This is a genomic window from Reichenbachiella sp., from assembly GCF_965223055.1.
In the GTDB taxonomy this organism is placed as follows: Bacteria; Bacteroidota; Bacteroidia; order Cytophagales; family Cyclobacteriaceae; genus Reichenbachiella.
The window spans coordinates 403700-519042 of the sequence record NZ_CBDCVM010000010.1 but is presented as its reverse complement, the minus strand read 5'-3'; the positions used below and the strand labels follow the sequence as shown (position 1 = coordinate 519042).

Below are 115343 nucleotides of genomic sequence, written 5' to 3'. Positions count from 1 at the left end.
ATTCTGAGAGGCAACTATCATCCTCTAGCATCAAATCTCCCATGATGAAGTAAAAGAGTGTGCCAGCCATTATTGCCATCAAAATCACCGTGAATAGGGTCTTGGGGAATACATAACCTTTGAAATGTGCCGCCCCTACTAGAAACAAGCCCTGTAGCACGAAGTAGTACTTCATGACCATAATGGCAAAATCACTGAGCGGATCAAAATCTTCGAAACGCATATTGGCATCGATCATGGACCCAATAGGATTAGCTACAAATACGGTATACAAATAGTATGTGAAGCTGAAAAACACGATCCATCCCACCGAAGTCAATAACCACATGGATAAAAACTTCTCAAAGGTAGATGCTGGCAAAGTGAGATAGCTACTACTTCTCAATGAATGACTTAAATCATTGAATGCCAACGAACTAAGAACAAAACCTCCAATAATCAGTGTAAATGCATATCCGCCCGTATGCTCAAAGAAAACCATACTGTCTTCTACGATGATAGACATCAATAGCCCGATGAAAAAGAGCATCCCGAATGTTATTTCGAAGGCAATGAAAATGCCTCTAAAACTTCGGAATAACTCAAGCTTAAGCAAATTCAAAAACCTATGGATATTAAAATAATAGCTCATCTTACTACCGTTTGATTTTTGAATATTTCCTGAATCTTGGCTTTGTTGTTGACTACCGAATTGAATAGTGTCTCCAGATTCATGTTTGAGTCAACGCCGCTTATGTTCTCTTCTACCACCGTATATCCACTAAAAGTAGACTCCGAGTAAACCACTCGATCGTGAGTGGGCAGTTCTTTCACTTTGCTGATAGTCAATCGCCGAGAGATTTCTTCATAGTCCTCAAAGAAGACGATTTGACCCTCGTCCAGAATGATGATCGGGTCGATCAAATTCTCCATGTCTCGTGCTTGATGGGTAGAAATGATAAAGCTTCGCTCCTCATGGATAGCACTGGCCACCACTTTCCTAAATTGACTTTTGGACGGAATATCCAACCCATTAGTAGGCTCATCGAGAATAAGCAAATGACAATCTGTGGCCAATCCGAATGACAGTAAAAACTTCTTCTTCTGTCCATACGATAGTGAAGTCAGCTTTTCGTCCGTCGGTAAACTGAATTCATTCAAATACTCCCGAAGCAGCTCATGGTTGAATCTAGGATAGAACGGGCTGTACAAGTCCACAAACCTTTTCATACCCATGGCAGGCACTTCAAACTCCTCCGTCACCAAATAGATTTCGCTAAGAAACTCCGGACGACGATCCCAAGGACTTAGGCCGCCTACATGTAAGCTCCCTTCCTTGGGAAACAACAAGCCAGCAATCAGCTTGAGAAGGCTTGACTTCCCTGCCCCGTTCTTGCCGAGCAATCCATAAATATTTCCTAAAGGCAAGGAAACACTCAGCCCCTCAAACAGCCGCGGTTTGGAGGAATATCCAAAAGAAACATTTTCAATTTGCACCATACTTTTCAGAAGTAAATTAGTGTACTATCATACTAATACACCTCAAATGTAAATAAGGTTTCGTTTCGAGAAAAATAATTTTACTTATTATCTATTACCAATGGAAAACTATTTTGATATCTGTGGTTAATTCAATCATACTTAATTGAAATTGAATGTGTACCAAAGCAGATGTTATTAGCAATTAATGAAATCAATGATTATTAGAGAATGAAGAAAAATAAAAAAAGTTAAGATAACAGATGATAGTCAAACTTTTTAATCATTCACCACTATCGCCAAGTCCTTTCTCAACCATACATCACTCGACTTTTTAACAAAGTATAAACGACTTTTAAGCAAAGTTTTACAGTTTCTTTCGCTTGATCTTTGTTTCACATAAATTGAAACAAGACAGAAATGAAAAACAATAATCAATTTGAAAAACAAGGTTGGACTCCTGAAAGAATAAGCAACCTAAATGGTAAGACTTACCTTATTACTGGTACAACAAGCGGTACTGGATTTGAAGCAGCTAGAATATTACTCGCTAAGGGTGCGAAAGTAGTGATGTTGAATCGTAATCCTAAAAAATCAGAGGATACCATTTCTTACTATAAAAATGAGTTGGGCACTAACATCGACGTGTCGTATATCACTGTTGATCTGGGAAAACTAGTTTCCGTAAGGCAAGCTGCTAAAGAAGTACTTGCTACAGTATCTCGGATAGATGTTTTGATACTAAATGCCGCCATAGCGCAGGTACCCCATCAGGTGATCACTGCAGATGGTTTCGAAAGTCAGCTTGCCACAAACCACTACGGCAATTTTCTATTGCAAGCGCTACTCTTTCCATTGATTGAAAAATCTAAAGGACGAATCGTAACGGTTGGTAGCTTAGGCTATAATATGGGAATTAAAGCCATCAAGTTTGATGATATGAATTGGGACAAAGACTACACTGGTAATAATGCTTACAGCCAAAGTAAACTAGCACAGATTATGTCTATTTACGAATTGCAGGATCGACTGGAAAAGGCGGGTAAGACGGATGTCAAAGCTTATGCTTGTCATCCTGGTTCCTCCAGAACATCACTTATAAAAACAAGTGGTAGCTTTATGATGAGATTGATTTTTGGTATGATGAAATTGTCACCATTGACACAATCAGCTGAAAAAGGAGCCTACCCTCAACTTATGTGCGCTACTGAAGAAGCTTTAAACCAGAAAGGATTTTATGGTCCAACGGGCAGAAGCAATTGGACTGGGCCAGTTGGGGTACATCATATAGAACCACATGCGAAAGATAAAGTTGCAGCCAAGAAGTTGTGGGAAGTATCCGAAAAGGCTGTGGGGCAAAAATTTGAAGTGTAAAGAAAATGAACATTAAAGAAACACATAAAGGAAGGGTGTTTTTATCAGGAACAGTAGAGAAAAACTACACCTGGGAACATATTTCACCACAGCACATTATTGTGTTTATTTATTCGGGTGCAATGACGCTATCCTATGGCCAACACGTTTTGAATTTTCACTCCGGAGATACCCTCTTGGTTCCCAAAAATCAACTGATTCGGGTCATCAAAAAACCAGAAGGTAACAAACCATTTGAAGCGGTATCTATGCTACTTCCCGAAGAAGAGCTTCGCAAATTCTATGCAGGTCGTTCGGTACTTGAAAACTGGGATGAAAATGTGGCTAAACAGCGACCGATCCATTCGCACCATTTGCTCACGAGTTATTTTGGGTCCTTGTTTTCCTATTTTGATAAGCAAGATGAAATTCCATCTTCGCTTGTCGCCATAAAAATTCACGAGGCGCTCACTATCATAGATGAAGTAGATAAAAGAGTAAGTTCGATCCTCGGTACTTTTAGTGAGATTGGAAAAATAGACCTTAAAAAATACATGGAAGAGCATTTCATGTATAACCTGCCTCTGGAACGGTTTGCCTTTTTGACTGGTCGAAGTCTAACAACTTTCAAGTCTGATTTTAAAAAAATATACAAAACAACACCAGGAAAGTGGCTTACTAAGAAGCGGTTGGATTTGGCTTATTATAAACTCACCACCGAAAAACAGAAGGCCACTGAAGTGTACCTGGCATCTGGGTTTGAGAATCTTTCACATTTTTCATTCGCCTTCAAAAAAGCGTATGGAGCCAGTCCTAGAAGTATGAATCAATAACTAACTAATATTAAAAATAAATCAATGGAACTTTTAAAAATTGCTCAAGAATGGGCCAAAGCAGAGGTATTTTCCACTCGTTTCTTCATCATTTTTGCTTTTCTGTTTATAGCTGCAAGCACAGGTTTTTGGCAACTTGGCAAAACAGAATTGGCCAAAGCATACATCATCCCCATGCTGGTAGCAGGTAGTTTACTTATGACCATAGGGCTAGGATTATTTTTCACCAACAAGTCTAGAATTGGCCAATTTGAAAAAGCATACTATCAAGATGCTTCTACTTTTGCAGACTCAGAAATGGCTCGTGTAGAAGGTACTTTAAAAGAATACACAGTAGTTTTTAAGGTTGTTCCTATTATTATAGTAATTGCTGCCTTATTGATTGTTTTCATCAATACCCCCACTTGGCGAGCGATTGGAATCACCACGATTGCTATGATGATTGTAATATTATTAATAGATGGTACCGCTCATGCGAGAATCAATGCTTACTATAAGCAATTGATAACTCTGATAAACTGAAAAGATATGGCTGAGAGATACCATCATCAATAAGCCAGCTTAGTTATTTGCATGGACTGATGCAATCCGATACATTTATGAGAATTTAAAAAAAGCACTCCTTTCACTAGTAAGCTGACTGGCCGCAATCTCACAATAAAACTCATGACTATCACAAATCTCCAATCCATTCTTAATAGGCTAGCTACCAAGCCAAGAACAATTGCACTGTTCATACTGGCTCATCTGGTACTCCTACTGATGATGCTATTTACTTTTCCTCACATCAATGCCCAGCTAGGTACCGAAGCCTTCGACTTGAAAGCAACCGGTTATTCGATTGAAGAAGCAACATTGATGCTTCAAAGCCTTAATCAAGAAATCGTTGATCTTTATCTATTTCCTCAATTGTTTCTACTGGATGTCCTCTACCCTTTCCTGCTCGCCCTTTTATTGAGTGTTTTGATTATTCGATTATCCGGATTGATCAACTTAAGGCCTCGTCTTCTACTATCTCATCTCTACCTTCTGCCCTTCCTGGCCATGCTGCTAGACTACGGTGAGAATATGCTGATCGCAAAGATGATCACCACGCCAAACCATGTCTCTGAGACCATTATCAACACCGCCAGCCTCTTTACTCAAATGAAAAGTGGAGTAACTACCGTATGCTGGTTAGTGGTGATTGTTCTGTTTTTTGTTTGGTTGGTGAAAAGGAAAAGAAGCTAATGGAATTCTTATGTTCGACGTTATTAAACCTCTAAGGTTATAAAATATTATTGTTATATGATCTACATGCTTCAACAGCAACTCTCCCATCAAACGGATGCCGCAACAGGTGCGGCAAGTTATAATTGGCAGTGCTTCATGCCAGCCCTTCTCGCCATCGTTCGTGTCTTCACGAACCCTTCAAGTTTCGTGGGGACACGAGCCAATACACACATTTGTCATTTCGAACGAACCGACCAAAAGGAAGGTGAAGAGAGAAGTCTTAATGAACACAATTGCACTCCTTCGCGCACCAGTTGCGCGATCTGCCAGTTCAACAGCAGCTGTCTCATACAAGAGATGCTGTAACAGGTGCCGCAAGTTATAATTGGCAGTGCTTCATGCTAGCCCTTCTCGCCATCGTTCGTGTCTTCACGAACCCTTTCAAGTCTCATAAGGACACGAACCAATGCACATATTTGTCATTTCGAACGAACCGACCAAAAGGGAGCTGAAGAGAGAAATCTTAATGAACACAATTGCACTCCTTCGCGCACCAGTTGCGCGATCTGCCAGTTCATCAGCAGCTGTCTCATACAAGAGATGCTGTAACAGATGCGGCAAGTTATAATTGGCAGTCCTTCATGTCTGCCCTTCTCGCCATCGTTCGTGTCTTCACGAACCCTTCAAGTCTCGTGGGGACACGAGCCAATGCACACATTTGTCATGTCGTACGAACCGACCAAAAGGGAGGTGAAGAGAGAAATCTTAATGAAAACAATTGCACTCCTTCGCGCACCAGTTGCGCGATCTGCCAGTTCAACAGCAGCTGTCTCATACAAGAGATGCTGTAACAGGTGCGGCTAGTTATGATTGGTAGTTCTTCATGTCAGCACTTCTTGCCATCGTTCGTGTCTTCACGAACCCTTCAAGTCTCGTGGGGACACGAGCCAATGCACACATTTGTCATTTTAAAGGGAAGATTGACGAACTAGAAAAAACAGGAAACTTCAAATAAGTACAATTGATTTATAAAGAAATCTTTATCAAGAATATATTTTGTCGGTCTACCCAATTGAATAAAACAACCTATAAGGTTTCCAAAAACCTTATAGGTTCTAATCTCACTCTAGCTTCAAGCCTTCTGCTGGGCTGGATTTTGATACTTTTCTCACCTGGCTGCCAATGACTACGCCCAGAATCGCAAGTAATATTAAAACTGAAAAGCAAAGCTCCATCCACCCAATCGGCATGGGGTATTCATATAGTAGATCCAGAAGAGCAGTCATCAGTATATAGGCCAGCGGCACCCCAACCAGTAGCGCAAGAAATACGAGAATAAAATACTGTTTGCTTACTTGAAAGGCTATACTTTTCAGCCCTGCACCTAGTGCCTTTCTCAAGCTAAATTCTTTTACTCTTCCAGATACATTGAGCGTGATCAATCCATAAAAACCTAGACTGGCCAGCAATATAGCAATACCGGCCACAGCGCGCATAAAGTTGCCTTGTTGAGCCTCTGATTCATAATAACCCATACCCCAAACATCTTCTTGATGTCCGCCTAGAAATGGTGTTTCCGGAAATAGCGAAGCCCACTGCTCTCGGAGTTGATCATAAACTTCATATTCCGATCCCGGTTTTACTTTTAGTGATAAAAATTGATACTCCTCTTTGTCGGCAAGCGTGAAAAATGTAGGTCTGATTTTATCATAAAAACTATAAATATGAAAATCCGAAACCACTCCAACGATGTGAAATTGTACGCTGTCTATCTTAAAAGATTCCGCCAACGGATCAGTCAGCATCAGCTTCTTTACAAAATCTTCATTGACGATGACCGAGTTTTGATCACTTTGGAAATTATCTTTCAAAAATCTACCTTCAATCAAGTTCAGACCCAAAGTTTCGAAATAATCTGGTGCCACAGCGATCTCCCTGGCTTCATACTTACGTTCATGCCTATTGATCACAGGGTAATTTACCTGATGTCCCAAGTGATGGGTTGAACCACTCAGCGAAATTACTGCAGACTGTTGGCTCCAAAATCCATAGAGTTCGTCAAAAGCTGAGGATTCTGGAAACTGAACGTAGAGCACTTGATCCTTGTCGTACCCCCAGGTTCTCGCATATTGGAATGAAGTGTTCTTAGTAAAAATGACCGCTGCTGAAAGCAAGACACAGACCAATATCAACTGGATACATAAGAAGACTTTCGTTAATACACTTTTTTTCCCTAGTCGAAAACTGCCTTTGAAAATAGTTGCAGCTTGAAATTTGGAAATGTACAAAGCAGGATACCAACCTGAAAGTAAGCCGGTAATCAAAGTGATAACTAATAGAAATACCCAAAGTTTGACCGCTCCAAAATCGACACTCAAAGGCATTTCTGAAAGATCAGCAAACCAAGGCAAGAATAACAACACAGCCAGGCAGGTGCCTTCCAACAAAGCCAAAAATGTCACCAATACATTTTCAACCAGAAACTGCATCATCGTTGAAGATTTGTTTGCCCCTATAGTCTTTCTAACCGCAATCTCTTTTAATCTTCTGGCGGCCGACACAATAGCAATATTGATATAATTAAAGCAACTCAGAGCAAGCATAAACAAGCCAAGAATAGGAAGTGTGATGCGGCCTGCCGCAAAATAATTGTAAGTAATAGATTCAGATATGTACTGCGAATGATCAAATAAGGTAGTAAGCTGCTCAAATTGAAAGTCAATAATTTCCCAACCATCGTGGGTGCTATTCACCAAATCGCGATACTTGCCCATGCCCGCTTGCAATATTTCAATGTCTGAGGCCTGCTCTACCTGAATGAAGGTCGCATCCAGCAGCTTATACCAATCGTCGAAGGCCACTTCCGGATGTGAAAAATTGAAATTTTCGAAATTGATCAGAAAATCGAATTCAATCTGATGCGCATCTGGAAATTTCTTCGCTACTCCTGTTACCGTAAATGTCTTCTTCTTGTCTGTATCAAATTTGAGAATCAAATCATAACCTATAGGATCCACGTCTCCAAAGTATTTTTCAGACATTTCTTCGCTGATGATGATATTATTTAGCCCCTCTAGCGAACCAGGATCACCCCACTTCAGAGGAAAGGTGAACATGGTCAAAAAGGACGGATCGGTATAGCGAACCTCTTCATGAAACACTTTATTCTCACGTTTAACAATAACTGCTCGATCTTCAATTTTACAAGTCGCCTTCACTTGAGAGTAATCAGTTTTCAGTGCATCCGCCAGCAATACGGGGCTTTTCCCATACTGCAGCGTCTGACCTTCCTTGTCTACAAAGTAGGTGACCATAAAAACTTCATTCTTGTTTTCGTGAAATTGCTCCATACTGAACTGATAGTCCATGAATGAATACACCACGATGCTAACCCCAATAGCTAGAGAAAGTCCGAATACATTGATGAAAGAACTGAGTGGGTTCCTCATCATACTTCTCATGGAAGTTTTAAAATAATTTTTTAACATGATTAATTGGTTAAATTTTGAGTGAGTTTGACTATTTTTTTTCCAGGCATATGACCTGCAGCAGCGGAATACATCTAAAGTGTATTGAATTCTGGCATACCTTAGATTTCTTTCTTCAAGTCGGTCGTAAAAAAATTCTTCCAGATCACCGTGTAATTCTTCGAAACGATCCTTCCGACAATACCATTTAAAGAAAAAATATGGCCATTTCGGTATGTTCACATCACGTGACATGCTAAGCTATTTGCCATTTGAATGCAACCTCAGGAATACGGCTTCGCAGTCTATTGCGCAATTCCAACGATGCGTCAAGGGCTTTTTTTCCAATAGGCGTAATCGAAAAGATACGCTTTCGTTTTCCGCCTCTTTTAGATTCAGCTTCGCCAAGTGCTGACTTCAGCATCCCTTTTTCTTCCAGCCGATACAAGGACTTGTGAACCGCGCTCACATTGACCGAGCGTCTGGACTGTTCTGCAATTTCTTTGGTAATGGCTACAGCATACGCCTCTTCATACAGCACCCCTACTGTGAGCAGTACCAATTCTTCAAATTCACCAAGATGTAATCTTTCCATTGCTATTAAATTTACATTTGTCAGCAATATACGAAAGACTATTGATTAAGTTTACTTTTGTCTATAAAATAATCACCAAAAAAGATCAAACTATGCTTGCTTTTTCTAAAATCTAATAGATTAGATTTCTATTCTTGTCTCAATGAATCTATGGGGTTCTGATTTGAAGAGCGCAAGGTTTGTAACCCTACGATCACACCAACAACTAGTATGACTACCAGCATGGAATCTATGAATACCCAAATGTTTAATTCCTGTCTGTCAGCAAAATTTTGCAACCAGTAGTTGCTTGCCCAATAAGAAATTGGCCAAGAAATGAGAATAGCCAAACCAATCAGTTTCGAAACTTCAGCAGAGAGCAAATGGAACACAGCTCGAATCCCAGCTCCCAGAACTTTTCGTATGCCTACTTCTTTACGACGTCTTGTAGCCGAATAAGTAATTAAACCTATCAATCCCAGACTGGCAATGAAAATGGAAAGTGAGGCAAAAACGAAAAGTATTTTACCTGTAGCTACTTCCGATTCATAGAGCCGTTGGTACTCTTCGTCAAAAAAGAAATATTGAAACGGCTCACCTCCGGAATGTTGATCCCATGATTCCTCAATGGCAGTCAATGTTTCTAGTATATTAGTTGTATTATTAAACTTTATACTGATATAGCCTTCCTGATTGCCTGGATCATACTCCAGTGAAACAGGCTCTACAGGCTTATGAAGTGATTCAATGTTGTAATCCTTGATGACGCCAATGATATGCAAGGGTCCATTGGAAAAAGCTGAAGTAAGTGGTTGCCCTATCGGGTCATCAAATCCAAAAGCTCTGGCAGCTGATTCATTAATCACAACAGCACTGGAGTCCGAAGCCATATCACTTGCAAAGAATCTTCCAGCAAGCAACTCTAACCCTATCAAATCTTTATATTCATGTGTGACTTGATTGTTTAAAAAAAGGAAAGTTTCAGCTTCGTTCTGCTTGCGATATGATCGGATTTTATATTCTTTCCCGGGGATAGTTTTTGAATTAGCTACTCCATTTATTTGGGGATGACCAAGCAAATCATTCTTAAAGGCTTCCATATGACCTCCAAGCCAATCCGGACGTTTTATCACTAGCATTTGCTCTTTATCGAATCCCAAATTTTTGGCCAACATATAACTGATCTGGTTATATACAACCAAGGTCCAAACAATGATTACAATGGAAGCTGTGAATTGAAGAGTAACCAATAGATTTCTCAGCCAACCGGATTTTGCCCCTGACCATTTATCGCCTTTCAACACCTGAACTGGTCGGAAATTGGACAACACTAAAGATGGATATACACCTGCAACAATTCCAACAAATGAAGCCAGCACCACTATAAACATCCAGTGCATGGAATTATTGAATAATCCGATACTAAGATCCTTTCCTATCAGTGAAGTGAATGAAGGCATTAATGCGACAATAAAGCCAACGGCAAGCAAACTAGCTACATACGAAATGATCAGTGATTCGACCATAAACTGAATGACCAGCATTTGTTTAGTTGATCCTATTACCTTTCTCACTCCCACTTCTTTAGCTCTACATAATGAATGTGCTGTGGCTAAATTGACAAAATTAAAAATAGCTATAAAGAGTGTAACTATACCGATAATTCCATAAATGTAAACGTAGGTAGAATTACCTGTCGGTTCTAACTCATTGGACGCTGTAGAACGCAGGTGAATATCCTGAATTGGTGTGAGTTGAAATCCAACAGTATTTCCTGCTTTCTCCCAATCCTCGATTTCAATACCTGTATAGTATTCAATTTCAGGCGCTATAAAATCGTAAAAAATTTCTTTTGATTTTATCGCAAGCTCTGATGGGTTGGAATGCTTATCCAATTGAATATAATTGTGAACGTCTGTCCCAATCCAATGTGTAGTGGTCCCTTCTGGCCTGGAAATCATGGAACCCATAATATCAAATTGAATATGTGAATTTGGTAAAATATTCTCTACGACTCCAGTCACAATATATGAAACAGAATCTTCTTCGACAGAAAGAAATTGCCCTAAAGCCTCTTCATCTCCAAAATATTTCCTAGCATATCGCTCCGATAGAACCACCGATCTAGGAGCCGCCAGTGCAGTTCGTGGATTTCCTTTCAACAATTTAAAATCAAAAACACTTAAGAAAGAAGAGTCTGCAAACAACATCCGATCTTCAATGAACTTCTTATTGTCTTTTCTAATAAGAACAGAACCAGCATCTAGCACACCCGTGGCTTTTTGTACCTCAGGGTAATAACTCAACATGGTTTTGGCTAAAGGAGCCCCTGTGGTAGCATCATGATTAGGTTTCCCTCTAATCACCGCTTTGCTGCTAATTCGATAAATTCTTTCATGATCGGCATGAAACTGATCGTAGCTTATTTCATTCCAAACATATATCGCAATAAATGAAAAACTTGCGATTCCTAAGGCAAGACCCAGCACATTCGTAAAAAAATAGCTTTTGTACTTTAAGAGATTTCTTGTTGCGGTTAAGTAATAATTCTTAAACATGATTAAATGGTTAAATTTTGAGTGAGTTTGACCAAAACCGATCACTGAAGGTCTGAGCATTTTCATCACTTCGATTCGGTATATGCGGCGCGCTTTAGACACGCCATGAGTTTGTATATTTTTCTTCAAAGGCTTCTTCGAGGTCACCTTGCAGTTCCTCAAATAGCTCTGCTCTACAGAACCATTCAAAGAATTTGGCGAACCTGGAAGGAAGATTATTGGATATCATGACAAGCTGAACTTCGGGGACCTGACTCCACATTTCTTCGCGTAGAGCTCTGGCTTGCTGGAGAGATTCTTTACCACTGTTGGTGAGGCTGTAGTACCGCTTACGCCTACCACCACGCTCGGCTGTAGCACCACCCGTGCGAGAATCAATAAATCCCTTTTCTTCAAGACGAGTGAGCGCCGTATGTAGTGCGCCTCTACTCAGTGTGCGCTTGAGTCGCGTACTGAGTTCTTGCTGAATCTTCAGTCCATAAGCCTCTTCATCTAATATCAGAATAGACAACAGTACGATTTCTTGAAACTCCCCTAGATTGGATCCCTTCATAGTTTTATTTGTTTCTTAATTGAAGACCAAACGTAGGGAATTTTTATTTGTTTCACAAATGGAGACTAAATATATCTGTCAACAAATTAATTTTCTTAAACCGTGAGTATTGGTATATTAGAGTAACCAATACCTTAGCATGAACAATAAAAACAAACCAAAAACAATATCTGATTCGGATATATTTCCAATATCAAAGGATGAAATGATTCAACTCATTCTGGACAATATACCTTCACGCATATTTTGGAAAAACAGAGACTCCGTATACCTCGGTTCCAATCGACTATTTGCAGAAGACGCTGGTGTAGGGTCTGCACCTGAAATATTGGGTAAGACAGATCATGATTTAGCCTGGAAGAAAACTGAAGCAGATTTTTTTATCGAAACAGATCAAAAAGTAATGGATCGAGGAGAATCAGAACTGGGTATCATCGAACCTCAGAAACACGCTGATGGTAAAGAATCTTGGCTCGAAACCAATAAGGTTCCACTCAAAAATGAGGAAGGCGAAGTCATTGGTATACTTGGTACTTACTCTGATATTACTGAACGAAAGCAGATATTCGAAGATCTAAAACAAAAAAACAGAGACTTGGAGCTCAAAAACAAAGAACTCGAACAATTCGCATTTGTCGCTTCACATGACTTACAAAGTCCATTACATACAATTATCAACTACATTGATTTATTCCAATCGGAGAATAAAAAAGAGCTAAGCCAAGAGGGACAACTCTATTTCAATTTCATAAAAGATGCTTCTGTCAGAATGAAGCAACTAATCACCGGCTTGCTTGAATACTCAAGAATTGGACATGACATAAAGTTAGAAACTGTAGACAGTCGAATAATTTGCGAGAATGTAATTCAAGATCTTCAGAGTTTAATTCAAGAGAAAAATGCAACTATTCAAATTGACGAATTACCAAGTGTAATGGCCAGTCCTACGGAACTCCGAATGCTTTTTCAAAATCTGATTGAAAATGCTTTAAAATTTAGCAAATCTGATATTCCATGTGAAATCGACATCTCTCATTCAGACAAAAACCGATACATGCAGTTCACCATTTCGGATAATGGCATCGGTATTGACCCTCAATTTGAGGATAAGATTTTCATTATATATCAACAATTGCATAGTAATTCTACTTATGGAGGTAATGGCATTGGGTTGGCCCATTGTAAAAAAATTTTAGATACCTTTGGAGGGAAAATCTGGCTAGACAAAAACTATAAAAGTGGCGCTAAGTTTCACTTTACCATTCCTAAATGAACCAAATTGAACACGTATTATTGGTCGACGACGATGTGCCTACCAACTTCATTCATGAAGTTATTCTTAAAAAAAGTAATCGTTTCAAACAGATTCATTCTGTGTTAAGTGCAACAGAAGCTTTAAACTATCTTCAGGCAAAACGACCCAATCTCATTTTTCTTGACATCAATATGCCTGCCCTATCGGGTTGGGATTTCATTGATCAATTCCGGTCGTTACCTATTGAGCAAAAAGAGGATATCGTCATCGTTATGGTAAGTACCTCTATGGACCCTAAGGACAAACAAAGAGCTGAGGTGTGTTCTGAAATTCGGGAGTTTGTAAGCAAGCCAATGTCTGTGGAAAAAATTGAGGACATCGTAGTGTCTCATTTTTAGACATCTTCTCTGGAAAAGTACTGTATTTCTATTTTTTTGCGTCACTAAGGAATTAAGGCCAAGTCTGGTTTGTGACTTTATCTGTTAGTCTGGATTATAACTAACAAAAAGTCTATGAAACTTAAGCGTCCAAAAACAGAACCAAAGGTATCTGCAGGCTCCATGGCAGATATAGCATTTCTTTTACTTATTTTCTTTCTTGTAAGTACGAGTCTCCTTCAAGATAAAGGTCTCATGCTGCAGCTTCCACCAGATGTTGAACCCACAGAAACACCTGTCAACGAACGAAATCTTTTCAAGGTACTCATCAATTCAAAAAATGAGTATTTGATCGAGGGGCAAGTTAGAACTGACCTATCCGGACTTGTGGAGGAAATCAAAACTTTTGTACAAAACCCATCCTCAAACCCTACCCTTTCCGAAAACTCTGAAAAAGCAGTTATCTCAATCAAAGCACAGCGTGGAGCTCAATTTGCCTCTTTCATATCCATTCTTGATCTCATCAAAGAATCCTATTACCAAATGTATGGTGAACGTGTAGGGCTAACCTCTGATGAGTTCAGAAAGCTGAAAAAATCGAACCCCTCTGAGTTGGCATTGTATCAAAAAGCTAGAATAGGGCTACCAATGAACATTTCAATTGCAAATCCGGATCAAATAAAATAATTATGAAAATCAGAAAAAAAACCTCTACCACAGCTGAAATATCAACGGCTTCTATGCCAGATATCGTCTTCTTACTGTTGTTCTTTTTTATGGTCACAGCCACGATTAAGGTGAACGAAGAGCAACTCAACGTGCAGACACCAAACGCACATTCGATAACCACTGTAGACAAGAAATTCCTCATTAAAGAATTATTTATTGGCTTTCCTAAGGATGTGAGACTAGGTACATCACCAAGAATTTCTGGTAACAACAAATGGGTTTCTCTAGATCAAATTGGTCAATGGATCCAAGAGCAAAAGTCTGATTTGGGAGAGATATACAAAGATCAACTGATCGTCATGTTGAAGGTTGATGAAAAAGTGGACATGGGACTAATTAGCGATATTCAAATGGAACTAAGAAAAAGTAATGCACGGAAAATTCTTTACCGAACTTTAGATAAACCGCTAAACTTCTAGTATTCTAATTTGTCGGTACGCTCTGCCCATTTTTTAAATGCCATTTGCGCCTCTTCCTTCAACAACTGTCTGGTAAAGAGTTTTCGTTCTGCTATAGGTCTGGCTAGCTCTTCATATATGAATTGATCATCGAAATTAATAGCGGCAGCATCAGATTTAGTATTGGCAAAATATAACTGGTCTGGCCTGGCCCAATAAATGGCACCCAAGCACATTGGACAAGGCTCACAGCTAGTGTATATTTCACATCCATCGAGCTGAAAAGTGTCGAGTACTTTGCAAGCCTTACGAATAGCAACAACCTCTGCATGGGCGGTTGGGTCATTGCAGCTTGTCACAAGGTTTTTCCCTCTGGCTATAATTTCACCATCCTTTACTACCACTGCACCAAACGGCCCTCCTGTATTAGATTCTACATTTTCTATAGAAAGCCGGATAGCCTCGCGCATAAACTTTTCTTTTCTTCGTTCCATATGTTTCAACCTGAATGTCATGAAGTTAACTCCTCTTAGTTAATTTTGCATTGAATACTTTATGATTTAAATTGAAGTAAACAACAGCACCTGGTATTTTATATACATAACTAAACTTAGACTGTGTTAATAAGAAAGTTTATTGATCAATATTTTATTGTTGGAACTTCCTCAAGGTCAGATACGACCCGGGAAAGAATTATTCTAGCCAACGTTATTTTTCTGGCAGTTCCTGTGGTAATTTTCATTTCTTACCTATTGGACATTAAGGAGTTTTTAGTTCCGATCGAACAGTTAAACTTTGACCAGTTTACAAGGTTGATGTTTGGAGTTGCTTCCCTAATATGCTACTTCCTCAATCGACAAGGATATTTTGATATCAGCCGCTGGATATATTTGTTATCATGGATTGCATTTTGGCTAGTACTTGATCCAGTTATTCAAGGTACCTCATCTGATTATTATTTTCATTTTGATCTCAGCATCATAGGTTTATCGCTTGTCACACAAATTTTAGTTTCTTATAAACGAGAGCCGGCAATTTTTACTTGCGCTATGCTGTTTAGTTTGATTTGCATATTTTATCAACAATCATATTTACTCTACTTTGACAGCAATGAGCAAACTGCGGAACTACTTTTTGATAATGTTTACACTTACCAAACCTCGATATACTATTGGACTATATTCAATTTAATCATTGGATATCTGCTTTATATCTACGAAAAATCTAATATCAATTTGGCAGAAAACAATCAGAAACTTGACCGATTGACCACAAACTTAGAAGAGGTAGTAGCAGAAAGAACCGAAGATCTGAAAAGCAAACAAATTGAATTGATAGCCATTGCCAATGAACTGAAGGAAAGTCAGGAAAAATACAGAAAACTGTTTACCAATAGTTTTGAAGGAATTGCACAACTTGAACTAAACCCACCATTAGATATTAATTTGTCAAAAAAAGAGCAGGTTGACCACCTAATTGAGCACCTTAAAATAGTAGAATGTAATCACGTTTTTGCCAATCTTTATCTCGAGAATGACCCACAAAACCTAAAACAAAAAAGCTTGTCTTTTATTATGGATCATGGAGATTCGATGAGGAATTTGATGGAGATTTATGTAGAACAAAATTACAGTCTGGATGGAATAACTTTGGAAGAATCTATCCATGATACCGACCGTTGGTTCATCAGTCACATCACTTCACAAATAGAAGACAACAAAGTGCAATGGCTTTGGCTAAATAAATTAGACATAACAGAAAAAAGCAAACAGGACAAGGAGCGTAAGATATTGCTCAATAATCTTGAAGAATATGCTTTTCAAACCTCCCATGAATTAAGAGGACCTTTATCCAGACTCCTGGGATTGACAAGTTTATTACTTAACAATAATGCATTCGACCAAGATGAGCTTCCGGAGATGCTCAAGCATATCAATGATACGTCCCTAGAAATTGACGATGTGATCAAAATGATGAATCAAGTGTTATCCAATAGCCAGTACGAAAGCAAACTAACCAAAAGAAGATCTTCTTCGAAATAAGAAGATTGGTTATTGTCCGTAAGTGTTTCATAATAATTTATAACTTCGAATACCCAATTTGATTAAAATGAAGCACCTAACATCACCCATCCTATTTCTACTAATTTTATCCCAGCCACTTGTTGCTCAATTCAAGCTAGGAAAGCTAAAAATAGACGACCTTGTAAAAAAGGAACATCTCGAAACGGCAAGTACACTTTTAGATACGGACAAAGAAGTAGATAAACTAAAAGCCGAACAACTTAAAAAAGACACTTCATTTTACAATTATATCTTTTCTCAAGGCAACAGGGCTTCTTTTTTTGCCAATCGCGATAGCAAGGAGAGTTTGCTTTACACTTTAGGAGCTGATTACAGTGAAGATGAAGAACCTATAGAACCAGAAGTCCATGAAAAGATTTTTGCACTGAACCGTACTGCCGAATTCTCCATTTACATCCATCCTGAAATTGCAACCTACAAATTCTTAGAGGCCATAGGCTTATTTACAAATACTGAAAGTTTCGACCAAATCTCACTGGACGCAGCTTTTGATATTCGTCAGATGCTTAATATCGATACGGTATCACTTGAAGAAAAGTACGCCATAGGAAAAACTATAGCCAACCTAGCTATTACCATGCATGCAGAAGGTAAATACAATCTTTCAGAAGGTCTTATGAAGGAAACTATTAGCTTTTTCCAAGAAGAGATTGGAACGGAATCGATTGGACTGGCCTCACTATACAACAACTATGCTGTGATCTTGCAGTCGCAAGGAAAGTATACTGCATCTGAGGAGTACTTTCAAAAGTCCGCTGATCTATTAGAAAAGCATAACAAAGAGAACTCTTTATCTCACGCCATAATGACCAGCAACCTGGCGCTATACTATAATGAAATTGGCCAGAGCGAAGAAGCTGAAAATTCTATCGCTCAAGCGATGACTATGGCCGGTGATGAACTAAGAAAAAAAGGACGTGACAATGTTAGCTTCAAAATTAATCAAGGCCTTATATATTATAGTTCTGGGAAGTATGAAGAGGCAGAAAGTATTTTCAATGAGGTACTCGAATTGAAAAGAAAGCGAATGGCAAGAAATCAAACCGACTATGCCAATGTTGAAAACTATTTGGCGAGCGTTCTTATGGAATCCGGCAAATTAAATCAGGTAGAGTCACTGCTTGAAGATGCACTCAGAATATTTGCTCAAAAGTACAACCAGCAACACCCTGCCTATATCAAGACTAACCATAATCTGGGCAAGTTTCATTTACACCAAGGGAATTTCCAAGAAGCGCAAAACATCTTAGCTGAAGTCAATAGTTCCTACGAACAATATTTCGGCACAAAACACCCTGACTATCTCCTATCACTTGAAGACCTGGCAGTAGTGGACTGGAAACAAGGCAATTACGCCATGGCCAATGAACGTTTCAAAAAGGTAATCTCATCCAATTTGGATATTGTAGAAGAAAACTTCGCCGCAATGAGTGAGTATGAAAAAGGTCAATATTGGGCGCAAATCCGACCATCTATTTTGAAATTTTACAACTATGCCTGCGAGCGAGGAATAGAAGATCCTGCATTACTTAAGGAGATGTATAATATCCAATTAAAAACTAAAGGCATATTGTTTAGTTCCTCTACCAAAATGAGAGATGAGATACTGAGTAGTGATGATGAAAACCTCAAAAGCCTATTCTTGAGCTGGCAACGAGCCAAGGAAGACCTGCTTCTTTACTATACCTATTCGAAAACCCAACTAGGCGAAATGAAAATTGATTTGGCAGTCGCAGAACAAAAAGCCAATCAATTGGAAAAGGAATTGAGCAAAGCTTCTTCGGATTTTTCCACAGCCAATAAGCTACCGAGCGCTACGTTAGCAGACATCAAAGCAAAATTAGATCCAACATCTGTGGCTATTGAGGTGATTGGCTTTCCTGCATTTGAGAATAGTTTTACTAATGAGAAAAAATATGCTTTCCTCATCGCTGACCCAAATGCGCTCCACCCTACTTTGAGTCTTATCGAAAATGGTAATGAACTGGATGGAAAATATGCGAAAGGATATAGAAATATGATTCGTTTAAAAATTGACAACCCCATACTCTATGAAAAGTACTGGCAAGCCGTTGACAAAAGGTTAGAAGGTGTTAAAGAAGTGCACTTATCTCTTGATGGAGTGTATTTCCAAGTCAATATCAGCGCACTCAGAAAGCCTGATCAATCTTTCGTATCTGATGGAATGAATTTTCACCTGTATTCCAGTACGCGTGATATACTGAATCCAACTCTTGAGTTGGATAGAAAGAAGGCCGATTTCTTTGGCTTCCCTGACTATGGAAATCAAGGGCTGTTGGCGGCTTTACCAGGCACCAAAGTTGAGATTGAAACGATAAGTCAAATAACAAAATCTAAAGGGTATCAAATAGACACCTATTTGCAAGGCAATGCCTCAGAGGCCAATTTCAAAAAAATCAACTCTCCATCATTACTGCATGTAGCTACTCATGGTTTTTTTCTTCCTGAGGAAAACACTTCTAACGAAAAAGTCTTGGGTATAGAAGTCAGCCAAGCCAAAGCCAACCCATTGCTTAGGTCCGGACTAATGCTGGCCAACGCAGAGCGTGCTATGCGATCGTCAGGTTATGAACATGAGAATGAAGCCAACAAAACCGACAACGGGATTCTAACAGCTTATGAAGTTCTTACCCTGGATTTAAAAGACACAGACCTTGTGGTGCTCAGTGCTTGTGAAACTGGTCTTGGTGAGATCAAATCTGGCGAAGGAGTATATGGATTACAGCGTGCCTTTCAGGTGGCTGGAGCAGAATCAGTCATTATGAGTCTATGGAAGGTCAGCGACGAAGCTACCAAAAACCTTATGACCTATTTCTATAGTGAATGGATGAGTGGAAAAAATAAAAATGAGGCTTTTATTGCTGCTCAAAAAAGACTCAGACAAGATTTTCCAGAACCCTATTACTGGGGTGCCTTTGTCCTGTTGAACTAGAAAAATTTATTTGCGACGTTTTTTGTTTTGATTCTTATCCCCTCTTGTTTTAGGCTTTTTATGCTTTGAGGCCAGCTTTCGTTTATACGAACCACCAAGATTTATTTTTTTATTTTTCTCCTTTTTCTCAGCATCCACTACTATGGACTTTCTTGGTTTGGTATTTCTATTGTAATTGCTTTCTGCGACTTTCGGCCGTTCTTCCGGTATCAATTCATTAGTAATTTCTACTTCTTCAGGAAAGCCAACTGATGGAATCGAGTAATCCATTAATGACTCTATGGCCTCTTTTTGTTCTTGTTCTTTTTCCGTATAGAATAAGATGGATTTTCCTGATTCCTCTGCCCTACCTGTTCGCCCAATTCGATGCATATAATTCTCCGGATAGTTTGGAACATCAAAATTGATGACGTGAGAGACCTTGTTCAAATCCAAGCCTCGCGCAATGACATCGGTAGCAATCAAAATACGTTTACTTCCTTCATCAAATTCTTCCACAGATCGCAAACGATAGTTTTGGGATTTATTGGAATGAATAATACACACTTGTGCACCAAATGAATCTTCAACCGCTTCGAATAAGCGATCGGCCAATTTTTTGTTGGAAATAAAAACTACCACTTTATGAAACTCATTTTTATCCTCCAGGATGTGGTTCAACAATCTTGTTTTTGTGTGAAAGTTTTTCACCGCATAACAGAACTGTCTTATATTATCTAAAGGTGTTCCGCTGACAGCCACAGCTATCTTCTCTGGTGAAGTGAAAAAATCGTCAATCAGTGCGTCCACTTCTTCAGTCATAGTAGCTGAAAACATGATATTCTGTCTTCTCGAGGGAAGCAATTCGAAAAGATTGGTCAACTGAATTCTAAATCCCAAATCAAGCATAACATCTACTTCATCTATCACCAACTTAGCAATATCACGAGGCTGAAGTGCACGGTTTATGATGAGATCATATAAACGACCAGGTGTAGCAACAATTATATCTTGCCCCTGAGCTAATGCTTCTTTTTGCACTCTAATGTTAGACTCACCGAAGACTCCTAAGACTCTGACATTTATATATTTCGCCAGTGTTTCTATTTGTTCCACCACCTGAGTGACAAGTTCTCGAGTAGGCACCAGTATCAATATTCTTGGGTGCTGTTGCTTTGAAAACTTCAATTCCTGAAGCAACGGCAACATGTAGGCAAAAGTCTTACCTGTTCCTGTTTGTGAAATTCCTACGACATCCTTACCTGACAAGATCACCGGAAATGCCTGTATCTGAATTGGCGTGGGTTGCTCAAACCCTAAGTCAGCAATAGAATTTTTAAGTGGATTCTTGAGTTGTAAAGTACCGAAACTATTCATGCAATAAAATTTGCACAAAGCTAGATATAATATAAAGGACTGAAAAGAGCCCATTCACTGAGATCATCATTCTTTCCTTTTGATTAACTTTGGAATCAAGAATTATTCATTTTGTTTATCAAATCAATTAATACATGGGATTTCTCAAAACTTCATTCAATGCGCTAATTATTTGCATTCTTTTCTTTTCGTGTAGTGAAGAAGATGGATCTGTATTGGATCAACTCACAGGCCTTACTCCTTCCAATGACGTAAAACTAGGTCAGTCAGTTGTTGCCCAAATTGCCGCAGACCCCACCAACTATCCTGTGCTCTCCGAATCAGAATATCCAGAAGCTTACAGCTACATAAGAAGCATGACAGCTTCCATTGTGGCTAGCGACAATGTGAAATACAAAGATTTGTTCATGTATGATGAAGTGAAAATCATTGACCAAGATGTACTTAATGCATTTGCTACACCTGGAGGATATATATACGTCTACACAGGACTTATAAAATATCTGGAAAAGGCGGATGATTTAGCTGGTGTCATGGGACATGAAATTGCCCATGCTTCTGAAAGACATTCCAGTGATCAAATGAAACAGCAACTCGGATTGCAATTGCTTTCTCAAATTATTTTCGGTGAAGCCAGTGATACCCAATTAGCTCAGATGGCATCAGGTTTCTTTTCTTTAAAATTCAGTAGAGAAGACGAAGCAGATTCAGATGAACAATCAGTGATCTATTTACAGGACACCGATTATGCGTGCAATGGTGCTGCAACCTTTTTTGAAAAATTAACCGAATCTGGTCAAAGCAGTGGGCCGGAATGGCTAAGCACTCACCCTTCTCCAGATTCACGAGTAGAAGATATCAATGCTAAAGCCAATGATTTGGGTTGTAGCAAAGATGCTGTAGTAGAGTCTGGCATGAGCTATGATGACTTCAAAGCCAGTTTGCCCTAGCGAATAGCAATGATCCAATCATAAAAACGTGAATAATCTATGCTGTAGTTATTGTAAACATTGAAGTGTCTGGGTTAGTAGTTTGACTAGAAGAGATCTTGACTTTATTATCAACAAATAATTTAATCAAGCGAAGAAAGGGCAAAAAAAAAGCGAGTTCGAAAGAACTCGCTAATTTTTTTGTATGATATGTCTCGTCCTGAAATAGCGTTACACAAAAAACGACGTCATGAACGAACTCACAGAGAACAAGTATGTTAAAAGAACACAGAAGGACTACAGCTACGCTTTTAAATTGTCAGTTGTGTCAGAAGTTGAAAGCGGAGAGTTAGGTATAAAAGCCGCCGCTCGCAAGTATGGTATTCAGTCACACTCTACAGTTACCAATTGGCTTCGGAAATACGGTAACTTTGATTGGGTCAATAAATCAACACTTCGGATGCCAAAATCTAAAGACCAAAAACTATACGAACTCGAACAGAAAGTACGGCTGTTGGAAAAACAGAAAAAAGAGCTTGAACAGCAGGTTGAAAACGCAGATAAGAAAGCTATTTTCTTTGATATGATGATCGACATAGCCGAAGAAGAATTCAAACTCCCTATCAGAAAAAAGTCTTTACCCCAACAGTTGATCGATTCAAGGTTGAACAAAAAGAAGGGGTAACCCAGATCTGTAGACTGTTGGGGATGAATAGGCAAATCTATTACCGCTCTATCAGAAGGAGTAAACAAAAGCAAGAAATAGCCACCAAGGTAGTAATCATGGTTGAAAAGGTGCGTATGAAAATGCCTCGTATCGGTACCAGAAAGTTGTATCATTTACTTTATGACCAACTTCAGCCGCTGGGAGTTGGAAGAGACAGGCTATTTGCTATTATGAAAGCAAATCACCTCCAAATAGCACCTAAGAGACAATATCATATTACTACTGACTCACATCATCGATTTAGAAAACATAAAAACCTTATTGATGGGCTTTCCATACAAAGGCCTGAGCAAGTATGGGTATCGGATATCACCTACATTGGAACACGGAAAAACCCGATGTATTTATCGCTGGTCACGGATGCTTATTCAAAGCGGATCATGGGCTATGATGTATCGAAAAGCCTAGATGCTTCAGGTGCAATATCAGCCCTTAATATGGCTATTGCCAATCGTATATATCCTGAGCGAATGTTGATCCATCACTCAGACAGAGGGTTGCAGTATTGTTGCGATGCTTATCAGCAGTTGCTTGATGAGGCAGCAATTACTTGTAGTATGACAGAAACCTATGATCCGTATCAAAATGCTATAGCCGAAAGGGTGAATGGGATATTGAAACATGAATTTATCTTAGGGATCACCACATCAGATGTAACACTAATGGACAAACTCATTGAGCAGAGTATTTATATTTACAATCATGATCGGCCTCATTGGAGCTGTTGGATGAATACACCAGCCCTTATGCACCAGCAAGATAAGGTCAAGATCAGAAACTATAGAAACAAAAATAGCATCGAGTTGAAACCCGATGCTATCTAATATTTTATCCTAAAATCTGTAACGCTTATTTAGGACTAGTCAATATCAAAAGAAAGGATTAACCCAAAACTTTTACGTTTACTGCGTTGATTCCTTTTTTACCTCTTTCGGTGTCAAATTCAACTTCGTCATTTTCTCTGATTTCATCCACTAGACCTGAAGTGTGTACAAAAATGTCGTCTCCTCCATCTGATGGCTTAATGAAACCAAATCCTTTGGCGTCATTGAAAAATTTTACTGTTCCTTGCATTGTTTATTAAATTATTAAAAAAAAATCTTTGTTTAAGTTATGGTTTAGGCACTCAGTCCTTATTGTCTTCTTTCTTTTCAACTTTGGGTTCTGGTGGTTCAGAAAGTATATTTCCAAACTCATCTACGTATGCCATCATATCTGACAAATCACCACCTTTGTTGTTATTTTCTTGTCTTTCCTTTCGTCGCTCCTCTTTTTCCTTCTTCTTAAGCATTTTCTTCTTGGCCTTCTGATTCTTGATGAAGCTATTCTGGGATTTTGACATATCGTATATTTACTTTTAAAATAATGAGCACTTTACCCATTTAAGGAAAAAATAAAATCAAAACGGATAAGCCTAAAAATGTGTAGAAAAGACAAATGCGGGAAGGATCTTACAGATTCCAGTTACAAAGGTAGCTCTTTAATTTATAATAAAGGGTATCATTCCATTTTATTGAAAATATCTCTAATGACAATTCTCTTGTCAACAAGTTTTCCAATGACAGAAAAGCTCCTAGGTTCAACCGGCACTTAATTGAGTCCATGATTCAAAAGATACTAAGGTGGCTAGATCGAAATTAAGCAATGCTCGTTGTTCAGCCATTCTACTATCAAAATATCCAGAGTCAATACCTGTATACTTTGATTTTGAAAATTTAGTCTGTTTACAATATTCACCCAGTTTGGAATAATCATCATCTATGAGATGAAAAACATATTCCATAACTTCTTCTTCAGGAGCATCTACACTTAGTTCCTCTCTCAATGCTAAGTTTTTCTCATCTGCAAAAGCACTCACTTCTTGATCCGTGAGCTGATTGGTTGGAAGAGCCAAAGGCCCATAGTGAACAGTATTCAGCGCAATAGGCATGCTTGGCAAATCTTCATAGTGAGCCAAAAAAGATCTCATTCTACGCGTATGTGTCAGAATTCGATGCCTGTTTTCTTTACTCATATTATCAAACATTCTAAGAACGACCATGGACATATAGAGATCGTTCATCGCCTTGGGAATATTTAGCGGCGAACGAACTGCCAGATTATTTTCCTTAGCCACTCTGAAAAATAATTCATGATAATCCTGAAAGAAAAACAATGTATTGTGATGATTGCTCAAATGTGTAATGGGAATATTGAACTTGTCAAATTGTTCGACTTGTTTACTCAATTCGTAATGCAGGTCGTTTAATTCCCGATGGGTATGCCGAGTCCGACGCATTTGTGTATACTTTTTAAAGTATTTCCCTTTTCGTAAACTTAAGGTCCCTCTCCGAGTCAATAGGCCAATCTTCCTGCCCGATACCGGTTTGCCGGACGAAATAGTCAGGTGGCATCCAACTTCAAATTTGCTGCCATCACATTCATCCATCAAATGTTTTATTTTAGACTCAAATTGGTGGTGATTAGAAAAAGAATCCACAGAATTGATTTTCCCAGCATGTATTGCCTTTATAATTCCTGTATCTATAGCAGGAATAGCTCCATAGTCATCAGCAGTGAATATTACTTTGTTCATGGCTTTGAATTAATCAATCAAAAAACTAGTGATTCACTAATAATTTAATCTATTCTTCTTGCAATACCTTTAAATTTCTAACGGTAATTTTAAATGTACTTCCCTTTCCCTGCTTAGATTTCACAACTATAGATCCTTGCAATTTGGCCAATGTTTCTTCCACAATATAGAGTCCCAAGCCAGAACCCTCGCTCCGCGTTGTTGCCCTATAAAACATTTTAAAAACCTTAGACATGTGCTTATTTTCGATTCCAGGACCATTATCCTTCACAGTTATCAAAGCTAAGTTTTTTTTAACTTCAACATTTATTGAAACATAAGGCCTTTCAACTCGGTCCGGTTGATGATGTTTAAATGCATTTGTAATGATATTGCTCAATACAATTTTCAGTCTTTTTGGATCACTGAAAAATTGGCTTTTCATGTCATAGTTTACGTCGCATTGAATCGCACCAAAATTTTGTGTATGACTAATATCTTCTAATATATTAGAAATCGTCTTTTCAAAATCTACTGCTTCTACTTCGATACCCAACCTAGCATTTCTGGAATAATCCACAATGTCATGAATAAAATCATCTAGCCGATTGACACTTTTTTCAATGTGATCATAATATTCAAGTTGTTTCTCTGGCTCGCCCATTCTGGCCAAATTGATCAAACCTAATATTGAAGACAAAGGAGATCTGATTTCATGTGAAGCGCTATATACAAAGCGATCCAATTCTGCATTGACTTTTTTCAACTCGATATTTTGTCTGTTGATGAATGAAATTCTCCACTTGTAGATAATTAAGAATATTCCAATGATCAGAAATAAAAGCAATAGGTAAAACCACAGGGTTTGATAAAAAAATGGCTCTACCGTAAAGGAGAAACTCGTTGGATTTTCATTCCATATATGGGATTCATTTGCGCCTTTAACTTTAAAGGTATATTTTCCTGGCGGTAGATTAGTGTATTCCACTCGCCCGGAATATTCTGGATTACTCCACTCCTTTTCGAAACCCTCAAGAATGTAACTAAACTGATTTCGCTCAGGCGCTGTATAACTGATGGCTGCAAATTCAAATATATATCGTAATGCACCAGCTTCAACCAGAGAGAATTCTGCTTCAAGGGGCAATTTGACTTCATCAATAATTACATTTCTAATCAGTACGTCCGGTGGTAATTCGCTCACTTGCAATTTGTCTGGAGTAATCTGACAGACTCCACCTAAGGTGGGAACCATAATTTTTCCTTGAGATGTTAAAAGTGATCTTGTAGCACCAGTGCACTCTTTATTGTTCATTCCACTATTTTCGTCTAGAACAGTATATGGAATTTGCTCAATTTCATTGTTGATATAACTGTTCCAATCCGCCTTATCCATTTGCAACACACCTAAGTTGGTAGTGACCCAGAAATTGTCTTTACCATCGTCGACAAGGTCAAAATAGGTCTTACTCCTTCGGTCAGAACTTAAGTTAATTTGTTCCAATCGGTTGCTATCAAAATGTAATAAACCAACATTTGCTGTAACTATGGCTTCAGTATCATTGATCAAATCAATATTGAATAACAAGACACCAGCATCATCCTCCTTAAGATGAAAAGTAGAAACTTCACCAGATTGGCTCAAAACGGATAATCCACCACTGTGAGTGCCAATAAGCAATTTTCCATCAGAAGACTCTGTAAGGCTGAGAATGAAATTTGATTCAAGTTTATTCTCATTATTTAGAATTTCAATGATCTCACCATTCTTAAATTTGACTAATCCTCCCGACCTTGACCCAAACCACAAAACACCATTTTTATCTTTGATAACTAGGCGAAAATTATTGGCTGGCATGCCGTTATCTGTCGAGTAAACTGTCTCATCTGACCCCACTTTGTGTATGATCCCAACATAAGTTGCCAGCCAAAATGAACCGTCATCGTCGTGATAAATATCTCTAACACCATTACCTCCTAAGTCTGTGGAGATTTCTACTTTTTCGTAAACATCACCTTTATAGACGTCAAGTTGGTTTTGATCTGTGCCAATATAAAATTTACCATCCCAAGATTCGTGAATGATGTTGATTCGATTACTTGACAGGTGAGGTTTGGTCAAATTAGTGAGCTTGCTCTCTTTCAAACGAACTAAGCCCATTCTACTGGAAGTAAGCCAGAGACTGTTTTCTCTATCCATCATAATAGAACTGAGACGAACCAAGTCGATGCCTTGCTTACCAAATACCCAATCTACTTTATTCAGATTTTTTGACCAGCGAGCTAGTCCATTTTCAGCACCAGCCCAAACTGAATTCCATTGATCAACGAACAAATAATTTATGTAAACATTGGTCAAACCTTCTATTGAAATCAATACACCTGAAGCATCTACATACTGCAACCCTTTGGTGGTTGCTATCATCAATAACCCATCGTCGGTATGTGCTATGCTTTCTACATAATTGTCATGGAGCCCATCTGACACTGAAATATGTCGTTCCAGTTCATCATTTTTAAGACAGAATAAACCTTGGCCCTCAGTTGCTACCCAAATTCGTCCTTGACTGTCCTCTTTGATGCTACTCACTGTACTCTTATTCAAGGCAGGGACATCAATCCATTCTGCATTTCCTTCACTTAGTTTGAATATGCCTTGGTTATTGCTACCGATATAAATGGGCCCTGATTGAGTTACCAGAATAGAAGGTACTGATTTAGGTAGGTGCCCTTTCTCACTTACTACCTTCGAAAACACCCCGTTTTTGTATTTTATTATTCCACTTCCCTGAGAACCCAAGTATATAATTCCGTTCGAATCCTCAGTGACAGTGTAAAATCCATCTGTTTCCAATAAGTCCAAATTATTGATGTCGTAGATTTCTACACGTTCGCCATCAAATATCATTACGCCATTAAACGAGGTAATCCATAAAAGTCCTTTGGAGTCCTGAAATACGTGCGTAAGATTATTAGAAGAAAGGCCATCTTCTGCTGTCCATTGTGCTAGACTAATATTCTGAATGGGATCTTTAGGGTCAAATTCACTTACCTGTCCACATACAGTTTTTGCAATACAAATGCCTAATAATACAAAAACTAAGAGTTTTCTCATGCATGTTTTTTATGACCAACTAAAAATTTCAGGTTCCTTCAACAAAAGATAAATCAAAAACAATTGAATTGAAAGAGCCATCATTTTTAGTTGGTCAAAACATGAATCTTTTACTAAAATTCTACAATTACGAATTCTGTACGCCGATTGGCCTTTCTTCCTTCTGCTGTGCTATTGTCTTCAAGGGGCACTGATTCCCCGTAGCCTTTAGCCTGGAGGCGGGATTCTTCAACACCGGCAAGTTTTAAGTAATCGACAACAGCATTCGCTCTAGCTTGAGACAATCTTAAGTTTGAATCCTCAGAGCCTAAGTTGTCTGTATGACCTCCTACTTCAATTACCATGGTTCCATTTTGCTGAAGTAATTCAGCAGCTTTGTTCAATTCTACATAACTAATAGGTTTTAGCTCTGCCCGACCTGATTCAAAAAATATGTTGTTTAGGACCACCTTGGTTCCTTTTTCTATAGGCTCTAGACCAATATCCTTGGTGATTTCCTGGTAGGTGGTATCCTTAGGTAAATCAAAACTCTGTGAATAAAAGAAATAGCCATCCTTACTTGCAGACACACTATAATTTCTACCCGCGGGCAAAACCACTAAATATTCGCCACTTTCAGAATTACTTTTGTTGATAGCAATTAACTCACCTGTATCGATATCTTCAATCATAACTAAAGCACCCAGAGGTTCATTCGTATTAGCATTAGCCACAATACCTTCGATTACAGCAGTTGGTTTTGGCTTCAAGTAATCTGGTAGTTCTGTTTCATAAATGTTGTAACTATCACTATCTCTTGAAGAAGAAAAGTAAGCTTTACCAGAACCAGAAATACTGAAATTTTTATCCTCACCAGAGGAATTAATCGGAGCTCCGAGATTTATTGGTTTGGCCCATTTACCATTTTCAAATACACTATAAAATATATCAACTCCACCATAACCAGGGTGGCCACTAGTAGCATAATACAATGTTTTACCATCTGATGCTAAAAACGGACTATTATCACTTAATGGAGTATTAATAGTACTGCCCAGATTCTGAGGGATTCCCCAATCACCTAGATGATTGATTTCTGTCATATACAAATCTGCCCCTCCATAACCTCCATCTCTTGATGAGGTAAAGATGATTCTTGTACCATCTGAACTAATCGTAGGTTGTGAGTCCCAATCTTTGCTATTTACTACATTACCCATATTCACTGGTTCAGACCATCTGGTTCCATCTAAAGTCGTAATATATAAATCACAGTTCCCGACACTTTCCTTACCACCACATCTCACATACACCATGGTTTGCCCATCACCGGTAAATGCTGACCCAAAATCATCATTGATAGAATTTATAGGCTCAGGAAGCATTTCTGGTCTGCTCCAAGATTCATTTACCATATTAGACACATAGATATCTTCTCCATAATGATTGGCTCTTGAACTATCTTGCATATTATCAAAACCACCTGGACGAACACTAGTAAAATACAATCGTGTGCCCATTGGATTTACTTGTGGTGCATAATCATTTGATGAACTATTGAGTTGTGAAACCAAAATTGGGTCGGAAGAAGTATTTGGTTGTTCCCTAACCGCCCTGCTGGTTTGTGCATAGATCAATCTGTTTTTTGCTTCGTGTCTTTTTAGTTGGTTTTTTGGAGTGTCAGGATACATGTCCAAAAACTTTTCATAATACCTGACTGCACGAGACAACCTATTCAATTCAATAAACACTTCCCCTCCTTCGAAATACTGAACAGGGTTGTAATCTGGGTTTACAGCTCTCAATTTTTCAAAAGCAATAGACGCTTGTTCTGCTTGATTATTTCTTTTAAACGACATAGCCAAATAAAACCAGGCTTTGTCAGATCTGCTATTGTATTTCAAAGCTTCATTGAATTTCTCAATAGCTTCATCATAGCGGGAATGCTTAAAATACCTCCCTCCGTCTTTGAAAGCATCTGCAAAATTTTGTGCTTGTACATTCGCAGTGAATGCAATTGTTAGAAAAACAATACTTAATATTCTCATTGTGATAATTGGTTGATGTATGTGCAAAATAAGGAATCTTTATCAAATCAGTATATTACAAATTTGAGAATACCAAACTATCAACAATAGCAAATGGACCATATTAGCTTTATGCCTGATCAGGTTCAATCTTTTAAAGTTAATCTCGTAGTTTTGTTTATCTTCATCCAGAACAATCTGTATTCCATATGAAAAAATCTACGTTCCTCCTTCTTTTTGTTGTTATCAACTCCTATTATTTGTCAGCACAAAAGTCTACCGAAGACATCATATTTATTGTAGATGAACTGCGCACTACATGGGATATTGAGGCGCTGAAGATGGAGAAATACGATGGAATGAGAGAGTATTGTCATTCTAAAACCTATCGCAATAAAGTACTTGATATCCTCAATCAAATCCATCATTACGATACTACATTGTACTATACAGTCACTGACAAGTACGATATTAGTTCTGATCCAGAAGCCAAAGAAACGCTTGAAGACATCATGACTTTAGAAACTGTATATACAAACCCAAACTTTGTAGCCTTTTTAAAAAAGGAGTGCGAAAAAGTAATTCACATTGAGAAGAATATGGCCAAAAAAGACAGTGGTGGATTTGACAAAGACATACTGGCTTTGGAAGAAGAACTTATTGAATACATAGATGCTGTCACTGAAAGAGTGGACTTAGTGGATGAACATATTCATCATCTGAAAGAATTGGATCCAAAGTCGCTAAAACCAGCGAAGAAGAATGAAGAAGATGCTTCCGGTTTCTAATCCATTTCATTAAGATGTACAGTAAATTTAGCGCCTTGTTTTGGTCGACTATCCACTAATAGCTCGCCATGGTGATAACTCAAAATGGTGCTGATGATATACATACCAAGGCCACTTCCATTGACGTGAGAATGTAGTCTTACAAAAGGCTTCATTATTTCTTCCTTGTATTTTACAGCATCAAAGCCCAATCCAGTATCTTTCACTATTAGAGACACTCTTCCTTTATTTACTTCCGTCTTTAATTCGATGACGAGTGGCTTCTCGGGGTTTTTATATTTCACAGCATTTGTGAGCAAATTCTGCATGATACTTTTCAGATGCAATGGAGGGTAATTAAATTGTTTACAAGCTGAGAAATCCTTTTTGAAAGTTGCATTTGAATCTTTTATATCTTGTAGCATTCCTTGTGCTACCTCTGCCAATATTTTGTCAAATGACACCAACTGTGAATCTTCGTTGAGAGATGCTCTAAGATGATTCACGTCATTCAATGCGTTTACAGTCATTGATAATTGCTCCGCACTACGTTTTACGTTTTTCAATACCGTATCATAGCTATTATCACCCATTTTAGTGTTTTCCAGCATTTCTATCAATGACTTCATGTTATTCACTGGAGCCTTTAAATCGTGCGCGGTGCTATATGAAAAATGCGTAAATCGCTCAATTTCCTCTTGTGCTTCTTGCAAACGATCCGCCATGTTATTGAAAGCATCTACCAAATCCTCAGTGATACTTTCAGGTTTTAATTGGATTCTTGTGTCCAAATTTCCTGCACCCAGTCTTTCAGCACCTTTTCTAATTTGCTCTAATGGCACCCAAATCTTATAGCTAAATGTGTATACGGCCACCAAAGAAAGTGTTGTGAAAAAGATGGTGAGCACAACGATCCACTGCATGGACATTTCTTCCGCCTGCTCCACAGACTCCACTTGTGATTCAGTAAACATTTCTAAACGCATCAATACACCTTCTATCTGTCCATTGAATTCATTTTCTTCGGATTCCACTTTTTCAGCCTTCAACATGGCAGTTTCCAAATCTCTTTGTTCCAACAGCTCCAATACCTCTATGGCATGTTTTTCATAACTGGTGTGCTCAGATTCCAATTTTTTCAAAGCCACTTCCAACGTCTTTAATTTAGACAACAGACTACTACTGGTTGTATTTTTCAAAGCTCGTTGCACTTGCTCATCTGCATCGAGCAAATCCTGATCCACCAGAGCGGCCAAATAACGAAAGGTACTATCTGCACGAACAAAATGTTCTTCAGCAAATTGATTTTTATCAAACTCTTCGGCATACCTAATAGCTCTTTCAAAATTGATCGATTGTTCGAGTTGATTTGTCTCGATCTGAGTTAAAATTTCAACCAATGGTAAATCTATTCGAGCTACATCGTCAATATCCTGATGCGTTGCTAGCATTCTGAGTAAAGCAAATGCACTTAGAATAAGCAGCATCAAAATGATGAAACTACTTCTCTTCAATATGGTATCTCTAACTTTGTTTTTCATCTTTCGCTTTACTGTTCTTTATGAATATTTTCATTAATCGAGGTCTAACTTTGCATTCATCACACGTATAACCTCATCCAAATCCATGGTGGCAATTTGCAAATTAGCCATGAGTTCTTCATAACTCTCTCTATCATCCCAAGACATTTTCACCAAATCTAGAATGCCTAATATGGATGAGATCGGTCTTCTTATGTTATGTGAGGCATAGAATGCATAATCTTCCAGTTTGGCAATTACAGCCTCTTTTTCTTCGCGTTGTTTTTTATCACTCGTAATGTCATTTGCAACTGCAATTCTAGCTTTGCTCTCACGATATGTAGTGGAATGTCCCGATATTTCGACGGTAAACACAGAACCATCACTCCTTCTGTGCTGCCATTCAGATTTCTCCCATTTGGCACTCAGTTTCTGTTCATAATTGAGGTCTGAAGACTTAGATGTTTGTCCTGCGTCCACTCTCAAATCCTTCAGCGTCAATTGCCTAATTTCGTCAAGATCATATCCATACAAAGAAATAGCTCCATTGTTGGCATCCAATATAGTAAACGATTCAGGATCGAAAATCAGCATGGGAACGGGACTATCGTTGAAAACAGAATGGTAACTAGCTTCCGTTAGCTGACGAAGCCCTTTTTCTTTAATTCGTAGTTGTGAACTATAGGATTGTGAGATATAGGATGCTGCTGTGGTTAAGTAAATTTTGTCATGAGTGGTCCATCGATGTAGCTCGGTTGTTTTTTCCACAAATATGACCCCAAGAATCACTTCCTTATACCAAACTTGAATTCCAAGCATTGATTTGATTCCATTTGGACGAATGTAACTGGATTTTATTTCATCTGTTGTCCTACTCTCAACAGCATCATCTATTTTGATAATCAGTTTTGAGCGAATGGCTTCATATAAATTGGGACTATTATTCCTATCAAAAGCGTCTCCTTTTACAATCTCATCTTCACTTTTTTTATAAAGGAAAAGATTTTTTAACACGCCACTTTCTTGATTCAAAGCCCAGAATCCCGCACGCTCTACATCCAATTCAAAACTTAAAGCAGCTAACACTTCGTGGACTAAATCCTTAAATCTACCATTATGCAAATAGTCTGACCGAGATAATTGTAATAAAGTCTTGTGTTTTGCTTTTGTCCTAACCATTAATTTTTCATTCACAAAAATGCATACTCCTAGCCTTCGCTAATGGATTATAGGATATCAGGGAGGGTCTAAAATAGATCAACTATAATAGATCCGCAAGTTAATGATATTCTATTTTTTGCGATTCTGTTGAGTGAATTAATTTAAATAAAAAGGTCAATTTTATTTATTCATCTCTGAGAGATCGTGCTGGATTAGAACGAGCTACTCGCAATGCTTGATTACCCACTATCAGTAAAGAAAAAATCAAAGCGATTAATCCAATGACTGGGAAGATCCACCATTGTACATCTACACGAATAGGATATCGTTCCAAATACTGATCTAACAAATACCAAGTCACGGGAGCTGATAAAACAAACCCTACCAAGACTAGCTTAGAAAAATCCTTAGACATAAGGGCTATAAGGCCTGTTATGCTAGCCCCTAATACTTTTCTAATTCCTATTTCCTTGGTTCTCTGCTCTGCCGTAAAGGATGCTAAACCAAACAATCCTAATCCTGTAATAAATATGGCCAAAATTGAAAAAATGGTAGCCAGATTTTGGATCATATTGATGGTGTCGAACTTTCGTTGAAACTCCACATCAGCAAATTGATAATCAAAAGGATAGGCTGGATTGTATCGATCGAACAACGCCTCTACAGTTTTTAAATTTTCATTTAGCCTATCGCCATTTTTTAGCCTAATAGTAATAGCATTAATCCAATCAGGATTCACAATCATAAACATAGGTTTCACTTCTTTATAAGGAGAACCCATGATCACATTGTCCACTACTCCGATCAAGTGCCTTTTTTCGCCCCACAAGTCAAGTGTAGTTCCAATAGGATCTTCTAATCCCATCAGATCCAATGCTGCTTTGTTAATCACTATTGCTGAAGTATCTGTAGAAAACTCTTTTGAAAAATCGCGTCCATGCAGCACTTTAATGCCCATAGTTTTGGCATAGTCATATTCTGTAGAAATGGTAGTGAATATTACTTTTAAGTTTTCTGGTTTACCTGGCCAACTTAAGAAGTTGTTTGAGTTGATAGAAGTAATCCGGCTATTGGAGCGTGTCACAGATTCTACTGCACCTGATTGCAGCAATTGGTTTTTGAGAATTTCGTAATTTTCGGCCAACTCGTCACTATAATCTACAGATATGAGATTGGATTGATCATAGCCTAGATCTCTATCCTTTACCAATTCAATCTGACGGAAAATAACAACGGTACTGACAAGGAGCAAAATAGAAAATCCAAACTGCATTACCACGAGGACTTTTCGTGGAGAGGTTGCTCCTTTTCCAATTTTTATAGTGCCTTTTAGCGTTTCTACAGGACGAAAAGACGAAAGATAAAAAGCGGGATAACTTCCTGATAAAATTCCAGTCAGAAAAACTATGCCCAGACCAATCTGCCAGAACGCTACTGACGAATAATCAATATAAAGCGCTTTATCAACCAAATTGTTGTATGCAGGAAGTACAAGTTCCGCAATCAAAATGGCCAGCAAAAATGAGATGAGTGAAATAATTAAAGACTCTCCTATAAACTGCAAAATCAAATACTTTCGAGTCGACCCCAGGCTTTTTCTAATGCCAACTTCGCGTGCTCGTCTTTCAGATCGGGCAGTAGCCAGATTCATGAAGTTGATGCAAGCAATAATCAAAATAAATATAGCAATCACTGAAAACAGCTTCACGTGATCATTTCTACCTTCTTTAATTTCGCCATTAATGAAATTGGAGTGCAAACGCCATTTTTCTAACGGATGCAAAAACAATCTTCTCGGCATATCATCTTCCCCATTATCAGCTAGCATCGTAGCTATTGCATCATCTACTGCTTTCTGGGAGTTTTCATCATTCAACTCCACAAATACTTGAAAGGAATAGTTACCCCAATTCGTTTTGTTTCGAACCACCCATTCACTGAGCATCTCCCTTTGTTTCCATGGCACAAGGAATTCAAACTCAAACGATGAATTATCAGGCACATCTTTTAAAACTCCAGTTACTTTTAGATTGACTTGATCTTCAAAACGAATCACTTTACCCATCGGGTCTTCATTCTTGAAAAGCGTTTGTGCTAAAGACTCACTGATCACAATGGAATGAGGGTCATCCAAAACAACGGCAGGATCTCCAGTCAACAATGGGTATTCGAACATTTCAAGAAACTCTTCGCTGGCATAGTATCCTCGCTTAAGCAATCGAGTATCTTCTACAGTAAGTAACCGTTCTCCTCCCCACCCTGTCACAACAGAATTCAATACACTGCTGTGAGCAGTTTTCATCGCTTCATAAGTCGGCAAAGGAATTGATTGCCAAGTATTAATTTTATTGTCAAAATTGGCATGCACCCAAACCTGATGTAGGTTTTTGTACTTTGGAATAAACTTATCAAACGACAATTCATCAGATACCCAGAGCCAAATGAGTATGCTACAAACAATACCTACGGATAGCCCAAGGATATTAATAGCTGAATAAAGTTTATTCTTGAATAAGTTTCTAAGCGTGATTTTGAAAAAATTCTTAAGCATGATTCAGTTGAGTTTGAGTTTTCTTAAGGATTGATTCAAACTTCAAATAGTTGCAGCAGAGGTTAACTTTATTTTGTCCTATTTATAACAAGTCATTTGATTTGGGGAGCTACTTTACTCTATCTGACTTATAAGACAGTGGAGTTTGCCCTGTAAATTTTTTAAAGGCCTTATTGAAGGATACTTTGTTATTGAAACCGGCACGATAGGCCAATTGAATGACATGTTCTCCTTGACATTCTGGTTTCAGAAACAAAGCTTGAACATACTTAATTCGATATGCATTGATGAAGTCAAAGAAATTTTGATTAAAGTATTTGTTGATGACCAGAGACACATTGTGTCTGGTTGTATTGGCTTTTAGCGCCAATTGATTAAGGTTAAGATCATTGTTCAAAAAAAGCTCATCCTCTACCATCAACGATAGCAACTTCTCTTTCAATTCCAACTCCCCTCTTTCAGTCAATCCCGAATTTTGATATTTATGCCTTAAAAGAATATTCGAAACAGGCTTTCCAGCAAGCACCTGAGGATAGATATAGCCAAGAAAACTGACACAAAAGATAAAGAAAGACATGGCAAATGAAATCATATAATCCCATGTCACATCAAAAAAACTAAAGTTGACTAGCGCATAATACAGCACAATGGTTAGATAGTATCCAGAATAACTAATCAACAAATAATTAAACCAAGGCTTTAGATAAGAATCCTTCAGATTTGCTTGATAATAAAGGCGAAAAGCAAAAAACAGATAAGTGCCCATATATACGACTTTCAAATAGGCATTGAAGCCTATGATCAAGAATGGCCGGACAGTTGGATTCACCATATTGTTTCGATCCCCTCCTTGAAAATTATTAATGTATATGGGCATCAAACATAACATGATACCAATTGGAAATAGGAAATGAAGCCAATCGCTTTTCTTCAGTGGCTGGCCCGTGGTAATAATTCTTACATATAGAAAAAACAATACACCTGATATTAGCAACAGTGGATGGTACCAACCATTGAGATATGGGAATTGGCGATTGTAATGTGTCCAATACAACACATAACTAAAGAGAATGACTGCAAATGTAAGTAGCAGAAAACCCAAGATTTTGTTCGCTTGAGATTGGGCTCCTTTCAAATTGAATAAGGCTATAAAAACAAACAACGCCTGCAATGAAACAAAAAGAAACAATGAAGTCCAGGTATCGAATGAAGGTGCTGACGGTGCTTCTACATTTTGAGCAACAGCAGTACTGTGAAGCATCATAAACCCAATCCACAGGACTACCAATAAATTCTTCTGTGTTGTTTTCATTTTACATTCTGAATGGCAAAGCAACTAAGACCATATTTTCCAATTTAGCGGTAAATCCGATAAAGATTAACCGAAAGTCCTATAATTCTATTCGTTCATATAGTTTTGTCTTCTTAAGCAAATAGTCACTTATGATCGCAGTCATTTCTCCAGCCAAAACACTGGATTTTGAAAACAACATAGAGCAAGAATCATTCACTACCCCGCGATTTTCTACCCAGACCAATCGCCTCATCAGAGAACTAAGATTGAAAAAAGCTGAGGATATCCAGCAACTGATGGGTGTCAGTGAAAATATTGCTAAACTCAATGTCAAGCGATATAAGGACTATCGAAGGGAGCATACATTAGATAACTCAAAGCAGAGTATTCATGCCTTCAAAGGTGATGTATATGTTGGATTAGATGTTGATCAACTTGATGCTTCAGATATAGCATTTGCTCAAACTCATTTGCGAATACTATCCGAGCTGTATGGACTGCTACGCCCAAAAGACATCATCCAACCTTATCGCTTAGAAATGGGCACAAGTCTTCAAGTCGGAGATCACTCTTCTTTATACAAATATTGGAATGATCAAATTGTGAAATTGGTACATAAGGACTTAAAAGAACAAGGAGATCAGGTGATTGTTAATCTGGCATCCAATGAATACTTCAAAGTCATCAAAAGGAAATCACTCAAGGCCAACGTGATTGATGTTGAATTTCTTGACTTGAAGAATGACAAATACAAAGTGATCTCATTTTTTGCCAAAAAAGCGAGAGGCATGATGGCCAGATACATCATAAAAAACAGAATCAACAGTCCAGAACTACTCAAGGGATTTGACGATGAAGGCTATTACTATGATCCAAAGTCCTCTACTGAAAACAATATAATATTTAAAAGGGATCAAGCACCTGCTTAAGCTCTGGAAAAATTTGTTGGAAATTCTCACCTCTCAATTGATCAATGGTCTCTAATTGTTTTTTGAGTTTCGGTAATTTTCCGGACCAGTCTTCTTGATACATAAATTGGATCAGTGCTTGAAATTCTTCCAACAAATCCTTTTTAGTTCCTCGAGCGGATAGCCATTCTATATGCTCTTGAATAGACTGGGATACTGTTTTTTTATGAGATGAAGGCAACACCTTTATGTTGAAATAATCTGGCCTTGAAAGCAGATTCAGATACACTGAATCTATATCAATGAGCTGTTCATTTACAAAAAATTGATGCAATGCAGGAATTGAAGCTACATTTAGTACACTCACTGTAGGGGCAATCTCAATTTTGACGAAGGGTGTTTGAGTTTTTATTGCCCTAATATTATCAACAAATTTTTCCCAAGACAATCCCTTTCTTAAATACTCACCTTCTGCCCCCATCTGGTCTATACTTGCGGACACAGTCACTCGATCAAAATGCTTCCACAAATCCAATACACTTCTATCTTTTAACATGAGAACACTCAAATTACTATTGTATCTCAAGTGAACAGTGGTTTGCTTTTGGTCTATCAATCCCTCCAACCAATCATAGTGCTCTTTCATCATAAGAGGCTCACCACCAGCAAAGTAGATCTCTTCTACTTCTACGCCTTGATTTAAAAGTTCTTTCACAAACTTTGAACTATCTCTACTTGCTTCAACAATTGCTTTATTTCCAAAATTTTGTTTGAGCAATTTTGCTTCTTCAAACCAACTTGAACTCGCACCATGCCAACAGGTTCTGCATCGAAGATTGCACAAATTATTGAATCGAATATCAAAATAAATCGGTTGAGCATCAGCTGAAGATCCATCTGAAGATGTTTTGTCCACCCAATTCATTTTATGATTAAATTTCTCTAATGTTTCGGTTCTCATGCTACTTTTACCTGCTGCTTCTTTACTGAAACATGAGTGGCATCTTTTATCCTTTTTTCCGTCCTTCAAAAACTTTCTAAACGCCTGAATAGGTTCTCCTTGCCAGATCTCATCTAAAGATTGAGTGTTTATGTTACCATAAACTATATTGGCATTACAGCATGCTTTTGCTAGGCCATCCGTATCTACATATAGATGAAGCCAGGGCATCAGGCATAAGTTTTGGTTTGAATTTTGCAAGAACTCGAAATTGATGTTTTAAATTAGTGATTACGACCATTGTCAATTCAAAATTACTCTTTAAAGCAATCATGGAAATATTATTGTTGAAACTAAATATCGAATCATGAATTTTAAGTTTGGCAAGTTCATTTTATTCCTAGCGCTTTTCATAAGCCACACATTGTATGCTCAATCCAATGGAGTGGAAAAACCATCCTCTAATGTTGAAACGCTTAAATACAAGTTAAAACTTGGTTGGTTTAGCATTGGAAGTGGTGAGGTCACTATTGATAATGATTCCTATTGGCGCGGGTTTCCCTGCTACAAAGTAGGTGTTTATGCGGAAACACTTGGATTGGGCAACTGGCTTGGCAGCTTAGATGATAATTATACGTCTATGATTGACAAGAAAACACAAAAGCCCATTTACAATGAAAAAAATGTGGTAAGTGGTGATGCTACTTGGGAGCAATGGACCAACTACAATTATGATTCCATGACCGTGGATGTGAAGGTTTTGGATTATAAAAGAGAAGACCCTAATCGCGCCTGGCAAGTAAAACTTGAAGAGAATACTCAAGATGTGCTTGGTACATTTCTCTATTTCAAACATTTCGATTGGATCAATCTTAATATCGGGGACTCCGTGATGCTTACCACCCATTATGAAAGAAAATTGTATCAAGTAGGTGTGCGCTATATGGGACAGCATATCATAGAGTTTAATGAACGATATGTAGGCACCTATAAGTTGCACCTTCTTTTGCCAGAAAATGACAAATTGAAAAAGAATCGTCCGGTTGAAATATTTATTAGTTCAGATAAAAACCAGTACCCTATACTTATTCAGACTAAGCTCCCATTCTTAGGAAAAGGAAGAGTAGAATTGGTCGAACTCAATAATGGCGAGCCAATATTTTAAGACAATTTAAAGGCCTCAAGAAACTGAGGCTTTTTCTTTGGAGAAACTTCTAATTCTACTTGATTTTCCATAGTGACATACCCTCCTTTACCTTTAGTATATCTAATCACATAATCAGTATTGATAAGGCTCGAACGGTGTATTCTTACGAATTTATTGGCAGGCAGCATGTTTTCAAAATGCTTCAATGTCTTTGAAATCAATAGTGGTTTGGCTACATCTTTCAAATGAAACTTTGTGAAATTGTCATCTGCCTCGCAATAGATGATTTGATCTATCGGTACAATCTCAAACCCTTCAAATGTAGGCAGCATGATCTTTTTGGGTCGTTCGTTTTCATGCTTGATGTTGTCTAGTAGTACCTGCACATGAAACGAATCCTTGCTCTGCTTTCGTTCCTCATGAATTTTTTCTACAGCCTGAACAAGCTCATCAATATCCAACGGTTTGAGCAAATAATACGCCGCGCTCATGTTCAACGCCTGAATGGCATAGTTGTCATAAGCAGTCACAAATACAGTTTCAAAATTAACCTTATCCAATTGCTCAAGTAAATCGAACCCAGTACCAAATGGCATTTCTATATCTAGAAAAACCAAATCTGGTTGATGTTTTTCGATAGCCGCTAACCCTTCCTGAATGTTTTTACATTCAGTTTTCAAATCAACCTGAGGACAATACTTCGCCAGATAATTAGACAATATCTGTCTACTGTCCTGTTCGTCATCTACCAATATGGCCTTGAGCTTATCCATGATTCGAAGGTGTTAATATTTCAACTTTCGTTCCGGACCGATCTTCGTTCAGGTCAGAAATTGAAATGACATAATTAGTATGATATACTTGATTAATAATTGACACCCGCTCCAACGTGTTTTTCAAACCTACAGAATTCTTCTTCTTCTGGTTATCAGTCTTTAGTTGCTTAGAGGCAAATCGGCCAATCCCATCGTCTTCTATAGTTATTTTCACACCTTCTCCATTCTGATAGATATTGACATTAAGCTGACCTTTTTCTTCCTTATACCTCAATCCATGCCATATGGCATTTTCAATATAGGGCTGAATCAGCATAGGTGGAATTTCTATTTCATCCAAGTCCAGTGACTCATCAATTTCAAAAGCATACTCAAACTGATCTCTAAATCGATAGTGCTCAAGTTTCAAATACAAAGCTATCATTTCCCGTTCCTCTCTCATGGTAATAAACTCCTTCTGAGAATTGTCTAACACCATACGCATCAGCTTTGAAAAATCAGCCAGAAATTTATTCGCGGCTCTTTCGTCATTCAACGCAACAAATTGATTTACAGAATTTAAGGCATTGAAAATAAAATGAGGGTTCATCTGGGAACGTAGAGACTTCAGGGCCAACAACTGCCCTACTCGCTTGGTCTGCTGCGCCTTCCTATGAATAGAATAGGCGCCAATTACTACCAATATCAACAAAGCCAATAGACCATAAATCATCAACCGCTGGCTCTTCAATTGCTGAACCTGCAATTCAGAGGTAGTTTCTTCCAGCAGATAGCTGGACTCATCTAAAGCCAGGTCTTTCGTTAGCGCTTGAATGTCTTGCTGCTTTCTAAGCAAAGACTCTCTGACACTAGTCTTATTGTTCTGTTCATCCATAAAGCGCTGCAGTGCCTCACTATGCGCTTTGTAAGCGCCTAAAGCCAAAGTCCTCATCCCAGATTGATTATAAGCTTCTGCCAAAGCCAAATAAGCATTAGCTCTTTCTTCAGCACTTCCGGTAGAATCAGCAAGGACCACAGCTTGTTTAAGCTGCTCGATGGCTTCTGAGGTTTTTCCTTGCTCAATCAAGACTTTACCAATGGCTTGCCGCTGTTTAGTAGCTTCTACTGGTTGATTAGAAGCTGCTTTCTTCAAAGCAATTTTTTCGCGCAACGCTATTTCTTCTTCCTTTTTATCTTGTTCCTGATAGATATTAAGAAGCTCGTCCGCTTCGATGTCTTCCATCACTACTTTTGATAACTCATAGTCGAGGTCATTCGATGCAGCTGCCCCTTCTGCGGAAGGTTCTGGCGCCAGAGATTCTTCCGCTGCCGCAAAATTATCTTCTTTCGCATAAGCTCGAGCTTTTACAGCACGACCCTTGGATTGTAGTTCTCTGGATTGACTATAGGTAGCCGATGGTTCTAATTGGTTCACACGCTCAATGGCCTGAGGTGTTTGGCCTAGCTCAATCTCATTCTCAGCTACATTCAGTTCCACCTCCAACCGCTTACTTTCCTCGATCTTAGTCTGACCCAAACGCTCGTAATATTGCTTTGACAATTCGAAGTTCTCCAATTCAAAGTTCACTCTACCCAAAGCGTCCAAAGTAGTTCTATAATCCTCAGTGTCTGTATAGGCGCTTGTTAGGATCTTTATAGCATCCTGATAATTCTGTTTGGCCAATTCGAGTTCTCTTTGACTCTCATTGATTTTCCCAAGCACTATATAGCACTTGGCTTCATTGAAGAAACTTTTTTGTGTTATGCTTGTCGCCAAAGCTTGTTCAACCAAATCTAATGCACCGGCTGGATCAGTAGCCATCAAAGATTCTGCTTCTTTCAGCAAACTTGGTACACTCTGATCAACTGAAATATTTCGCTCTGACAAACTCCTATACTTCGATGCCTTCTTCCTCTTCTCCTGGGCGTTGGCACCCATGACAATTAGCAGAAAAAACATCAAGGTTAATATCGTTTTGTAACTATTCAAGCTTTTTGTTTCTTGATTGGAAACCAGACTTCTTCTTCTGAATCTGGATGATTGTTCATATACTTCTCTCCCAGTAACTCATACTGCGGACGAGAGCCATCGGCCTCATAACCTGAGGTAGGCATCCATTCTCTTAATATGTATTGTAAGGTTTGATGAAACTGACTACTCAAGCCCTTATGAACAAAAACTGCATACAAGCCTCCTTCCAAGTCTAGCACATCCATACCTTTTGGTATGTCATTCTTACTTTCCACTTCCATGGCCGCCCATTTCACAAAACGTGTATTCTCATCAGCCAGTCTCCAGTCAAAATCAGTTTCAAACTTTTGTAGGGAATATTTATCCTGAGATAACGTACCTACTATTTCGTTTCTTCTAGGCATAAATGTCCCCCACAATTTCCCAGTTAGGCTATTAGTCATATAGGTCATTTCCATAGACATACCTACAAGTGTTTTGGCAGATGACTCAACAATTCGTGGTGCTTGCATAGTTCACTTTCTAATTTCAACTCCAACAAATTTGCACACAAAACGAAGGAATAAAAAATGAGTTTATACAATGAAATATCATTAATTCCACTCCAGCTAAATGAAAGCTTTCCTTTACTCAGTGAAAGCTACCCTTCCCTCATTGCCGCTATTTTGTTTGACCCAATCCCCAGACTTTTGAATCATCATTTAAACAAAAAAGTCATGAAGAATTCAACCTCAGTATCAGTTAAAACTATCGCTTTCTTTCTTATTACAGTTTTTACAATTAGCTGTTTTTCGCCAACCACTCAAGCCAAACCCGAAACAGATAAGCAAAAAATCATGCTGGCATTATTACTCGATACCAGCAATAGCATGGATGGTCTCATCGACCAGGCCAAATCCCAACTTTGGACGATAGTAAATGAATTGGCTGCTGCTAAATGTGGCAATGGAAGCAGACCTGAAATTCAAATAGCTCTTTTTGAATATGGGAATGATGGTCTTCCTCAAGCAGAAGGCTATATGAGAATGGTCACTGATCTAACCACGGATCTAGATGAAATATCGGAGCGACTATTTGGACTATCAACCAATGGTGGAGACGAGTACTGTGGTTATGCGATTAATAAGTCCATCAAAAAATTGAATTGGTCAGACTCAAAAGCTGATTTGAAAATGATCTTTATCGCTGGCAACGAGCCTTTTAGCCAGGGAAATGTCACTTATGAATCCGCCTGTCATTTGGCCAAAGAAAAAGACATTGTGGTTAACACCATCTTTTGCGGTGATTACAACGAAGGTATTCGCACATCTTGGAGACACGGGGCAACACTTACTGGTGGGTCTTACATGAGTATTGAGCAAAATCAAAAGACAGTATACGTGCAAACGCCATATGATGACAAAATAGATCAATTGAATAATGAGCTAAACAAGACCTATATCTATTATGGTTCCAAAGGTAAAAGCAAAAAGGAAATGCAAATGAGACAGGATCAAAATGCAGAATAATACAGCCAGGCCAATAAGGTGAAACGTGCCATTTCTAAAAGCTCACATGCTTATAAAAATTCAAGCTGGGATTTGGTGGATGCTTATGAAGACAATGAGGAAGTTCTAGAATCCGTAGAGGAAGAATATCTTCCAGAACCCATGCAAGAAATGGATGCCGACGAAAGAAAAGCTTATGTAAAAAAAGTAACGAACGAAAGAGAGTCAATTAAAAAGGAAATTCAAAAACTCAGTGCAAAACGCAAGCAATTTATTGCAGACAATAAACCGGTCGCTGCATCAGAAAACACACTAGATCATGCCATGGTAAATGCAGTAAAAGATTTGGGTAAGTCCAAGCAACTGATTTTTGAGTAAGAGGGATAAGCTACTATGATTTCAATTGTCATAGTAGCTTTAATTTCTCATATGTAGTTGATGGGTAAGGTTTTTGGCTAATTGGAATGTATAAAGTGTATGCCTCAATCCATGCTTAACGTTTCCTATATCAACAACAAATTCTTTTTCATCGTTTCAATTTTTCTGATTAGCATTCATAGTACTTATGGTCAGGATCCATTGGAAAACTATCTGACGTTAAATGGATACTCGGTAGAAAAAAGCACTGTCAAAAGAGATATTAACTTTTTTCTAGACACACGGTTCAATGCTGACCATGTCTTTTGGCATCATGGAGATGTGACTTTGCCCAATGGACAATCATTTGATTCCCTCCAACTAAAATTCAACACCATAAAAAATGCTTTGTATGTCAATACAGGAGCAAAGCATTACAGGTTTAGTACTACAGCACTCACATCTTTTAGAATTACTATTAAAGGTCACTTACGACATTTTGAAAATGGATATGGAATACAAAAAACTTATCAGGTAGTTGCCAAATCAAGGTTGACGGTCAAAGAACTCACCAAATACCTGATGGAATACAAGGCACTGCCGGCATTGGAGATTATTCAACTTTCGATGATGAGCAAAACCAATGAGCAAAGTTTGAGTATTGATATTGCTACGTTTGGAGAAGATGTATTAATTGAATTTAAACAACACCTTAGCGCTAATACCGACATATATGAAGTAGAAGTCATTTCAGAGATGGCAGATCAAAATGAGCGGACATTATTCGAAGTTTTATATAAGTCACCAGAAGTTTACCTGCTCAAACTGAATACAAAAAAGAACTTAAGTAGTGGAGCTGTTTCTTTGGTGAATCAAAGGAATCAAGTACTTGTAGATGATGAACTATATTTTTTATCGAACAGTAGCAAAAAACTGATTCCAATTACCCTAAATAAAAACTCTGTTCAAAGTGCACTACTCAAACTTGGAATTCCAGTTACAAAAGAACATTTAACAGTTAGGAATGAAGGAAAACTAATGGATAGCCTAATTGAGATACAATCAAATAAAGCAGAATAGATTGACTACAGAGCGTAAAACTGAATCATTCTTACCTAATGAAACATACTTGGCTGCTATTCAAACAAACACATCAATTTAATCTAGCTTTGCCATATGATAGAAATCGGTAAATACAATTCATTAAGCATTGCCAGATTAGTTCCTCCCGGCGCCATTCTCATCGATGAAGAAGAAAATGAAGTTCTACTTCCCAACAAGTATGTTCCAGAAAACGCTCAGGAAGAAGATGAACTCAATGTATTTGTTTATACCGATTCAGAAGATCGAATTGTAGCCACTACCCTCACTCCTAAAGTCATGCGAAATGAATTTGCCTGTCTCGAGGTGAAGGATGTCAATAATATTGGCGCATTCATGGATATGGGACTGGAAAAAGATTTGCTTATTCCCTTTAGCGAACAGCAAAAGAACATGCGACCCGGTCAATGGCACATGGTGTATGTTTACCTCGATCAAATTACAAAAAGACTCGCCGGCAGTGCTAAGATTTATTACTACATTGAATCGGAGAATATCGAACTAGAAAACAACGAAGAAGTAGACCTAATCATCGGTGAAACTACGCCATTGGGTACGGCGGTCATTGTCAACAACAAGTACCAAGGACTCATCTACGAAAATGAAGTCTTTCAGGAATTGTTGAAGGGAGATAAAATGCAGGGTTTTGTCAAAGGAATCAGAGAAGACGGAAAAATCGATGTCAGTCTGAGAAAAACTGGAATGGAGCAACTGGAAGATGGTGCTGCCAAAATCATAGAAAGACTGAAGCTCAACAACGGCAAGCTCAATATTCACGACAAGAGTGCACCTGAGGAGATTCAAATGATGCTTCAAATGAGTAAGAAGAACTTCAAGCGATCATTAGGTATTCTATATAAGAAAAAACTGGTAAAACTCAATCCTGACAGCATAGAACTTCTTTAGAAAAAGAACCCTCTCAATCTCCTGAGAAGGCCTTCTTGAACTTGAAATGTACTTTTCGAAAGTAACAAATGTCAATTACACCTCAAACGTCATGGGGTTGAGTAGTTCAGTTATTGATCAGCAGTGTGTGCTGTAATATGCTTTTTGAAAGACCTGGAGGAGCTCAGTTCTAAACCACTCTGTAGCGTAAATTTGAATTCATTATTTCCTTGATAGCTCTGCTTCTTAATCCAGTGCTTGTTGAGAATGTACGCTCTGTGAATACGCATAAAATGACTGGGATCAAGCTCAGACTCAAGAATATTCATCCCAATCCGAAAAAGAAAATCTTTTTTCTCAGTAACCAATTTCACATAATTGCCCTGCGCTTCCATATAGCTTATGTCCTCAACCCTAACTTCATTTTCAAAACCTTTATCCTTGATCAGAAATGATCTACGAAACTTACCTTTTGGGTCTTCAAAAGTTTTGAATAGAGATTTCATTTGACTTGCCAATTCACTCGATTGATCAGAAGCAATTCGCTCTCTAACCAATTCCAATGTATCGCTAAGGCGATCTTCATCAAATGGTTTTAACAGGTAGTCCATCGCGTGCACATCGAATGCCTTCAGAGCATATTGGTCATAGGCAGTAGTAAATACAATGTACGGTACTTTATCCAGTTTGTTAATGACTCCAAATCCATCCAGATCAGGCATTTGAATATCCAAAAACACCAAATCCGGAGTTTTTACCTGGATTGTTTCCACTCCCAGCTTTCCATTTTTTGCTTCAGCTACTACTTCAAAATCCGTATGTACGGCCAGCAATTTTTTCAATCGCTCGCGAGCCAGAAACTCATCATCTACAATCACACATCTAATCATGCCATAAGGGGAATTCTAATTTCAGATTTAAATTGCTGGTCATCCACTTTCCTAAATTCACAGAAATAATTTTCCTGATAATCCTGTTCCAATCTTTTCTTTACGTTTTGAAGTCCTATACCAAAACCCACCTGATCCTTAGCGTTTAAACCATCATTATCAAAATTATTTATCACCAACTTCAACCAAGGTTCGGGTGATCCATTTTGATAGGTCATTGCTGAAACTGATATATTACTCAATCCCGTACTCTTGGATACTCCATGTTTGATGCAATTTTCGACTAATGGTTGGAGGATCAAACTAGGTACTTTGCATTGAATCAAATTTTCATCTATTTCAAAGTCAACTTCCATTCTATCTTGAAACCTAATTTGCTCGAGTTCGAGGTAGTTCCTAATAAAGTCGATTTCCTGTTTCAATGTGACAAATTCCACTTCATCATTGACCAACATACTTCGAAGCAAGTCTCCCACTTTCGTAATCATTCGTTGTGCCTTTTTCACATCTATGTCGATCATGGAAGATATAGAATGAAGCGTATTAAAAATGAAATGTGGATGTAACTGCATTTTTAGTGCATCCAGTTGTGCTTTTGCCAAATCTCGTTCTTTATTGACCAATTTCTTTTGATAATCAATCGCCATAAATATTCCGATAATTACCACTCCTTCGATCAAGCTGGTAAAAAAGCCAGTTATCAATTCAGAACGATTATTATCTCCGAAGAAATCGCGCATATAACCAACTTGGAGATAATAAGTGAAATTATAAAGCCATATCGATAAGCCATTTTGAACAGATGTGAAAAATACAACTGTTAAAAAAGTCAGGAAAATTCGAAGCTGAAAAATACTCTTGGAGGCTAAAACTCTCCTGCCTATGGTAAACAGCAAGGGACTGAGTATGGCCCAAATGACATTGCTGATTATAAGTTTGGTGCTGATAGACACCCAACTAAACTCAAAATCATAAGCATTGGTTAAGTGAAATGTGAATTGTTGCAAGAGTTGAAATACTGTTAATAAGACAACAAGTATCACCAGTGTGGTCTGGGAAATAGGCAATTTCCCAAAATAAACATTTATACTGTTTTTGATTCGCACTTCAAACAATCGATGATTGAAACACTAAAGATACGATAAGACATTAATCGAAATACTGCCGGTGTGACAATTTGCAGAAAAAGTGATGGCAAGTTCCAAGAAACTTGCCATTATAAGTATTTATTAAGCTTCTTTAGGGAGCTCTTCTATTTCTTCAGAAACTTGAGAAGCGGTTTCTTCTTGTGATTCTTTTAGTGAGATGGCCAAATTGTATTGTTTATCCATGGCGAACTCATAAGTAGCACCTTGAGATAATTCCACCGCAGTCATTGACTGATCCAAAACAGCAAATAGACTTTTGGCGACCATGGATGTCTTCACTTCTTTACTTGGGCGCCCATTGGATAATTCCATTGTGAATGAATGACCACCTTTCTCTTTAGGATTAATATCATGAAACTCGTGTTTTTGAAATTTATACTGTTGTGGTTTTTCGGCAGCATCCTTCATCAATTTAAGTACCATCGGACGATACTTGTTCCAGAGATAAGAATATTTCAAATTGTCCAATACATGATTTTCCATGCCAAATTTTATTTTAATTAGTTAATAAGTTAAAGATTCTCAAGACCGTTTGAGAATGTGCTGCTAAAGTCAGGTGATGGTATACAAGATTTTCATTGAAGAAGTGATTGGGCACACCCTTATCGGGTTGTCAATAACGTTGTAATTCAGAAAACACTATTTCTAGCTCAGTACGAGTTTTACTCAATTTAGCAGCTAACCGATCTAGCATATTTTCTCTCTCCCCAGGTTCAAACAAAAAATCTTCATCTCTCAACGTAGGAAACCAAGTTTTGAGTATAATTTTCTGTTCTCGCCAACTCCTTACAATATTCATGTGTGCAAGTTATACAATTCTCACTCCGGAAGCCAATAAGTGACCAATTGGCTTTGCAGAATGATAGAATTCAAACAAAAATTTAGTTATGCTTGTTTATCCATACGGTATGGTCTTTAAATTTCGTGTTAACTTTAGCTATTATTGCAACAAGTACAACAGCTCAAAAATAAACTATGTATAAAAACGTCTGTTCTTTTCTTGATTATTTCTCTATAGTATCTACTGCATGTAGCAAGAGAACATGCAGACCCATCTGCACTACCAGAAGATAAGCATACCAGTGAATTGACATACATGGACATCTACAACCTGGCTTTGGCAGCAGAAAACGGAGGTGGAATGGATTTTCATGGCGATGCATTTGGTAATGAGGCTTCACTGATGACCTAAGTATTTATGCCAACGGGAGTTGTGGTAAAAAAGAGTGTGGTATTTCACTTGATCATGGAAAACAAAAATGCAGAAAAAACAATTTCAGCAGTCATCAAAGGCAAAATTCAAACTGCCTGGAAATGACATATCAATGAAATGATACGAATGTATCAACTACAGCCTGGACAGGCATTATCAATCGGTTGTTCTCATATTTGTCATCAAGACAATTCTTACATGATACAAAGAGAAATAGTATCTGCAGGATATGCTGGAACTAGACAATTCATTATTAGAGACAAATACCCAAGATTCCATCGCCACTTCCACACCGAGCTGAACATGTGACATGTGTATAGCTATCGGCTCATCATTTAAACTAAAAAGAGTATGAAACACTCCTTTATTGCAATAGTGATAGCCTTTTTCGGTTTTACCCTCAATCGGCTAACGCACAATTTGACTCTTTAATGGCCCTATTTCCGATACCATCCCTGCTACATGAAGCAAAAGTGGATTGGATGATTAGGAATTGGATATGACTATTACACCATTGATCCTGATATTAACAGAAAAATTAGGTTTGCTGGCTATTAGAATTATCTATAGAGCTCTGATTATAAATTTGGCCTTGCTCGATGCTCATCACATTTTGGGAATTGCGTATTGGACCAAAGGCTTATTAGAAAAAGGGCTCAATGAAAACCTAGCAGCCCAGGAAACTTTATGAAGAAGCTAGGAGAAGATAGATGGCTGAGAATAATTATAGATGAATTCGGCTAATATCTATGGCAATCTCAACCAGCATGACAAAGCTATAAAAATGCTTAAATCTGTGATCGACATTGGCCAAAGCTAGAACAAGATAGCCAATTGCTTGGCCTGGACTTATAACAATATGGGTACTGAGTACCGAAAATTAGGTGATTTTGACTCTGCATTAATTTATCTAAAGAAAGATCTTCCTTTTGTTGAAGCACATAAAGGATACTGTTGGATTAGCACTAGTAAATAACAATATAGCCGTAGCATACAATAGTAAAGGTGAGTTCACTACCACAGCCATCGAACATATCTGACAAGTTGCCAGGAGATTATCTCAAGCTCAAAGAAAGTAAAAAAAGACTCGCAGAAGTGTATACACCAATTTTGCTTCCAACTATGCAGAGTTAGGGTATACTCGAAAAAGACAAAGTTTATTTAGACTCGGCGTTAGCACTTGCCGCTGAAAGCATCAATGCCAAACGTATTGAACAAGAAATTTATCTGGGGCTCTCAGACTATTATTCGCGCATCCATGATTACAAAACCTCCTTAGATTATTACGAAAAACACATTCAGATAAAGGACTCTACCAGTAGTGCAGATGTACAAAAGGAAACAGAGATTCTACAGCTACAATATGATGATGAAAAAAAAGCCAAACAACTTGTTCTACTTGAAAAACAGCAAGTCGAGGACCAATTTCAATTTTGGCTACTAGTTGTAGTTTCTGGAGCTATTCTTCTTTTATCTACTTTAATGATCTATACGCTTCGACTTCGAGTGAGAAATGCAAAAATGATAGAGAAAGAACTTCAATCACAGGTAGAGCAAAAAAACAAGGAACTTACATCATATGCGCTCAACTTCATTCAAAAAAATGAACTACTCAACGAACTCACAGAAAAAATAGCTGAACTAAAGAAACAATCAGATACAAGTTCAATCAAGGAGCTCAATCAAATGAATGGCATAATCAACAGTAGTTTCAGAATGGATCATGATTGGGACAATTTCAAAATCATGTTTGAAGAATTGCATGGCAACTTTTTTGTAAGGTTAAAAGATCGATTTCCAGAATTAGGTAATGCTGAGCTCAAACTATGTGCGTTGTTAAGGTTAAATATGAACCTGAAGGAGTCCTCAAGAATATTAGGCATATCGTCAGATAGTGTTAAAACAGCACGCTATAGATTGAGAAAGAAATTTGGATTGGCCACAGAAGACAACCTGGTAGACTTTTTGATAAAATTCGATTCCGAAGAGCATCATTTGGCAATAGCATAACTCAGTACAAACACCAATTATTTGTTTTGAGACAAACCCCTTATCATTGCAGCTTCAAATTTTTCAAGTGATTTCATTAGATGGATCTATATTTCAATGAAATTATTCGCTATGCATTAGGCATTAGATCTATATGAACTTATCCGGGCTCGATATTCGGCCTTTTAGACTGTTTTTTATCTGATCAAAGAAAGCATCCTCACCTGGCCAGCAGGCATACTTTATGTACTTGGTTTCATTTGTTGTTTTTTGGGAAATACAGCTTTATGGTGACCTCCTGCTCCATATTAGTATTTCTAATTCTCAATATATATGGTTGGTATTTTTGGGTATTTGGCAAAGAAAAAAGAAGAAAAAGAACTGCCTATCACAACTCATACAGTTTGAATCAAAACATCTAGTACTTCTTGCTTCTATCCTTTTGTGGGGATCGGTATTGTTTCGGCTACTTCCTTAGCTAACATACACCTAATCTGGAGCACATATAACACCTGCGGCCATACCCTATTGGGATGCGACCACTTCTGTCTTAAGTGTCACGGGAATTTGGCTGATGACTAAAGAAGAAAATTGAAAACTGGTATTATTGGTTTGCAGTAGATGTTCTGGCTTGTGGTATCTATTTTTACAAAGGCATTTATTTTTATTCATTTTTATACGGCGTATACATTGTCATGGCAGTGTCAGGCTATCTCGCATGGAAAAAATCACCAAACCTACTTTCAAAGTAGTCATTACAGGTCCGGAGAGCACAGGAAAATCAACACTTTCCAGGCAGTTAAGTGAGTATTTTGAACAGCCCTGGTTACCCGAATATGCAAGAAGTTACCTCTCAGAATTAGATCGCCCATACCAGGACAGTGACCTGGTAGAAATAGCCAAAGGGCAAATCAAAAATGAGAATGAGCTATTGTGCAATGGTCATTCAACCCTATTCTTAGATACAAGTTTGGAAGTAATAAAAATATGGTCGGAATGGAAATACCAAACTTGCGACTCCTATATTTTGGATAATTTCAATTCTAGAACAGCGGATCTCTATTTATTACTCTCTCCTGATATGGCCTGGGAACATGATCCATTGAGAGAAAACCCTCATGATAGAAACGTGATTTTTGATATTTACAAAAATGAGATAGATGGTTTAAAAAAACCATATGAAATTATTTCAGGTTTAGGTCTACTTCGCACTCGGCGTGCAATTAAAGCTATCCATAAATACCAGAATAAATAGTTTTTTCTTGAGTAGTTCTACTTGCTTTTTACAAAACTTATCTAATACCTTTGCGCCCATAAGGGGGTGCCTCTAATAATTACAGGCTGAGATTATACCCATTGAACCTGATGCCGATAATGCGGTCGAAGGGAAATAGTGGTACGCTAAAGACAGGAGTGCCCTTAGCTCTTGTCAAGTATTAACTAATAAGTTTACAATAATGAAAATTCAATTTTTAGTTGCCATATTATTATGCAACGCTGCGGTCTATGCACAAAATGAAACCATGCTGGACTCAATCAAAACAGTAGATCTAAAAGAGATAGTAGTCTCTTCTACACGTGCGACTAGCAAAACACCAATGACCTTCAATGAAATCAAAAAAGAAGAAATTGAAGAAAACAACACGGGCAAAGATTTGCCTTATCTTTTGGAGAATACACCTTCGGCTGTTACAACTTCTGATGCTGGTGCTGGTGTAGGATATACTGGAATCAGAATTCGTGGAAGCGATGCTGCCAGAGTAAATGTTACTTTGAATGGTATTCCCTACAACGACCCAGAATCTCAAGGAGTTTTCTGGGTAAATTTACCAGACTTTGCTTCTTCCATTTCTTCCATTCAAGTTCAACGCGGTTTAGGAACTTCAACCAATGGAGCCGGTGCATTTGGCGCATCTGTAAATATTGAAACCAAAGGCTTGAGCAAAGATCCATACGCTACAATAGACAATGCCTATGGTTCTTTTAATACATGGAAGCGTACAGCCATGTTTGGTACAGGGTTGATTGCCAACAAGTTTGCTATTGATGGTCGATTGTCTCGGATCTCATCGGACGGTTATGTAGATAGAGCTACTTCAGATTTGAAATCTTACTTTTTATCTGGAGGGTATTACGGCAAAAAAGCACTAATCAAATTCAACATATTCTCTGGTCACGAAACCACTTATCAGGCTTGGTATGGTGTCCCTGAATCCAGAATGAATGATGACGTAGATGGAATGAATGCATACGCTGATAGAAATGGGTTGAGCGATGCTGATCGTGCCAATCTGCTCAACTCTGGCAGAACCTACAATCAATATACTTATGACAATGAAGTAGATGATTATGAGCAAACACATTATCAATTAATATCTGCGTTTGATTTATCGGAATCAATTACACTTAATGTTGCTCTCTTTCTAATTCATGGGGAAGGTTATTTTGAGCAGTACAAAACAGATCGAGATTTTGCTGACTATGGACTAAATGACATAACGATTGGTTCTGAAACCATCACTAGCACGGATTTAATCCAACGCCGATGGTTGAATAACAATTTTTACGGCACTACTTTCTCTCTTGATTATCAACCAAGCAACAGTTTTAGATTTACACTCGGTGGAGCATGGAATGAATATGATGGAGATCACTTTGGAAGAGTCATTTGGGCACAATTTGCCAGTAATGGAGCTATCCGTCACCCCTATTATTCAAATAACAGTTTAAAAAGAGATTTCAACATATTTGGAAAGGCAATTTATGACCTCTCTGATCAATTATCACTATTTGGTGATTTACAATACCGTACGGTTGATTACACTATGAAAGGGAATGACAATGACGGTCTGACAATTGACCAGTCACACAATTACAACTTCTTCAATCCAAAATTCGGATTGAAATATCAGATAAATGATCGATCAAATGTGTATGCATCTGTAGCGATAGGAAGCAAAGAACCCGTAAGGTCCGACTTTACTGATAACGTGAGCGGAACTATTCCAAAAGCTGAAAACCTGACTGATTTTGAAGCAGGTTATAGTCGAACTTCAAGTAAATATTCATTCCAGGCTAATTTCTATTGGATGGATTATAAAGACCAGCTTGTACTCACTGGTGAATTGAATGATGTCGGTTCATCTCTTAGAGCCAATGTAGATAAAAGTTATAGAGCTGGGATAGAACTTCAGGCAGGCTATCAACTGACTGAAGATCTAAAAGTAAATGCCAATGCTACTATTAGCAAGAATAAAATAGAGAGCTTCGATGAAACTATATACAACTATGGTGTCGGTTGGGATGAATACAATGCTGATGTCATTTCGTATGGAGAAACAGACATCGCCTTCTCGCCAAATGTAGTAGCTGGTGGTAATCTCGATTACTCTCCTCTCTCTGGTTTGAATCTGAGATGGATACATAAATATGTTGGAGAACAATTTCTCGACAATACTTCTACCGACTCTCGTAAACTAGATGCCTACTATATAAGCGATGCTGTAGCTACCTATACGTTCACTGGTGAAAGCTTTAAAGCCATAAGCTTGAAACTGGCAGTATATAACCTCTTCAACAAAATGTATTCAGCCAATGGCTACTCCTGGGGCTATCGAGGCGGTGGAGACGAGATTAGAGAAAATTTCTACTACCCACAAGCTGGAACCAACTTCATGCTTGGTCTAAACATTAAGCTTTAAGCGAGATAATCAGTCAGCAGTTTTCTTTCAGTAGGAAATTGCTGGCTGTTTTTATTTAAAGTAAATCGGAATGTATCTTTGCTTTTTTAGCACACTGCAAGTGTCATTCAATGACTTGAAAAGAATAATTTATATCAGCAAAGATGATCAGTAGATTACATTACCTATCAGAAGAAACCGATGAAAACGGCCATTTACAAAACATTAAAGAAGCCTGCGATTCAGGAGTTGATTGGGTTGAACTGGGAATAGATGATCTAGAAGCGGAAGAGTTTGAAGAGTTAGCTTTTGAAGCCAAATCCGTTTGCAAAAAGTATAATGCCTCTCTGATTATCAATGGCAATGTTGAAATTGCCAAAGCAGTACGTGCGAATGGCGTCATGCTCAGTCAAGATGATATGGATCCTGTAGAAGCAAGGTCAATATTAGGTGATAAGCCATATATTGGCGCAGCAGCTAATACTTGGGAAGAAGTCGAATTGTTGTATGAATCGAAAGTAGTTGATTTTATCACGCTCGGACCTTTTCAGGCTACAGATAAAAACCTGAACCCTGCTTTAGGCATCACGGGTTATTCCAATGTCTTGAATAATATGATTATACAGGACATTGATATCCCCATATTCGCAACTGGCGGAATTGAGTTGGAAAGTATCTTTGATTTGCAGCTTACAGGGTGTTATGGTGTGGCCATAGACTCTTTAATCAACAATTCTTTTGACAAAAAAGAGACAATTGAAGAAATCAAATTACTCTTGCCTGATGCCTCTTTTGATGAACCAGACTCTACATCAGATAGCGAAGAAGATTTTGAGTATTAAAAAAGGCTGATTCATTTGAATCAGCCTTTTTGTTACTTCTTCTTGGTCTTCTTCAACTCAGAGACTTCGCTTTCGGATAGTGCTCTCATATATTTTTCATGAACTTGGCCTTCTCTCCCGCTGTGCCACTGACGCACCCAATACTTCTTCTTAGAGATGTGTCCATGAACCACAGCCTCAACCTGTGTTCCATCTTTCATAGTCACCATCACATGCTGATGTACGTGATACGCCTTAGGTTTATTCGTTTCTTTTTGATATTTGGGTTTTTTGCTTTTTTGAGCAATGCCTTGATGGGTTACAAATAGGCCTAACGCCAATATCAATAGTAATAACTTGATCGTCTTCATAGCTAATTGATTTTGTCGATTCAAATCTAATGATACCGCTTGAGAAAATAAAGTTTAGATTGTTGCTGATTCCAGAATTCATGCAGATTGAAATTTTTAAATTATTGATCACCAATTTGCGAGGAAATTATTCTCTGATTACTATCTTGCGCCCATGGAAAATTTTGTAGTATCGGCACGAAAATACAGACCACTCGGCTTTGCTGAAGTGGTAGGTCAAGGCCATATTACAACTACATTAAAAAATGCCATAGACAACAATCACCTGGCGCAAGCCTTGTTGTTTTGTGGACCTCGAGGTGTGGGAAAAACAACCTGTGCCAGGATTTTGGCCAGAATGGTCAATAAGTTTGAAGATCAGGGAAATGCTGAATCTGCTAATGCCCTGAACATCTATGAACTTGATGCTGCCTCCAACAACTCTGTAGAAGACATTAGAAACCTGATCGATCAGGTCCGATACCCACCTCAGCAAGGGACACACAAGGTGTACATTATAGATGAGGTTCACATGCTCTCTAATCAGGCGTTCAATGCTTTTTTGAAGACTTTAGAGGAACCTCCTGCTTATGCCATTTTCATTTTGGCTACCACAGAGAAGCATAAGGTAATTCCTACCATACTCTCCAGGTGTCAGATTTTTGATTTCAACAGAATCGAAATTGATGATATCACTTATCAGTTGAAAAAGATTGCAGAGAAGGAAGGTATCGAATGCGAAGAAGAAGCTTTACACTTGATTGCTCAAAAAGCGGATGGTGCTCTTAGAGATGCGCTTTCTATTTTTGACTTGATCGTAACCTTCTCGTCTGGAGACAAAGTCACTTATAAGGATACCATCAAGAACTTACATATTCTTGATTACGACTATTTCTTTAAGTTGACAGACATGCTTGATCAGGGCAATGTATCTGAAGCATTGCTGACATATGATGAAATATTAAAGAATGGTTTTGATGGACACAACTTCCTAATCGGCCTTTCTGAACATTTCAGAAACTTGATGGTGTGCAAAGACCCTGAAACCGTGAAACTGCTGAATGTTTCTAAAAACATTCAAGAAAAATATCTAGAGCAAGCCAAGGCTATTTCACTTTCCTTCCTGATGTCGGGATTGAATATCCTGAATTTGGCCGATTTGAATTTCAAATCCAGCAAGAATCAAAGACTCCACGTAGAGTTGGCTTTAATGAAACTAGGCTATTTGGATCAGGCCTTCAAAGTGTCAGCCGGTGCATCTGCTGACATAAAAAAAAAAGTGACAGCGTAGCGAGTTCTCCTACTCCTTCGGATACCGCTGAAAATACTTCTGCAACGACGCCACCTTCAAAACCAAAACCAGCACCACTTAATGCTGTAGCTGCACCAGTTCAGAAGACGCCAAGCCTTAAAACTATATTTAATAAAAAGGAAGATCAGGAAGACAAGAAGCAAGAGATAAAAGAAGCGGTCAGCGAAGAATTGCTTACACCTATTACTCAAGAAGCTGTACGCAATAAACTGGATCAATATATCTCTGAAAAAAAGGTGTCAAACACCGTCAAAATCATCCTTTCCAAGCCCATCAAGGTGATAGATAGTCAAATCCAGCTGACCATCACCAACTCGGTGGAGATCGCCATGATCGAAAATGTTGAGGTGGAATTATTGGGTTACCTAAGAAATGAATTGAAAAACTCTTCTGTGGCTTTTAATTATCAGGTATCAGAGGACACAGAAGAACGCAGACCCTATACAGCCGAAGAAAAATTCAAAGCCATGGCTAAGAAGAACCCCGCACTACTCAAGTTAGCTGATGAATTTGGGCTGGATACAGATCATTAATTGAGGTGAAAGGTTCATAGAGACTCGAACCATTGAAGTTAAGCACATACAAAAATGTTCACGCCCCGGCTCGTGTCCTCACGAGCCATCCTATGAACGAAATGGATAAATTGCTAGCATACAAAAAGGTTCATGGAGGCACGAACCATAGCGCAAAGGTGGTTTTTTATGCATAGGCTCGTGAAGACTGAAACATAGCACTTAAACACAAACCACAACATACTCACGCCCAGGTTCGTGTCCTCACGAGCCATCCAATGAACGAAATTGATTAGTTTTCTACAATGCAAAAGGTTCGTGGAGACACAAACCATAGCGTACAGGAAGATTTTTATGCACAGGTTCGCAGAAACCTGAAACATAGCGATTAGACACCAACCTAAACACTCTCGCCCAAGCTCGTGTCCTCACGAGCGACCCAATTCACGGAATTGATTAACTTTCTGCAATGCAAACCACCAACCCTACCAATTCAAATCTTGAAGTAGGTAAAATCTACTTTTGGACAGCCACTATAAACAAATGGCAAACACTACTTGAAGAAAGCGTTTACAAACAAATTATTACTGACTCCTTACTTTATCTTTCCCAAAAAGGCCTTGTTGATGTATTTGGATTTGTGATCATGCCAAACCATATACATCTAATTTGGCGGATGAATCATTTGAATGGTAAAGAACTTCCCAGTGTATCTCTGTTGAAATTCACAGCACATGAGTTTAAGAAATTATTACCTAAAGAAAAACTTTATACTTACCAAATTGATGCACCAAACAAGGAAAGAAAATTCGCGAGCGATGGAACTATGGACGCCAGCCATTGCTTATCAGAAATTAGACTACATCCATCGTAATCCGGTTTCTGGTAAATGGAAATTGGTAAATGATTGGGTTGATTATAAATATTCATCAGGGTCGTTCTACGAAAACCAAAGCTCTGATTTTGGGTTCTTGAAGCACTTAGGAAATGAGTTTTAAGGAAGGCTCGTGGAGACACGAGCCAAGGCAGGCGGATTTTCATGGCCAGACTCATGTGAGCGCAAATCAACCTTAAGTCCATTTTGGGCCCAGACTCGTGTCTTCACAAGTCAATGCCAAGTTGGATTTTAAGCATTAAATGTATCGAAGGTAAAAGTCGTTCCTTCATTAGGCTTGGAATCTAACGCTATGGTTCCACCCAGGCTTTCTACAAGTTTCTTCACGGTGGCCAGGCCTATTCCCGTACCCAACTCCCCTTTTCTGTCTTTCGTTCCAGCTATAGAGAATAGATCAAACGCCTTCCTCATAAATTCCTTGGGCATGCCGTCTCCATTATCACTTACTTCAAAGTGATTCATCGTTTTGTTCGCATTGATTTTAATAGTAATTAGACGATCTTGTTTTGAATTATACTTCAGGCCATTAATCACCAAATTCAACAGGATCTGCATAATCGCCGCTTTATTTAGTCGAATATGCTTTTTATTACACTCAAACTTGAGCAAAGCATTGGGTTCATTAAAACCCATTTCTTCCAGCTCACCCATAAGATCTGCTACCAATACTTTTTCTGTTTTACGACCAACCAATTCGTCACTTTTGTAAAACTCCAACATGCCATCGATATACCGTCTGAGTTGGTTTGAAGAAGATCTCAAGTGAGTCAAATACAGCTGCGCCTCTTCCGACAACTTGCCCTGACTCTCATCTTCTATCATATCCGTCAGTGCACTAATGTTGGCTAGTGGAGATTTTAGATCGTGAGAAACCGTTGCTGCAAATTTCTTGAGCTCTTCGTTCCGACCCATGAGCTGTTCTTGCAAACTAGTCAGTTGAAAGTTTTTGTATCGTTGGTCAAACAAATTAACTACTTGCTTGGACATGGCCTTGAGTGCCATGATTTGCTCATCCGACAGCTTGCGCGGTTTATGATCATAGACACAGATCGTTCCCAGCTTAAAGCCAGATGGATCTACCAGAGGCACACCTGCATAAAAAATAGCTTGAAAATCTGTCACCAATGGATTACCATGAAAGCGCTCGTCTTCTCTGGCATCTTCGATAACCGTAATATCCTGATCTGAATTGATGGCATGTCCACAAAAAGAAATCTCTCTGGGAGATTCACTGATATCCACCCCATGATGCGATTTAAGGAAGTTGCGATCATGATCCAACAAGGTAATCAGAGAGATAGGCACATCACAGATGTAAGCCATCATCGCTGTGATATTATCATAGCTCTCTTCAGGAATCGTATCGAGAAGCTGGTATTTTTCGACCGCTTTCTGCCGAAGCGCTTCATCTTTGGGTAGTTCTGGAGGTATCATTCGCTGGTTGTGATTATCTAATCTAGGCTATTTACAGCCTATGGATAAATATAATCAATATACGAAAGAATTGATCACAGTGGATTTTTTTAGCCTCTATTCTAATTGCATTAAACTATATTCGTGATATTATGTAATTGGAATAACACACATTAGTGTGTGTTATTTGGTTGTTATGTGTAAAATCAAATAAGACGAATGGGAGTTGGATACATTTTAGGGCCTTTAATAATATTCATCTTTTTCCTGATCCCATTGGGTCTATTGTTTCTAAAAAGCATAAATAGAAAAACAAAAATCCGACTGGCATTAATACCAATTTCAATTGCCACCGCAATTACAATCTATGCTGTTAGTGATAGCATTAAAAGGGATCATTTATATCGAGAATATCCTCAAGCCAACCAAATAATATTTAGACATTCCAGTTCAGCCGTGAGAGATTCAATTTCTGAACTCACATTATTATTAAAGAAGTTGCCACATCGAAAAGATCATGAGAACGTCCAATATTCTATTGATAAACACATGGACAGGTTCAACAATCTCGCGTTCAATTGGTTTCATATTCAAAACTTAGATTATCTAGCAGATGAAGACAATTTGCGTGAATTCAGAATAACTGGTAAGGACAAAGAAAGTTGGATCAAATATGTTAGTTCTGACTTAACACCATTCGATACTCTGAATGCTCATGAAGCGGAACGCTTTATTGATCTAATAAAATTCCTTTCTGAAAACAGCTTAACCTCTTTAGAAGCAAGTCCAAGAGGTATTTCATTGGCGTATTGTGATTCACTTAGGCTTGCTGTTAAAACAGGGTTCCGCCAAATAAGGCTCGACACATCTAATTATTATGATCCTGAATACTATTACATTTATGATATCAAGGATGGGTTTTACTTAATGTCAAAGTGAAAAATACACATAACATGCTGTGATGAAATCAACCTTGGAAGATTCTAGACGAAAGTTTTCTGCATTCTGGAAGCCCCACCAATTCTACGAATTGGCCTATTGAGAAATGAAAAAGGGATAGACTAAATCAGAGATTTGGCTATTTAGAAGACGAAACATTATCTTCACTAAAACGCACGATTCATACAGGATCGTTGTGAATAATCAACTACTCATTCTAATGAAAAATGTCCTCTTTCTAATATTATTAATCTTTTCGTCAACGGTTAAATCTCAAGAATTAACAAATGACACCATAATCTCAATTGGGGATTACAATGTTCACTTTAAAGTCATAAAAGGAAAGGCCACACCAATAATATTTGAAGCCGGGGCCGGAGATATTGGTGCTACCTGGGACGACATTCTGGAGCCTATAAACAAAATCACTGGAGCAACACTGATTACCTATGACCGCGTAGGACAAGGAAGAAGCTTAGTTGGTGATGATTGGCAAAACCCCGATCACTACACCATAGAGAACGACTTATATGTACTAGAACAAGGACTTGAAGAATTAGGGTTTGACAATGAAATAATTCTGGTTCCTCATTCTTACGGTGGATTTGTAACAACACTATTTGCAGCCAAGTATCCAAATAGAGTAAAATACGTGATTAGGATAGACGCAAATTTGGTGGACTTTTATACGGATGAATTGTTAGAGGTAATTGCTCAAGATGGAATGCCTCCTTTAAAAATAGAAGGACCGCATATGCATTTTCTAGCTCAAGGGTTCAACAAAACAATTTTTAAACTAAGGAACACGACCTTCCCTTTAGATATTCCTGTTATTGATATTTATTCATCGATACGTCCATTTATGACCGATGAACAATTAAAGGAAAATACACAGGCTCATATAAAATTTGCCAATGCAAGTGACAAAAGAACGCTTATTCATGCCGAAGGAAGTGGCCATTATATTTTTAAAGATAATCCTCTACTTGTTATAAATGCCATAGCGTCTGCTTATTCTGAAACTATTGATAACATGGAAACAAAGAATCAAATACTTCAACGCACCTTAGATTATTCAATGAGTTTTTCTATGCAGTCAATGAAGAACAATGAAGAATCAAAAACTGTCCACACAGAAAGATACTTGAATGACCTAGGTTATTCATTATTGAATAACGGTCAAATTGAAAGGGCAGCGAAAGTGTTTCAATTTAATTGTGATCTATTCCCTGAGAGCTCAAACACTTATGATAGTTATGCAGAAGCTTTATTTAAGCTTGGAAAATTTAATGAATCGCTAATCATGTACGAGAAAAGTTTAAGATTGAATCCAGATAATGAAAATGCAAAATTTATGATTCAAAGAATAAATGAAAAATAACCATGCACAACAACGGCTTCCATGAATTACCCAATGGGGTTAATACGAATAACCAAAGGATTTATATCATGGAACTATAATTAACGCTACACTCCTACTCCATTTAAAATTCAATTATTATCACCACGATTTGATGCTTCTGAAAATCTTACGGATTCTAATTCGCACAAATCAGAGACAAACACGTAGCTTCCATTCAAAATAATCCTCCTTTTAACTATGAACATCATCAAAACAATTACTTCCCTGTTAATGATTAGTTTGATAATTGGCTGTTCTTCAACCCCTTCTAAACCAACCATTATAGTTGAAACTGGTAAGGTAGGAATGATCGGGTTCGGGTCATTAATGTCGTTGAAAAGGACAGAGGATGTCTTTAACCATAAGTATAGAGACTCTGTATATTTAGTTCACTTAGAAGGATATCAGAGAAGTTGGGATTACGTAACTTCTAATTACGATGAACAAGTTTATACAAATGAAGATTTGAAATATGATAGATATTATATCCGAGACAATGACACCATTTTGTACAACAATACTATTTACCTAAATATTAGAGAACAACCGAACACCTCAATGAATTGCGTTTTGTATATGGTAACGGAAGAAGAAATAAAGGATATGGATCTATATGAATACGGATACGAAAGAATAGATGTCACCGAACAGATAGCAGAATACAATTTTCAAGGAGGAAAAGTGTTTGCATATAAAGCCACTTCCAACTACCTATATAATTCAAAAAACACAAATGGTTTAACCGTTATTGAACAAGAATACTTTGACTTAGTGACAAGTGCTTGTGATAGCATTGGTTTAGGTTTTAGACAAGAATATGATGCAACAACCAATCCATTGAACTTAGAGTTGGTCGCACCCGTGATATGGAAAAAAGTAAGATAATACAGAGGCTAACATTGATATGAGATGCTTGGCGTTTTAGCGGTAATGTAAACAGTAGATTTTTTGGTAGACCCGCCGATTCTGCGCTGTAACTCTTGAGAATCAAAAATGTACGAGCGAACGTCGCCGGGCCGAATCGCAGATTCGGCTATATTAGTATCCGAAACAAACAAAACATCTATCGCCTCGACACCATATCTTGGCCTTAGCCATAATTCCAAATTATGAAAAAAATCCTTGAAACATTACGGAGAAAATGGACCGAATACCTCATAGTAGTATTGGTTATTACAATTGGTATTTTAGGAGCTTTCGCTTTGAACAATTGGAATGAAAATAGAAAATCAGCACATGAAAAACACAACTATTATAAACAACTTTTAATAGATCTAAAAGCGGATATAAACTACGCTGAATTTATGATTTCTTCCTTAGACTCGTCCATTACGAGACACAATAAATATATAGAGTCTCTAAAACAACCTTATACCACCTCCAATGAATCTTTTAACAAAATTTGGGGAAATGAACTTTCAACCAGGATTCTAGAATTCAAAACAAGCACAATTAAGTCGCTAATAAATACTGGAGACATAAAGCTATTAGAATCAAACCTGAGAGATAGGTTGGCCAATTATGACGGCAGTAAAACCGAAACATTGAATTTGTTTAAAGCAAATAATGAAAACGCTGATAATATTTATCAAAGTGCGTTTATGAGTGGTGTTTTTCTGGAGTTTCAATTAGCGAATCAACCAGAATTTGCCAGCTATTTAGATATTAAAAAAAAGCGACCAGAGATTTTCATAAAACTGCATGGCTATCTTGCTTGGAGAACCTTTGGAGAGCAGTGGACAGTTCGCAGGCTTTCTAAATTAATAGAAGATGCAAATATTATTATCGAACTTATAAATGAGGAATTGAAAGAATAACGAAAGGTTACGATCTGAATTAAATCATGGCGAGTAAGTGATTATTGCGGTATCAGTTCTTGTAGCATTACAGGAAACCTTTGACCATATATATTCAAATTCGCCCCACAGCACAACTGGGCGTCACTTCACCCTCAGCCGCTCTCCGACATCCAGATTAAAGTTTTCTTTTTGATTGAGCTTCAGGAGCTCTTCTATCTCCAAGCCATACTTTTTTGAAATGCCATACATCGTATCACCTGGTTCTACTACATGGAAGCTAACCTCTGAGGTCTTGGGTGCTTCGAGGTTTTCTTCTACAGAACCATGAATAACCAGGTTCTGCCCCACCTTAATAGAGGTATCATATAGATTATTCCACTCGATCAAATCTTCTACTGACACACCTGTGGCCTTGGAGATACCATACAACGTCTCTCCTTTCAAGACCAAATGACTAGTAATGGTAATGGGTTCATCCAATTCAGATATCACTTCGGTAGGTTCGTGATTCTTGGAAGGAGTTTCTATCACCTCCTCCTCTGGTAATATCTCCTGCACTTCTTCCTCGGGTACAATTTCTTCTTCAACAGGTTTTGGCTCGACTTTCACAGGAATGACCTCATCCACAGGCATTTTTGGTAATTCACGGTATTCAATCGGCATATTGGCCGGGCGTTTTTTACGCAACCACAATACACGGCCTGGTTTGATCTCATCGATAGTAGCCATCCGATTCAGCTTAGCCAATTTCACCAGTTTAATTCCAAACTTTTGTGAGACATCCCAGAGCGTTTCATTCGGTTGTACGGTGTAGAAATAAATCTTACCTCTACTCCTTTTTGGCTTCATATAGTAAATTTCTCCTTCCTTGATCATGCTGGACATTTTCAGGTCGTTGTACTTCACAAATTGCTCAGGAGTCAGGTTGGCCTTCTTAGCCAACACATTGATTCCATCACCTTTTTTAGCCAGGATAGAAGGAATACCATTGATCTTGATGTAGATGGTGCCTGATACATTTAGATCTTCATCGATCTTTGGGTATATCTTCACAGAAATCAACCCGTCTTCTGCTCCCTCATCATCGGTCTTTTCCTTATTTGGTTTATCCTCTTTTATTTTTGGTGCCTTACCCCTCACCGGAAGCATGACAGAATAGACTTTCTCTCCAGGCACTTTATTGGCCTTCAGCCACTTGTTGTACTTTTTCAGTTCTACTTCATTGACTTTGGTGTCTTTGGCAATGGATGAAAGTGATTTACCCTTTCCTTTCTTGTATTCCACGAGTCTTAGTCCTTCAGTATTTGGCCCTGCGGTGATGCCTTCATAGGCAATTTTGTGCGCTAAGAATCGCACGACGTACCAATGTGTTTTTCCATCAAGAGTCATGCGCTTCTTTCCGAAGTTGCTCTTGCTCACATATTTACCAGCACCACCTCTCCCTGTCATGTGAGCCAAAATGGTATATACCCAGTTATCAAAATAGAAATTGTGACGCTTGAAATACTTGGCTGCTCCATGCGTAGAGGCCACGATGTTCAATCTTTCGTCCACACTTCTGTCAATTCGCAATCCTACTTCTCTACCCGTAAAATCCTTGAATTGCCAAAAACCCACAGCATTGGCTGAAGAAACCGCATCCGAGATCAAGGCACTTTCCTGTAGTGCCAGAAACTTGAAATCCTCTGGCACACCCTCTTCCTTAAAGATTTTCTCGATAATGGGAAAATAGATCCGGGCCCTGTCCGCCTTGATCTCCATGAACTTAGGACTCTTTGTTAGCGCATCTACATCCTTTTGGATGTTTCTTCTACAGGCATCAGATATTTTGAGCTTCATATCACCCAAGGTGATTTCTGAAGGTACACGAACCTTGCGAACATTATCATTGGCCTTAGCAAAAATGAACCCGAAGCAACAAAGGATAATTAGTAGGGTTCTCATATTACTCGCAAAATCATTAGGCCATCTCTCACTGGCATCAATACATTTTCCACTCTCGGATCTTCATGAACTTTTTGGTTGAACTCAATCAACGCCTTGGTATCCTTATCGTTGGCTTTTGGGCTGGAAGTGACCTTCCCACTCCACAAGATATTATCAGCTATGATAAAACCTCCAATATTCATTTTATCTATGACTAACTCATAGTAGTTTAGATAGTTCACCTTATCAGCATCTATGAAGACCAAATCATACTTTTCTTCGATGGTCGGAATGAGCTGCATAGCATCACCTATCAAATACTCAAGTTGATTGGAATAGTCCGATTCCTGAAAATATTGCTGCACTATGGGCTCCAACTCTTCATTGATATCTATAGTATATAACTTCCCGTCAGCGGGTAATCCTTCAGCCATGCAAAGTGCTGAATAACCGGTGTAGGTTCCAATCTCCAATACACGCTTTGGTTTGATCATATGCGAGAGCATTGACAGAATTCGACCCTGTACATGCCCAGACAGCATTCGTGGTCTAAGTACATTCAAATTGGTTTCCCGATCTATTTTCTCTAATAGTGAACTAGCTGCTGTGGTATGTTTAGCTGAGTAGTCCTGAATGTCCTTTTTAATAAAATCCAATGGTATTCTTCTTTGTCAGAAATTGATTCAACCCAAAAATATATACAAAAATCATACATCCGATAGACGCAAAGAATTTATCCACAATCTAATTTTGATCCTTTGAAAAAACCATTCAGGGTTTACCTTTGTCAGCATGGGCATTCATCCAAAACACATCGCAGTATCCGGCAATATCGGAGCAGGAAAAACCACCTTAACAGAAATGCTGGCTAAGCATTATGGATGGCAAGCAGAGTTTGAAGATGTGGAAGACAACCCTTATTTGGCTGACTTCTATGGAGACATGAGCAAATGGTCCTTTCATCTACAGGTCTATTTCCTAAACAGTCGCTTTGAGCAGGTGAACAAAGTACGCACTGGTGACAAAACCGTCATTCAGGATCGTACCATTTATGAGGACGCTTACATCTTTGCAAAGAGTCTGCATCACCAAGGTTATTTCAACGACAGGGATTATAAAAACTACCTCACATTATTTGATGCGATGATCAAATTTGTGGAAGCTCCTGATTTACTGATTTATTTGAAGTCTGATATTGATAAACTGGTACGAAACATCGAAACTCGTGGACGAGACTATGAAAGTGCGATTCGCATAGACTATCTACAAGGTCTCAATTCGCATTACAACGACTGGATTGCAAAGTACAAGGAAGGGAAACTACTGGTCATAGATGTGAATGATATTGATTTTGTGAAAAATCAAGATGATTTTGCCTCTATCGTATCAAAGATCGATGTGGAACTTCACGGGCTTTTTAGCTAATTATCCCCCTTTTATCCCTCTTATCACTTTGTTATTGACATTTAGCACATCCGTGTTAAATTGCGAGATTGTTTAAACAACACACACGAATAAAATATGAGAAAACAATTAACACTTTTGTTATTCATTCCCCTGGCATGGGCCTGTACACCTTCCACCTCTGAGAAGCAAGCAGCACCTGCAGTAGAGGAAGAGTTTGTTTGGAAAACCGAACAATTTGCTGATTTAAAGATCATTAGATATCAAATCCCTGGTTTTGATAAACTCACTTTAGATCAGAAGAAACTGGCCTATTACTTAACACAGGCTGGCTTAGCAGGAAGAGACATTATCTGGGATCAGAACTACCGCCATAATTTGGCCATTCGATCTGCACTAGAAAACATTATCAACAATTATGACGGAGATCAAACAAGTGACGAATGGAAGGCCTTTATGACCTATACCAAAAGAGTTTGGTTCTCCAACGGTATCCACCACCACTATTCTATGGCTAAGATTGCTCCTGACTTTAGTCAGGAATATTTCCAAAGCCTACTTGATACAACCAGCACCACTTTAGCGGAAGATGCATTAAATACCATTTTTGATCTCACAGTAGATGCGAAAAAGGTAAACCTTGATCCTGACAAAGGACTCATGGTGGGCTCTGCAACCAACTTCTATGATTCAGACATTACAGCCGAAGAAGTGGAAGCATACTACGAGCAAATCACCGATAAAAATGCTGAAGAACCTATCTCCTATGGCCTCAACTCCAAATTGGTAAGAGATGAAAATGGTCAATTGAAGGAAGAAGTTTGGAAATCTGGTGGCATGTATGGAGCTGCGATTGATGAAATGATTAGTTGGCTAGAAAAAGCCATCACCGTTGCAGAAAACGACGAGCAGAAAAAAGGATTTGAATTGTTGATTGAATATTTCAAAACAGGATCTTTGAAGACCTGGGACGAATACAACGTCGTTTGGGCAGCAGCCACCAAAGGTGACATTGATTACATCCTGGGCTTTATTGAAGTATATAACGACCCTAAAGGCTACAGAGGTTCTTACGAGGCGATTATTCAGGTCAACGATTTCGAAGCGTCAGAAAGAATGAAAGTGTTGTCAGAAAACGCTCAATGGTTTGAAGACAATTCTCCTATCATGGATGAACACAAAAAGGAAAACGTGGTTGGCGTAAGCTATAAAGTAGTAAATGTAGCTGGTGAATCAGGTGACGCCTCTCCTTCTACCCCAATTGGAGTAAACCTACCTAATGCCAACTGGATCAGAGCAAAGCATGGTTCTAAATCAGTAAGTTTAGGAAATATCATCGATGCATATGACAAAGCGGGTACCTCAGGGTTCCTGGCTGAATTTGCCTACGATGAAGCTGAAATGGATAGAGCCAGAAAGCATGGTGAGATCGGCGACAAAATGCATACCGCATTACATGAAGTAATCGGACATGCTTCAGGTAGGTTAAACCCAGGTGTAGGAACTCCAAAAGAGACTTTGAAAAACTATGCTTCTACTATCGAAGAAGGTAGAGCAGATTTGGTCGGACTATACTTTTTGATGGATTCGAAGTTGGTAGAACTTGGTCTGATCGAAAGCCTGGAAGTAGGCAAAGAAGAATATGATGGCTACATCAGAAATGGAATGATGACCCAGCTGAGAAGGCTTCAACTTGGTGAAGACATCGAAGAAGCTCACATGAGGAATAGAGCCTGGGTATCGGCTTGGTCATTTGAACAGGGCAAAGCAGACAACGTGATCGAAAGAAAACAAAAAGATGGCAAAACCTTCTTTGTAGTTAACGATTATGACAAACTAAGAGAAATCTTCGGCAGACTCTTAAGGGAAACGCAAAGAATTAAGTCTGAAGGCGACTATGAAGCTGCAAAGGCTTTGGTAGAGGGCTATGGTGTGAAAGTAGAAAGAGCACTTCACGAAGAAGTACTTAATAGAGCATCAAAATTAAAAGGTGCTCCATACGGTGGTTTCATCAACCCAGAATTGGTACCTGTAATGGATGAAGCCGGAAACATCGCGGATATCGAGGTGAATTATCCTATGGATTTCACCCAACAAATGCTTGATTATGGAAAGAAATATGCTTTCCTAAACAAGTAAAAAAACTTCAAAAGGGATGCTTCATTTGAAGCATTCCCTTTTTTATTTAATAGAGAAAAACTGTATTATTATTAAATGGCAAAAAAGGATCAAATTCTAGACGCAGCCAAGTTGCTCTTTAACAGACAGGGCTATGCAAAAACAAGTGTCGATGACATTTCTCAAGCAGTAGGCATGCGTAAGTCATCTCTTTATTACTACTTCAAAAACAAAGAAGATCTCTTCATGTGTTCTTTTAGAGATGACTGGGAGCAGAAATTTAGAATGTTTGAAACAGAAGCCAACAAAGAAAACAACCCTACCGACAAAATACTCACCTACATCACTCAATCCCTGAACTACTACGAGAAGGTTGTGATTGAGCATAAAATCCCAGTTAAAGCACTTATTGAAACAAGAAACCTTTATCGGTCATTTGTAAACAAGATAAACAGAGGTGGTATTAGTTTTTATATAACTGCGATCAATGAAGGCATTAGCAAGGGAGATTTTAGAGACTGCGAAGTAGAAAAAGTAGCTGAAGCACTCTTCTTAATTAAATTTTCTATCCAATATGATCAGTTGAGCATGTTTTTGCATAGTTACCCTACTGAGGAGGATTGGACACATATCCGTGAACAAATACTGTATGCCGTCGGTTTAATTTTAGATGGAATAAGAAAAATTTAAAATATTTTTCGAACAAACAAACCTTTTGTTCGAAACATCGTATAAATTTGCAAATACATTCCCGAAAGGGATTTTATTTTGATTGAAATTCGAACGTTTAACCAATTTGTTCTAAATATCTAAATCATGAAAAAATTTGCACTTATTCTAACTGTAGCCATACTTTCGTCATTGGCTACTATCGCACAAGAAATTCCAAAGAAGGAATTTACCATTTCGGTATCTGACAAAAACATTGCCTTGCAACCCGGCGAAACAAAAAAGTACTTTGTAACACTAAACAGATCAAAATCTTACAAAAAGACTGAGATTGATTTATTGATTGATTCTAGCCTACCAGAAGGCATTACAGTTTCTTTTGAAGACGGGTTAGATCCTAAGGTAAATAGAGTAATGGTAGTAACTGCTGCTGAAAATGTATCACCATACAGAAAAGCGGTAATTCTTAAAGGAAAATCACTAAGAGCAAGCAAAGGCGTAATGCTCAATTTGAGTATAAACGACGAGGCCTATACGGCCAACTAAAATATCATTATGTTTTGTTGAGCAAAAAGACAGTCTCGCTTAGGCTGTCTTTTTTTATGCACAAGCAATTCTTACTCTATCCAGGCTTTCTTGATAGTCATATTGCAAATCTTCATGCAAAGTAGCCAAAGCCTTCTCTATTTTTTTTATTTGATTCAAGAGCATATTGACTAGGACCTTACTCTCCTTCCATCTAATGTCTAACTCAGTCAAACATTGACTGAAGTAAAGTAAAATCTCTACTTCGGTTTGCTTATTTCCAGAAAAGCGAATCTGTTTGGTAGCCAGTCGCAAAGCCTTCCTAATCGTCTTCTTAGCCAAATAAAGGCTGGACGGGTTAATCGTTGAAAACGCTTCTGTGATATCATCTTTTACTTGTTCTATATAAAAAGTCTCATTACCGGACTCTAATAGCAAGTAATGTAATAGTTCTTTATTATCCTTTTTATACCTGGCCAATCTGAGACATACAGCTAGTAACTCCTCTTCAGGGAGTTGTTTAAGTTCTTTCTTTAATTCACTGAGAGAGGCTGTGTACATTTTTGTAAGAATTTTGTAATTATTTCAAGTTTTACGCATCTAACATGCAACCACTATGGTTGTTTCAACATCTGTTGTATAAACAACTCATACTGCAATTTGCATTAAGAAAACTCAAATCAAAAACTCAACATCATGCTTAAAAATTTTTATCTCACAGCCATAAGGAATTTGCTCAAGCACAAAAGCTATTTTCTAATCAATATTAGTGGTCTTGCCATAGGCATTGCCAGTTTCATTTTCATTGCTCTTTATATCATCAATGAAATGAGCTATGATAAGTTTCATAGTGAATCAGCCAATATCTATCGGATCCACGTTCATGGACAAATGATGGGGCAAGGCATGGATATGGCAGCTACTGCCTCACCTATGGCTCAAGCATTACTCAATGAATATCCAGAAGTAGCCAAAGTCACAAGAATTAAAGAAAGCGGTGCCTGGTTTATTGGTCGAGGCAATAAAAAGTTCAATGAAGATGGTGTCTTATTTGCTGATTCAACATTTTTCGATGTATTTGATTTTAAATTATTATCTGGTGATGAAAAAACAGCATTGATCAATCCACGGTCAGTCGTTTTGACCCAATCTTATGCTAAAAAGTATTTTGGAGATGAAGACCCCCTAGGCCAAAAACTAACTGTAGAACAGGATACTATTTTTTATACCGTAACAGGTGTCATGGAAGATGTTCCTGATCATTCTCACATGCAATTTGACATGATGGGATCTATGAGTACTTATAAGTTTTGGAACAACAATCAGTGGGTCAGTCACAACCACTATACTTATATCACATTACACGAGGAAACCGATGTTCAAGCTTTCGAAGATAAAATTCAAAATCTGGTATACAAATATGTCGGTCCACAGGTAGAACAATTCCTTGGCACGACTATGGAAGCTTGGGAAAGTGCAGGAAATTCATTTGGCTATTATCTGATGCCTCTGGAGGACATTTACCTTTATTCTAATGTGGATGAAGAAATGGAAGCCAACAGTGATATTTCTTATATCTACATATATTCTTTGATCGCAATAATTCTATTATTCATAGCGATTATCAATTTTGTGAATTTGGCTACGGCACAATCTTCTTCCAGAGCGAAAGAAGTAGGCATTCGAAAAGTGGTGGGATCTAGCAAACAAAAGCTAATCTCACAGTTTATTTTTGAGTCCATCGTGGTATCATCATTAGCTACGCTGATTGCATCAATTCTAGTATTCTTATTGACTCCAAATTTCAATCAACTGATTGGAAAAGAAATTGCATACACGCTGACATCCAGCATATGGAGTATCGCCATACTTGGTGCTTTAGCTGTAATTATCGGAGTGCTGGCTGGCTTTTACCCTTCTTTTGTATTAGCTGCATTCCAGCCTGTACATGTATTAAAAGGCACTATGAGTTCTGGTGCGAAAGCAGGTTGGATGAGAAACTTATTGGTAGTTATTCAGTTTACAGCAGCGATCATCATTATCATTGGTACTGTGGTAGTTTATAATCAAATAGATTTTATGTTGAGTAAAAACTTAGGGTTCGATAAGGAACAAACCCTAGTGATTCGAAGATCAGATGTACTTCGAAATAACATTGAGAATTTCAAAAATGACTTGTTAAAAAACCCCAATATAAAAAGCGTAGCTAATGCTATTTCGATTCCTGGAAAAAGTAGGTACAACAACAATGCCTACATGACAGAAGATGCTCCAGATTCACCCTATCTTTTATTTGAAAATCGAGTGAGTTTTGGATATGCCGAATTGATGGGGCTTGAAATTATATCAGGACGATTTTTTTCCAAAGACTTTCCTACAGACTCTACCGCAGTCGTAATCAACGAGTCTGCCGCTAAAGCCTTAGGATATGATGACCCTATTGGTAAGCGATTTATGAATCAAGATCGAAATGGTAATGTATTCTATATGCCAATTATAGGAGTAGTAAAGGATTATCATATAGAATCATTACACAAACCGATTCAACCCGCTGTATTAAGAATAATGTATGGTAATCAAGAAGGGTATGCAGTAGTGAAACTAAGCAACACACACAATATCCGAGAGACTTTACAATTTGTGGAAAATACCTGGTTTGATCATTCCTATAACAAACCATTCCAATACTACTTTTTTGATGATGACTACGCAAATCTATATCGCTCAGAATCAACCACCGCTCGAGTATTTGTAGTTTTTGCTGCTCTGTCCATTTTTATAGCTTGTCTGGGCCTCATCGGTCTTGTAACGTATACTGCAGCCATCAGAAAGAAAGAAATCGGCATTAGGAAGGTTTTGGGTGCCAGCACGGGAACATTAGTCAAACTACTATCAAATGAAATTGTTAAGCTAATTGTCATTTCGACACTAATTGCTTGGCCACTCGCCTATTTCGCTACTGACTATTGGTTACAAAATTTTGCAGACAGGCTTGTCATAAGCCCGTGGATATATATTTCATCTACCTTCATTGTGGTGTTTATTGGAAGCCTTGCTATAAGTTTTCAGACTATTAAAGCTTCTATGAGCAATCCGGTTGATTCCTTAAGGCAAGATTAATCTTTGACTAGTCCTAAATAAGCGTTACAGATTTTAGGATAAAATATTAGATAGCATCGGGTTTCAACTCGATGCTATTTTTGTTTCTATAGTTTCTGATCTTGACCTTATCTTGCTGGTGCATAAGGGCTGGTGTATTCATCCAACAGCTCCAATGAGGCCGATCATGATTGTAAATATAAATACTCTGCTCAATGAGTTTGTCCATTAGTGTTACATCTGATGTGGTGATCCCTAAGATAAATTCATGTTTCAATATCCCATTCACCCTTTCGGCTATAGCATTTTGATACGGATCATAGGTTTCTGTCATACTACAAGTAATTGCTGCCTCATCAAGCAACTGCTGATAAGCATCGCAACAATACTGCAACCCTCTGTCTGAGTGATGGATCAACATTCGCTCAGGATATATACGATTGGCAATAGCCATATTAAGGGCTGATATTGCACCTGAAGCATCTAGGCTTTTCGATACATCATAGCCCATGATCCGCTTTGAATAAGCATCCGTGACCAGCGATAAATACATCGGGTTTTTCCGTGTTCCAATGTAGGTGATATCCGATACCCATACTTGCTCAGGCCTTTGTATGGAAAGCCCATCAATAAGGTTTTTATGTTTTCTAAATCGATGATGTGAGTCAGTAGTAATATGATATTGTCTCTTAGGTGCTATTTGGAGGTGATTTGCTTTCATAATAGCAAATAGCCTGTCTCTTCCAACTCCCAGCGGCTGAAGTTGGTCATAAAGTAAATGATACAACTTTCTGGTACCGATACGAGGCATTTTCATACGCACCTTTTCAACCATGATTACTACCTTGGTGGCTATTTCTTGCTTTTGTTTACTCCTTCTGATAGAGCGGTAATAGATTTGCCTATTCATCCCCAACAGTCTACAGATCTGGGTTACCCCTTCTTTTTGTTCAACCTTGAATCGATCAACTGTTGGGGTAAAGACTTTTTTCTGATAGGGAGTTTGAATTCTTCTTCGGCTATGTCGATCATCATATCAAAGAAAATAGCTTTCTTATCTGCGTTTTCAACCTGCTGTTCAAGCTCTTTTTTCTGTTTTTCCAACAGCCGTACTTTCTGTTCGAGTTCGTATAGTTTTTGGTCTTTAGATTTTGGCATCCGAAGTGTTGATTTATTGACCCAATCAAAGTTACCGTATTTCCGAAGCCAATTGGTAACTGTAGAGTGTGACTGAATACCATACTTGCGAGCGGCGGCTTTTATACCTAACTCTCCGCTTTCAACTTCTGACACAACTGACAATTTAAAAGCGTAGCTGTAGTCCTTCTGTGTTCTTTTAACATACTTGTTCTCTGTGAGTTCGTTCATGACGTCGTTTTTTGTGTAACGCTATTTCAGGACGAGACACTTTTAACAAAAAAAAGAGCTAACAACAATCCAGGTGAGCTCTTTTTGTATGTTCACAATTATCTAATGAAAAATCAAGAAGTTTAAATTGCAGAAAATACGTATTGATTAGTTCATACATAATGATGCATATTTGTCTAACATTTTTTTTGAATTAAAAATAAACTTTAGATATGAACTGGAAAGACGCACTTCAACGACTAAAAGATGGTAATGAAAAATTTACTAGCGCAAAAAGAGACACTGCGGTACCAGACGCTGCTGAAATAAAACGTCACACGGATGGACAATCACCGTATGCAATTATACTTTCTTGCGCCGATAGCCGTGTAGCTCCAGAATTGGCTTTTGATACCGGAATTGGTGAAGTTTTCGTTTTGCGTGTAGCTGGTAATGTAGCCAATACCTCTACCATTGCAAGTATTGAATATGCTGTTGCTCATCTCGGCACCAAGTTAATTGTAGTAATGGGTCACCAAAGCTGTGGAGCCGTAGGTGCTGCTGTAGCTGGTGGAGATAATGGACCGAACTTGAATAAACTAGTAAGCTATATTCAGCCTGCAGTAGAAAAGCTTGGCAAAGATGCTGACGTTGCTGATATCATTAAAGAAAATGCCAATGTATCTGCAAGTACTTTGACCAGTCAATCAGATATCATTTCTAATGCAGTAGCTTCAGATGGAGTAAAAATCGTAACTGCCTACTACAATTTGGATTCAGGTAAAGTTGACTTTGCTTGATGAACTGAAATGGCACAAAAAAGGCTCATCAGGTGTTCTGATGAGCCTTTTTTGTGCCTTACAAAGGAATGTTATTTCCCAAATACGTATCTCGCGTTGATACCAAAAGCATCCGCTCTAAAATCTGTATTTTCTATGAGCCAGAAGGTAGGTCTCCAATCAGCACCTAGAGCTAATGGAAAATCAAAATGATATTCCAATCCAATTTCACCACTCACCCCTAGGAAAAATGGATCGCTAAACAACATAGATGGTCCAACACCTATGTACCAGTTTAATCCAGGCGTATCACCAAGAGGTTTGTAGAAAAAGTCATATAATACTTCAACCCCCACGTTGTCTCCGAAACTAACATCGGCATGCAGTCTACTAAATTCACCTAAACTAAATACACCATCAACGGCTACGTCATTTCCAACGACATCGCCAAATCTAATACCCAATTCCTGTGCGCTAACAGTAGTCATTGAAACTATGAAAATGGCGGATAAAACAAATAATTTTTTCATTTATAGATAATTTAAAAGGTTGAGATATTAAAGTTGCAAAAAAGAGCAGCTTCTTTGATTAATACAATACTTTAAGCATTTTGTTTCATTTAAAAATAACCAAATAAAACTCAACCATATACCATATGGTGTATTTTCTGCTCCTTTACACTCATTTAATGTACCTCATGCATGAGCTTTTTCAAGAAAGGAGCTAGTACAAGTGCTACCAATCCCAAGCCCAAACCAAAGGTTCCAATTTTTTCAAATCCTTCTACATAAACTGCAAGAGAATCCAATCCAGAGGCGGATTCTATATCATCCGTATTGATCGCCATACTTCTTCCGATCCAGCCACCAATATTGAAGGCATAAGCTACGGCCATAAACCAGATACCCATCATAAACCCTACTAATTTTTTGGGCGTCAACTCCGTGATTTTTGACAAACCAACAGGTGACATATTGAGCTCTCCTACCACTAATAGAAAATAGGCAACAACCAAAAACATCATTGGAACTTTTCCTTCTGCATTTGCAAATCCACCACTCAATGCCAGGACATAAAAACCTACACCTATAAGTAATAATCCAATAGCGAACTTATAAGGTGTTCTAGGATTTAAATTCTTCTTTTTTAGGGCAATCCACATGGCTGAAAAAGGAATGGCTAGCAGAACCACAAAAATTGCTGTGATACCGTTTGTTCCGGCTGCCGTAAAACCAACCAATGCCACATTTCTATCCGCAAATAGCGTCAACAAACTACCCGTTAATTCATAAAAAGCCCAGAATACGGTCATCAACAATGTCATATAAAGCACCATAAAAAGCTGACCTCGTTCTTTTCCAGATACTTTAGTGAAGGTCCAAATCAGATATACTAATACACACAAGACAAGGATATTAAAAATAAAAGATACAATGGTACCTTCAAACATGACACTTCCAAATGCCTCAAGCACAAAGTCTCCAAATTGTATTAAATAGGCAATAATTGGCACCAAAAGTACTGCTGCAACCGGCACCCAATGTTTCTTCTTCAGACCAAAAACATTTTCATTTAAAGCTTCCTCAGAAGGTGGTAATCCATGATCTCCAAAAACACCATTTTTTGAACCTTTCCAGAATACGATCAGACCGGTCAACATGCCAATACCTGCTGCACCGAACCCATAATGCCAGCCATAAGTAGCACCTAGCCAACCACAAAGAATTGGAGCTACAGCTGCACCTACATTGATCCCCATGTAAAATATAGTAAAGCCAGAATCTCTTCGAACATCACCTTTTTCATAAAGCGTACCTACGAAAGATGAAATATTAGGCTTAAAGAATCCATTACCTACGATCAATAACCCTAAGGCCGTATAAATGCAATTGGGTGTTCAATAGCCAAAATAAAATGACCCGCTGTAAAAAACACAGCACCAAGCATTACAGCCCGTCTGAACCCTAACAATTTATCTGCTACCACACCACCAAGCGCAGGTGTGGCATACACCAACATTCCATACGCGGCATAAATCCCAAATGCAATACTGTCCCGTTCAGCTGATGCGCTGAACATCTCATTTACCATGTACAGGGTAAGCAAGGCACGCATGCCGTAAAAACTAAAACGCTCCCATAACTCTGCAAAGAATAGATAAAATAGTCCTTTTGGGTGGCCGAATAACTCGGGTTGTTGATTTGCATTCATATATTCAGTCTTAAAAATTTGACGAATATAATAAGAATGAACTATTTGACTTGTCGTATTGAGACTAACGGTTCAAATAGCAGTTGAATGGGGTAATTTTTGCACAAAAAAGAGGCTGTCTAAAAAACCCAGATTAATTGTCAGGCTGAGAAACTCGAAGCCTGGCTCCGTGACGTAGACGACATTTCGAGAGCCTCTATGTGACAATTCTTAGAGATTTTGGTTTTTTTAGACAGCCTCTATCTTCATGAAAGATAAAGTCCTATTTCACTCCATGCATTCCTTTTTTCATCAATGGAGTCAATACAAATAGCGCGACACTGATCGCTACACCCACCCACATCAACGATGAGAAGAAATCAGCGTATACCGCACCCGCAGCTCCTACGTCAGCTACCTCACCTCCTGCAGTATCCATAGCCGCAAATTTCCCAATCTGTGCTGCTACCAACTCCGAATAGGCAGTGGCTAAAAACCAAACCCCCATCATAAAGCCAACAACTTTTGGAACCGATAGTTTTGTTACTGCTGAAAGTCCTACAGGAGATAAACATAATTCTCCAGTTGTATGAAGCAAATACGCTAACACAATCCAGATATAGGCCACTTTACCAGAAGCATCAGGCATTGTGGCTCCTAATACCAAAGCTCCAAAACCCAGACCTGCTTGTAAAATACCTAGTCCAAATTTCATTGGGGTACCAGGTTCCATATTGTGCTTACTCAAAAAAGTCCATAACCAGGCAAATCCTGGAGCCAATAGGAAAATAAACATCGCATTTAAAGACCCGGTCTGAACTGCTGTCACTTCCCATTTCATTGGTAATCCATTGGCTGATGCAGCTACTTCAGAGGCAAACAAAAAGCTATCTATTCCATAATAAACAAATACAACACCCACAAAAGCAAACACAGCGCCTGTGATTTTTTGCTCAGAATCATTCATGGCTAGAAACTTGCCCTTACCTATAAATCCGACAGTTAAGGGCAATATGATCAACAAAACTCCCATGACATACAAACCTGTAGTTTCATTTGGCAAAAAATGAAGGTTGATCAACACACGATCAATTACTCTGTCAGCATAAAGCGTCATGGAACCTGCAGATTGCTCAAACAGTGCCCAAAAAACTACAGTAAACAAGGTTAATGAGGCCAATACTATCATCCTACCTCTTTCCTGCGCATTACACTCCTTGTACAAGAACCAGATGAGCCACACCAAAACAGCTAAGGCCATAGCATTTAGAGAATCATGAACAATGCTATTGGATTGTACCAAAAACCAGATGAATGGTACACTCACCAGAGACCCCAGGTAAATGACTAATTCTTTGTTTAAGCCAAGAAACACTTTTTCCTTTAATACTTCTGGATTTTCAGGCTCTGCATGTCCGTGCAAGAACTTTTGTCCCCAAAGAAAAACTACAAGACCCAGAAGCATACCAATCCCAGCAGCACCAAATCCGTAACCCCACCCATAGTTTTCTCCTAGATAACCACAAAGTAAAGTGGCCGCAAAAGAACCGAGATTGATTCCCATATAAAATATAGTAAAACCAGAATCTCTCCTTTTATCTCCTACTTCATAGAGTTTACCTACAATGGTCGAAATATTTGGTTTCAAAAAGCCCACGCCAACTATTATAACAGCAAGTGATAAATAGAATATTTTTAGTGCAAAATCATCCTGAACCGCAACTCCATCTATCATGGTTGCTTGGTCTCCTTCAAAAGCAAGCCCCAAATGTCCAAAGCACAATAAGATACCTCCGAAAATCACTGCTTTTCTCATCCCCAAATACCTGTCGGCCAAAATACCGCCAACTACTGGTAAAGCATAAACCAAACCGGCATAAGCACCCAACACATCGTAACCAGCTCCATCTGTAAATAAGTGATATTTTGTAAGGTAAAGAAGTAATAAAAATTTCATTCCGTAGAATGAAAATCGCTCCCACATTTCTGTGAGAAAACAAATGTAAAGTCCCTTAGGGTGTCCGAATATTTCCTGCCTGTCTGCCATATAGATTTTAAGTATTCTAATTCAATTTCGCCTCTACCAACAACTTAAAATCTCTCTTCCTTTTTCATCTTCAACAGACATTACTTTCATACTTCAAACTGAAGTTTATACAGACAAATTATGCCTTAGACAGTATATCTTGTTTAGATCGAATTCGATGAGGTTTATCAATTTTGGATGTTGTTTGATATAGATCGAGCCGCCAAAATAAAAAGAATAATCTTAAATCAAATGAATGGTCTATTTAATTGCCGGTTGTTGCCAAGATAGTATTAGGATTGACTATGACCCTGCTCCGAGCATATATCATGACATCGACATAGAATTTTATCAATCGAAAAGCAAAATACAATACTATTTCGCCAGGATTTTTCGTTTGATTATTGCCCTTTTCGGAGGGCAAATCACAAATCAAATCAAACCTAAATATATTAGTGAGATTAATTAATATAACCTTACTGAATTACAACATTTTATATGCCAATATTTAGACAAGGCTAAAAACAAATAACAGCCGTCATTTGAACTGTTTCATAAAATTTATGATGTTGTTATCGACCCCTTCAGACTCCCCTATTGCCTTCACAAATGCACTTCCAATAATCCCGCCTTTTGAATATTGGCACACTTGGTCAAAGGAGCTTTTATCCTTAATTCCAAATCCAGTAATTAGTGGGTTCTTCAAATTCATCGCCTTGAGCCTTCCTGCAAAATTCTCGAAATCTGAAGTGAAATTCTTATTCTCGCCAGTAGTGCTAGATGACGAAACCATATAGATAAACCCATCGGTATTTTCATCCACCATGCGGATTCTTTCATCTGTAGAAGCCGGCGTCACTAGAATAATATTTCGCAATCCATTCTCCTCGACAATTGCTTTGTAATTAGCGATATACTCTTCTACTGGAAGGTCAGGAATGATCAATCCATCAACATCAATATCTTTGCATTTTTTGCAAAATTTCCCAAAGCCATATTGCATAATAGGATTTAGAGAACTCATCATTATTAGTGGAATATCTACTGATTTTCTCACGTCCTTTAATTGGTCAAAAAGCAACTTCACAGTCATGCCATTTTCAATAGCCACGCTATTGCTATGCTGGATGGTGGGACCATCTGCTACAGGATCTGAAAAGGGGATTCCAATCTCTATTAAATCTGCACCTTGCTCAACCAATTGATTGATCACTTTTACCGTATCATTTAGACCTGGATATCCAGCAGTAAAATAGATGGATAAGATGTTATTTTTATTTTTAAGTAAGTTATTTATTCTATTTTTCATTTCAGAATATTGTTCTAGTTTGAGATAAAATATTACAGACTACGCAAATAAGTTTGAAGGTCCTTATCTCCCCTTCCAGACAAATTCACAACTATTGTTTCTCCATGAGCTATAGTTATTTTATCCAAAGTTGCCAAGGCATGAGCAGATTCCACAGCCGGTATAATTCCCTCTAGCAAGCATAGTTCTTTACCAGCATTCAAAGCATCTTCATCCGTGATCGCTTCATATTTCACTCGTCCAGACTCAAACCAATGAGACAAGGCAGGTCCAATACCAGGATAATCTAATCCAGCTGAAATAGAATGGGGCTCCACTACTTGTCCATCATCCGTTTGCATGAAGAGTGTCTTACTTCCATGTAGAATACCACTTTTACCTTTGAAGGTAGCAGCAGCTGTATATCCAGTTTCCAAACCTTTCCCTGCTGCCTCAGCTGCAATCAGCTCAACTTGCTCATCTTCTATAAAGTGAAAAAATGCACCAGAAGCATTACTTCCACCACCGACACAAGCAATTACGCGATCAGGAAATTCAGTTCCTGTGGCTGTTTTAAGTTGTTTCTTTATCTCTTCACTTATAACAGACTGGAATCTTGCTACCATATCAGGATAAGGATGCGGCCCCACCACAGATCCAATAATGTAATGTGTATCAAACGGATTGCTAATCCAGTAGCGCATGGCCTCATTTGTAGCATCTTTAAGTGTTTTACTCCCCGAAGTTACTGGTATGACCGTAGCACCAAGCATTTTCATTCTACCCACATTAGGCGCTTGTCTGGCTACATCGACTTCTCCCATAAACACTACACATTCTATCCCCATCAGGGCACAGGCGGTAGCTGTAGCTACTCCATGCTGACCAGCTCCAGTCTCGGCTATAATCTTATTCTTTCCAAGCTTTTTAGCCAATATGATTTGCCCTAGTGCATTATTAATCTTATGAGATCCGGTATGATTCAGATCTTCTCGCTTTAGATAAATATTTGCTCCGTACTTATCGGATAGTCTTGAAGCCAAATAAAGAGGTGAAGGTCTACCCACATAATCTGAAAGCAGCATGTTAAATTCCTTCTTGAACTCCTCGCTTGCAATAATTTGCTCGTAAGTTTCCCTCAATTCAGTTACATTGGCTTGCATCATTTCTGGAATAAATGCCCCTCCAAAACTTCCAAAATAGCCCTTCTCGTCTGGTTTCAACTTGGTCTCCATCTATCTATTATTTCTTTAATTCTTTTATAAATTCTTTTAATGCCTGTTCATCTTTTTGACCAGGACTAATCTCAAATCGGCTATTCACATCTACTGCATACAGCTGGGGATGATTCAACTCCATCAACGAAGACACATCCTCCAATCCTATCCCCCCACTCAAAATAAATGGTTTGTTCATCTTGTATTGCTCTAGTACGCTCCAATCAAATTGGGTTCCATTACCTCCATAAGACACTCCTTTGGTGTCAAAAAGAAAACAATCGACAACCGCCTCATATGAGAACAAATCGGTTGGCAATTCATCATATACTGAGAATGCCTTGAACAACTTAAACCCTTTCTTTTTAAGCGCTTTGCAATATTCAGGTGTCTCATCACCATGCAATTGCACATAGTTCAATTCATGACTTTGTGCCAATCTCACAACATTGTCAATCGTCTCATTTACAAACACACCGACTTTCTGTTTAGCAGAAACTATTTCCCCTCCTATATCGCCTTCTTCAAAATATCTTTTGGACTTATTATAAAAAATGAATCCTATGAAATCCACATCGGATTCATTGAGAAATGTGAGGTTAGAACGATTTCTAATGCCGCAAACCTTGATTTTCATCCTTTCACCAATTGAGTCGCCATAAAATTCTTGAGTTCGCTCGCTGGATCAGCGTGTTTCATGAATTGCTCACCAATCAAAAACCCCTTGTATCCCTCAGCAGCCAGAATATCCATTTCTTTTGTAGAGGAAATGCCACTTTCTGATATTTTCAATTGCTCTTTAGGGAGGATTTTAGCTAAGTCTATTGAATTTTGAATAGTTGTTCTGAATTGTTTCAAATCCCTATTATTCACACCCAAAATATCCACAGGATCATAATAACCTTCTTGAAACTCTTCTTCGTTGTGAATCTCCAAAAGCACCTCTAGTCCCAGCTGATGCGCCAAATCTGTGAACCTTACAATTTCTTCTTTGGTAAGAATCGCTGCTATCAACAACATCAAATCAGCTCCAATAGCCTTGGTTTTATACACTTGGTATTCATCAATAATGAAGTCTTTTCTTAATACAGGGCAAGACATATGCTTCCTAGCCCGCTGAAGGTCTTCAATACTACCACCAAAATAGTCTTGGTCTGTAAGTATTGAAATAGCAGAAGCCCCAGCTTGACAATAGCCCTTGGCGACTTGAGCAACGTCTACTTTGTTATTAATAACTCCTTTAGATGGCGACTGTCTTTTAAATTCAGAAATGATCCCATAAGGTGTAGCTTTTTCTAAGTTCTCAACTGTAGAATGGCATTCTCGATCAAAATAGCTTGATTTAATCAAATCATCTATAGAAATAACTGACTTCTGATAAGCTACCTCCTCCTTCTTAGTCTGAACTATTTTATCTAAAACATTCATGATTATGTAACCGGTATTTGGGTTTTGTTTGGATTTAAAAATTTCTTAAAGCTTTTGAATGCTGCCCCTGAATCTATAGACTCTTTGGCCATTGCCACCCCTTCTTTTATGTCATCAAGTCCTTTTCCAATGGTTAGTGCAAGGCCTGCATTGGCTAAAACCACTTCAGTTTGAGCTTGAGTAGCCTCGCCTCTTAAAACATTGAGAAATATTTGAGCCGAATCCTCTACAGTTTCTCCTCCATTGATAGAAGATTGGTTAGTCAAACTCAAACCAAGGTCGTTGGGATTATAGACCGTCTCTGTTTGATTGGTAATGACTTTAAAAGCGCCTGTCAGCGATATTTCATCATATCCATCCAGCGCATGCACAATGGCACAGTCTCTATTCTCATTTTGATGCAAGTACTGGTATAATCGCGCCAATTCAAGGTTATACACACCGATCAACTGCTTTTCAGGCCTACTCGGATTTACTTGAGGCCCAAGCATATTGAAGAATGTTTTTAGACTTAGGTCTCTTCGTACTGGAGCGACATTTTTCATTGCAGGATGAAACAATGGCGCATGAAGAAAACAAATACCAGCTTGATCCAGGCTTTTCTTCAACTCTTCTTCTTCCGCTTTGAATTCGTACCCTAAATGAACCAGCAAATTTGAAGATCCGCACATAGATGATACACCATTATTTCCATGTTTTGCAACATGTTGTCCAGCGCCTGCCACTACAAAACAAGAAGTGGTAGAAATATTAAAAGTATCTTTTCCGTCTCCACCGGTACCGCACATATCCATAGCATCATAACCTTTCAAATCGATAGGTTTGCACAAATCAAGCATCGCCTCTTTAAAACCGGCCAATTCATGGGTACGAATACTTCGCATTAAGTAGACAGTCATAAATGCAGCCATCTGACTCTCATTGTATGTACCATTGGCCAATTCAATCAGCGTATCCTTAGCTTCCTGTTGAGTTAGGATATAATTATTTGTTAGTTTTTGTAATATCTCTTTCATCTGATTAGGCTTTGATCCAGTTTTCCATGAGTTTAATACCGTGTTCGGTTAGAATGGATTCCGGGTGAAACTGTACACCTCTCACCGCATATTCCTTATGTGCAACCGCCATTACTTCACCCTTATCATCAACAGCTGTTACTTCTAATTCACCAGTATACTGAGGATCTATCGCCCAACTATGGTAACGACACACTTTGAACCTTTCCGGCATGTCATTGAATAATGTGTCTGAAGACTGCACCTTGACATCTGTAGCAATACCATGTAATACGGTTGGAAGATTGTAAAGCTTAGCCCCAAATACTTCCCCAATAGCTTGATGCCCAAGACATACACCGAATATGGATTTGTCTTTTGCATAATTCTTGATCACATCAAGTAATATTCCGCTTTCATTGGGTAAACCTGGACCAGGAGAGAGCAGAATTCTGTCATATTTCCCTACTTCGTCAAGAGAAATTTCATCGTTACGATAAACATCCATACGCTCGTCTCCATCTAGTTCCCGAAGGATATGGACCAAATTGTATGTGAACGAATCGTAATTATCTAATACTAAAGTCTTCATTTCTGTGCTTCTAATTTTTCATTGATGCTGTCTGCTTTTTTAATCGCTGACTCTAAGGCACCTAATTTGTTGTATACCTCTTGAACTTCACTATCAGGGTCTGATTTAGCTACTATTCCTGCCCCTGCTCTAAAGTGCAACCTATTGTTTTGACTCAAAAATGAACGAATCAAAATGGCATGATTAAAATTGCCATGAAAGTCCATCAAACCAATCATCCCACCATAATACCCCCTCTGTGAACTTTCATATTCATCGATCAACTGCATTGCTCTATGCTTGGGTGCACCTGATAGCGTCCCGGCAGGAAAAGTGTTTGCAGCCAAATCGACGGCCGTCTTGCCATCTTTTAAAAAAGTCGAAACCTTGGACACTAGGTGTATGACGTGTGAAAAGAATTGAATCTCTTTGAATTTCTCAACTGTGACTCGATCACCAGATTTACTCAAATCGTTTCGTGCCAAATCAACCAGCATAACATGTTCTGAAGTCTCTTTAACATCTTCTGATAGTGCTTTGGCGGCAACTGCATCTTGCTCATCATCACCTGTTCTTTTATAAGTTCCGGCTATTGGATAAATAGCAGCTTGGCCATCATTCACCTCCAATTGAGCTTCGGGTGATGATCCGAAAATCTTAAAAGAACCATAATCGAAATAGAACAAATAAGGAGAAGGGTTAATACTTCGTAAAGCTCTATAAAGCAAGAATTCATCTCCTTTGAACTCGGTGTTGAAACTGCGCGAAAGCACCATTTGGAAGGTGTCACCACGTTGACAATGCTCAATGGCTTTCAATACACTCGCACGATATTCCTCGTCAGTCATGTTGGATTTCACTATTCCATTAGACTGAAAGGAATATTCTGGTGTATTGTTCGAAGAAATGAGCATTTCAATTTCATCTAGTTTATAAGCCTGGCTTTCATCCTGTAACGCATTGTGCGTGATAAATATCTTATTAGAGAAGTGATCGAAAGCAATTACATATTCGAAGAAGAAATATTGCATCAACGGCACTTCAAAATCTTTAGCCTTTCTAGGATTAAACTTAATGTTCTCAAACAACTGTACACCCTCATAAGCAGTAAAACCAAACAAACCTGCCTTTGTGTATCCTGCCTTAGTATCCTTTTCAGTGTTGAAGCATCCCAAAAATTGCTGAAAGGCACTTAAAACATTCACATCATTCATGCTGGTGAATTCAGCCGATTCATCGGGAAGCTGTTGAATTACATAACCATTATCCACTTTAAACTCGGATAATGGGGAAAATGCGATATAAGAGATACTGTTCTCTTTGGCATGGTAATCAGAACTTTCCAGTAAGAATGAATTTGGAAATTGATCCCTTATTTTGAGATATATACTTACAGGAGTCAGTATATCCCCTAGTATTTCTCGTGTTTTCGAATAAATATTGATTTGTTTCATGTCAAATTTTGGCAAAAAAAAAGCCCCGATGATCGGGGCTTTGTTATTTATGTCTTTCAATACATACTAGTTCCGATCACATTTCGCTTGCAAAATGCTCCACCACCAGTTCGTATTGTTGTTTATCATTTTCATTGATGCAATAATATTTCAGGATTTTACCAGAACCAAAATTATATTCAAGTTTTTAAAAAATAATTTTCTCTCAACAGAGATTAATAGTTATATATTTCAAAAATTGATTTAATTTGAAAATTAGAAACAAATTACTGAACTTGTACTTTCTTTAAAGAATAGAAACACAGCCTAAATCAATATATATATGTCATCAGAGTTAGATGTAAAGCAGCAGTTGAGTTTGCTTGTCCACCTGTCAAAGGTTGATAATTTTATCGCAGAACCTGAATCTAAAATGATTCACTATCTAGGCAATCTACATGGGCTTACAGAAGATGATATTGAGACTATTATTGACAATCCGATGCCAATCCCTGAACTTCAGGATTTACACCCAGACACAAAGTTTGAATATTTATTCAACATTGTTCAATTAATGAAAGTAGATGGCAAGGTATTCCAATCAGAGATTGACTTTTGTGAGAAGATTGCTCTTAAACTAGGTTATAAACCTGGAGTAATCGCTGATTTGTCTGCCTATGTATATAGCGACCCTACTATCAATACCAGCAAAACATTCTTGAGAAGTATTGTTGACGAGCACTTAATGCCTCGTAAAAAGAAGTAATAATTACCTTTTATATTTCTTGGCTTTTTTACCACCTACATTAGAGGTGCTTTTTCCTTTTGTGGTCAATGCTGGATTATATCCAAACATATAAGCCACAGAAACTACAAACATGTGAGATCGATACTCTAGATCTTCTTTGTAGTTGTTGATATTGGAAAAAACCGTTCCATCATTGAATGCCATATTTGAATGAGCCCAGCTGATTTTGGCATCTACTATGGCGCGTTGCGTTGGCGTAATATCAAATAACCAGCCCACTCCGAAGTCAAGGGCGTACTGTAATCGGTTGGGTTTGGTGACGATGAGTTTATCATTGTAATCCCCAACATTAATTTCTTCAAGTTCCTTTTTAACAAATTGAACATTAAAATTGACCGGAGTCCCAGGTTCAGATGCATTTTCTTCTGTTTCATCAGAGATTATAGTTCCTTTCCCTCCTAGCCACCAGCTTAATCTTGGCCCTGCCTCAACAAACACCTTGAATCTACTGTTCTTCATAAAAACCACACGAGCCATTAACGGCGCCGTAAGAAAATGATTGACGGTCTTACTATCTAGCGTCTGATCTTGAAAGATTGCATTTGCCTGTGTTCTATTATTCACTCGCATGTACATGATTTCAGTATGAACCTCAAAATGGCCTTCCGTTGAATAATCCATCGCAATACCCGCATGCCAATTGACCTTATTAGATATTTTAAATGTATCCTTTCTAGCTTTATTCTGATATTGAGGTACAATTATTTGTCCTCCAAATTTAGGCCCAAACCAAAATTGTGCTTCACTGGAGAAAGAAACCAACAATAACACTATAAACAATAACCTTTTCATTTCTCTTTTAAAGTGATCTGATTGAATCAAGAATTGCAAAATACAATAATTAAACTAATATCATAAATCATGTAGTGGATAGCACAAAAAATATTCGTGTTTTGATAATAATATCGTTTTTTTTCAATTATTGTATAGAGTACAATCTAATTTCAAATGTTTGTTAATTTTCAATTAGATTTGAATTGTACAAATGTCGAAAAAAAAGAACTAATTAATTAGTCTTTTGCTTTAGCAATCAGGTATAACCTATGAAAAAAAATATATTAGTATTCCTGCTATCCCTATGTTATGCAGGTCAAGGTCTTTTAGCTCAAGATCAAAAAATCTATAGCCAATTTTTCATGAACCCATATGTCATTAATCCAGCTTATGCAGGATCGACTGGCTATACAACTGTCTTTGGCGTTCATCGCCAGCAGTGGATGGGTCTTGAAGGGGCACCTGCCTATTCGCACATTAGTTTCAGTACTCCATTGGAAAACAATATATCATTTGGTGCTATGGCATTCAATAACAATGAAAATGCCATCAAAACTTCTGGGGCAAAAGTGACAGGAGGTTACCTACTTGAAATAGATAGGAAACAATTTATTCGTTTTGGCATGTCTATAGGAGGAGGATATACGAACTATGACGTCGATGCTGGGGTAGATCCCACCCTATTGGCGTTATCAAACACCTCATTTCTTATGGCCGACATCGGTGTATCGTATTACTACGAAAATTTCAACGTAGCACTTTCCGTTCCCAATTTGATTGGTCGTAATGTAGTTGACGCCAATGCTTTTAGTGATATTAAAGTTGAACCTTATAAAGATCTAACGCTTCAGGCCAACTACAGACATTTTGTCAATAGAGACTTATCTATAGAACCACATCTTATTTATAGATTCTCTGTGGAAAACTTATCTCAATATGAAGCTGCTGTAATTGCTCATATCGGGCATGTCGTTTGGGCAGGATTGAATTACAGACAGGACTATGGAGCTGGCGCCTTATTTGGGATTAAAATCCAGGAAAAAGGCGCAATCGGATTTGCCTATGAATACGGTAAATCCGAATTAGATGGAGCAACGTCAGGAACATTCGAAGTAAGTTTAGGATTGCAAATTGGTGACAAAAAGAAAAATCAACGACAAGCAGTTTCTTTTATTCATAATTTCAAAAAATCGAAGCACGAAAAATCAAAAAGTTCTTCACGAAGTCAGTATTTAGCACAGCAAAGAGCTAAAGCTGCAGAACAAAGAAGGGTACAACAAGCAGCGGCCGCAGCCGCTGCAGCAACAGCTGCCACAGCCGCTCAGGCAGAACAACAAACAACAGCGACAACTGCTACCGAAACAGCTGATCAAACCACGACAACAGCCGCTGCAACTACTGAAGGAGCACAAGCCACTGTCGTAAGTGAAACATTGGACCATGACACTCCTTTAGAACATAGAACCACTGATAAAGGTGTTTGGGAAATTGGAGCTACTTATATACAAACTCGTGCAGATAGTTCAAAAACAAAAGAGCTTAAATGGCACGACGCTTTAACTGACACACCCGATCATGCAGAGTTGCCTCCAAATACGCATCGTAGAATACCTGGCAACATCCTCGAATTACCTGCCGGACATCACGTAATCGCAGGCGAATTTGATTCTTACGAGGAAGCAGAAGACTATAGTGATAAGATTTTCGAAATGGGTTTCCATGGGTCGTTAGTAGGTCACTTGGAATCTCTCGAAGACAAAAAGTATGTAGTGGTTGTACATAAAGGTGCTACTATGGGGATTGCCAAGGAAGAGCAAGAAAGGTGGAGTAAGCGGAAAAACCTGAATCATGTGTATATCTTAAACGTGGTCGAATAATTAGATATGAGAAAGAGTAATCAAATGACAAAGAATATCATAGTTTTTGCACTAGTCTTGACTTTCACTTTAAGTGCCAGCGCACAAGCTCCTTATATAAATAGCATCAGTCCTACTTCGGCTGTTACCGGTCAGGAAATAAATATTTCAGGCAGTAATTTCACAGGAGCTACCGCAGTATTTTTTGGAGGCATGCAGGGTGACAACATGAACGTGGTCAACACAAATCTCATTACAGTAGATGTTCCCTTCGGAGCTACGTTTGATCAAATATCTGTAGTTCATACCAATGGCATCGGATATTCTCCTCAGAAATTCACTCCGACCTTCGATGGACAATCCATTGCAGATGGTTCGACGGTATTAGGGAATTTAAGCGGACAAGAGACTTTTGCAAGCTCAAGAACTCAAACTCAAGACTTGTGTACTTGCGATTTAGATGGAGATGGCCTTTTAGATATGGCTCTTACCAATGCTGGAAGCACAGATGGTTTAATCTGGTTTAAAAACACATCCACTATTGGAGATGCTAATTTTAATTCTCCAATTGTCATAGAAAATGGCTTCACAATGACCAACGTGGTGTGTGGCGATTTAAATGGAGATGGGTTCTCTGATCTATTAGGTAACCAACTAGGCAACGAAGGTAGTCTATATACTTATTTCAATGATGGTGCCGGCAATTTCGATGCAGGTGAAGAGTGGACGCTCCCTACCAACGGAGGATTATTCAGAAAACCAGGACGTATCGCCATCGCGGATTTAGATTTAGACGGTCTACCAGAAATCATAGTAGCCACGGAGGATGACAACAAAGTCTACTATTTCAAAAACACGAGTACAGTTGGGAATATCAACTTTAACAGTACACCTGTTGCCTTATCTGCCCCTGAAAATTCAGGTACAGCAGGACTAGGTGGTCTGGATGTAGCCGACTTAAACAATGACGGGCTTCCCGAAATTATCACATCTAATTTTACAGAATTTGGTTACTATGTATTTCAAAACAATAGTCAGCCAAATACCATAACATTCAGGGACCCTTTGTTTATGAATACCAATAGTAGTATTCGGACTTTGATTGCTGGCGATTTGAATAATGATGGATTCGCCGATGTGGTCCTGACCAATTCTGATATCAGCAGTAGCAATGTGATAGAAATTTCGGCCAACGGAACAATTTCTGCTGGCGGTGACATCACCATGACATCACCGATTTCTATTCTAGGAATTAGGCAAAGTTGGGGTGTCGATCTTGGTGACATCGATGGAGATGGAGATTTAGATATTATTGTTGGCTCTGAGATTGAAAATGGGTTCTACGCAGTAATGAATACTAACCCATCATCAATTGCTGCTGCAAGTTATAGTGTTGGGTTGGTCGCTGGCACCAATTTAAATAATGCTCGGAATATCAAAGTGGCGGACATTGACAATGATGGACGCCCGGATTTCGCCTACACCAACAATTCCAAATCCACCTCCAATGGAAACCTAGGAACACGTCTGAATGAGATTTGTTTCGTACCTGTGATCAGACCATCTGGATCAACTACTCTTTGTGAAAACGAGTCTGTGGATTTGGTAGCTCCGACGAGCGGGTATAATTATGTTTGGAAAAGAGGAACTACTACGTTAGGTGAAACGTCAAATACACTGACACTAACCGAAGGAGTAACTAGTCCACTAGACGGTACATACACTGTTTCGGTAAATAATGGTTGTTCTACAGAGTCAAATGGTCTAGCTGTAACAGCTCCAGGAGAAGCTTTAGGCATTCCAACTACTTCAATCACGGATACACCATGTGAGGGTGACAATGTAAGTCTATCTGCATCCCCCGGAGCTGGAGGCACAACGGTTGGATATGAATGGACGGGACCCAACGGATTTACAAGTTCGGATCAAAACCCTACGATCAACAATATAACTGCAGAACATTCAGGTGAGTACTATGTAACTGCAATGTCTAATGCCGGCTGCGAAAAGCGATCGGCGGTCGAATTAGTTACTGTAATCTCTACACCAGTCGTTAGTGTCAACAATCCAAAGCCAGATTATTTTTGTAATGGCACAACACTAGATTTATCTACTAACAATTTCGCAGGATATACTTACGCTTGGAATAAAAATGGCGCTCCAATAGCGCCTGCTGAAACCGACCCAGATCTTTTAGAAGTTAATAGTGCGGGCGACTATAGTGTTACTATTACTGGATCTGGTTGCTCATACACCAGTGCTGAAAGGACCATTTCAGCTGTAACCCCTCCTACTTCTTCCTTTATTCCTTCTGATACAATCATCTGCGAAGCTGTACCTGTAACATTCAACGCTACATCTACAGGAGAAAGTGGATTGAGTATTGTCAATCATTGGGATTTCAAAGATGGCAGCAGTGTAGAAACTGGTGATGCTCTCACTCATGCATTTATAACAGCAGGTACTTATGCGGTAACGCTCACAGCCAAATATGATGGAATTGCCGATGCCGACTGTACTTATACACCTGCAGATTCAACGCTGACTGTAAGGGCCGCTCCAACAGATGTTGATCTTATTATATCAGACAACAGTGATCCCAATAATTTTGAAAAGTGCCGTGAATCTTCTATAACACTACGATTAGAGAATAATTATGAAACTTATGCCTGGCGAATTGAGAATGATACGATAAGTGAAATCGCAATTGCAGAAGTTTCCGTAGAAGTTGATGTTTTTGTCTCTCTCACAGATAGTATAAAATGTGAATTCAATACAGATCCAGTTTCAGTATCCAACTATACCACCGGTGGCATCACCATTTCGGCTAGTTCAAATACTGTAGAAGACGATGTGGATTTAGGTCGTATCATTAATATGCAAGAAGGTCAATCCTCTATCACACTTACTGTTGACAATGCTACCGAACCGGCTTGGGAACCCGCCATTTACATTGATGACACTACGGCTACCCAAGTGATCGTATCAGCTTCCAACAAACAACTCATTTCTGTATATGGTATAGACAATTTAGGATGCCAGGAAAAGGATTCTGTGACACTGGTATTTCCTGGAGTGAATGCTGCTAAAAGCTTTACACCAAATGGCGATGGTATTGGCGATTGCTGGGAAGTATCAAATATTGGAGGTACAAATTGTCAAGTGGTAATTTTCGATGGCAAAGGAAGAAGAATCAGAGAGCTATCATTTAACCCAGATAGTGGTGCAGATGATTGCGTTTGGGATGGCACCAAATCGAATGGTTCTGCCCTTCCTGATGGAATGTATTATTACTTTATAAGTTGTTCGGATAGTGAAAATGAAAGCAGTGGATCCATATTTATGGCCAGATAACGGGCGTAATTTTTACCTAATCCATAGGGGATATCCGTAAATTCATCGAAAAACCACCTTCTTTAAGTGACATTTTTTATAAAAATAGTACACGATATTTTAATTAATATACCTTTAAAGCAAAATTGGCCATGTTGAACCCTAAAATGAAACCAAAACAGCATAAATGCCTATTGGTTACTTTTGTATTAACAGGGGCATTAAAAAGTAGAACTTTTTTTCAATCGTATGAATAGCTATAGAAAGATTTTTATCCTTATCCTATGTATTATTCCCAATATACTCTTAGCTCAAGAGATTTGTGATGATGGCATAGATAACGATAACAATGGGTTTGTGGATTGTTATGACAGTGCATGTTCAGGAGATGCTTCGTGTTCTGATTTTTATTTCGGTAACTCAGTCGTATGTGACGACCCTGCCACACAAAACCCAGTATTCCAAATCAAACTTCAATGGGCATCCGCGGATCGGACAGCTTTCAACTCTGTAACTCCAGCCATTGGAGATATAGATGGCGATGGAATACCGGAAGTTGTTTCTACCAACAGACAAGACAATACTGTAACCATACTCGATGGAGCCACAGGAAATACTGAACATGGTCCATTAAATGTTGGATTTGATATAGCAAAGACTGTAGCTATTGCAAACCTGGATGATGACGATTGTGCAGAAGTTTTTGTAAGAGGTTTCAAAAACAACAATCTTAGAATGTATGATTGTGAACTTAACGAGGTTTGGTCTGTCAATACAAATACAGGCGCAAAAGTCAGTCTTATTTCTCTTGCCGATTTTAATGGTGACGGAGTCGTTGAACTTTTACATGGTAATGAAATTAGAAACGCGCATGATGGGTCTGTTATCATTGCAGGAACAGGTGATTTCCAGGATGATGAACTACATGGTACTGTTGCGATAGATATTTTAGATGATGCAGATTGTGCCAATTGCGAAGGGTTGGAAATAGTAGCTGCTGGAGTGATCTATTCAGTAGACATTGACACTCAAACAAGAACAGCCGAAAGAAATATCAATGACATTCTTCCAGCCGGGTCGCAATTCGCTATCAAGAACGGATGGGGATGGAATTTCAACACGGCCAGTGTTGCGGATTACAACCAGGATGGCACCATGGATGTTTTATATAGTGCGGGTCAATATGTCAACGGATCAATAAAGACTGCTGTATTCTTCTGGGATGTAGAAAATTTTAATGTCATTAGCTATGTAGTTCCTCAAAATCACTCCGCTGGAACTGGTAGAATCAACATTGCAGATATTGATGGTGACGGGCAATTGAACTGTACATTCGTGTCCAAACAAAGATTATATGCGCTTGACGAAAATTTATTACCACTGTCTACTTGGTTCGAAGGAAGTGGCGTCGGTTATAAAGATATTAATGAAGGCTCTTCTGGTTTTACAGGATGTACCGTTTTTGACTTTAATGACGACAAGGCGGCTGAAGTCATCTATCGAGGAGAAAAATACGTTCACATTATTGACGGAACTACAGGTACTTCTCTCAAACAAATTAAGTGTACGTCGAGAACCTTCGAAGAATACCCGGTAGTTGCGGATGTGGATGGAGATGGTGCAAGTGAAATATGTGTGTCTTGTTCTACAGATGACAATACGCCTTTTACGCCGTATAGTAATGGGCGCTACGCGCAAATCAGAGTGTTCGAAGCAGATGGAGGAGAAAACTGGCAACCTTCCAGACCCATCTGGAATCAGCATGGATACAACAATGTCAACATCAATGATGACCTAACTATCCCAACAAATATGCAAGATCCGGGAAAGATATTTTCAACAAATGTCTGTACCACTGGACCTAACAGACCATTAAACGCATTTCTTAATCAGGCACCTTACTTAAATGAAACAGGGTGTCCTTCTTACGTTTCACCAGATATTCAATTGGTGCAAGTTAGTGGTGTGGGTGCTGCTCAATGTCCAGAAGGTAGCTTCGATATTACGGTAACAATAGAAAACACTGGAGATATCGAACTGACGGGCTCAGTACCAGTCACCTTCTATAATGGATCTCCAGATGAGGCTACATCAACAAAATTGAATACTGTTTCAGCTACTTTACAAGATTTGGCTGTTAATGAAACGATGGATATCAACACTTTTGTTGAGGGCAGTGGTGGAGACTTTGACCTATATGTTTCTGTTAATGATGATGGATCTCAAAACCCTCCTGTCACTAATTTCATCCGACCAGTACCTGAATGCGATGACACCAATAACTTAACATTTACAGGAGTAGTAGCTGATCCATTTGATTTACAACACGAGATTGTGAGTCACAATATAAAGTGTGACCCGACGAAACCAGACAATGGAGATGCCCGGGTTTTCTATTTTGGAACGATTTCTGAAACCGTAGACCAACTTTGGAAAGAGGATTTTGAAGATTTGGCCGTTGGAACTGGAGTTGACAATGGAAGTACTGCTTGGGAATTTACCAACTCTCCCACCGATGCGGACAATCTAGATGTTTCGTTTACTGGTTCTACAAACGAACTATTTTTTGCCGATGTAGATGGTGAAGCCGAGTGGGTGTCTGAATATGTCACCTTTTCATCTTATGAGTCTGCTAATGTATCTGTAGATATTCGATCAAGTGCCAAATGTGATAAAGGCAATGATTACCTAAAACTCTATTATCAGGTTGATGGTGGAAGTCTCAACCAAATGAATTCTACTAAGTTCAAAGGTAATTTTGGAACTTATACAGCTACTGCGAGCGGAATTACTGGTAATCAAATCAGATTTCTAGCTAGAGTAAAAAACAATTCAAATGACGAGTTTTATTATATCGACAACGCCATTGTCGAGGGGGTGAAAGATGCTCAAACTGGGGAAATTACAGCAGGCTTTGATTTCCACTGGTTTCAAAATAACAACTTCAATGACACCATATTTACTGGCAATAGATATACAGCACTTCCAGAAGGAAACTATCAAGTGGTGGGAAGTTCTCAAAGCAATTCATGTACTTCCAATGTAGAAGATATTACAATCAACAGAGTGGAAGAACTTCCAGTAGTAGGTATTACTAAAACTCAAAATCTCACTGATTGTGGTACGCCAAATGGTATTCTAGATGCTTATGCTATTGAAGGCGGCTCTCAGGTAACTGCTGGTTATGATTTTGCTTGGTACATTGGTAATGATTTTACAACCGTCGTAGCGGTAGGTCCTACTGCCATCAATCTTGAAGCTAGGACTTATTCTGTGGTAGTTACAAATGAAGCCTCTGGTTGTGAATCGACCTTATCGGAGACAGTAGATACCAATCAAACGACTCCAAATATTTTTGAAAATAATGTAGCTCATGTCACAGACTGTATTGATTTTGAAAGTGGCTCTATTACTGTAAATTCGGATGGGCCTGATTCAGATTATACTTTTAATTGGTATAATGGATCTGAGGTAAAAGCCACCCCAGATTTCACAGAATCAGGTACTTCAGGAGCAACTTACGATAACCTCGAAGCTGGTTTTTATACTGTAGAAGTTCAAGACAACACGACAAAATGTTTCTCTGGATCATTGACAATTCAAGTAGAAGATAATTCCGCTTCTCCTGACATTGTAATGACACTTGGTGATAATAGCTCTTGTACGGACAATGGAAATGGTAGTGCTAGCGCGGAAATTAATGGTGGTATTTTGACTGATTTTACTTTCACTTACTACACCGGTTCTAATACTATTCCTGCGAATCAAATATTAACCACTAGTGGAACACAAGGAGAAGTTGCTCAATTATTATCTGCAGGTAATTATTTGGTTACTGCTGAAGAAACATCCACAGGATGTGTTGGGCGAGCTTATTTCACAATTGTTGACAACATAACTAACCCTACTACTCCACCATTTAATGAAATCTCTGTACTGGATGTCACTGCGTGTAACGGAATGGGCCAAGCAGATGGTACTGTAGACGCGTCTGGTGTCAACATGGCTGCCGTAGACACGGATGAATTTGAAGCAGTTGTTAACGGTAGTTTTGAGGTGCCAAACATTTCAAATCCACCATATAACAAGGGAGGAAGTTGGACGCTTTTGGATCAAGCAGATGCCTTGGGCTGGTCAACTACCAATGGGTCTGGTAATTTAGAATATTGGGACAATGGCTTTCAAGGCGTTCCTGCCTATGAAGGTGAACAATTTGCAGAAATCAATTCAGACGGAAGCGGTGCTTTCTATTTTGACGTAGTAACCAAACCTGGTGTAAGAATGGTCTGGTCGTTTGCGCATAGAGGACGAAGCGGAGTAGATGTTATGGACTTAAAAATTGATGACCCTGCTGCAGGTAGCCCAACAACGATATTAACAGCTAGTACAGGTAACAGTGCATGGCAAGAGTATTCAGGAGAATACACAATTCCAGATGGACAAACGATTACCAGATTCTCTTTTGAAGCAGTAAGCACTGCTTCAGGCAATAATACAGTTGGTAATTTCATCGATGGCGTTGTATTTGAAGTGGCGCCATATTACTTCCAGTTATTTGCTGGTAGCAATTCTTCAGGTGATCCGGATTTTGAAAATACTACTGGAGTGTTTGAAAATTTGGTAGAAGGCACCTATACACTTTCTATCGTAAACAACATTACAGGATGTCCAACAGATGACATTCCTATTATCATCAACTTAAATGAGCAAGAACCAATATTGGTAAGACAGCTAAAAACGGCTGATGAATATTGTGTTGATGGAAACGGAACGCAACGAATTACTGCTACCACCGAAAGTGGTGATCCAACGAATGGATACCGCTATGAGATATATGCAGGAACAGATACTACTGTAGCTCCATATTCTGGACCATTTGTAGATCCTGATGGAGACTATACTTTTACAGATCTAGAAGATGACACCTATCGAGTGGTTGTAATAAGTAGAGATAATGAATGTCGATCATTTACCGACGTAACAATATTAGATGATTCAGATGTTCCAGCATTCTCAACTTTTATTGTCAACAACAATACATCATGTAGCGGAGGTGCGAATGGACAAATCATTGCCAATGTATTTGGGGAATCTAAAGAGGATTTTTATTGGTCTTGGACGGACAATGCTGATAACCCTATTAAAACTGATATAGATGGAGCTGTTGATGGAACCGCCAACCTATTGGATAATTTGTCAGCCGGAACTTTTAAAGTAAGAGCTACACATAAAGTAACAGGCTGTACCACAGGATTTCAGAATAGTGATGTAATTGATGACCCCTCTGGCAACTTCCCAACAATTATTCTGACGGAAGAAGCAGAAAACACCATTTGTAATGGTGTTGGAAATGGATCCATAAAAGCCTTAGTGAATGAAGGTGCTGGAGCAATTGATCCTATTGGATATACTGTTGAGTGGTTCTTAGGTGCGGATGATACAGGAACTCAGTTAGTAGATGCCATAGATCCCGGAAACAACTCTCTACCTGCATTCTCTGGAGGAGCCAACCACATAGTTGATGGATTGAATGCTCCCGTTAGCAACAACGAATACACAGTCAGAATCACCAATGCTGATGGTTGCGCCAATACGGCCACAATTACTTTAGGAAATAACCCAACAACTCCTGTCATAGATGATTCAGATGTAGGCGATGTTGTAATCACAGAGGTAGAATCTTGTCCAGGCGGAATTAACTATCCGGAAGGACAAATTGAATTGACAGATGTCACTGACGGTGGATTCACTAATGCTTCAGATGATTTTTCATACGTCTGGTATTTCGGTTCTTCTAACGATCCAGCGAATATTATTTCCAATGGCGATAATATTGGGACGCTAAAAGGAGAAGCTGCAACTGCAGTCAATATTTCATTCACTGGAGATCCTGCTACCAATCATATTGTTGGCCTAAATACTGGATTCTACACCGTAGAAGCTACCAACACTACTACTGGATGTGTCTCTGATCCTGTCACCATTGAGTTGACTGAGAGTCTGGCCACCATCACTATGGGTGAGGCCAACAACAACAATCAGACTAATTGTGACGACAACTTCAACGGTAACATTGATATTACTGCGGCTAGCGGTGGAGATACTTTCAACTTCACCTTCTTTGTAGGGGCTAACACAGATGCAGCCAATCAGATCGATATCAATCCACGTGCCGCCGAAGCTGATTACGATCAGGTAGTCGTTTCCAATGATGCGGGTACAACCACAGCCAACATCGACAACCTACCAAAAGGTACTTATACCGCGCAGGCCACCAGTTTGGTGACTGGATGTAGCAATACCTACGAATTCATTATCGGAGAAGTAATCACTACACCGGTAATCACTGATGCCAGCACAGGACCGGCTGGTACTGATGTACTACTTACTGAAGTAACTTCTTGTAGTGGTGGTCCTACCGACCCTAACGGAGTCATCCAATTGCTCGATGTGGTAGCCGGTGCAGACAATGATCCAGTCGCTGACTTTAACTATGTATGGTACTTCGGGGCTTCTAATGATCCGGCAAATGTTATCGATGATGCCGATGACATCTACACGCAAAAAGGTGAAACTCCAGTCTCTACCATTGATGTAACAGGTTCTACTACCAGTACCATATCTAACTTGAGTGCTGGATTCTATACCGTTGAAGCGATCAACAATACGACTGGATGTACCTCTGCTCCTGTCACTATCGAATTGACTGAAAACCTAGCCACCATCACCATGGGTGAGCTCAACAATACCGACCAGTCCAACTGTAATGACAACTTCAATGGTAATATTGACATTACGGCGGCCAGCGGTGGGGACACTTTCGACTTCACTTTCTTTGTAGGCGCCAATACCGATGTATCTAATCAAATCGATATCGCTCCTCGTAATGCAGAAGCGGATTACGATCAGGTGGCGGTGACCAATGATGCGGGTACTACCACGGCCAACATTGACAACCTACCAAAAGGTACTTATACTGCTATGGCGGTAAGCAATGTCACTGGATGTAGTGAAACTTATCAGTTCGTTATTGGTGAAACATTCACCACTACTGTTATCACCGATGCGGATACAGGGCCTGCTGGTACTGATGTACTACTCACTGAAGTAACTTCTTGTAGCGGTGGCCCTACTGACCCTAATGGAGCCATTCAGTTGCTTGATGTAGTGGCTGGTGCTGAAAACAATCCTGCTACTCAGTTTACTTACACCTGGTACTTTGGATCTTCTAATGATCCAGCAAATACTCTGGACGACAATGATGATATCTACACACAAAAAGGGGAAACTCCGGTTTCTACTATTGATATCATAGGATCTGCTTCTAACCATATCCAAAATTTAAGTGCTGGATTCTACACCGTAGAAGCTACCAACACTACTACTGGATGTGTCTCTGATCCTGTCACCATTGAGTTGACTGAGAGTCTGGCCACCATCACTATGGGTGAGGCCAACAACAACAATCAGACTAATTGTGACGACAACTTCAACGGTAACATTGATATTACTGCGGCTAGCGGTGGAGATACTTTCAACTTCACCTTCTTTGTAGGCGCTAACACAGATGCAGCCAATCAGATCGATATCAATCCGCGTGCCGCTGAAGCTGATTACGATCAGGTAGTCGTTTCCAATGATGCGGGTACAACCACAGCCAACATCGACAACCTACCAAAAGGTACTTATACCGCGCAGGCCACCAGTTTGGTGACTGGATGTAGCAATACCTACGAATTCATTATCGGAGAAGTAATCACTACACCGGTAATCACGGATGCCAGCACAGGACCGGCTGGTACTGATGTACTACTTACTGAAGTAACTTCTTGTAGTGGTGGCCCTACCGACCCTAACGGAGTCATCCAATTGCTCGATGTGGTAGCCGGTGCAGACAATGATCCAGTCGCTGACTTTAACTATGTATGGTACTTCGGGGCTTCTAATGATCCGGCAAATGTTATCGATGATGCCGATGACATCTACACGCAAAAAGGTGAAACTCCAGTCTCTACCATTGATGTAACAGGTTCTACTACCAGTACCATATCTAACTTGAGTGCTGGATTCTATACCGTCGAAGCGATCAACAATACGACTGGATGTACCTCTGCTCCTGTCACTATCGAATTGACTGAAAACCTAGCCACCATCACCATGGGTGAGCTCAACAACAACGACCAGTCCAACTGTAATGACAACTTCAATGGTAATATTGACATTACGGCGGCCAGCGGTGGGGATACCTTCGACTTCACCTTCTTTGTGGGTGCCAATACCGATGTGTCTAATCAAATCGATATCGCTCCTCGTAATGCAGAAGCGGATTACGATCAGGTGGCGGTGACCAATGATGCGGGTACTACCACGGCCAACATTGACAACCTACCAAAAGGTACTTATACTGCTATGGCGGTAAGCAATGTCACTGGATGTAGTGAAACTTATCAGTTCGTTATTGGTGAAACATTCACCACTACTGTTATCACCGATGCGGATACAGGGCCTGCTGGTACTGATGTACTACTCACTGAAGTAACTTCTTGTAGCGGTGGCCCTACTGACCCTAATGGAGCCATTCAGTTGCTTGATGTAGTGGCTGGTGCTGAAAACAATCCTGCTACTCAGTTTACTTACACCTGGTACTTTGGATCTTCTAATGATCCAGCAAATACTCTGGACGACAATGATGATATCTACACACAAAAAGGGGAAACTCCGGTTTCTACTATTGATATCATAGGATCTGCTTCTAACCATATCCAAAATTTAAGTGCTGGATTCTACACCGTAGAAGCTACCAACACTACTACTGGATGTGTCTCTGATCCTGTCACCATTGAGTTGACTGAGAGTCTGGCCACCATCACTATGGGTGAGGCCAACAACAACAATCAGACTAATTGTGACGACAACTTCAACGGTAACATTGATATTACTGCGGCTAGCGGTGGAGATACTTTCAACTTCACCTTCTTTGTAGGGGCTAACACAGATGCAGCCAATCAGATCGATATCAATCCACGTGCCGCCGAAGCTGATTACGATCAGGTAGTCGTTTCCAATGATGCGGGTACAACCACAGCCAACATCGACAACCTACCAAAAGGTACTTATACCGCGCAGGCCACCAGTTTGGTGACTGGATGTAGCAATACCTACGAATTCATTATCGGAGAAGTAATCACTACACCGGTAATCACTGATGCCAGCACAGGACCGGCTGGTACTGATGTACTACTTACTGAAGTAACTTCTTGTAGTGGTGGTCCTACCGACCCTAACGGAGTCATCCAATTGCTCGATGTGGTAGCCGGTGCAGACAATGATCCAGTCGCTGACTTTAACTATGTATGGTACTTCGGGGCTTCTAATGATCCGGCAAATGTTATCGATGATGCCGATGACATCTACACGCAAAAAGGTGAAACTCCAGTCTCTACCATTGATGTAACAGGTTCTACTACCAGTACCATATCTAACTTGAGTGCTGGATTCTATACCGTTGAAGCGATCAACAATACGACTGGATGTACCTCTGCTCCTGTCACTATCGAATTGACTGAAAACCTAGCCACCATCACCATGGGTGAGCTCAACAATACCGACCAGTCCAACTGTAATGACAACTTCAATGGTAATATTGACATTACGGCGGCCAGCGGTGGGGACACTTTCGACTTCACTTTCTTTGTAGGCGCCAATACCGATGTATCTAATCAAATCGATATCGCTCCTCGTAATGCAGAAGCGGATTACGATCAGGTGGCGGTGACCAATGATGCGGGTACTACCACGGCCAACATTGACAACCTACCAAAAGGTACTTATACTGCTATGGCGGTAAGCAATGTCACTGGATGTAGTGAAACTTATCAGTTCGTTATTGGTGAAACATTCACCACTACTGTTATCACCGATGCGGATACAGGGCCTGCTGGTACTGATGTACTACTCACTGAAGTAACTTCTTGTAGCGGTGGCCCTACTGACCCTAATGGAGCCATTCAGTTGCTTGATGTAGTGGCTGGTGCTGAAAACAATCCTGCTACTCAGTTTACTTACACCTGGTACTTTGGATCTTCTAATGATCCAGCAAATACTCTGGACGACAATGATGATATCTACACACAAAAAGGGGAAACTCCGGTTTCTACTATTGATATCATAGGATCTGCTTCTAACCATATCCAAAATTTAAGTGCTGGATTCTACACCGTAGAAGCTACCAACACTACTACTGGATGTGTCTCTGATCCTGTCACCATTGAGTTGACTGAGAGTCTGGCCACCATCACTATGGGTGAGGCCAACAACAACAATCAGACTAATTGTGACGACAACTTCAACGGTAACATTGATATTACTGCGGCTAGCGGTGGAGATACTTTCAACTTCACCTTCTTTGTAGGCGCTAACACAGATGCAGCCAATCAGATCGATATCAATCCGCGTGCCGCTGAAGCTGATTACGATCAGGTAGTCGTTTCCAATGATGCGGGTACAACCACAGCCAACATCGACAACCTACCAAAAGGTACTTATACCGCGCAGGCCACCAGTTTGGTGACTGGATGTAGCAATACCTACGAATTCATTATCGGAGAAGTAATCACTACACCGGTAATCACGGATGCCAGCACAGGACCGGCTGGTACTGATGTACTACTTACTGAAGTAACTTCTTGTAGTGGTGGCCCTACCGACCCTAACGGAGTCATCCAATTGCTCGATGTGGTAGCCGGTGCAGACAATGATCCAGTCGCTGACTTTAACTATGTATGGTACTTCGGGGCTTCTAATGATCCGGCAAATGTTATCGATGATGCCGATGACATCTACACGCAAAAAGGTGAAACTCCAGTCTCTACCATTGATGTAACAGGTTCTACTACCAGTACCATATCTAACTTGAGTGCTGGATTCTATACCGTCGAAGCGATCAACAATACGACTGGATGTACCTCTGCTCCTGTCACTATCGAATTGACTGAAAACCTAGCCACCATCACCATGGGTGAGCTCAACAACAACGACCAGTCCAACTGTAATGACAACTTCAATGGTAATATTGACATTACGGCGGCCAGCGGTGGGGATACCTTCGACTTCACCTTCTTTGTGGGTGCCAATACCGATGTGTCTAATCAAATCGATATCGCTCCTCGTAATGCAGAAGCGGATTACGATCAGGTGGCGGTGACCAATGATGCGGGTACTACCACGGCCAACATTGACAACCTACCAAAAGGTACTTATACTGCTATGGCGGTAAGCAATGTCACTGGATGTAGTGAAACTTATCAGTTCGTTATTGGTGAAACATTCACCACTACTGTTATCACCGATGCGGATACAGGGCCTGCTGGTACTGATGTACTACTCACTGAAGTAACTTCTTGTAGCGGTGGCCCTACTGACCCTAATGGAGCCATTCAGTTGCTTGATGTAGTGGCTGGTGCTGAAAACAATCCTGCTACTCAGTTTACTTACACCTGGTACTTTGGATCTTCTAATGATCCAGCAAATACTCTGGACGACAATGATGATATCTACACACAAAAAGGGGAAACTCCGGTTTCTACTATTGATATCATAGGATCTGCTTCTAACCATATCCAAAATTTAAGTGCTGGATTCTACACCGTAGAAGCTACCAATACAACTACTGGATGTGTCTCTGATCCTGTCACCATTGAGTTGACTGAGAGTCTGGCCACCATCACTATGGGTGAGGCCAACAACAACAATCAGACTAATTGTGACGACAACTTCAACGGTAACATTGATATTACTGCGGCTAGCGGTGGAGATACTTTCAACTTCACCTTCTTTGTAGGGGCTAACACAGATGCAGCCAATCAGATCGATATCAATCCACGTGCCGCCGAAGCTGATTACGATCAGGTAGTCGTTTCCAATGATGCGGGTACAACCACAGCCAACATCGACAACCTACCAAAAGGTACTTATACCGCGCAGGCCACCAGTTTGGTGACTGGATGTAGCAATACCTACGAATTCATTATCGGAGAAGTAATCACTACACCGGTAATCACGGATGCCAGCACAGGACCGGCTGGTACTGATGTACTACTTACTGAAGTAACTTCTTGTAGTGGTGGCCCTACCGACCCTAACGGAGTCATCCAATTACTCGATGTGGTAGCCGGTGCAGACAATGATCCAGTCGCTGACTTTAACTATGTATGGTACTTCGGGGCTTCTAATGATCCGGTAAATGTTATCGATGATGCCGATGACATCTACACGCAAAAAGGTGAAACTCCAGTCTCTACCATTGATGTAACTGGTTCTACTACCAGTACCATATCTAACTTGAGTGCTGGATTCTATACCGTCGAAGCGATCAACAATACGACTGGATGTACCTCTGCTCCTGTCACTATCGAATTGACTGAAAACCTAATTGCTATAGTTCCGACTGTTTCTGTAACACAGGATGATTTTAGTTGTAATTTGGCCACACCAACAGGACAAGTAACTGCCAATATTACTACTTATGATGGCTCTCCTGTAACTGATAATACTGGCTTCACAATTGAATGGTTTACGGGTACCAACACTTTGCTTGCAAACCTTTTACCAGGTGCCATTGCTGGGGCATCGGCTACTCAAGATGCAAGTCCTAACACCAATGATCATATCATCAGTAACTTACCTGATGGTACATATACGGTTAAAGTTACACATGACAACTTAGGATGTTTTACTACGGAGCAAGTCGTAATTAGAAGAGCTACACCAATAATGAGTTTGACTTATGATGTTAATCAAGATCAAACCGATTGTACACCTGACGGTGAAGTTGAAGTAACGGCCATAGGACTTACTTATTCCGATGGAGGTGGTGCTCCTATAAACTTCACACCTAGTTATACTTATGAATTCTATGAAGGCCAAGATGAGTTTGGAACTGTAATTCAAGCCAATAGTGCAAATCCAGTACTAACGGGTCAAGCTTCCGGATATTATACTGTAATAGCTACTGAGACATCTTCTGGGTGTAAAAGTGATCCATTTACACAATATATTGATGACTTAACTCCAGCAGCACCTGCAGTTACAATTGCATACGGCATTTTGCCTACTGATTGTGCCTCTTCCACAGGCACTATTGATGCTTCACTTGGAGCTGATGCCAACATTACTTTTGAATGGTGGGAAGGATCAGATGACTATACTGATGAAGCTCAAAATGCCGCAGATGGTATCTCTCCTATCAACCCTGCAGGATACAATACTAATGGTGGAACAGGAACAACTACTTTAACTGGTTTGGAATCAGGTTTATATTCTTTAATTATTGATTATACTGGTTCTACTCAATGTAGATATCAAGTTGTCTATGATTTACCTTTTGTTGGCCAACAGGCAACTACTACCATCGCCGTAGAGCATGTTGAAGAATGTCCCGATGATGGCAGCGCAGAAGTAGGAATTTCTGAAAGTATTTTTATTACCTATACAGCTACCAATGGATTCAGTTTTGATGATGGCGAAACTGTAGTTGCAGTACCAAGTGGTGCTACAGGTACCATAAGTAACAACACTGATGGGGTTTCGATGAGAATTTCTACCACATCTTCACCTGCTTCATTTGCTGATACAGATGCCATTACAGGACAATTAACTGGTGCAACAGCAGACATTGATATACTCACTTCTGGATATACCGATGGTAATTTTGATGACATTTCAGAATATGACATCTATCTATATGCTGGTGATGGTGTTCCAGCCGATCCATTGGCTACTTACATGGTTGATGGAATTACCTATCCTTTAATCAATTTATCCTCTGGCAGAGCACCTGCCGACAATCAACCAGGAGACGTGGTTCAATTTACAGGGTTACCTGCAGGAGACTATACAGCCGTTGCAAGACAAATTAGTGGTCCAGCCTTTGCTCCTGGGAATAACGACAGATGTTTCTCCGCTAGTGCAGTTGAAACCATTGATCAACGAGCATATACACCTTTTATTGATGGATTCACAATTACCGATAATACGGTGTGCGATGGAGACCCAGGCGATGGTGAAATAACTGTGGTTGCTAAGAAAGACGCTGAAGATAATTATGTTCCATTTGATGAACCTGCAGATTTTGAATTTAGATGGTTTGTTGTTGGAGCCGAAACTTATCCGGGTGATGAATTATTAGTAGAACAGGATGAGACTACTTCCACCATATCTAATCTTGGACCTGGCGACTATATTGTAAAAATTCACCGAATCGTTGGTGGAAGTGGAACCGTGCCAGATCCCTATGTTTACACAGGGTGTACTGTAGAAGGAACATATACAATCAATACTGATCCTCAGGAACACACTATTGATGCATTGACTTCATTAACACATATTGAAGACTGCGGTGCAACTGGCTCAGCTGTCGTGGAAGATGCTGACGTAACCTCTGGAGATAGAGATGACTACGACTTCACTTGGTATGAAGATGATGCGGTCACTCCCATTGCTACAGCTGCCAACGACTATGAACTCCTTGGCTTGGCTGCAGGAACTTACTTTGTGGAAGCGGAACACGTTTTGTTTGGTTGCAACACACCAATGGTGGAATTTGAAATAGAAGACCAAACCGTAGTGCCAACACTTAGTCTCACCCTGAATGTGATTGATACAAGCTGTGACCCTGATGCCAATGAAGGTAATGGAGCTATTGACTGGTCTATCACTAATGATGATGGGGGTAACTATTCTTACCAATGGTATGCAGGTACTTCTGTAGCCGGTGGTACTATCCTATCCAATGGGGTTTCTATCAATGGTGCCGTAGGCGCTGCAGCTATGGTTTCTTCGGGTACTTTGAGTGGCGTTGATGGTGGTTTCTATACACTTAGAGTCATTGATGAGCAAAATACTAGTGACAACTGTTTTGTAGATGCTACATTTGAATTGGATGAAGATATTCCAACCATCACTATTGCAGCAGCAGGGTCAAGCAACACTCCTAATGACAACTGTTCAGGAGGTGGATACAACGGTCAGTTCCAAATCACTAATGTAGCTGTAAATGGCACTCCTACTGGTGGTACAGCAGGCTTTGATTTTAGTTTCACTAAGTCAGGAGGAGCACACGGTGGAACACAAGTTGGCACTAACCCCTTAATCATAGACTTAGAACCGGGGGATTATGAGGTGATTATTACAGATGCGACTGGTTGTTCAAGTACAACCACAGACTTTACTATTGATGACATCTCTGTCGACCCTATCGCTGAGTTGAATACTAAAAACCCTGACACCAATTGTGTCTCTCCTGGAACCAACACTGGTAACGGTGACCTCACCGTACAAATCGTAGGTGGAGCAGCAGTAAGCAACTACTCCTTCAGATGGTTTAGAGGTACTGATGTGACCGATACTGACAGTGAAATCACAGCCGTGGCATTTACTAACGCTGATCAGGGATCTGCCGTAATCACCGGTGGTGATGATGAAACTATCTCTGACCTATCGCCCGGACAGTACACTGTACTAGTGACCGACAACGATGCCGACGATGACAATGACGGTTGTTTCTCTACTACCACTTTCACTATTACTAATGTGCCTGAGGTTCATGAAATTACTGGTATCACTTTAGCTCATGTGGAAGATTGTGGTGGAACTGGTTCTGCTACTATTCAAGATGCTGATGTAACCTCTGGAGATAGAGATGACTATGACTTCACTTGGTATGAAGATGATGCGGTCACCCCTATTGCTACAGCTGCCAACGACTATGAACTCCTTGGCCTGGCGGCTGGTACTTACTTTGTGGAAGCAGAATATACAGCCAGTACACCGAACAACGGATGTATGACTTCTCTGTTCGAACTTGAAATAGAAGATCAAACCGTAGTACCAACACTTAGTCTCACCCTGAATGTGATCGATACAAGTTGTGATCCTGACGCCAATGAAGGTAATGGAGCCATCGACTGGTCTATTACTAATGATGATGGGGGTAACTACTCTTACCAATGGTATGCAGGTACTTCTGTAGCCGGTGGTACAATCCTATCCAATGGAGCTTCTATCAATGGTGCCGTAGGCGCTGCAGCTATGGTAGCTTCGGGTACATTGAGTGGCGTTGACGGTGGTTTCTATACACTTAGAGTCATTGATGAGCAAAATACTAGCGACAATTGTTTTGTAGATGCTACTTTCGAATTAACCGAAGAGCAGCCTACCATCTCTATTGCTACGGACGGAGCTGATTTCACCAACACCCCTAACGACAACTGTGCGGGTGGTGGATACAACGGTTCGTTCGAAATATTTGATATTGCCATCAACGGTGTACCTCAGGGTAACACCACAGGGTTTAACTTCACCTTCACCAAAGCAGGTGGTGCTGCTCATGGCGGTACCCAGGTAGGGTCTAACCCATTGGTCTCTGACCTGGAGCCTGGTGATTATCAAGTAGAAATCATTGATGCCACTGGATGTTCTAGTGGTTTGACCGACTTCACTATCGATGACATCTCTGTTAACCCTATCGCTGAGTTGAATACTAAAAACCCTGACACCAATTGTGTCTCTCCTGGAACCAACACTGGTAACGGTGACCTCACCGTACAAATCGTAGGTGGAGCAGCAGTAAGCAACTACTCCTTCAGATGGTTTAGAGGTACTGATGTGACCGATACTGACAGTGAAATCACAGCCGTGGCATTTACTAACGCTGATCAGGGATCTGCCGTAATCACCGGTGGTGATGATGAAACTATCTCTGACCTATCGCCCGGACAGTACACTGTACTAGTGACCGACAACGATGCCGACGATGACAATGACGGTTGTTTCTCTACTACCACTTTCACTATTACTAATGTGCCTGAGGTTCATGAAATTACTGGTATCACTTTAGCTCATGTGGAAGATTGTGGTGGAACTGGTTCTGCTACTATTCAAGATGCTGATGTAACCTCTGGAGATAGAGATGACTATGACTTCACTTGGTATGAAGATGATGCGGTCACCCCTATTGCTACAGCTGCCAACGACTATGAACTCCTTGGCCTGGCGGCTGGTACTTACTTTGTGGAAGCAGAATATACAGCCAGTACACCGAACAACGGATGTATGACTTCTCTGTTCGAACTTGAAATAGAAGATCAAACCGTAGTACCAACACTTAGTCTCACCCTGAATGTGATCGATACAAGTTGTGATCCTGACGCCAATGAAGGTAATGGAGCCATCGACTGGTCTATTACTAATGATGATGGGGGTAACTACTCTTACCAATGGTATGCAGGTACTTCTGTAGCCGGTGGTACAATCCTATCCAATGGAGCTTCTATCAATGGTGCCGTAGGCGCTGCAGCTATGGTAGCTTCGGGTACATTGAGTGGCGTTGACGGTGGTTTCTATACACTTAGAGTCATTGATGAGCAAAATACTAGCGACAATTGTTTTGTAGATGCTACTTTCGAATTAACCGAAGAGCAGCCTACCATCTCTATTGCTACGGACGGAGCTGATTTCACCAACACCCCTAACGACAACTGTGCGGGTGGTGGATACAACGGTTCGTTCGAAATATTTGATATTGCCATCAACGGTGTACCTCAGGGTAACACCACAGGGTTTAACTTCACCTTCACCAAAGCAGGTGGTGCTGCTCATGGCGGTACCCAGGTAGGGTCTAACCCATTGGTCTCTGACCTGGAGCCTGGTGATTATCAAGTAGAAATCATTGATGCCACTGGATGTTCTAGTGGTTTGACCGACTTCACTATCGATGACATCTCTGTTAACCCTATCGCTGAGTTGAATACTAAAAACCCTGACACCAATTGTGTCTCTCCTGGAACCAACACTGGTAACGGTGACCTCACCGTACAAATCGTAGGTGGAGCAGCAGTAAGCAACTACTCGTTCAGATGGTTTAGAGGTACTGATGTGACCGATACTGACAGTGAAATCACAGCCGTGGCATTTACTAACGCTGATCAGGGATCTGCCGTAATCACCGGTGGTGATGATGAAACTATCTCTGACCTATCGCCCGGACAGTACACTGTACTAGTGACCGACAACGATGCCGACGATGACAATGACGGTTGTTTCTCTACTACCACTTTCACTATTACTAATGTGCCTGAGGTTCATGAAATTACTGGTATCACTTTAGCTCATGTGGAAGATTGTGGTGGAACTGGTTCTGCTACTATTCAAGATGCTGATGTAACCTCTGGAGATAGAGATGACTATGACTTCACTTGGTATGAAGATGATGCGGTCACCCCTATTGCTACAGCTGCCAACGACTATGAACTCCTTGGCCTGGCGGCTGGTACTTACTTTGTGGAAGCAGAATATACAGCCAGTACACCGAACAACGGATGTATGACTTCTCTGTTCGAACTTGAAATAGAAGATCAAACCGTAGTACCAACACTTAGTCTCACCCTGAATGTGATCGATACAAGTTGTGATCCTGACGCCAATGAAGGTAATGGAGCCATCGACTGGTCTATTACTAATGATGATGGGGGTAACTACTCTTACCAATGGTATGCAGGTACTTCTGTAGCCGGTGGTACAATCCTATCCAATGGAGCTTCTATCAATGGTGCCGTAGGCGCTGCAGCTATGGTAGCTTCGGGTACATTGAGTGGCGTTGACGGTGGTTTCTATACACTTAGAGTCATTGATGAGCAAAATACTAGCGACAATTGTTTTGTAGATGCTACTTTCGAATTAACCGAAGAGCAGCCTACCATCTCTATTGCTACGGACGGAGCTGATTTCACCAACACCCCTAACGACAACTGTGCGGGTGGTGGATACAACGGTTCGTTCGAAATATTTGATATTGCCATCAACGGTGTACCTCAGGGTAACACCACAGGGTTTAACTTCACCTTCACCAAAGCAGGTGGTGCTGCTCATGGCGGTACCCAGGTAGGGTCTAACCCATTGGTCTCTGACCTGGAGCCTGGTGATTATCAAGTAGAAATCATTGATGCCACTGGATGTTCTAGTGGTTTGACCGACTTCACTATCGATGACATCTCTGTTAACCCTATCGCTGAGTTGAATACTAAAAACCCTGACACCAATTGTGTCTCTCCTGGAACCAACACTGGTAACGGTGACCTCACCGTACAAATCGTAGGTGGAGCAGCAGTAAGCAACTACTCGTTCAGATGGTTTAGAGGTACTGATGTGACCGATACTGACAGTGAAATCACAGCCGTGGCATTTACTAACGCTGATCAGGGATCTGCCGTAATCACCGGTGGTGATGATGAAACTATCTCTGACCTATCGCCCGGACAGTACACTGTACTAGTGACCGACAACGATGCCGACGATGACAATGACGGTTGTTTCTCTACTACCACTTTCACTATTACTAATGTGCCTGAGGTTCATGAAATTACTGGTATCACTTTAGCTCATGTGGAAGATTGTGGTGGAACTGGTTCTGCTACTATTCAAGATGCTGATGTAACCTCTGGAGATAGAGATGACTATGACTTCACTTGGTATGAAGATGATGCGGTCACCCCTATTGCTACAGCTGCCAACGACTATGAACTCCTTGGCCTGGCGGCTGGTACTTACTTTGTGGAAGCAGAATATACAGCCAGTACACCGAACAACGGATGTATGACTTCTCTGTTCGAACTTGAAATAGAAGATCAAACCGTAGTACCAACACTTAGTCTCACCCTGAATGTGATCGATACAAGTTGTGATCCTGACGCCAATGAAGGTAATGGAGCCATCGACTGGTCTATTACTAATGATGATGGGGGTAACTACTCTTACCAATGGTATGCAGGTACTTCTGTAGCCGGTGGTACAATCCTATCCAATG

86 protein-coding genes, 1 pseudogene and 1 riboswitch (2 of these 88 running past the window's edge) are annotated in these 115343 nt (G+C 39.2%); of the genes and pseudogenes, 42 read left to right on the top strand and 45 right to left on the bottom strand.

The genetic code is table 11. From position 1 onward, the window contains the following. A protein-coding gene (locus ACOQO5_RS10040; protein ID WP_420581557.1) for a hypothetical protein crosses the window boundary here: on the bottom strand, window positions 1-631 show its 5' portion. It extends 125 nt beyond the left edge of the window; the window shows 631 of its 756 coding nt (coding positions 1-631); the start codon lies at window positions 629-631; its stop codon lies beyond the left edge, outside the window. After that, a complete protein-coding gene (locus tag ACOQO5_RS10035) occupies window positions 628-1479 on the bottom strand; it encodes an ATP-binding cassette domain-containing protein (RefSeq protein WP_420581556.1) in 852 nt (283 codons plus the stop codon). Before ACOQO5_RS10035 ends, ACOQO5_RS10040 begins: the two co-directional genes overlap by 4 nt. Before the next feature lie 399 nt (window positions 1480-1878). Between ACOQO5_RS10035 and ACOQO5_RS10030 the strand changes: the two genes are divergently transcribed. The 4 genes from ACOQO5_RS10030 (at window position 1879) to ACOQO5_RS10015 (ending at window position 4874) form a co-directional block, all read left to right on the top strand. Then, window positions 1879-2832: an SDR family oxidoreductase gene (locus ACOQO5_RS10030; RefSeq protein ID WP_420581555.1), complete on the top strand. Its 954-nt coding sequence runs from the start codon at window positions 1879-1881 to the stop codon at window positions 2830-2832. Between the two features lie 5 nt (window positions 2833-2837). Further along, entirely contained in the window at window positions 2838-3644 is an 807-nt protein-coding gene (locus tag ACOQO5_RS10025) for a helix-turn-helix domain-containing protein (protein WP_420581554.1), read from the top strand. A 24-nt stretch (window positions 3645-3668) separates the two neighbouring features. Further along, on the top strand, window positions 3669-4166 hold the full coding sequence (locus ACOQO5_RS10020; RefSeq protein ID WP_420581553.1) for a hypothetical protein: 498 nt from the start codon (window positions 3669-3671) through the stop codon (window positions 4164-4166). Window positions 4167-4310: 144 nt separating this feature from the next. Further along, on the top strand, window positions 4311-4874 hold the full coding sequence (locus tag ACOQO5_RS10015) for a hypothetical protein (RefSeq protein WP_420581552.1): 564 nt from the start codon (window positions 4311-4313) through the stop codon (window positions 4872-4874). A 1103-nt stretch (window positions 4875-5977) separates the two neighbouring features. Here the strand turns inward: ACOQO5_RS10015 and ACOQO5_RS10010 are convergent. The 5 genes and pseudogenes from ACOQO5_RS10010 to ACOQO5_RS09990 all read right to left on the bottom strand — a co-directional run bounded on the left by ACOQO5_RS10010 (window position 5978) and on the right by ACOQO5_RS09990 (window position 12008). Beyond that, window positions 5978-8344: an ABC transporter permease gene (locus ACOQO5_RS10010; RefSeq protein ID WP_420581736.1), complete on the bottom strand. Its 2367-nt coding sequence runs from the start codon at window positions 8342-8344 to the stop codon at window positions 5978-5980. 45 nt (window positions 8345-8389) lie between these two features. Next, window positions 8390-8578, bottom strand: a pseudogene (locus tag ACOQO5_RS10005) (permease prefix domain 2-containing transporter); the annotation flags it as partial. Between the two features lies 1 nt (window position 8579). Continuing rightward, window positions 8580-8918, bottom strand: a complete 339-nt coding sequence (locus ACOQO5_RS10000) for a PadR family transcriptional regulator (RefSeq protein WP_420581551.1) — start codon at window positions 8916-8918, stop codon at window positions 8580-8582. Between the two features lie 128 nt (window positions 8919-9046). Beyond that, on the bottom strand, window positions 9047-11455 hold the full coding sequence (locus ACOQO5_RS09995) for an ABC transporter permease (RefSeq protein ID WP_420581550.1): 2409 nt from the start codon (window positions 11453-11455) through the stop codon (window positions 9047-9049). A 94-nt stretch (window positions 11456-11549) separates the two neighbouring features. Beyond that, window positions 11550-12008 (bottom strand): helix-turn-helix transcriptional regulator, encoded by a 459-nt coding sequence (locus ACOQO5_RS09990; protein ID WP_420581549.1) that lies wholly within the window; start codon window positions 12006-12008, stop codon window positions 11550-11552. 139 nt (window positions 12009-12147) lie between these two features. Here ACOQO5_RS09990 and ACOQO5_RS09985 point away from each other — a divergent pair, with 139 nt between their 5' ends. The 4 genes from ACOQO5_RS09985 to ACOQO5_RS09970 all read left to right on the top strand — a co-directional run bounded on the left by ACOQO5_RS09985 (window position 12148) and on the right by ACOQO5_RS09970 (window position 14788). Beyond that, complete coding sequence (locus tag ACOQO5_RS09985) at window positions 12148-13281, top strand: sensor histidine kinase (RefSeq protein ID WP_420581548.1); 1134 nt, start codon at window positions 12148-12150, stop codon at window positions 13279-13281. Further along, window positions 13278-13661, top strand: coding sequence for a response regulator (locus ACOQO5_RS09980; RefSeq protein WP_420581547.1), 384 nt, complete (start codon window positions 13278-13280; stop codon window positions 13659-13661). The genes ACOQO5_RS09985 and ACOQO5_RS09980 overlap by 4 nt, the downstream gene beginning before the upstream one ends. Window positions 13662-13775: 114 nt before the next feature. Continuing rightward, window positions 13776-14327, top strand: a complete 552-nt coding sequence (locus ACOQO5_RS09975) for an ExbD/TolR family protein (RefSeq protein ID WP_420581546.1) — start codon at window positions 13776-13778, stop codon at window positions 14325-14327. 2 nt (window positions 14328-14329) lie between these two features. Next, the gene (locus ACOQO5_RS09970; RefSeq protein WP_420581545.1) at window positions 14330-14788 is read left to right on the top strand and encodes an ExbD/TolR family protein; all 459 of its coding nucleotides are present in this window, start codon (window positions 14330-14332) and stop codon (window positions 14786-14788) included. On the opposite strand, the gene ACOQO5_RS09965 is transcribed toward ACOQO5_RS09970, so the two are convergent. After that, entirely contained in the window at window positions 14785-15261 is a 477-nt protein-coding gene (locus tag ACOQO5_RS09965) for a nucleoside deaminase (RefSeq protein WP_420581544.1), read from the bottom strand. The two genes, ACOQO5_RS09970 and ACOQO5_RS09965, sit on opposite strands and share 4 nt — an antisense overlap. 123 nt (window positions 15262-15384) lie before the next feature. Between ACOQO5_RS09965 and ACOQO5_RS09960 the strand changes: the two genes are divergently transcribed. After that, window positions 15385-16809, top strand: coding sequence for a hypothetical protein (locus ACOQO5_RS09960; protein ID WP_420581543.1), 1425 nt, complete (start codon window positions 15385-15387; stop codon window positions 16807-16809). Between the two features lie 67 nt (window positions 16810-16876). Continuing rightward, on the top strand, window positions 16877-19804 hold the full coding sequence (locus ACOQO5_RS09955) for a CHAT domain-containing tetratricopeptide repeat protein (RefSeq protein ID WP_420581542.1): 2928 nt from the start codon (window positions 16877-16879) through the stop codon (window positions 19802-19804). Window positions 19805-19810: 6 nt separating this feature from the next. On the opposite strand, the gene ACOQO5_RS09950 is transcribed toward ACOQO5_RS09955, so the two are convergent. Continuing rightward, window positions 19811-21160 (bottom strand): DEAD/DEAH box helicase, encoded by a 1350-nt coding sequence (locus ACOQO5_RS09950; RefSeq protein ID WP_420581541.1) that lies wholly within the window; start codon window positions 21158-21160, stop codon window positions 19811-19813. A gap of 134 nt (window positions 21161-21294) precedes the next feature. On the opposite strand from ACOQO5_RS09950, the gene ACOQO5_RS09945 reads away from it, so the two are divergent. The 3 genes from ACOQO5_RS09945 (at window position 21295) to ACOQO5_RS09935 (ending at window position 23640) form a co-directional block, all read left to right on the top strand. Continuing rightward, entirely contained in the window at window positions 21295-22110 is an 816-nt protein-coding gene (locus ACOQO5_RS09945) for a M48 family metalloprotease (protein WP_420581540.1), read from the top strand. A gap of 229 nt (window positions 22111-22339) precedes the next feature. Further along, window positions 22340-22774 carry a transposase gene (locus ACOQO5_RS09940; protein WP_420579690.1) on the top strand — a complete coding sequence of 145 codons (435 nt, stop codon included), beginning with the start codon at window positions 22340-22342 and terminating at the stop codon, window positions 22772-22774. Between the two features lie 23 nt (window positions 22775-22797). Further along, window positions 22798-23640 (top strand): IS3 family transposase, encoded by an 843-nt coding sequence (locus tag ACOQO5_RS09935; protein WP_420579689.1) that lies wholly within the window; start codon window positions 22798-22800, stop codon window positions 23638-23640. 58 nt (window positions 23641-23698) lie between these two features. Here ACOQO5_RS09935 and ACOQO5_RS09930 read toward each other — a convergent pair whose 3' ends face one another. From ACOQO5_RS09930 to ACOQO5_RS09910, 5 genes are all read right to left on the bottom strand, one after another. After that, window positions 23699-23890, bottom strand: a complete 192-nt coding sequence (locus ACOQO5_RS09930; RefSeq protein WP_084370440.1) for a cold-shock protein — start codon at window positions 23888-23890, stop codon at window positions 23699-23701. 52 nt (window positions 23891-23942) lie between these two features. Next, window positions 23943-24158 (bottom strand): cold-shock protein, encoded by a 216-nt coding sequence (locus tag ACOQO5_RS09925; RefSeq protein ID WP_420581539.1) that lies wholly within the window; start codon window positions 24156-24158, stop codon window positions 23943-23945. 237 nt (window positions 24159-24395) lie between these two features. Continuing rightward, on the bottom strand, window positions 24396-25391 hold the full coding sequence (locus ACOQO5_RS09920) for a ChbG/HpnK family deacetylase (RefSeq protein WP_420581538.1): 996 nt from the start codon (window positions 25389-25391) through the stop codon (window positions 24396-24398). Between the two features lie 49 nt (window positions 25392-25440). After that, window positions 25441-28485 carry a two-component regulator propeller domain-containing protein gene (locus ACOQO5_RS09915; protein WP_420581537.1) on the bottom strand — a complete coding sequence of 1015 codons (3045 nt, stop codon included), beginning with the start codon at window positions 28483-28485 and terminating at the stop codon, window positions 25441-25443. 113 nt (window positions 28486-28598) lie between these two features. Next, window positions 28599-30512: an OmpA family protein gene (locus ACOQO5_RS09910; protein WP_420581536.1), complete on the bottom strand. Its 1914-nt coding sequence runs from the start codon at window positions 30510-30512 to the stop codon at window positions 28599-28601. A gap of 188 nt (window positions 30513-30700) precedes the next feature. Here ACOQO5_RS09910 and ACOQO5_RS09905 point away from each other — a divergent pair, with 188 nt between their 5' ends. Next, window positions 30701-31279, top strand: coding sequence for a hypothetical protein (locus ACOQO5_RS09905; RefSeq protein ID WP_420581535.1), 579 nt, complete (start codon window positions 30701-30703; stop codon window positions 31277-31279). On the opposite strand, the gene ACOQO5_RS09900 is transcribed toward ACOQO5_RS09905, so the two are convergent. The 4 genes from ACOQO5_RS09900 to ACOQO5_RS09885 all read right to left on the bottom strand — a co-directional run bounded on the left by ACOQO5_RS09900 (window position 31276) and on the right by ACOQO5_RS09885 (window position 37802). Further along, entirely contained in the window at window positions 31276-32799 is a 1524-nt protein-coding gene (locus ACOQO5_RS09900) for a sensor histidine kinase (protein WP_420581534.1), read from the bottom strand. The two genes, ACOQO5_RS09905 and ACOQO5_RS09900, sit on opposite strands and share 4 nt — an antisense overlap. Before the next feature lie 33 nt (window positions 32800-32832). After that, a complete protein-coding gene (locus tag ACOQO5_RS09895; protein ID WP_420581533.1) occupies window positions 32833-33957 on the bottom strand; it encodes a PAS domain S-box protein in 1125 nt (374 codons plus the stop codon). 166 nt (window positions 33958-34123) lie between these two features. Continuing rightward, window positions 34124-36490 carry an ABC transporter permease gene (locus tag ACOQO5_RS09890; RefSeq protein WP_420581532.1) on the bottom strand — a complete coding sequence of 789 codons (2367 nt, stop codon included), beginning with the start codon at window positions 36488-36490 and terminating at the stop codon, window positions 34124-34126. 109 nt (window positions 36491-36599) lie between these two features. Then, window positions 36600-37802, bottom strand: a complete 1203-nt coding sequence (locus ACOQO5_RS09885) for a helix-turn-helix domain-containing protein (protein ID WP_420581531.1) — start codon at window positions 37800-37802, stop codon at window positions 36600-36602. A gap of 131 nt (window positions 37803-37933) precedes the next feature. Here ACOQO5_RS09885 and yaaA point away from each other — a divergent pair, with 131 nt between their 5' ends. Further along, a complete protein-coding gene (gene yaaA / locus ACOQO5_RS09880) occupies window positions 37934-38713 on the top strand; it encodes a peroxide stress protein YaaA (RefSeq protein WP_420581530.1) in 780 nt (259 codons plus the stop codon). On the opposite strand, the gene ACOQO5_RS09875 is transcribed toward yaaA, so the two are convergent. Beyond that, complete coding sequence (locus tag ACOQO5_RS09875) at window positions 38688-39863, bottom strand: twitch domain-containing radical SAM protein (protein WP_420581529.1); 1176 nt, start codon at window positions 39861-39863, stop codon at window positions 38688-38690. The two genes, yaaA and ACOQO5_RS09875, sit on opposite strands and share 26 nt — an antisense overlap. 136 nt (window positions 39864-39999) lie before the next feature. Between ACOQO5_RS09875 and ACOQO5_RS09870 the strand changes: the two genes are divergently transcribed. Next, window positions 40000-40797 carry a DUF3108 domain-containing protein gene (locus ACOQO5_RS09870; protein ID WP_420581528.1) on the top strand — a complete coding sequence of 266 codons (798 nt, stop codon included), beginning with the start codon at window positions 40000-40002 and terminating at the stop codon, window positions 40795-40797. On the opposite strand, the gene ACOQO5_RS09865 is transcribed toward ACOQO5_RS09870, so the two are convergent. Genes ACOQO5_RS09865 through ACOQO5_RS09855 form a run of 3 tightly spaced genes read right to left on the bottom strand, consistent with a single transcriptional unit; the run spans window position 40794 to window position 44018 of the window. Further along, window positions 40794-41552, bottom strand: a complete 759-nt coding sequence (locus ACOQO5_RS09865) for a LytR/AlgR family response regulator transcription factor (protein ID WP_420581527.1) — start codon at window positions 41550-41552, stop codon at window positions 40794-40796. The two genes, ACOQO5_RS09870 and ACOQO5_RS09865, sit on opposite strands and share 4 nt — an antisense overlap. Next, the gene (locus tag ACOQO5_RS09860) at window positions 41545-43494 is read right to left on the bottom strand and encodes a histidine kinase (RefSeq protein ID WP_420581526.1); all 1950 of its coding nucleotides are present in this window, start codon (window positions 43492-43494) and stop codon (window positions 41545-41547) included. The genes ACOQO5_RS09865 and ACOQO5_RS09860 overlap by 8 nt, the downstream gene beginning before the upstream one ends. A 26-nt stretch (window positions 43495-43520) precedes the next feature. Continuing rightward, on the bottom strand, window positions 43521-44018 hold the full coding sequence (locus tag ACOQO5_RS09855) for a GyrI-like domain-containing protein (protein ID WP_420581525.1): 498 nt from the start codon (window positions 44016-44018) through the stop codon (window positions 43521-43523). 204 nt (window positions 44019-44222) lie between these two features. Between ACOQO5_RS09855 and ACOQO5_RS09850 the strand changes: the two genes are divergently transcribed. The 4 genes from ACOQO5_RS09850 to ACOQO5_RS09835 all read left to right on the top strand — a co-directional run bounded on the left by ACOQO5_RS09850 (window position 44223) and on the right by ACOQO5_RS09835 (window position 47357). Further along, window positions 44223-45014 carry a vWA domain-containing protein gene (locus ACOQO5_RS09850; protein ID WP_420581524.1) on the top strand — a complete coding sequence of 264 codons (792 nt, stop codon included), beginning with the start codon at window positions 44223-44225 and terminating at the stop codon, window positions 45012-45014. Between the two features lie 18 nt (window positions 45015-45032). Then, complete coding sequence (locus ACOQO5_RS09845; RefSeq protein WP_420581523.1) at window positions 45033-45371, top strand: hypothetical protein; 339 nt, start codon at window positions 45033-45035, stop codon at window positions 45369-45371. Window positions 45372-45482: 111 nt separating this feature from the next. Continuing rightward, window positions 45483-46430, top strand: coding sequence for a hypothetical protein (locus ACOQO5_RS09840; RefSeq protein ID WP_420581522.1), 948 nt, complete (start codon window positions 45483-45485; stop codon window positions 46428-46430). Between the two features lie 96 nt (window positions 46431-46526). Then, a complete protein-coding gene (locus ACOQO5_RS09835; protein WP_420581521.1) occupies window positions 46527-47357 on the top strand; it encodes a S1 RNA-binding domain-containing protein in 831 nt (276 codons plus the stop codon). 110 nt (window positions 47358-47467) lie between these two features. On the opposite strand, the gene ACOQO5_RS09830 is transcribed toward ACOQO5_RS09835, so the two are convergent. The 4 genes from ACOQO5_RS09830 to ACOQO5_RS09815 all read right to left on the bottom strand — a co-directional run bounded on the left by ACOQO5_RS09830 (window position 47468) and on the right by ACOQO5_RS09815 (window position 50173). Beyond that, window positions 47468-48226, bottom strand: a complete 759-nt coding sequence (locus ACOQO5_RS09830) for a LytR/AlgR family response regulator transcription factor (RefSeq protein WP_420581520.1) — start codon at window positions 48224-48226, stop codon at window positions 47468-47470. Then, window positions 48223-48966 (bottom strand): sensor histidine kinase, encoded by a 744-nt coding sequence (locus ACOQO5_RS09825; RefSeq protein ID WP_420581519.1) that lies wholly within the window; start codon window positions 48964-48966, stop codon window positions 48223-48225. The genes ACOQO5_RS09830 and ACOQO5_RS09825 overlap by 4 nt, the downstream gene beginning before the upstream one ends. Window positions 48967-49455: 489 nt before the next feature. Continuing rightward, entirely contained in the window at window positions 49456-49857 is a 402-nt protein-coding gene (locus ACOQO5_RS09820; RefSeq protein WP_420581518.1) for a hypothetical protein, read from the bottom strand. 130 nt (window positions 49858-49987) lie between these two features. Beyond that, a complete protein-coding gene (locus ACOQO5_RS09815) occupies window positions 49988-50173 on the bottom strand; it encodes a hypothetical protein (RefSeq protein WP_420581517.1) in 186 nt (61 codons plus the stop codon). A gap of 1935 nt (window positions 50174-52108) precedes the next feature. Between ACOQO5_RS09815 and ACOQO5_RS09810 the strand changes: the two genes are divergently transcribed. The 5 genes from ACOQO5_RS09810 (at window position 52109) to ACOQO5_RS09790 (ending at window position 57098) form a co-directional block, all read left to right on the top strand. Next, on the top strand, window positions 52109-52597 hold the full coding sequence (locus tag ACOQO5_RS09810) for a helix-turn-helix transcriptional regulator (protein WP_420581516.1): 489 nt from the start codon (window positions 52109-52111) through the stop codon (window positions 52595-52597). A gap of 569 nt (window positions 52598-53166) precedes the next feature. Next, the gene (locus tag ACOQO5_RS09805; RefSeq protein WP_420581735.1) at window positions 53167-53328 is read left to right on the top strand and encodes a nicotinamide mononucleotide transporter; all 162 of its coding nucleotides are present in this window, start codon (window positions 53167-53169) and stop codon (window positions 53326-53328) included. Further along, a complete protein-coding gene (locus ACOQO5_RS09800; RefSeq protein WP_420581515.1) occupies window positions 53295-53831 on the top strand; it encodes an AAA family ATPase in 537 nt (178 codons plus the stop codon). Before ACOQO5_RS09805 ends, ACOQO5_RS09800 begins: the two co-directional genes overlap by 34 nt. A gap of 52 nt (window positions 53832-53883) precedes the next feature. Then, window positions 53884-53984, top strand: a riboswitch (TPP riboswitch). Between the two features lie 49 nt (window positions 53985-54033). Next, window positions 54034-56277 (top strand): TonB-dependent receptor, encoded by a 2244-nt coding sequence (locus ACOQO5_RS09795; RefSeq protein WP_420581514.1) that lies wholly within the window; start codon window positions 54034-54036, stop codon window positions 56275-56277. A gap of 143 nt (window positions 56278-56420) precedes the next feature. After that, the gene (locus tag ACOQO5_RS09790; RefSeq protein ID WP_420581513.1) at window positions 56421-57098 is read left to right on the top strand and encodes a thiamine phosphate synthase; all 678 of its coding nucleotides are present in this window, start codon (window positions 56421-56423) and stop codon (window positions 57096-57098) included. Between the two features lie 32 nt (window positions 57099-57130). Here ACOQO5_RS09790 and ACOQO5_RS09785 read toward each other — a convergent pair whose 3' ends face one another. Beyond that, window positions 57131-57448, bottom strand: coding sequence for a hypothetical protein (locus tag ACOQO5_RS09785; RefSeq protein ID WP_420581512.1), 318 nt, complete (start codon window positions 57446-57448; stop codon window positions 57131-57133). Window positions 57449-57602: 154 nt separating this feature from the next. Here ACOQO5_RS09785 and dnaX point away from each other — a divergent pair, with 154 nt between their 5' ends. The 3 genes from dnaX to ACOQO5_RS09770 all read left to right on the top strand — a co-directional run bounded on the left by dnaX (window position 57603) and on the right by ACOQO5_RS09770 (window position 60125). Continuing rightward, on the top strand, window positions 57603-58718 hold the full coding sequence (gene dnaX, locus ACOQO5_RS09780; protein ID WP_420581511.1) for a DNA polymerase III subunit gamma/tau: 1116 nt from the start codon (window positions 57603-57605) through the stop codon (window positions 58716-58718). Window positions 58719-58909: 191 nt separating this feature from the next. Further along, entirely contained in the window at window positions 58910-59272 is a 363-nt protein-coding gene (locus ACOQO5_RS09775) for a hypothetical protein (protein ID WP_420581510.1), read from the top strand. Window positions 59273-59720: 448 nt separating this feature from the next. Next, a complete protein-coding gene (locus ACOQO5_RS09770; protein ID WP_420581509.1) occupies window positions 59721-60125 on the top strand; it encodes a hypothetical protein in 405 nt (134 codons plus the stop codon). Between the two features lie 252 nt (window positions 60126-60377). On the opposite strand, the gene ACOQO5_RS09765 is transcribed toward ACOQO5_RS09770, so the two are convergent. Further along, a complete protein-coding gene (locus ACOQO5_RS09765) occupies window positions 60378-61580 on the bottom strand; it encodes a sensor histidine kinase (protein ID WP_420581508.1) in 1203 nt (400 codons plus the stop codon). Window positions 61581-62015: 435 nt separating this feature from the next. On the opposite strand from ACOQO5_RS09765, the gene ACOQO5_RS09760 reads away from it, so the two are divergent. The 4 genes from ACOQO5_RS09760 (at window position 62016) to ACOQO5_RS09745 (ending at window position 65717) form a co-directional block, all read left to right on the top strand. After that, window positions 62016-62498, top strand: a complete 483-nt coding sequence (locus ACOQO5_RS09760) for a hypothetical protein (protein ID WP_420581507.1) — start codon at window positions 62016-62018, stop codon at window positions 62496-62498. A 220-nt stretch (window positions 62499-62718) separates the two neighbouring features. Next, complete coding sequence (locus ACOQO5_RS09755; RefSeq protein WP_420581506.1) at window positions 62719-63879, top strand: alpha/beta fold hydrolase; 1161 nt, start codon at window positions 62719-62721, stop codon at window positions 63877-63879. Window positions 63880-64098: 219 nt separating this feature from the next. Further along, entirely contained in the window at window positions 64099-64785 is a 687-nt protein-coding gene (locus ACOQO5_RS09750) for a hypothetical protein (protein ID WP_420581505.1), read from the top strand. 224 nt (window positions 64786-65009) lie between these two features. After that, on the top strand, window positions 65010-65717 hold the full coding sequence (locus tag ACOQO5_RS09745) for a hypothetical protein (RefSeq protein WP_420581504.1): 708 nt from the start codon (window positions 65010-65012) through the stop codon (window positions 65715-65717). Window positions 65718-65840: 123 nt separating this feature from the next. Here the strand turns inward: ACOQO5_RS09745 and ACOQO5_RS09740 are convergent, their stop codons facing one another. Both ACOQO5_RS09740 and ACOQO5_RS09735 read right to left on the bottom strand, forming a co-directional pair. Continuing rightward, window positions 65841-67643 (bottom strand): LysM peptidoglycan-binding domain-containing protein, encoded by a 1803-nt coding sequence (locus ACOQO5_RS09740; protein WP_420581503.1) that lies wholly within the window; start codon window positions 67641-67643, stop codon window positions 65841-65843. After that, window positions 67640-68281 carry an O-methyltransferase gene (locus ACOQO5_RS09735; protein WP_420581502.1) on the bottom strand — a complete coding sequence of 214 codons (642 nt, stop codon included), beginning with the start codon at window positions 68279-68281 and terminating at the stop codon, window positions 67640-67642. The genes ACOQO5_RS09740 and ACOQO5_RS09735 overlap by 4 nt, the downstream gene beginning before the upstream one ends. A gap of 136 nt (window positions 68282-68417) precedes the next feature. Between ACOQO5_RS09735 and ACOQO5_RS09730 the strand changes: the two genes are divergently transcribed. The 4 genes from ACOQO5_RS09730 (at window position 68418) to ACOQO5_RS09715 (ending at window position 72362) form a co-directional block, all read left to right on the top strand. Continuing rightward, a complete protein-coding gene (locus tag ACOQO5_RS09730; protein WP_420581501.1) occupies window positions 68418-69050 on the top strand; it encodes a deoxynucleoside kinase in 633 nt (210 codons plus the stop codon). 96 nt (window positions 69051-69146) lie between these two features. Next, window positions 69147-71168 (top strand): dipeptidyl-peptidase 3 family protein, encoded by a 2022-nt coding sequence (locus tag ACOQO5_RS09725; protein ID WP_420581500.1) that lies wholly within the window; start codon window positions 69147-69149, stop codon window positions 71166-71168. Between the two features lie 75 nt (window positions 71169-71243). Further along, the gene (locus ACOQO5_RS09720; protein WP_420581499.1) at window positions 71244-71837 is read left to right on the top strand and encodes a TetR/AcrR family transcriptional regulator; all 594 of its coding nucleotides are present in this window, start codon (window positions 71244-71246) and stop codon (window positions 71835-71837) included. Window positions 71838-71963: 126 nt separating this feature from the next. Continuing rightward, on the top strand, window positions 71964-72362 hold the full coding sequence (locus tag ACOQO5_RS09715; RefSeq protein ID WP_420581498.1) for a hypothetical protein: 399 nt from the start codon (window positions 71964-71966) through the stop codon (window positions 72360-72362). Between the two features lie 54 nt (window positions 72363-72416). Here ACOQO5_RS09715 and ACOQO5_RS09710 read toward each other — a convergent pair whose 3' ends face one another. Next, on the bottom strand, window positions 72417-72902 hold the full coding sequence (locus ACOQO5_RS09710) for a hypothetical protein (RefSeq protein WP_420581497.1): 486 nt from the start codon (window positions 72900-72902) through the stop codon (window positions 72417-72419). 135 nt (window positions 72903-73037) lie between these two features. On the opposite strand from ACOQO5_RS09710, the gene ACOQO5_RS09705 reads away from it, so the two are divergent. After that, window positions 73038-75461 (top strand): ABC transporter permease, encoded by a 2424-nt coding sequence (locus ACOQO5_RS09705; RefSeq protein WP_420581496.1) that lies wholly within the window; start codon window positions 73038-73040, stop codon window positions 75459-75461. A 46-nt stretch (window positions 75462-75507) separates the two neighbouring features. Here ACOQO5_RS09705 and ACOQO5_RS09700 read toward each other — a convergent pair whose 3' ends face one another. Together ACOQO5_RS09700 and ACOQO5_RS09695 are read right to left on the bottom strand one after the other, a co-directional pair. Then, window positions 75508-76350, bottom strand: a complete 843-nt coding sequence (locus ACOQO5_RS09700) for an IS3 family transposase (protein WP_420579689.1) — start codon at window positions 76348-76350, stop codon at window positions 75508-75510. Window positions 76351-76373: 23 nt separating this feature from the next. After that, a complete protein-coding gene (locus ACOQO5_RS09695) occupies window positions 76374-76808 on the bottom strand; it encodes a transposase (RefSeq protein WP_420579690.1) in 435 nt (144 codons plus the stop codon). 212 nt (window positions 76809-77020) lie between these two features. Between ACOQO5_RS09695 and ACOQO5_RS09690 the strand changes: the two genes are divergently transcribed. Then, window positions 77021-77587 carry a carbonic anhydrase gene (locus tag ACOQO5_RS09690; protein WP_420581495.1) on the top strand — a complete coding sequence of 189 codons (567 nt, stop codon included), beginning with the start codon at window positions 77021-77023 and terminating at the stop codon, window positions 77585-77587. A gap of 71 nt (window positions 77588-77658) precedes the next feature. On the opposite strand, the gene ACOQO5_RS09685 is transcribed toward ACOQO5_RS09690, so the two are convergent. The 11 genes from ACOQO5_RS09685 to ACOQO5_RS09635 all read right to left on the bottom strand — a co-directional run bounded on the left by ACOQO5_RS09685 (window position 77659) and on the right by ACOQO5_RS09635 (window position 88735). After that, window positions 77659-78096 (bottom strand): outer membrane insertion C- signal, encoded by a 438-nt coding sequence (locus tag ACOQO5_RS09685; protein WP_420581494.1) that lies wholly within the window; start codon window positions 78094-78096, stop codon window positions 77659-77661. Window positions 78097-78251: 155 nt separating this feature from the next. Further along, window positions 78252-79430, bottom strand: a complete 1179-nt coding sequence (locus tag ACOQO5_RS09680; protein WP_420581493.1) for a peptide MFS transporter — start codon at window positions 79428-79430, stop codon at window positions 78252-78254. A gap of 5 nt (window positions 79431-79435) precedes the next feature. Next, window positions 79436-79777 carry a hypothetical protein gene (locus tag ACOQO5_RS09675; RefSeq protein ID WP_420581492.1) on the bottom strand — a complete coding sequence of 114 codons (342 nt, stop codon included), beginning with the start codon at window positions 79775-79777 and terminating at the stop codon, window positions 79436-79438. A 262-nt stretch (window positions 79778-80039) separates the two neighbouring features. Beyond that, window positions 80040-81803, bottom strand: coding sequence for a peptide MFS transporter (locus ACOQO5_RS09670; RefSeq protein WP_420581491.1), 1764 nt, complete (start codon window positions 81801-81803; stop codon window positions 80040-80042). Window positions 81804-82320: 517 nt separating this feature from the next. After that, a complete protein-coding gene (trpA, locus tag ACOQO5_RS09665; protein ID WP_420581490.1) occupies window positions 82321-83091 on the bottom strand; it encodes a tryptophan synthase subunit alpha in 771 nt (256 codons plus the stop codon). A gap of 32 nt (window positions 83092-83123) precedes the next feature. Then, entirely contained in the window at window positions 83124-84305 is a 1182-nt protein-coding gene (gene trpB / locus ACOQO5_RS09660; RefSeq protein WP_420581489.1) for a tryptophan synthase subunit beta, read from the bottom strand. Between the two features lie 7 nt (window positions 84306-84312). Further along, window positions 84313-84924 carry a phosphoribosylanthranilate isomerase gene (locus tag ACOQO5_RS09655; RefSeq protein WP_420581488.1) on the bottom strand — a complete coding sequence of 204 codons (612 nt, stop codon included), beginning with the start codon at window positions 84922-84924 and terminating at the stop codon, window positions 84313-84315. Next, a complete protein-coding gene (trpC, locus tag ACOQO5_RS09650; RefSeq protein WP_420581487.1) occupies window positions 84921-85715 on the bottom strand; it encodes an indole-3-glycerol phosphate synthase TrpC in 795 nt (264 codons plus the stop codon). Before trpC ends, ACOQO5_RS09655 begins: the two co-directional genes overlap by 4 nt. Before the next feature lie 2 nt (window positions 85716-85717). Beyond that, window positions 85718-86731, bottom strand: coding sequence for an anthranilate phosphoribosyltransferase (trpD, locus tag ACOQO5_RS09645; RefSeq protein ID WP_420581486.1), 1014 nt, complete (start codon window positions 86729-86731; stop codon window positions 85718-85720). Between the two features lie 4 nt (window positions 86732-86735). Next, window positions 86736-87302 (bottom strand): anthranilate synthase component II, encoded by a 567-nt coding sequence (locus ACOQO5_RS09640; RefSeq protein WP_420581485.1) that lies wholly within the window; start codon window positions 87300-87302, stop codon window positions 86736-86738. Next, the gene (locus ACOQO5_RS09635; protein WP_420581484.1) at window positions 87299-88735 is read right to left on the bottom strand and encodes an anthranilate synthase component I family protein; all 1437 of its coding nucleotides are present in this window, start codon (window positions 88733-88735) and stop codon (window positions 87299-87301) included. Before ACOQO5_RS09635 ends, ACOQO5_RS09640 begins: the two co-directional genes overlap by 4 nt. Before the next feature lie 322 nt (window positions 88736-89057). Here ACOQO5_RS09635 and ACOQO5_RS09630 point away from each other — a divergent pair, with 322 nt between their 5' ends. Next, a complete protein-coding gene (locus tag ACOQO5_RS09630; RefSeq protein ID WP_420581483.1) occupies window positions 89058-89480 on the top strand; it encodes a TerB family tellurite resistance protein in 423 nt (140 codons plus the stop codon). Between the two features lie 3 nt (window positions 89481-89483). Here ACOQO5_RS09630 and ACOQO5_RS09625 read toward each other — a convergent pair whose 3' ends face one another. Further along, window positions 89484-90314 carry an outer membrane beta-barrel protein gene (locus tag ACOQO5_RS09625; protein ID WP_420581482.1) on the bottom strand — a complete coding sequence of 277 codons (831 nt, stop codon included), beginning with the start codon at window positions 90312-90314 and terminating at the stop codon, window positions 89484-89486. Between the two features lie 251 nt (window positions 90315-90565). Here ACOQO5_RS09625 and ACOQO5_RS09620 point away from each other — a divergent pair, with 251 nt between their 5' ends. From ACOQO5_RS09620 to ACOQO5_RS09610, 3 genes are all read left to right on the top strand, one after another. Next, complete coding sequence (locus ACOQO5_RS09620; protein WP_420581481.1) at window positions 90566-92173, top strand: type IX secretion system membrane protein PorP/SprF; 1608 nt, start codon at window positions 90566-90568, stop codon at window positions 92171-92173. A 6-nt stretch (window positions 92174-92179) separates the two neighbouring features. Further along, entirely contained in the window at window positions 92180-95506 is a 3327-nt protein-coding gene (locus tag ACOQO5_RS09615) for an FG-GAP-like repeat-containing protein (RefSeq protein WP_420581480.1), read from the top strand. A gap of 228 nt (window positions 95507-95734) precedes the next feature. Further along, a protein-coding gene (locus tag ACOQO5_RS09610) for a gliding motility-associated C-terminal domain-containing protein (protein ID WP_420581479.1) crosses the window boundary here: on the top strand, window positions 95735-115343 show its 5' portion. It continues 3962 nt past the right edge of the window; only the first 19609 of its 23571 coding nucleotides appear in the window; it begins with the start codon at window positions 95735-95737; its stop codon lies beyond the right edge, outside the window.

What these genes read in the sequence shown, in the direction of transcription:
- ACOQO5_RS10035 (WP_420581556.1), bottom strand. Translation starts at nt 1,479, where the DNA reads ATGGTGCAAATTGAAAATGTTTCTTTTGGATATTCCTCCAAACCGCGG.
- ACOQO5_RS10030 (WP_420581555.1), top strand. Translation starts at nt 1,879, where the DNA reads ATGAAAAACAATAATCAATTTGAAAAACAAGGTTGGACTCCTGAAAGA.
- ACOQO5_RS10025 (WP_420581554.1), top strand. Translation starts at nt 2,838, where the DNA reads ATGAACATTAAAGAAACACATAAAGGAAGGGTGTTTTTATCAGGAACA.
- ACOQO5_RS10020 (WP_420581553.1), top strand. Translation starts at nt 3,669, where the DNA reads ATGGAACTTTTAAAAATTGCTCAAGAATGGGCCAAAGCAGAGGTATTT.
- ACOQO5_RS10015 (WP_420581552.1), top strand. Translation starts at nt 4,311, where the DNA reads ATGACTATCACAAATCTCCAATCCATTCTTAATAGGCTAGCTACCAAG.
- ACOQO5_RS10010 (WP_420581736.1), bottom strand. Translation starts at nt 8,344, where the DNA reads ATGTTAAAAAATTATTTTAAAACTTCCATGAGAAGTATGATGAGGAAC.
- ACOQO5_RS10000 (WP_420581551.1), bottom strand. Translation starts at nt 8,918, where the DNA reads ATGGAAAGATTACATCTTGGTGAATTTGAAGAATTGGTACTGCTCACA.
- ACOQO5_RS09995 (WP_420581550.1), bottom strand. Translation starts at nt 11,455, where the DNA reads ATGTTTAAGAATTATTACTTAACCGCAACAAGAAATCTCTTAAAGTAC.
- ACOQO5_RS09990 (WP_420581549.1), bottom strand. Translation starts at nt 12,008, where the DNA reads ATGAAGGGATCCAATCTAGGGGAGTTTCAAGAAATCGTACTGTTGTCT.
- ACOQO5_RS09985 (WP_420581548.1), top strand. Translation starts at nt 12,148, where the DNA reads ATGAACAATAAAAACAAACCAAAAACAATATCTGATTCGGATATATTT.
- ACOQO5_RS09980 (WP_420581547.1), top strand. Translation starts at nt 13,278, where the DNA reads ATGAACCAAATTGAACACGTATTATTGGTCGACGACGATGTGCCTACC.
- ACOQO5_RS09975 (WP_420581546.1), top strand. Translation starts at nt 13,776, where the DNA reads ATGAAACTTAAGCGTCCAAAAACAGAACCAAAGGTATCTGCAGGCTCC.
- ACOQO5_RS09970 (WP_420581545.1), top strand. Translation starts at nt 14,330, where the DNA reads ATGAAAATCAGAAAAAAAACCTCTACCACAGCTGAAATATCAACGGCT.
- ACOQO5_RS09965 (WP_420581544.1), bottom strand. Translation starts at nt 15,261, where the DNA reads ATGGAACGAAGAAAAGAAAAGTTTATGCGCGAGGCTATCCGGCTTTCT.
- ACOQO5_RS09955 (WP_420581542.1), top strand. Translation starts at nt 16,877, where the DNA reads ATGAAGCACCTAACATCACCCATCCTATTTCTACTAATTTTATCCCAG.
- ACOQO5_RS09950 (WP_420581541.1), bottom strand. Translation starts at nt 21,160, where the DNA reads ATGAATAGTTTCGGTACTTTACAACTCAAGAATCCACTTAAAAATTCT.
- ACOQO5_RS09945 (WP_420581540.1), top strand. Translation starts at nt 21,295, where the DNA reads ATGGGATTTCTCAAAACTTCATTCAATGCGCTAATTATTTGCATTCTT.
- ACOQO5_RS09940 (WP_420579690.1), top strand. Translation starts at nt 22,340, where the DNA reads ATGAACGAACTCACAGAGAACAAGTATGTTAAAAGAACACAGAAGGAC.
- ACOQO5_RS09935 (WP_420579689.1), top strand. Translation starts at nt 22,798, where the DNA reads ATGAATAGGCAAATCTATTACCGCTCTATCAGAAGGAGTAAACAAAAG.
- ACOQO5_RS09930 (WP_084370440.1), bottom strand. Translation starts at nt 23,890, where the DNA reads ATGCAAGGAACAGTAAAATTTTTCAATGACGCCAAAGGATTTGGTTTC.
- ACOQO5_RS09925 (WP_420581539.1), bottom strand. Translation starts at nt 24,158, where the DNA reads ATGTCAAAATCCCAGAATAGCTTCATCAAGAATCAGAAGGCCAAGAAG.
- ACOQO5_RS09920 (WP_420581538.1), bottom strand. Translation starts at nt 25,391, where the DNA reads ATGAACAAAGTAATATTCACTGCTGATGACTATGGAGCTATTCCTGCT.
- ACOQO5_RS09915 (WP_420581537.1), bottom strand. Translation starts at nt 28,485, where the DNA reads ATGAGAAAACTCTTAGTTTTTGTATTATTAGGCATTTGTATTGCAAAA.
- ACOQO5_RS09910 (WP_420581536.1), bottom strand. Translation starts at nt 30,512, where the DNA reads ATGAGAATATTAAGTATTGTTTTTCTAACAATTGCATTCACTGCGAAT.
- ACOQO5_RS09905 (WP_420581535.1), top strand. Translation starts at nt 30,701, where the DNA reads ATGAAAAAATCTACGTTCCTCCTTCTTTTTGTTGTTATCAACTCCTAT.
- ACOQO5_RS09900 (WP_420581534.1), bottom strand. Translation starts at nt 32,799, where the DNA reads ATGAAAAACAAAGTTAGAGATACCATATTGAAGAGAAGTAGTTTCATC.
- ACOQO5_RS09895 (WP_420581533.1), bottom strand. Translation starts at nt 33,957, where the DNA reads ATGGTTAGGACAAAAGCAAAACACAAGACTTTATTACAATTATCTCGG.
- ACOQO5_RS09890 (WP_420581532.1), bottom strand. Translation starts at nt 36,490, where the DNA reads ATGCTTAAGAATTTTTTCAAAATCACGCTTAGAAACTTATTCAAGAAT.
- ACOQO5_RS09885 (WP_420581531.1), bottom strand. Translation starts at nt 37,802, where the DNA reads ATGAAAACAACACAGAAGAATTTATTGGTAGTCCTGTGGATTGGGTTT.
- yaaA (WP_420581530.1), top strand. Translation starts at nt 37,934, where the DNA reads ATGATCGCAGTCATTTCTCCAGCCAAAACACTGGATTTTGAAAACAAC.
- ACOQO5_RS09875 (WP_420581529.1), bottom strand. Translation starts at nt 39,863, where the DNA reads ATGCCCTGGCTTCATCTATATGTAGATACGGATGGCCTAGCAAAAGCA.
- ACOQO5_RS09870 (WP_420581528.1), top strand. Translation starts at nt 40,000, where the DNA reads ATGAATTTTAAGTTTGGCAAGTTCATTTTATTCCTAGCGCTTTTCATA.
- ACOQO5_RS09865 (WP_420581527.1), bottom strand. Translation starts at nt 41,552, where the DNA reads ATGGATAAGCTCAAGGCCATATTGGTAGATGACGAACAGGACAGTAGA.
- ACOQO5_RS09860 (WP_420581526.1), bottom strand. Translation starts at nt 43,494, where the DNA reads ATGTTTTTTCTGCTAATTGTCATGGGTGCCAACGCCCAGGAGAAGAGG.
- ACOQO5_RS09855 (WP_420581525.1), bottom strand. Translation starts at nt 44,018, where the DNA reads ATGCAAGCACCACGAATTGTTGAGTCATCTGCCAAAACACTTGTAGGT.
- ACOQO5_RS09850 (WP_420581524.1), top strand. Translation starts at nt 44,223, where the DNA reads ATGAAGAATTCAACCTCAGTATCAGTTAAAACTATCGCTTTCTTTCTT.
- ACOQO5_RS09840 (WP_420581522.1), top strand. Translation starts at nt 45,483, where the DNA reads ATGCTTAACGTTTCCTATATCAACAACAAATTCTTTTTCATCGTTTCA.
- ACOQO5_RS09835 (WP_420581521.1), top strand. Translation starts at nt 46,527, where the DNA reads ATGATAGAAATCGGTAAATACAATTCATTAAGCATTGCCAGATTAGTT.
- ACOQO5_RS09830 (WP_420581520.1), bottom strand. Translation starts at nt 48,226, where the DNA reads ATGATTAGATGTGTGATTGTAGATGATGAGTTTCTGGCTCGCGAGCGA.
- ACOQO5_RS09825 (WP_420581519.1), bottom strand. Translation starts at nt 48,966, where the DNA reads ATGCGCGATTTCTTCGGAGATAATAATCGTTCTGAATTGATAACTGGC.
- ACOQO5_RS09820 (WP_420581518.1), bottom strand. Translation starts at nt 49,857, where the DNA reads ATGGAAAATCATGTATTGGACAATTTGAAATATTCTTATCTCTGGAAC.
- ACOQO5_RS09815 (WP_420581517.1), bottom strand. Translation starts at nt 50,173, where the DNA reads ATGAATATTGTAAGGAGTTGGCGAGAACAGAAAATTATACTCAAAACT.
- ACOQO5_RS09810 (WP_420581516.1), top strand. Translation starts at nt 52,109, where the DNA reads ATGATAGAGAAAGAACTTCAATCACAGGTAGAGCAAAAAAACAAGGAA.
- ACOQO5_RS09800 (WP_420581515.1), top strand. Translation starts at nt 53,295, where the DNA reads ATGGAAAAAATCACCAAACCTACTTTCAAAGTAGTCATTACAGGTCCG.
- ACOQO5_RS09795 (WP_420581514.1), top strand. Translation starts at nt 54,034, where the DNA reads ATGAAAATTCAATTTTTAGTTGCCATATTATTATGCAACGCTGCGGTC.
- ACOQO5_RS09790 (WP_420581513.1), top strand. Translation starts at nt 56,421, where the DNA reads ATGATCAGTAGATTACATTACCTATCAGAAGAAACCGATGAAAACGGC.
- ACOQO5_RS09785 (WP_420581512.1), bottom strand. Translation starts at nt 57,448, where the DNA reads ATGAAGACGATCAAGTTATTACTATTGATATTGGCGTTAGGCCTATTT.
- dnaX (WP_420581511.1), top strand. Translation starts at nt 57,603, where the DNA reads ATGGAAAATTTTGTAGTATCGGCACGAAAATACAGACCACTCGGCTTT.
- ACOQO5_RS09770 (WP_420581509.1), top strand. Translation starts at nt 59,721, where the DNA reads ATGCAAACCACCAACCCTACCAATTCAAATCTTGAAGTAGGTAAAATC.
- ACOQO5_RS09765 (WP_420581508.1), bottom strand. Translation starts at nt 61,580, where the DNA reads ATGATACCTCCAGAACTACCCAAAGATGAAGCGCTTCGGCAGAAAGCG.
- ACOQO5_RS09755 (WP_420581506.1), top strand. Translation starts at nt 62,719, where the DNA reads ATGAAAAATGTCCTCTTTCTAATATTATTAATCTTTTCGTCAACGGTT.
- ACOQO5_RS09750 (WP_420581505.1), top strand. Translation starts at nt 64,099, where the DNA reads ATGAACATCATCAAAACAATTACTTCCCTGTTAATGATTAGTTTGATA.
- ACOQO5_RS09745 (WP_420581504.1), top strand. Translation starts at nt 65,010, where the DNA reads ATGAAAAAAATCCTTGAAACATTACGGAGAAAATGGACCGAATACCTC.
- ACOQO5_RS09740 (WP_420581503.1), bottom strand. Translation starts at nt 67,643, where the DNA reads ATGAGAACCCTACTAATTATCCTTTGTTGCTTCGGGTTCATTTTTGCT.
- ACOQO5_RS09730 (WP_420581501.1), top strand. Translation starts at nt 68,418, where the DNA reads ATGGGCATTCATCCAAAACACATCGCAGTATCCGGCAATATCGGAGCA.
- ACOQO5_RS09725 (WP_420581500.1), top strand. Translation starts at nt 69,147, where the DNA reads ATGAGAAAACAATTAACACTTTTGTTATTCATTCCCCTGGCATGGGCC.
- ACOQO5_RS09720 (WP_420581499.1), top strand. Translation starts at nt 71,244, where the DNA reads ATGGCAAAAAAGGATCAAATTCTAGACGCAGCCAAGTTGCTCTTTAAC.
- ACOQO5_RS09715 (WP_420581498.1), top strand. Translation starts at nt 71,964, where the DNA reads ATGAAAAAATTTGCACTTATTCTAACTGTAGCCATACTTTCGTCATTG.
- ACOQO5_RS09710 (WP_420581497.1), bottom strand. Translation starts at nt 72,902, where the DNA reads ATGTACACAGCCTCTCTCAGTGAATTAAAGAAAGAACTTAAACAACTC.
- ACOQO5_RS09705 (WP_420581496.1), top strand. Translation starts at nt 73,038, where the DNA reads ATGCTTAAAAATTTTTATCTCACAGCCATAAGGAATTTGCTCAAGCAC.
- ACOQO5_RS09700 (WP_420579689.1), bottom strand. Translation starts at nt 76,350, where the DNA reads ATGAATAGGCAAATCTATTACCGCTCTATCAGAAGGAGTAAACAAAAG.
- ACOQO5_RS09695 (WP_420579690.1), bottom strand. Translation starts at nt 76,808, where the DNA reads ATGAACGAACTCACAGAGAACAAGTATGTTAAAAGAACACAGAAGGAC.
- ACOQO5_RS09690 (WP_420581495.1), top strand. Translation starts at nt 77,021, where the DNA reads ATGAACTGGAAAGACGCACTTCAACGACTAAAAGATGGTAATGAAAAA.
- ACOQO5_RS09685 (WP_420581494.1), bottom strand. Translation starts at nt 78,096, where the DNA reads ATGAAAAAATTATTTGTTTTATCCGCCATTTTCATAGTTTCAATGACT.
- ACOQO5_RS09675 (WP_420581492.1), bottom strand. Translation starts at nt 79,777, where the DNA reads ATGAATGCAAATCAACAACCCGAGTTATTCGGCCACCCAAAAGGACTA.
- ACOQO5_RS09670 (WP_420581491.1), bottom strand. Translation starts at nt 81,803, where the DNA reads ATGGCAGACAGGCAGGAAATATTCGGACACCCTAAGGGACTTTACATT.
- trpA (WP_420581490.1), bottom strand. Translation starts at nt 83,091, where the DNA reads ATGAAAAATAGAATAAATAACTTACTTAAAAATAAAAATAACATCTTA.
- trpB (WP_420581489.1), bottom strand. Translation starts at nt 84,305, where the DNA reads ATGGAGACCAAGTTGAAACCAGACGAGAAGGGCTATTTTGGAAGTTTT.
- ACOQO5_RS09655 (WP_420581488.1), bottom strand. Translation starts at nt 84,924, where the DNA reads ATGAAAATCAAGGTTTGCGGCATTAGAAATCGTTCTAACCTCACATTT.
- trpC (WP_420581487.1), bottom strand. Translation starts at nt 85,715, where the DNA reads ATGAATGTTTTAGATAAAATAGTTCAGACTAAGAAGGAGGAGGTAGCT.
- trpD (WP_420581486.1), bottom strand. Translation starts at nt 86,731, where the DNA reads ATGAAAGAGATATTACAAAAACTAACAAATAATTATATCCTAACTCAA.
- ACOQO5_RS09640 (WP_420581485.1), bottom strand. Translation starts at nt 87,302, where the DNA reads ATGAAGACTTTAGTATTAGATAATTACGATTCGTTCACATACAATTTG.
- ACOQO5_RS09635 (WP_420581484.1), bottom strand. Translation starts at nt 88,735, where the DNA reads ATGAAACAAATCAATATTTATTCGAAAACACGAGAAATACTAGGGGAT.
- ACOQO5_RS09630 (WP_420581483.1), top strand. Translation starts at nt 89,058, where the DNA reads ATGTCATCAGAGTTAGATGTAAAGCAGCAGTTGAGTTTGCTTGTCCAC.
- ACOQO5_RS09625 (WP_420581482.1), bottom strand. Translation starts at nt 90,314, where the DNA reads ATGAAAAGGTTATTGTTTATAGTGTTATTGTTGGTTTCTTTCTCCAGT.
- ACOQO5_RS09620 (WP_420581481.1), top strand. Translation starts at nt 90,566, where the DNA reads ATGAAAAAAAATATATTAGTATTCCTGCTATCCCTATGTTATGCAGGT.
- ACOQO5_RS09615 (WP_420581480.1), top strand. Translation starts at nt 92,180, where the DNA reads ATGAGAAAGAGTAATCAAATGACAAAGAATATCATAGTTTTTGCACTA.